Source organism: Castellaniella sp. (assembly GCF_049671645.1).
In the GTDB taxonomy this organism is placed as follows: Bacteria; Pseudomonadota; Gammaproteobacteria; order Burkholderiales; family Burkholderiaceae_B; genus Castellaniella.
Genome location: NZ_JBATVG010000013.1, coordinates 113,557 through 201,559, shown reverse-complemented (window position 1 = coordinate 201,559; position 88,003 = coordinate 113,557). Strand labels below are relative to the sequence as shown.

77 protein-coding genes and 1 tRNA gene (1 of these 78 cut by a window edge) are annotated in these 88,003 nt (G+C 64.9%); 37 read left to right on the top strand and 41 right to left on the bottom strand.

The features are described from left to right. The 6 genes from WBG56_RS04605 to hydA form a co-directional block, all read right to left on the bottom strand. A partial coding sequence (locus tag WBG56_RS04605; RefSeq protein WP_424265686.1) for a maleate cis-trans isomerase family protein occupies positions 1–613 on the bottom strand: 613 nt, incomplete at its 3' end. 92 nt (positions 614–705) lie between these two features. Next, the gene (locus WBG56_RS04600; protein ID WP_424265684.1) at positions 706–1,533 is read right to left on the bottom strand and encodes an SDR family NAD(P)-dependent oxidoreductase; all 828 of its coding nucleotides are present in this window, start codon (positions 1,531–1,533) and stop codon (positions 706–708) included. A gap of 45 nt (positions 1,534–1,578) precedes the next feature. Further along, positions 1,579–2,865: a TRAP transporter large permease gene (locus WBG56_RS04595; protein WP_424265682.1), complete on the bottom strand. Its 1,287-nt coding sequence runs from the start codon at positions 2,863–2,865 to the stop codon at positions 1,579–1,581. A gap of 1 nt (position 2,866) precedes the next feature. Continuing rightward, positions 2,867–3,472 carry a TRAP transporter small permease subunit gene (locus WBG56_RS04590; RefSeq protein WP_424265680.1) on the bottom strand — a complete coding sequence of 202 codons (606 nt, stop codon included), beginning with the start codon at positions 3,470–3,472 and terminating at the stop codon, positions 2,867–2,869. Positions 3,473–3,554: 82 nt separating this feature from the next. Beyond that, a complete protein-coding gene (locus WBG56_RS04585; RefSeq protein WP_424265678.1) occupies positions 3,555–4,601 on the bottom strand; it encodes a TRAP transporter substrate-binding protein in 1,047 nt (348 codons plus the stop codon). Positions 4,602–4,690: 89 nt separating this feature from the next. Further along, on the bottom strand, positions 4,691–6,100 hold the full coding sequence (hydA, locus tag WBG56_RS04580; protein ID WP_424265676.1) for a dihydropyrimidinase: 1,410 nt from the start codon (positions 6,098–6,100) through the stop codon (positions 4,691–4,693). 284 nt (positions 6,101–6,384) lie between these two features. Here hydA and WBG56_RS04575 point away from each other — a divergent pair, with 284 nt between their 5' ends. After that, complete coding sequence (locus tag WBG56_RS04575) at positions 6,385–7,104, top strand: GntR family transcriptional regulator (RefSeq protein WP_424265674.1); 720 nt, start codon at positions 6,385–6,387, stop codon at positions 7,102–7,104. Positions 7,105–7,269: 165 nt separating this feature from the next. On the opposite strand, the gene WBG56_RS04570 is transcribed toward WBG56_RS04575, so the two are convergent. After that, positions 7,270–8,838, bottom strand: a complete 1,569-nt coding sequence (locus WBG56_RS04570) for a diguanylate cyclase (RefSeq protein ID WP_424265672.1) — start codon at positions 8,836–8,838, stop codon at positions 7,270–7,272. Between the two features lie 221 nt (positions 8,839–9,059). Here WBG56_RS04570 and WBG56_RS04565 point away from each other — a divergent pair, with 221 nt between their 5' ends. Further along, positions 9,060–9,881: a hypothetical protein gene (locus tag WBG56_RS04565; protein ID WP_424265670.1), complete on the top strand. Its 822-nt coding sequence runs from the start codon at positions 9,060–9,062 to the stop codon at positions 9,879–9,881. Between the two features lie 65 nt (positions 9,882–9,946). Here WBG56_RS04565 and WBG56_RS04560 read toward each other — a convergent pair whose 3' ends face one another. The 3 genes from WBG56_RS04560 to WBG56_RS04550 form a co-directional block, all read right to left on the bottom strand. Continuing rightward, positions 9,947–10,984 carry a linear amide C-N hydrolase gene (locus WBG56_RS04560; protein WP_424265668.1) on the bottom strand — a complete coding sequence of 346 codons (1,038 nt, stop codon included), beginning with the start codon at positions 10,982–10,984 and terminating at the stop codon, positions 9,947–9,949. A 164-nt stretch (positions 10,985–11,148) separates the two neighbouring features. After that, the gene (locus WBG56_RS04555) at positions 11,149–11,676 is read right to left on the bottom strand and encodes a plastocyanin/azurin family copper-binding protein (RefSeq protein WP_424265666.1); all 528 of its coding nucleotides are present in this window, start codon (positions 11,674–11,676) and stop codon (positions 11,149–11,151) included. After that, the gene (locus WBG56_RS04550) at positions 11,673–12,107 is read right to left on the bottom strand and encodes a DUF5602 domain-containing protein (RefSeq protein ID WP_424265664.1); all 435 of its coding nucleotides are present in this window, start codon (positions 12,105–12,107) and stop codon (positions 11,673–11,675) included. Before WBG56_RS04550 ends, WBG56_RS04555 begins: the two co-directional genes overlap by 4 nt. A gap of 220 nt (positions 12,108–12,327) precedes the next feature. Between WBG56_RS04550 and WBG56_RS04545 the strand changes: the two genes are divergently transcribed. Together WBG56_RS04545 and WBG56_RS04540 are read left to right on the top strand one after the other, a co-directional pair. Continuing rightward, positions 12,328–13,527, top strand: coding sequence for a S8 family serine peptidase (locus WBG56_RS04545; protein ID WP_424265662.1), 1,200 nt, complete (start codon positions 12,328–12,330; stop codon positions 13,525–13,527). 16 nt (positions 13,528–13,543) lie between these two features. Next, the gene (locus WBG56_RS04540; protein ID WP_424265660.1) at positions 13,544–13,765 is read left to right on the top strand and encodes a hypothetical protein; all 222 of its coding nucleotides are present in this window, start codon (positions 13,544–13,546) and stop codon (positions 13,763–13,765) included. Positions 13,766–13,818: 53 nt separating this feature from the next. On the opposite strand, the gene WBG56_RS04535 is transcribed toward WBG56_RS04540, so the two are convergent. From WBG56_RS04535 to WBG56_RS04520, 4 genes are all read right to left on the bottom strand, one after another. Beyond that, positions 13,819–15,114 (bottom strand): TRAP transporter large permease, encoded by a 1,296-nt coding sequence (locus tag WBG56_RS04535; protein WP_424265658.1) that lies wholly within the window; start codon positions 15,112–15,114, stop codon positions 13,819–13,821. Beyond that, complete coding sequence (locus WBG56_RS04530; RefSeq protein ID WP_424265656.1) at positions 15,107–15,613, bottom strand: TRAP transporter small permease; 507 nt, start codon at positions 15,611–15,613, stop codon at positions 15,107–15,109. Before WBG56_RS04530 ends, WBG56_RS04535 begins: the two co-directional genes overlap by 8 nt. Positions 15,614–15,637: 24 nt before the next feature. After that, positions 15,638–16,618 (bottom strand): TRAP transporter substrate-binding protein, encoded by a 981-nt coding sequence (locus WBG56_RS04525; protein ID WP_424265654.1) that lies wholly within the window; start codon positions 16,616–16,618, stop codon positions 15,638–15,640. 277 nt (positions 16,619–16,895) lie between these two features. Further along, the gene (locus tag WBG56_RS04520) at positions 16,896–17,567 is read right to left on the bottom strand and encodes a GntR family transcriptional regulator (RefSeq protein ID WP_424265652.1); all 672 of its coding nucleotides are present in this window, start codon (positions 17,565–17,567) and stop codon (positions 16,896–16,898) included. Positions 17,568–17,668: 101 nt separating this feature from the next. Here WBG56_RS04520 and WBG56_RS04515 point away from each other — a divergent pair, with 101 nt between their 5' ends. From WBG56_RS04515 to WBG56_RS04505, 3 genes are all read left to right on the top strand, one after another. Next, on the top strand, positions 17,669–18,433 hold the full coding sequence (locus tag WBG56_RS04515) for a LamB/YcsF family protein (RefSeq protein ID WP_424265650.1): 765 nt from the start codon (positions 17,669–17,671) through the stop codon (positions 18,431–18,433). Then, positions 18,430–20,097, top strand: coding sequence for a 5-oxoprolinase/urea amidolyase family protein (locus WBG56_RS04510; protein WP_424265648.1), 1,668 nt, complete (start codon positions 18,430–18,432; stop codon positions 20,095–20,097). Before WBG56_RS04515 ends, WBG56_RS04510 begins: the two co-directional genes overlap by 4 nt. 85 nt (positions 20,098–20,182) lie before the next feature. Beyond that, complete coding sequence (locus WBG56_RS04505) at positions 20,183–20,659, top strand: hypothetical protein (protein ID WP_424265646.1); 477 nt, start codon at positions 20,183–20,185, stop codon at positions 20,657–20,659. 12 nt (positions 20,660–20,671) lie between these two features. On the opposite strand, the gene WBG56_RS04500 is transcribed toward WBG56_RS04505, so the two are convergent. Beyond that, positions 20,672–21,613, bottom strand: a complete 942-nt coding sequence (locus WBG56_RS04500) for a DMT family transporter (RefSeq protein WP_424265644.1) — start codon at positions 21,611–21,613, stop codon at positions 20,672–20,674. 218 nt (positions 21,614–21,831) lie between these two features. On the opposite strand from WBG56_RS04500, the gene WBG56_RS04495 reads away from it, so the two are divergent. From WBG56_RS04495 to WBG56_RS04475, 5 genes are all read left to right on the top strand, one after another. Further along, on the top strand, positions 21,832–22,947 hold the full coding sequence (locus tag WBG56_RS04495; RefSeq protein WP_424265642.1) for a TRAP transporter substrate-binding protein: 1,116 nt from the start codon (positions 21,832–21,834) through the stop codon (positions 22,945–22,947). 47 nt (positions 22,948–22,994) lie between these two features. Continuing rightward, positions 22,995–24,182, top strand: coding sequence for a CaiB/BaiF CoA transferase family protein (locus tag WBG56_RS04490; protein ID WP_424265640.1), 1,188 nt, complete (start codon positions 22,995–22,997; stop codon positions 24,180–24,182). Positions 24,183–24,267: 85 nt separating this feature from the next. Beyond that, positions 24,268–24,864 carry a TRAP transporter small permease subunit gene (locus WBG56_RS04485; RefSeq protein ID WP_424265638.1) on the top strand — a complete coding sequence of 199 codons (597 nt, stop codon included), beginning with the start codon at positions 24,268–24,270 and terminating at the stop codon, positions 24,862–24,864. Beyond that, positions 24,864–26,513, top strand: coding sequence for a TRAP transporter large permease (locus WBG56_RS04480; protein ID WP_424265718.1), 1,650 nt, complete (start codon positions 24,864–24,866; stop codon positions 26,511–26,513). The genes WBG56_RS04485 and WBG56_RS04480 overlap by 1 nt, the downstream gene beginning before the upstream one ends. 50 nt (positions 26,514–26,563) lie before the next feature. Then, positions 26,564–27,229 (top strand): GntR family transcriptional regulator, encoded by a 666-nt coding sequence (locus WBG56_RS04475; RefSeq protein WP_424265636.1) that lies wholly within the window; start codon positions 26,564–26,566, stop codon positions 27,227–27,229. 84 nt (positions 27,230–27,313) lie between these two features. Here WBG56_RS04475 and WBG56_RS04470 read toward each other — a convergent pair. The 4 genes from WBG56_RS04470 to WBG56_RS04455 form a co-directional block, all read right to left on the bottom strand. Next, positions 27,314–27,390 (bottom strand) — tRNA-Arg (locus WBG56_RS04470). Positions 27,391–27,534: 144 nt separating this feature from the next. After that, positions 27,535–28,167: a DNA-3-methyladenine glycosylase gene (locus WBG56_RS04465; RefSeq protein WP_424265634.1), complete on the bottom strand. Its 633-nt coding sequence runs from the start codon at positions 28,165–28,167 to the stop codon at positions 27,535–27,537. A 5-nt stretch (positions 28,168–28,172) separates the two neighbouring features. Continuing rightward, positions 28,173–29,216, bottom strand: a complete 1,044-nt coding sequence (locus tag WBG56_RS04460) for an adenosine deaminase (RefSeq protein ID WP_424265632.1) — start codon at positions 29,214–29,216, stop codon at positions 28,173–28,175. 69 nt (positions 29,217–29,285) lie between these two features. Next, positions 29,286–29,666: a DUF423 domain-containing protein gene (locus WBG56_RS04455; protein ID WP_424265630.1), complete on the bottom strand. Its 381-nt coding sequence runs from the start codon at positions 29,664–29,666 to the stop codon at positions 29,286–29,288. A gap of 109 nt (positions 29,667–29,775) precedes the next feature. On the opposite strand from WBG56_RS04455, the gene WBG56_RS04450 reads away from it, so the two are divergent. The 3 genes from WBG56_RS04450 (at position 29,776) to WBG56_RS04440 (ending at position 32,693) form a co-directional block, all read left to right on the top strand. Further along, positions 29,776–31,419: an acyl-CoA dehydrogenase family protein gene (locus WBG56_RS04450; RefSeq protein WP_424265628.1), complete on the top strand. Its 1,644-nt coding sequence runs from the start codon at positions 29,776–29,778 to the stop codon at positions 31,417–31,419. Between the two features lie 300 nt (positions 31,420–31,719). Further along, positions 31,720–32,193, top strand: a complete 474-nt coding sequence (locus tag WBG56_RS04445) for a thermonuclease family protein (RefSeq protein WP_424265626.1) — start codon at positions 31,720–31,722, stop codon at positions 32,191–32,193. Positions 32,194–32,195: 2 nt separating this feature from the next. Beyond that, entirely contained in the window at positions 32,196–32,693 is a 498-nt protein-coding gene (locus WBG56_RS04440; RefSeq protein WP_424265624.1) for a DUF1178 family protein, read from the top strand. Between the two features lie 26 nt (positions 32,694–32,719). Here the strand turns inward: WBG56_RS04440 and WBG56_RS04435 are convergent, their stop codons facing one another. Further along, positions 32,720–33,454: an SDR family NAD(P)-dependent oxidoreductase gene (locus tag WBG56_RS04435; protein WP_424265622.1), complete on the bottom strand. Its 735-nt coding sequence runs from the start codon at positions 33,452–33,454 to the stop codon at positions 32,720–32,722. Positions 33,455–33,611: 157 nt separating this feature from the next. Here WBG56_RS04435 and WBG56_RS04430 point away from each other — a divergent pair, with 157 nt between their 5' ends. After that, positions 33,612–34,175, top strand: coding sequence for a TetR/AcrR family transcriptional regulator (locus tag WBG56_RS04430; protein ID WP_424265620.1), 564 nt, complete (start codon positions 33,612–33,614; stop codon positions 34,173–34,175). A gap of 156 nt (positions 34,176–34,331) precedes the next feature. Here the strand turns inward: WBG56_RS04430 and efp are convergent, their stop codons facing one another. The 9 genes from efp to WBG56_RS04385 form a co-directional block, all read right to left on the bottom strand. Next, positions 34,332–34,889, bottom strand: a complete 558-nt coding sequence (gene efp, locus WBG56_RS04425; protein ID WP_424265618.1) for an elongation factor P — start codon at positions 34,887–34,889, stop codon at positions 34,332–34,334. Between the two features lie 84 nt (positions 34,890–34,973). Further along, positions 34,974–36,059, bottom strand: coding sequence for an elongation factor P maturation arginine rhamnosyltransferase EarP (earP, locus tag WBG56_RS04420; RefSeq protein ID WP_424265716.1), 1,086 nt, complete (start codon positions 36,057–36,059; stop codon positions 34,974–34,976). Between the two features lie 91 nt (positions 36,060–36,150). After that, positions 36,151–37,353, bottom strand: coding sequence for a DUF2863 family protein (locus WBG56_RS04415; protein WP_424265616.1), 1,203 nt, complete (start codon positions 37,351–37,353; stop codon positions 36,151–36,153). A gap of 190 nt (positions 37,354–37,543) precedes the next feature. After that, the gene (gene acnB / locus WBG56_RS04410) at positions 37,544–40,129 is read right to left on the bottom strand and encodes a bifunctional aconitate hydratase 2/2-methylisocitrate dehydratase (RefSeq protein WP_424265614.1); all 2,586 of its coding nucleotides are present in this window, start codon (positions 40,127–40,129) and stop codon (positions 37,544–37,546) included. A gap of 623 nt (positions 40,130–40,752) precedes the next feature. Continuing rightward, a complete protein-coding gene (locus WBG56_RS04405) occupies positions 40,753–41,046 on the bottom strand; it encodes a GNAT family N-acetyltransferase (RefSeq protein WP_424265612.1) in 294 nt (97 codons plus the stop codon). After that, complete coding sequence (locus WBG56_RS04400) at positions 41,036–42,487, bottom strand: bifunctional 2-methylcitrate dehydratase/aconitate hydratase (protein WP_424265610.1); 1,452 nt, start codon at positions 42,485–42,487, stop codon at positions 41,036–41,038. Before WBG56_RS04400 ends, WBG56_RS04405 begins: the two co-directional genes overlap by 11 nt. Positions 42,488–42,510: 23 nt before the next feature. After that, on the bottom strand, positions 42,511–43,746 hold the full coding sequence (prpC, locus tag WBG56_RS04395) for a bifunctional 2-methylcitrate synthase/citrate synthase (protein ID WP_424265608.1): 1,236 nt from the start codon (positions 43,744–43,746) through the stop codon (positions 42,511–42,513). Between the two features lie 48 nt (positions 43,747–43,794). After that, complete coding sequence (gene prpB, locus WBG56_RS04390; protein WP_424265606.1) at positions 43,795–44,694, bottom strand: methylisocitrate lyase; 900 nt, start codon at positions 44,692–44,694, stop codon at positions 43,795–43,797. Positions 44,695–44,881: 187 nt separating this feature from the next. Then, positions 44,882–45,871: a malate dehydrogenase gene (locus WBG56_RS04385; RefSeq protein ID WP_424265604.1), complete on the bottom strand. Its 990-nt coding sequence runs from the start codon at positions 45,869–45,871 to the stop codon at positions 44,882–44,884. Between the two features lie 196 nt (positions 45,872–46,067). Here WBG56_RS04385 and WBG56_RS04380 point away from each other — a divergent pair, with 196 nt between their 5' ends. From WBG56_RS04380 to gltA, 7 genes are all read left to right on the top strand, one after another. Then, a complete protein-coding gene (locus WBG56_RS04380) occupies positions 46,068–46,838 on the top strand; it encodes a GntR family transcriptional regulator (RefSeq protein WP_424265602.1) in 771 nt (256 codons plus the stop codon). 67 nt (positions 46,839–46,905) lie between these two features. After that, positions 46,906–47,319 (top strand): succinate dehydrogenase, cytochrome b556 subunit, encoded by a 414-nt coding sequence (sdhC, locus tag WBG56_RS04375; RefSeq protein ID WP_424265600.1) that lies wholly within the window; start codon positions 46,906–46,908, stop codon positions 47,317–47,319. Beyond that, positions 47,319–47,699 carry a succinate dehydrogenase, hydrophobic membrane anchor protein gene (sdhD, locus tag WBG56_RS04370; protein ID WP_424265598.1) on the top strand — a complete coding sequence of 127 codons (381 nt, stop codon included), beginning with the start codon at positions 47,319–47,321 and terminating at the stop codon, positions 47,697–47,699. The genes sdhC and sdhD overlap by 1 nt, the downstream gene beginning before the upstream one ends. Position 47,700: 1 nt before the next feature. After that, a complete protein-coding gene (sdhA, locus tag WBG56_RS04365) occupies positions 47,701–49,476 on the top strand; it encodes a succinate dehydrogenase flavoprotein subunit (RefSeq protein ID WP_424265596.1) in 1,776 nt (591 codons plus the stop codon). Positions 49,477–49,489: 13 nt separating this feature from the next. Continuing rightward, positions 49,490–50,203, top strand: coding sequence for a succinate dehydrogenase iron-sulfur subunit (locus tag WBG56_RS04360; protein WP_424265594.1), 714 nt, complete (start codon positions 49,490–49,492; stop codon positions 50,201–50,203). An 8-nt stretch (positions 50,204–50,211) separates the two neighbouring features. Then, the gene (locus WBG56_RS04355) at positions 50,212–50,475 is read left to right on the top strand and encodes a succinate dehydrogenase assembly factor 2 (RefSeq protein ID WP_424265593.1); all 264 of its coding nucleotides are present in this window, start codon (positions 50,212–50,214) and stop codon (positions 50,473–50,475) included. 16 nt (positions 50,476–50,491) lie between these two features. Beyond that, entirely contained in the window at positions 50,492–51,787 is a 1,296-nt protein-coding gene (gene gltA / locus WBG56_RS04350) for a citrate synthase (protein WP_424265591.1), read from the top strand. A 76-nt stretch (positions 51,788–51,863) separates the two neighbouring features. Here the strand turns inward: gltA and WBG56_RS04345 are convergent, their stop codons facing one another. After that, the gene (locus WBG56_RS04345; RefSeq protein WP_424265589.1) at positions 51,864–52,301 is read right to left on the bottom strand and encodes an Lrp/AsnC family transcriptional regulator; all 438 of its coding nucleotides are present in this window, start codon (positions 52,299–52,301) and stop codon (positions 51,864–51,866) included. 121 nt (positions 52,302–52,422) lie between these two features. Here WBG56_RS04345 and WBG56_RS04340 point away from each other — a divergent pair, with 121 nt between their 5' ends. Together WBG56_RS04340 and WBG56_RS04335 are read left to right on the top strand one after the other, a co-directional pair. After that, complete coding sequence (locus WBG56_RS04340; protein ID WP_424265587.1) at positions 52,423–53,325, top strand: DMT family transporter; 903 nt, start codon at positions 52,423–52,425, stop codon at positions 53,323–53,325. A gap of 111 nt (positions 53,326–53,436) precedes the next feature. Beyond that, complete coding sequence (locus WBG56_RS04335; RefSeq protein WP_424265585.1) at positions 53,437–54,450, top strand: Ldh family oxidoreductase; 1,014 nt, start codon at positions 53,437–53,439, stop codon at positions 54,448–54,450. Between the two features lie 53 nt (positions 54,451–54,503). On the opposite strand, the gene WBG56_RS04330 is transcribed toward WBG56_RS04335, so the two are convergent. Beyond that, positions 54,504–56,798, bottom strand: coding sequence for an NADP-dependent malic enzyme (locus WBG56_RS04330; RefSeq protein WP_424265583.1), 2,295 nt, complete (start codon positions 56,796–56,798; stop codon positions 54,504–54,506). A gap of 307 nt (positions 56,799–57,105) precedes the next feature. Here WBG56_RS04330 and WBG56_RS04325 point away from each other — a divergent pair, with 307 nt between their 5' ends. The 5 genes from WBG56_RS04325 to WBG56_RS04305 all read left to right on the top strand — a co-directional run bounded on the left by WBG56_RS04325 (position 57,106) and on the right by WBG56_RS04305 (position 65,212). After that, entirely contained in the window at positions 57,106–59,985 is a 2,880-nt protein-coding gene (locus tag WBG56_RS04325; protein WP_424265581.1) for a 2-oxoglutarate dehydrogenase E1 component, read from the top strand. Between the two features lie 39 nt (positions 59,986–60,024). Further along, positions 60,025–61,233: a 2-oxoglutarate dehydrogenase complex dihydrolipoyllysine-residue succinyltransferase gene (gene odhB / locus WBG56_RS04320; RefSeq protein ID WP_424265579.1), complete on the top strand. Its 1,209-nt coding sequence runs from the start codon at positions 60,025–60,027 to the stop codon at positions 61,231–61,233. Between the two features lie 61 nt (positions 61,234–61,294). After that, positions 61,295–62,722: a dihydrolipoyl dehydrogenase gene (gene lpdA / locus WBG56_RS04315; RefSeq protein WP_424265577.1), complete on the top strand. Its 1,428-nt coding sequence runs from the start codon at positions 61,295–61,297 to the stop codon at positions 62,720–62,722. A gap of 6 nt (positions 62,723–62,728) precedes the next feature. Then, entirely contained in the window at positions 62,729–63,820 is a 1,092-nt protein-coding gene (gene zapE, locus WBG56_RS04310; protein ID WP_424265575.1) for a cell division protein ZapE, read from the top strand. Between the two features lie 42 nt (positions 63,821–63,862). Beyond that, a complete protein-coding gene (locus tag WBG56_RS04305) occupies positions 63,863–65,212 on the top strand; it encodes a tryptophan--tRNA ligase (protein ID WP_424265573.1) in 1,350 nt (449 codons plus the stop codon). 9 nt (positions 65,213–65,221) lie between these two features. Here WBG56_RS04305 and WBG56_RS04300 read toward each other — a convergent pair whose 3' ends face one another. Beyond that, positions 65,222–66,403, bottom strand: coding sequence for an NAD(P)/FAD-dependent oxidoreductase (locus tag WBG56_RS04300; RefSeq protein ID WP_424265571.1), 1,182 nt, complete (start codon positions 66,401–66,403; stop codon positions 65,222–65,224). A 172-nt stretch (positions 66,404–66,575) separates the two neighbouring features. On the opposite strand from WBG56_RS04300, the gene WBG56_RS04295 reads away from it, so the two are divergent. Beyond that, positions 66,576–68,081, top strand: coding sequence for an aldehyde dehydrogenase family protein (locus WBG56_RS04295; RefSeq protein WP_424265569.1), 1,506 nt, complete (start codon positions 66,576–66,578; stop codon positions 68,079–68,081). 67 nt (positions 68,082–68,148) lie between these two features. Here the strand turns inward: WBG56_RS04295 and WBG56_RS04290 are convergent, their stop codons facing one another. The 5 genes from WBG56_RS04290 to gabT form a co-directional block, all read right to left on the bottom strand. Further along, the gene (locus WBG56_RS04290; protein ID WP_424265567.1) at positions 68,149–68,997 is read right to left on the bottom strand and encodes an ABC transporter permease; all 849 of its coding nucleotides are present in this window, start codon (positions 68,995–68,997) and stop codon (positions 68,149–68,151) included. A 69-nt stretch (positions 68,998–69,066) separates the two neighbouring features. Continuing rightward, entirely contained in the window at positions 69,067–70,302 is a 1,236-nt protein-coding gene (locus WBG56_RS04285; RefSeq protein ID WP_424265565.1) for an ABC transporter permease, read from the bottom strand. Positions 70,303–70,360: 58 nt separating this feature from the next. Next, positions 70,361–71,404 carry an ABC transporter substrate-binding protein gene (locus WBG56_RS04280; RefSeq protein WP_424265563.1) on the bottom strand — a complete coding sequence of 348 codons (1,044 nt, stop codon included), beginning with the start codon at positions 71,402–71,404 and terminating at the stop codon, positions 70,361–70,363. Between the two features lie 36 nt (positions 71,405–71,440). Then, on the bottom strand, positions 71,441–72,532 hold the full coding sequence (locus WBG56_RS04275) for an ABC transporter ATP-binding protein (RefSeq protein WP_424265561.1): 1,092 nt from the start codon (positions 72,530–72,532) through the stop codon (positions 71,441–71,443). Between the two features lie 37 nt (positions 72,533–72,569). Continuing rightward, on the bottom strand, positions 72,570–73,838 hold the full coding sequence (gene gabT, locus WBG56_RS04270; protein WP_424265559.1) for a 4-aminobutyrate--2-oxoglutarate transaminase: 1,269 nt from the start codon (positions 73,836–73,838) through the stop codon (positions 72,570–72,572). Positions 73,839–73,942: 104 nt separating this feature from the next. Here gabT and WBG56_RS04265 point away from each other — a divergent pair, with 104 nt between their 5' ends. Next, on the top strand, positions 73,943–75,433 hold the full coding sequence (locus tag WBG56_RS04265; RefSeq protein WP_424265557.1) for a PLP-dependent aminotransferase family protein: 1,491 nt from the start codon (positions 73,943–73,945) through the stop codon (positions 75,431–75,433). Between the two features lie 23 nt (positions 75,434–75,456). After that, the gene (locus WBG56_RS04260; RefSeq protein WP_424265555.1) at positions 75,457–76,821 is read left to right on the top strand and encodes an aspartate aminotransferase family protein; all 1,365 of its coding nucleotides are present in this window, start codon (positions 75,457–75,459) and stop codon (positions 76,819–76,821) included. Here the strand turns inward: WBG56_RS04260 and WBG56_RS04255 are convergent. Next, entirely contained in the window at positions 76,760–77,740 is a 981-nt protein-coding gene (locus tag WBG56_RS04255; protein ID WP_424265553.1) for a LysR substrate-binding domain-containing protein, read from the bottom strand. The genes WBG56_RS04260 and WBG56_RS04255 overlap by 62 nt on opposite strands. Positions 77,741–77,858: 118 nt before the next feature. Here WBG56_RS04255 and WBG56_RS04250 point away from each other — a divergent pair, with 118 nt between their 5' ends. Together WBG56_RS04250 and WBG56_RS04245 are read left to right on the top strand one after the other, a co-directional pair. Beyond that, complete coding sequence (locus WBG56_RS04250; protein ID WP_424265551.1) at positions 77,859–79,046, top strand: acyl-CoA dehydrogenase; 1,188 nt, start codon at positions 77,859–77,861, stop codon at positions 79,044–79,046. 11 nt (positions 79,047–79,057) lie between these two features. Beyond that, a complete protein-coding gene (locus tag WBG56_RS04245) occupies positions 79,058–80,293 on the top strand; it encodes a CaiB/BaiF CoA transferase family protein (RefSeq protein WP_424265549.1) in 1,236 nt (411 codons plus the stop codon). Positions 80,294–80,366: 73 nt separating this feature from the next. On the opposite strand, the gene WBG56_RS04240 is transcribed toward WBG56_RS04245, so the two are convergent. Together WBG56_RS04240 and WBG56_RS04235 are read right to left on the bottom strand one after the other, a co-directional pair. Further along, the gene (locus WBG56_RS04240; RefSeq protein ID WP_424265547.1) at positions 80,367–81,803 is read right to left on the bottom strand and encodes a catalase; all 1,437 of its coding nucleotides are present in this window, start codon (positions 81,801–81,803) and stop codon (positions 80,367–80,369) included. 213 nt (positions 81,804–82,016) lie between these two features. Continuing rightward, positions 82,017–84,398 carry a Tex family protein gene (locus WBG56_RS04235; RefSeq protein ID WP_424265545.1) on the bottom strand — a complete coding sequence of 794 codons (2,382 nt, stop codon included), beginning with the start codon at positions 84,396–84,398 and terminating at the stop codon, positions 82,017–82,019. 108 nt (positions 84,399–84,506) lie between these two features. Here WBG56_RS04235 and WBG56_RS04230 point away from each other — a divergent pair, with 108 nt between their 5' ends. After that, positions 84,507–86,495, top strand: a complete 1,989-nt coding sequence (locus tag WBG56_RS04230; protein ID WP_424265543.1) for an ATP-dependent DNA helicase — start codon at positions 84,507–84,509, stop codon at positions 86,493–86,495. On the opposite strand, the gene WBG56_RS04225 is transcribed toward WBG56_RS04230, so the two are convergent. Next, on the bottom strand, positions 86,482–87,288 hold the full coding sequence (locus tag WBG56_RS04225) for an outer membrane protein assembly factor BamD (RefSeq protein ID WP_424265714.1): 807 nt from the start codon (positions 87,286–87,288) through the stop codon (positions 86,482–86,484). The two genes, WBG56_RS04230 and WBG56_RS04225, sit on opposite strands and share 14 nt — an antisense overlap. 88 nt (positions 87,289–87,376) lie before the next feature. Between WBG56_RS04225 and WBG56_RS04220 the strand changes: the two genes are divergently transcribed. Beyond that, positions 87,377–88,003: the 5' portion of an RluA family pseudouridine synthase gene (locus WBG56_RS04220; RefSeq protein WP_424265541.1), read on the top strand. The gene runs 354 nt beyond the window's last position; 627 of the gene's 981 nt are visible here — the first part of the coding sequence; it begins with the start codon at positions 87,377–87,379; its stop codon lies beyond the right edge, outside the window.

Genomic DNA, 88,003 nt, shown 5'->3' with positions numbered 1-88,003 from the left:
GCGACGCCTCTATCCGGGGCGCCAGCTGCGCCGCGCGGACATTGGTGCACATCATGGTGAGCGCGTCCGGCCGGCTGGCGCAGACCTCGGAGGCCATCGTCAGGATCTGCGGCTCCGTCACCTCGGAAAACGCGAAATTGACCTGGAGATCGAGATGCCGCTCCGCGATGATCCGGACTCCCGAGGCGGCATAGTTTTCGACGATACGGTCCTGCACTGCCTTCAGGTAGGGCGACATCAATCCCAGGGTTTTCGCGCCCCGGATCCGGAGGATCTCGTTGAGCGCCAGCACCGACGTCGTCGCCGGGATGCCCGTCGCCTCGGTGATGCGTTGGCACAGCCTGACGTCCGTGTCGAAGCCCAGCCAGCTGGCTGCCGTTCCGCTCCAGCCGATGACGTCCACGCGGGCGTCGGCGAGCAATTTTGCGGCTTCCAGGATCTTGCTGTCGTCGAACTGCCGCGTCGCCTTTTCCCCCAGCGAGATCTCCGTGACCGTGAAGCGCGAAAAGTGCGCCGACACGCCGGGCAGCCCGCTCAGGATGGCGCAGGTCGCCGGTTCGAGGGAAGTATTGGAAGAGGGCGTCAACATGCCCAGCAGAAAACGTTTGCTCATCGCAGGTCCATCATTTCAGAGTATTCGATCACACAACGGCGGGATGGCCGCGAAGCGCCGCCATCCCGCGGGGAAGGGGGTTGCGGCCCGCCTCATTCCAGCAGGTAGCCGCCGTCCACGACCACGTCCTGTCCCATCAGGAAGCTCGGGCTGCCGGCGGCCAGGTACAGGGCTACGTCCGCCACCTCGTCGACCTGGCCCAGCCTGCCGATCGGCAGCTTGCCCAGCTGTTGCGAGTTCCAGTCCGGCAGTTCTCCGGACGGCGGCGCTTCCTCGGACGAGGGGGCCTCGAACAGTTCGCGCATGCTGCGCATGCCCATGTCCTTCAGCGGCTGCGTGGCGATGGGGCCCGGGCTCAGGGAATTGACGGTGATGTTGTCCCGGCACAGTTCCAGCGCCATCGATTTGGTGAGGTGGATCAGCGCGGCTTTGGTCATGCCGTAGAGGGCGGCCCGGGGGCCGGCCACGCGCCCCATCTGGCTGGCGATGTGGATGATGCGCCCGCCGCCGCCGCGCCGCATCACCGGAATGGCCGCCTGGCTGGCAAAGAACGCGGATGCCAGATTGACGGCCAGGACGCGGTCGAACACGTCGCGCGTGTAGGACCCGAAGTCGTACGGCGCCCGGATCCCGGCATTGTTCACCAGGACGTCCACACGCCCGAAGCGCTCGTCCGCCAGCCGGATCATGTCCTCGGCCTGCCCCGGGGCGCCCAGGTCGAGCAGGGCGGTCTCCACCGGCCCGCAGCCTTCCTGGGCGAGGCAGGCCGCGCGGGCCGCATCGAGTTGTTCCCGGGTCCGGTCGGCGACCAGGAACAGGGTGGCGCCCGCCTGGGCGAAGCGTTTGGCGATGGCCAGGCCGATGCCGCTGGGCGTCGACGCGCCCGTGACCACGGCTACCTTGCCTTTGAGTGCTGACATGTGATCCTCCTGAGATCGATGCGGGTTCGTCCGTTGCCGGCCGATTCAACCATTGAACACGGACGGCAGCCACAGGGCGATGTCCGGAAAGACCGCCAGCAGCAGCACGAGCAGCAGCATGGCTACGACGAATGGCAGGCTGCCCTTGATGATGGGACTCAGGGTCCCGCCGCCGCTGACGCTGTGCACCACGAACAGATTGATGCCGACCGGGGGTGTGATCAGCGCCGCCTCCACCAGGATGATGATGACGATCCCCAGCCAGACCGGGTCGAAGCCCATGGCGACCATGATCGGCGCAATGATGGGAATGGTGGTGATCATCATCGACAAGGTCTCCATCACGCAACCGAGGATCAGGTAGAAGACCACGATGATCAGCAGCATCAGTTCCGGGGACAGGTGCAGCCCGACGATGAAATCGGTGATGGTCACCGTCAGGCCGGTCGAGGACATGACGAAGCTCAGGAAAGCGGCGGCGATGACGATCAGCACCACCATCACCGTGGACCGCATCGTGCCTTCCAGCGCATCCGTCAGCATGGCCCAGCTCAGCCGCTTCGAGGAGTGGGCCATGAACAGGCTGCCCAGCACCCCGAGCGCGGATGCCTCGGTCGCCGTGGCGATCCCGAGGTAAATGGACCCGACCACCAGCATGAACAGCCCGAGCGGCGGCAGCAGATCCACCAGGCTGGCGATCCTGGCTTTCCAGCTGGCCTCGACCCGGTGCCCGCCGAACGATGGCTTGGCCGCGCAGACCAGGGCGATGATGATCACGAAGAGCAGCGCCAGGAGCATGCCTGGCACGAAGGCGGCGAGATACAGCTTGGGCACCGAGGTATTGGTCAGCACCCCGTACAGGATCAGGTTGATCGACGGCGGAATCAGGATGCCCAGCGTGCCCCCCGCCGCGATGCTGCCCAGGAACAGGGACTTGTTGTAGCCGAATTTGTGCAACTGGGGCACGGCCACCGTGCCGACGGTCGCCGCCGTCGCGACGCTGGACCCGCAGGTTGCCGAAAACAGGGCCGAGGCGCCGATGTTGGCGTGCATCAGACCGCCGGGCAGCCAGGACAGCCACAGGCTCATGGCGTTGTACATCTTGTCCGCGAAGCCGGCCCGCAACAGGATCTCGCCCAGGAGGATGAACAGGGGGATGGCCATCAGCAGGAAGTCGTTGCTGGTGCTCCATGAGATTTCGCCGATGGCCTTGGTCAGGGGCAGCATGGAGAATTGCTGGTCCATGATCAGGCCCAGCACCCCGAGCGCGGCGGCGATCGGCACGCTCAGCGCAATCAGGCCCAGCAATAGAATCAGTGTGATCACGAGCATGTCAGGCCCCTCCTTGTTCTGTGCGCTGGTTGGCCAGCCGCGCTTCTTCTTCGGCCTCGTCCGTGCTGCCGCGCGGCCCGCAGAGCGCGGTGACGCGGGCGACGTCCCCGACGATGAGCGAGGCGCTCGCCCGGAGCACCACGAGCGCCAGCACGATCGTCATCCAGATCATGCCCAGCACCCACAGGCCCTGCGGAATCCATAGCGGCGTCCCCAGGTCCGTGTTCGCGGCGGCCCCCTCCTGGAGGGAGGTCTGGAATGTGATGAAGGCGTAGTAGGTGAGGACGACGATGAAGAACTCCAGCACGGCGACCGCCAGGATATCCATCGCGGCGGCCAGGCGAAGCGGCAGCTTCTGGTACAGGAGGTCGACTCGGACGTTGATCTTCTCGAAAACGCCGAAGGCGAGGGCCCAGGACGTGCTGATGGCCAGCACGTACCCCGAGAGCTCGTTGGAGCCGGCGGAGGCCATGCCGAAGACCTTGCGGCCGATGACGTCGAATGAAATCAGCAGCACGCTGGCGATCAGCAAGCCGCCCGCCACCCGCGCGCCCCATCTGGACAGGGTGGCCGCCCGGTCAAGCGATCGATCTAGAAAAGTGTTCATCTGTTTTTCCTATGGGGCGGCGCAACAGGCCCGTGGGATGATGCGCCGCCGGATGAGGGGCTGGGAGCGGGTCAGCGCCGCATCAGCGCTTCGCGACGCTGAAGTCCAGCATCTTGCCGACCGTCTCGTTGAACCGGGTCACGCAATCCGCGGAACAGCGCTCGCCCCACTTTGGCGCCACGGTCCCGTAGGCGACTTTTTTCAGCAGGTCGAGATCTTCCTGGGTAGGCTTGACCAGCTTCATGCTGCCCTTGACCGCGGCCGTGCATGCGGCCGCGCCCGAGTTGCAGTCATAGCCTTCCTGGTTCTGGCGGGCCACGTCGGCGATCAGATCCTTCAGCATGGCGCTGAAATGCGTGGTCACGAATGCCTGGACCTTGGGGTCGAGCTTGGACCAGGCCTTGTCGTTGACGGCGTACATGATGGGATTCCAGTTCAGCGGCAGTTCGAGCAGATGCGTGGAGACTTCGTACCACTTCGCGTTGAAGCCGGACAGGGAGCCGGTGATGGCGCAGTCGATCACGCCGGTCTGCAGCGCCGGCACCACTTCCGCAAAGGCCATGTTGACGCTGGAGCCGCCCATGGCATCGACGAAGTCGGCTTGTGTGCGGCTGCTGATGCGGACTTTCTTGCCCTCGATGTCGGCGAGCTTGCCGATGTTGCTGTTGCAGTACAGCACCTGCGCGGGGTTGATGCCGAAGCCGAGCAGATGAATGCCTTTCTTTTGCAGGATCTGTTGATAGACGGGGGTGAAGCTGTCGATGACGGCTTCCTCGTCCTTCAGGGTCGGCGCCATGCCGACCAGATTGACGGCGTCATAGATCGGATCGTCGGAGGCGAAATAGGAAAGCGTCGCGGACCCGAATTCGATCACGCCCTGGGACATCAGGCGCAGGATCTCGGCGCCTTTCAGCCCCATTTCGTTGAACGACTTGAACTGGGTTTCGATGGCGCCGCCCGACTGCTCGGGCACGGTCTTCGTCCAGAATGGCTTCTCGAACGAGGCCGTGGCGGTGTCGAAACTCAGGTTGCCGACGATATTCAAGTGCGTCTTGGGCAGATCTGCGGCGAAGGCCGCGCCTGACAGCGCGACACCGAGCGCGGCGGTGGATATGAACTTCTGCAACATGGCTACCTCCGTGGAAGGGGATATTGATGACGGAACTTGGGACTTCAGGACTTCGGTGCTGCTGTACTGCGGAATGCCGGCTGTCGCGCTCACGCATGCTGCATGGGCGTCCCGCACGGCATGAATTCGCCGGCGCCTGCGGAACCGAGGAATTCCCTGTGCCGGCTGACCAGGCGGCCGCGGCTGAACGTCATGACGGGCCAACCCGTTACCGCCATGCCTTCATAGGGCGTGTAGTCGACGTCGTGGTGCAGGTCGGCATTGCGGATCGTGACCCGCAATGCCGGGTCCCAGAGCGCGATGTCGGCATCCCCGCCCACGACGATGGACCCTTTGCGGGGGTACAGGCCGTAGAGTTTCGCGGGCTGCGTGGCGGTCAGGTCGACGAACTGGTGGATGCTGATGCGTCCGCCGCCCACGCCGCCTGAAAACAGCAGCGGCATCCGCGTTTCCAGGCCGGGAATTCCGTTCGGAATATGCTGGAAATGGCAGGTATGGCCGCCGGGCTTCTTGCCTTCGGCATCGTCGTAGCGATAAGGGGCGTGATCCGAAGAAAAGATCGAGAAGACATTGCCCGACAGCGCGCGCCAGACGGCTTCCTGGTTGTCCGGATCGCGCGGCGGCGGACTGCACACCAGCTTCGCGCCCTCGTAGCCTTCCAGGTCGAGATCCTGCGCCGTCAAGTACAGGTACTGCGGACAGGTTTCGGCGTAGATTCGCAGTCCGCGGCCGTGCGCCCAGCGGATCTGCTCGATGGCTTCGGCCCCCGACACATGGACGATGAGGATGGGGACGTCCACCAGTTCCGAAAATGTGATCGCCCGGTGCGTGGCTTCGCGTTCGACCGCCGATGGGCGCGAGACCGCGTGGTACCTGGGCTCGGTGCGGCCCTGCGCGACCAGCCGGTCGGTCAGCCAGGAGATGCAGTCGGCGTTTTCGGCGTGCACCATGACGAGCGCGCCGTGATCCCGGGCCACGGACAGCACGTCCAGGATCTGGCGGTCGTTCAGTTTCAGGTCGTCATAGGTCATGTAGACCTTGAACGAGGTGTAGCCCGCGCGGATCAGTTCCGGCAGTTCTTCGTCCAGCACCGCGGGTGTCGGGTCCGTGACGATCAGGTGGAAGGCGTAGTCGAGGCAGGATTTGCCGGCGGCTCGGCGGTGATAGTCCTCGACCGCCGCGCGCAGCGACTGGCCGCGCGCCTGGGCCGCGAAGGGGATCAGGGTCGTCGTGCCCCCGCAGGCGGCCGAACGGGAACCGCTTTCGAAATCGTCGGCCATGCGGCCGACTTCCTGCGGCTGGTCCAGGTGGCAGTGCGCGTCCACGCCGCCTGGCAGCGCCAGCAGGCCGGTCGCGTCCACGGTCCGGGTCGCGGGCCCGAGGTCATGCCCCAGGGCTGCGATCTTGCCGTCGCGGATGCCGATGTCCGCCCGGAACCGGTCGGCGGCGGTCACCACTTCCGCGTGGGCGATGATCAAGTCGTACGGTATGCCATCCATGCGTGTTCCAACTCCGTGTGCTGATGGAACCCCGGCGTGCGTGCCTGGGGTGACAAGGAAACAGCGCCAGTCTATATTCTCAACAAAATTGTTAACATAAGGATAAACACTTATATCCACTATTGTTTCAACATAAATGTCAATTTTGTGAGGGAAGCAGGCATCCCAAGGCCTGGAATCTGACCTGAATCAGGGTTTGATCCTGATCTCACACATGATTTCCGAACATTTTCCGGATAAATTGTTTACAATCCATTCGAGCATTTCATACAAAGAGAACGACGATGTCTCAAGCAAAGGCGCAGGCGATCCCTGGCACCCGAACGAAAAATCAGAAGGAACTGGACAGCGATCAGATCTACGAACGCATTCAGACGGCGATCCTGGAACGGCGCCTGCTGCCGGGCACCAAGCTGGCGGAAGAACATCTGGCAAAGGCCACGGGGGCAAACCGCATGCGGATCCGTCGCGTGCTTGCGCGGCTTGCGCACGAGCAGATCGTCACCCTGGTGCCGAATCGGGGCGCCTACGTGGCCCGGCCCACGACCGAGGAAGCGCGTGAAATGTTCGAGGCCCGGCGAATGATAGAACCGCCGCTGGTGGCCAAGCTCTGCCAGTCGGTCCGGCCGGAGGATCTCACCGCGCTTCGGGAACACCTGGACAAGGAAGTCCTGGCCCACCACAACAACGACCTGCGCGCCATCATCCGCTTGTCGGGGGAATTCCATATCCTGCTGGCGCAGATGGCGCGCAACGGCCCCCTGGTGCGGATGATCCGCGAACTGACCTCGCTCACCTGCCTGATCATCACCCTGTACGACCGGCCGGGCACGCCCGCCTGCCCGGAGGACGAGCACGCGCAACTGGTCCGGTTGATCGAAAAAGGCGACGGAGCCGCCGCCAGCCTGGTCATGTTGCAACACCTGGATCACATCGAGCGCACGCTCAATCTGGACGGGGACCTGAACTACTCCCCCGATTTCGACGCGATCTTTTCCGGTTGAGCGGCGCTCCGCGAAATCCTCTCGTTCCGACGGAATCGGGCGCCCCGCAGGGCGCCCGATTCTATTCCGCGCCGCTACGGCGCGGGCATGGATTCGTGGTGGTCGATGGACTTGGCGCGCGCTTCCAGGCCGGTCCTGCGTGATCCCGGCGAAGGCCGGCGCGAGTTACTGAGCCGGGGGGAAGGAGCCCGACGCCGCGGGTCGAGTCGCATCCTGCTGGTGGATCGCGATTCGCTCCCGGCCGGTCTCCTTGGCTTCGTAGAGCGCATTGTCGGCCGCCTGCAGCAGCGCCCGGGCGTTCTGGAAGAATTGAGTGCCTTGCATGTGGGTCGCGATACCCGCCGAGAACGTGACGGTGCCCTGGGCGCCGCTTTGGGTGTGAAACGGGTTGTCGCGGACATGCTCGAGCATGCGCTGCAGCACCGCTTCGGCTTGTTCCGAGTCCGTTTCAGGCAGAAGCATCACGAACTCCTCGCCGCCGTAACGGGCGACGGTGTCGATCTGCCGCGATTGCGCCTGCAGGCGCTGCGCGACCGTCGCCAGCACCTGGTCGCCCATGGCGTGCCCGAACGTGTCGTTGATGGCCTTGAATCGGTCCACATCGATGAATGCGACGCTCAGCGGTGTATTCGAGCGGGTCGCGCGCTCGAACTCGTGCTGCAGCATGGCGTCCAGGTAGTTGCGGCTGTACAGCCCCGTCAGGGAGTCGCGCTGGGTCTGTTCTTCGAGCACCGTGATGCGGTTCTCGAGGGCCTCAGTGGCGGGGTCCTGGGCGTGTGAGCGCAGCAGGCTCCTGACCGCGAGGGTCTCCCGGGCGTTGTATTCCAGGTCCTGCAGCATCTGCGCGTCCGCAAGCTGCGTGTCGAACAAGGCCTCCATCTCGGGGATCTTCTGGATCATGGCGCCGATGATGGCGCGGTATTTTTCCAACCTGACGTTCAGCAGCGTTCTGACCGAGTCATAGGTGAGTTCGATGGAGTCCGGTGCGGTCTGCTCTTTCATCCACGCATCCGCGATCAGGGCGGCTGCGGCGACGTAGAAGGGGAGCTTGTCGTCTTCGGGCGGCCCGTCGTGGGGCAGTTTGATGAGTTCGTGGCTCAGCCATGCCGACTGGCAGATCCGCTCCGGCAGCCCCCAGCTTTTCAACAGGTGGGCGGCCGCCTGGGCATGCGTGAATCCGAAGCGCACGGCTTCTTGCACAAGCAGGTGTTGATGGTCGGTGCTTTGCTGGTAGAGCGCCGCATAGGGATCGCCGAACATGGCGTCCATGGCGAGGATGCCGATGTCTTGCAGCAGGCCCGCCAGCAGGTAGTCCTCGGGCTGCACTTCGTCCAATTCCTCCGCAATGCTGCGGCAGGCGAGCGCGGTCAGCAGCGTCCGGCGCCAGTAGGCGTTTGTGTCGAAGCCCGACCTGTATTGTTGGGAGAGGCTCGCCCGCAGCGAAAAACTGAGCGATAGCGCGATGGTGGCGTTCAGGCCCAGCAGGCTCATGGCCTGCGACAGGTTGGTGACCGCGCGCCGGCGTCCATAGAATGAGGAATTCGCCACGCGCAGCAGCTTTCCGGCAAGCGCCGGATCGAACGTGATCTGTTCGGCGAATTCGTCCAGTGATGCGGACTCGTCGTTGGCAAGCTCCACGAGCCGCAGGGCCACCGTGGGGAGCGTCGGCAGGCGTTTGCAAAGTTTGAGCCGCGCAACGATATCCGCAGTTTGTTCACGTGTCTGGTGCGTCACTGTCTGGGCTCTCCTTTTTATCGTTGACTGTATTTTTACCGGAAATCGTGTGATCTGGGCGTCATTTCAGCCCCGAATGCCAGGCCCTGGCTGGATTTCGGAAATATTTTGTTGCCCTGTCGCCATTTGGCGACACATCGGAGGCCCGATCCCTGCCTGTTCCTCTCGGCGGGCCCCTTGTAGAATCTGTATGGTTTTGAAATATATCGCTGAGGGTTCGGATGGCACTGAAGGATTATCTGGGTGAGCAATTGCTGGGGGTTGCCGCATCGTACCAGCCTCAAGGCCTGGTTCACCATGTGGGTGTCGTGTATCCCAGGGCGAACAATGAGCTGCGGGTCTTCATCCCCAAAGGCCACGCGCTGGCGGCGGGATCGATGGTGACCTTGCATCTGGACAACCGCACCGGGGTGGATGAACTGGATGCCGAATTGCGCGTCTACCGGACCTCGTACAAAGGGCGTGTCATCGCCACCGATGAAAGCTGGGTGACCTTGCAGCCGGTGGAATACATGCTGATCCATGGAGTGCAGGTCGTCGAGCAGTACCGGGCGCCCGGATATGATTTTCCGCCGGATGGCCGCGCCGAGGCCGAACTGCCCGTCACGCCGCTGCGGCAACTGGGTCCCGTCCAGGAAAAAGAGCATCACAACAAAGTGGGCATACTCACTACCCTGGCGCTCGATCAGCCGCATACGACGGTGCTGGCCTTCCTGAATACGCAAGCCGATGACGTCTTCCTGATTTCCGTGCCGGGGACGTTCAAGTTGCGGCAATTGAAACGGGATCCGCACTGCTTCTTCATCATCGACGAACGGGCCAAGTTCACGTTCGAGCAGGCGATCGACTGGAATTACACCATCCTGGAGATGCAGGCCAGCCAGGTGCCGTCTTCCATGCCGCTGTACGAGCAGGTGCGCACGGCCTTCGTGCTGAAGAACCCCTGGGAGGCCGGTTTCTTCCTGATGGACGGCCTGGAAATGGTGCATCTGCAATGCCGGTCGGTCGTCTTTGCCGGGGAACCCCGCCCGTATCGCGCGTGAAGGTATCTGGCATCGGGGCCGCCGCGCTTTGTGCGGTTTTTTGATGCGGCGGCCGCGCGTGGCGGCTATCCGGCCGCCATGAACTCGAAAGGCTTCGCCGGCGTGAACCGGCTCGACACTTCGCCGGCCAGGGTCCGGTTCATATCGACGCCCAGGTCCAGGGTTTGTGTGTCCGCTCCTTTTGAAAAGTCGAGGAGCTTGAGATTCACCCAGAACACATTGGGCGATGTGGCGGATTCGGCATAGAAGAGCTTGTTCTTGTGGTCCGCCACGACGCGCCAGCGGGTCGTGGACAGGTTGGGCGCATCCGGCAGGCTGATGCCATAAGGCACCGAAACATTCCGGACGATGCTGAAAACCGCTGCGGCTGCAGTCCTGGGATCGTCGCTCTGGATCACTGCGTCGGCGTAGTAATTGGCGCGCACGAAACGGTCGGAGGCGCGGTTCGTCCCGGGCAGGAACGTCCGTCCGTCGATGCCGTCCCAGTAGCGCGTGATCGCGAGTTGTTCGTCGTAGGACGGTTCGTTGGTCATCGCGCGATATTCGCGGCTGTGGTGAATGTGCAGCTTGCCGTCGATCCATTCGAAAATCGCGCTGTCCCCCGTGGCGTCGGACAGGGACAGGTGCAGGGGGGCGAGGCTGCCGGGCCGTCCGGGCACTTCGCCGCTGACCACCTGCATCGGGATGGCGCGCGCATGCTTCACCGCTTCCGCGACCGTGGCGAACTGGTCGAGGAAATACTGCGCCCAGATCGATAGGGAGATGCGGGGGGTCACGCCGTCGTCCTCCGGGTATCCGGCGTTGGCCAGCCACAGCAGGTTCGCATTGAGGCCCGCCTCGTTCATCCCGTCCACCGCCGAGATTTCGTAGCCGGAAACGATCAGGCTGCCATAGGTCGAAGTCCATGCCACGGATCGAGGCCCGGCGGCTCCATCGCGCTTCATTCCGCGAGGAAAGACCCAGAGATTGCTGACGATCGGATCCTTGAAGTCCATCGAACGGCCCGTGAGATAGGTTTCGTTCGGGCCATGGTAGATGATGCGCGTGCAGGCATGCGCCTCCACGGCCACCAACGCCGCCGCGGCGGACAGCGCGGCAAGCATGCGTGCGAATCGGAACATACTGAACGGCGCTCCTTCGGGTTCGACAGGCCGGCCCAGGGTCGGGCCGGCCGGGCCGCGTCATGGACGCGGCCATCCCCGATCGTAATCGACATTCGACGCAGTGTATTCGCCGGCGCAGGCGCGGCGGCGCATATTGCCCGCACCTACAGGATAGGCGCCCCCTTCAGAATGTCCGCCACGCTGGGGAAGTGTTTCAGCGCGGCTTCGGGCAGCTTGGCGTCCGTATCGGCATAGGGCTCGACGGCGGCGTCTGCCGTGCCGACGATGATGCGTCCCACCATGCCCGCGTGTTCATGCGGGATGCAGAAATAATCGTAGACGCCGGGTACGTCGAACGTGATGGCGAATGATTTTCCGGGCATCAGATAGTCGGAATTCCAGCTGCTGGCTGCTTCCGGAATGCGTCGGGGCTTGCCGTTGTCGGGATGATAGGCCGTAGTGGTATGGACGTTGCCGGCGTCCTTGTTGATCCAGCGGACGGTCTGTCCCGGCCGGATCAGCAGGCCGCGCGGTCGGAACCAGACTTCGGATCCGCTGGCGGTGCCGGACAGGGCGATCTCGACCTCGTCGCCGGCCGCCCGCGCGCGTGGCTGCAGCGCGGCGGTCAGCAGGAGGCCGCCCCCGGCGGACAACAGCAGACGTCGCCGGGGGTCAAAGGCGAGGGCTTTCATTTCGCCACGCGGCTTTCCTGGCTGACCGGGACGTTCCACAGCACGATGTGGATGTGCGGCTCGGCGACGCCCGGGTGACCGGCGTTGTACATGATGTCCACGTGGTCGACCGTGCCGGCGGGCGCTTTCAGGTCGTGCAGGTTCATGTCCGCTTTCATGGCCGACAGCGGGATCATGTAGGTCGTGTTGACCAGCTTGCCATTGCGGTCATACCCCAGGAAGGGGCCGGCCGGCAGGGTGGCCGGGTCGACGAACAGCTGCCCCATCCCGGGGATGAAGTCGGGCAGCTTCACCAGGGAACTGACTGCCTTGTAGGGAGCGGCGGGCGGGGCCTTGGTGACGCTGGCTTGCGCGGCCATGACGGGGGAGGAACCCAGGGAAAGGGTCAGGGCGGCGGCGGTTGCGGTGGCCGTCAAGATCGAGCGGATCATGCTTTTCTCCTTGAATGGGCAGCGGGTATTGCTGCTTCTCACGGCATTGGATGCCGTCGGCCGGCCCGTCGTTTCATCGGTCCTCGTCTTCGTCCCCAAGCGATCCTGAACCGGGGTGTGTCTGTGGGGAACGGATTGCAAGAACCCATTGCCACGGGGTCTTTTCAAGAATCGACCGTGCTAACGTGCAAGAAAGAAGTCGTCTTGACAGGAGGTCGCCATGCCGGACACCACTGCTCAGTCCCGGTCCGGGACGGGCCATTATCTGGTTCTTTTTCATCAGGATCGCATGGAGGCCGGCATCCGGCATCTGTCCGACCTGGCTCAACTGCGGATCCAGCGCCGGACCGAGGAAGGGTTGGGCGCTCTGGACGAGGCCTGCGCCTTGGTGTTCGATCACATCGGCGTTGCCTTTGTGCGGTGCTCGGAACCGGCCCGCGTGCGTCTCGTCGAGGCGGCGGCGGATGGCGATTCCATTCTGGCCGTCGAGCCGGAACGCACGGTCCATGCCATCGGCGTCAATCCCGTAGCGCCCGGAGGCGCCGCCGCGCCGCTGCAGGATGAGACTGTTTCGTGGGGCATCCGGGCCGTCGGCGCCGATGCGTCCACCCAAACCGGGCAGGGCATCCGGATTGCCGTCCTGGATACCGGGCTCGATCTGTCGCATCCGGATTTTTCCGGCCGCGCCATTACAAGCCGCTCGTTTGTCGCGGGCCAGCCTGTGCAGGATGGCAATGGCCATGGCACGCACTGCGCCGGGATCGCTGCCGGCCCCCGCGATCCCGAGGGTGGGACGCGCTATGGCGTGGCGGGCGAGGCCCAGCTGTATATCGGCAAAGTCCTGGGGGATGAGGGCAGCGGCGGCGATGGCGGCATTCTGGAGGGGATCAACTGGGCCGTCAGCCAGGGATGCCACATTATTTCCATGTCGCTGGGCAGTCCGGTCGAGCCGGGGCAGAGTTATTCCCGGGTGTTCGAAGAGGTCGCCAAGCGTGCCCTGGCCGCCGGCACGCTCATCGTGGCGGCGGCGGGCAATGACAGCCACCGGCCGGATTCGATCGCGCCCGTGGGCCACCCGGCCAATTGCCCTTCGATCATGGCCGTGGCCGCCGTGGATCAGAAGCTGGCCGTGGCGCCTTTTTCCAGCGGCGGCTTGCAGGGGGATGGCGGGGAAGTCAACCTGGCGGCCCCTGGCGTCGACGTGTTGTCATCCTGGCCGAGGCCGGGGCTTTACCGGAAGCTCAGCGGCACCAGCATGGCCACCCCGTTCGTGGCGGGAGTGGCCGCCCTGCATGCCCAGCAGGATCCCAAGGCGCGTGCCGCGCGCCTTGCGGAGCGGTTGGTGGACAGCGCCCAGGCGCTTGACGATTCTTATCGGGATGTCGGCGCCGGCTTGGTGCGGGCGCCCGATGCCGAGTGAACCGGAACCCGGCATCATGGGACAGATACGCCTGACGCTGCTGGTGAGCGAGGACTGGCGCGACCGGTATCCCGCCGTCCTGGAGCGCTGCCGGCAGGCCGGCCTGACCATAGAGCGCGAGCTTGCCGAGGTGGGCGCGATTGCCGGCCGCATCGAAGAGGAGCGGCTGTGCGCTCTGAAGGCCATCGAAGGCGTATCGGCCGTCGAGCTCGAGCGCCTGAACCGCGGCCTGGAATAAGCCCCGCGCCCGCTGCGCACGCATGGCATGCGCGCGTTGGGGCGCCCGGATCCCTACATGTGGGATGGCAGCCAGGTCGCCAGCCCGGGGAAGAACCACAGCACCACCAGCAGCAGCATCATCAGGCCGAAATAGGGGGCGCAGACCCGGGCGATGTACGTGATTTCCTTGCGTGTCATGCTTTGCAGCACGAACAGGTTGAAACCCACCGGCGGCGTGATCTGGGCCGTTTCCACCGTGATCACCAGGAAGATGCCGAACCACAGCGGATCGATGCCCGCCGCATGGATGATGGGCAGCACGACGCCCATGGTCAGGACGATTGTGGAAATGCCGTCCAGAAAGCAGCCCAGCACGATGTAGAACAGCCCCAGGGCGACGATCAGCATGGCGGGCGACAGTTGCAGGCCGCCGACGAATTCGGCCAATTGGCGCGGCAGGCCGATGTAGCCCATGGAGAGCGTCATGAATGCGGCGCCCGCCAGGATCAGGGCGATCATGCAATACAGGCGAGTGGCCCCCAGCAGGGAATCCCGGAACGATTGCCAGGTCAGGGATTTTTGCGAGGCCGACAGCAGGAAGGCGCCCAGCACCCCGATGGCGGCGGATTCCGTGGCAGTGGCCACGCCGGTGTAGATGCTGGCGATGACGCCCAGGATCAGCAGCACGACCGGAATCAGCTGGCGCGATTCGCGCAGCTTTTCGCGCAGGCCCATCCGGGTGGCGACTTCGGGGACCTGGTCGGGGTGCAGCAGCGCCCAGCCGATCAGCCAGCCGCTGAACAGCGCCGCCAGCAGCAGGCCCGGAACGATGCCGGCGATGAAGAGCTTGGCGATGGAGGTTTCCGCCGCCACGCCGTAGACGATCAGGATGATGGAGGGCGGAATCAGCAATCCCAGCGTGGCCGGCCCGCCCAGCGAGCCGATGATCTGCGCGTCGGGGTAGCCGCGCTTGCGCAGTTCGGGCAGGTTCATCTTGCCCACGGTGACGCAGGTGGCCGCCGATGAGCCGCAGACCGAGGCGAAGATCGTGCAGCCCAGCACATTGGTGTGCAGCAGGCGCCCGGGCAGGCGGTTCACCCAGGGAGCCAGACCCCGGAACAGGTTTTCCGACAGGTTGGTGCGGTAGAGGATTTCGCCCATCCAGATGAACAGCGGCAGCGCGGTCAGCGTCCAACTGCTGGAACTGCCCCAGATGGTGATGGCCATGGCGTCGCCGGCCGGACGGGCGGAAAAGAATTCCATGCCGAACAGGGCCACACCGGCCAGGGTCAGGCCGACCCAGACCCCGCCGCCCAGCAGGGCGAACAGGACCACGATCAGGGCGAAGCTGGCGGTGATCTCATTCATGGTGCAGGTCCTCGGTGGATTCATGGTCGCGCCGGCCGTGGCATTCCAGGCAGAACTCGTCCAGGAAGGCGATGAAGAACACCAGGGTGCCCACCGCCATCAGGATCTGCGGGATCCACATCGGCGTGGCGTCGATGCCCGTGGAAATGTCCTGGAAGACCCAGGATTGCCAGACCAGCCGTGCGGAATAGAAGGCCAGGAAACCGGCCAGCAGGGTGGCGACCAGCAAAGCGGCCAGTTCCAGCCCCCGGCGCTTGGCGCCCCGCAGCATGCCCAGCACCAGAGTGACGCGGATGTGTTCGCCTTTTTTCAGCGTGCTGGCCAAGGCCAGGAAACCCGACCCCGCCATGGCGTATCCCGCGTAGGAATCGATGCCGCCGACCGGAAAGCCGATCAGGCGGCCCAGGATGGTGAAGGTGACGGCGACAAGAACCAGAATCATGCATAGCCCCGCCAGCCAGGCGCTGACATCGTAGAGGCCGTCGAGCCATTTGCGCATAGGAAGTCCTTGTCGTGTCCGATCTTATTTACCGGCGCGATACGCAGCCAGCACCTGCTTGCCGTCGTCGCCGGCCTTGGCCGTCCATTCCTGGATGACCGTGTCGCCGACCTTCGCCAGCCCTGCGCGCAGTTCGGCCGAGGGTTCGACGATCTGCATGCCGCCGGCCTTCAGCTTGGCGATGGAATCGGCATCCACCTGGCGGGATGTCTTCCAGCCGCGTTCCTCGGCCTGGGAGGCGGCTTTCAGCACGGCGTCCTGCTCGGCCTTGGGTAGCGCATCGAAGGCTTTCTTGTTGACGACCACCGCGTTCTTGGGAATCCAGGCCTGGACGTTGGTGAAATATTTCATCTGCTCGTAGAGCTTGTTGTCGGCCCCCGTGGCGCTGGAGGTGATCAGGCCTTCGATGACCCCGGTGGCCAGCGCCTGGGTCAGTTCGGCTTCCTGGATGGTGACGGGCTGGGCGCCGACCAGTTCGCCGATGCGGGCCGTGGTCGGGCTGTAGACCCGCCATTTCATGCCTTTAAGATCGGCGACGGTGTTGATGGGTTTGTTGCTATAGATGCTTTGCGGCGGCCAGGCGACGGCATACAGCAGTTTCATGCCCTGCTGGTCCAGTTTCTTGTCCAGGGCGGGGCGCTGGGCCTGATAGAGTTTCCAGGCCTCGTCGTAATTGCCGGCCAGGAAGGGCAGGCCGTCCAGCCCGAACAGCGGCCATTCGTTCTGGAAGCTGACCATGAAGAATTCGCCGGCCTGGGCTTGCCCGCCCTGCACCGCGCGTTTGATCTCGGGCATCTTGAAGAGCGATGCGCCCGAGTGCACCGTGATCTTCACATCGCCGTTCGTGGCGGTGGATACGTCTTTGGCGAACTGTTCCAGGTTCTGGGTATGGAAATTGAAGGCGGGGTAGGCCGAGGCCAGATCCCATTGCGCGGCGGCATGGGCGTTGAACGCCAGGCCCAGGCCGGCAGCCAGGGTGGCGGTGAAAAAGGCGCGACGTTTCATCAGATCTCCTAGCAGGTCGTGATCGAGGTGGCAGGGCCATGGGGAACATATGCGCCGGTGGGCCGGGTCTGATCCAGTCAATGGCCAGGGGAAACAGTAGCGCAGCTATTGCCCGGCATCCATCAGGGTTTTCAACAATGCGAATATTTTTGTAGGCGATATAGTCTTTGTTTGTTCATTCATTTGATTGTGATTGTTCAATCATATGAAAGGGCCGAGCGTGGCGGCTGCTCCCCTGCGCTGCGGGGTGCGCGTCCGGCGGCCGGAATGCGGGGGCTTAGTCGATGCGTCGGGCGTAGACCGACAGCACCATGCGTTCGGACTGGATCAGGTAATGTTCCAGGGTTTGCGCGGCGGCGGCCGTATCGCCGGATTCAAACAGGTTCAACAGGTGAATGTTCTGGTCCACAAAAGGCGCGTGCAGGTATTCCGGGTCGTCCAGCAGGCCGAAGGCCAGGCGCAGTTCGGCGGCGATGTCGGCGAACATCGCCGACAGGCGGGCGCTGTCGGCCAGGGCGACGATGCCCGCATGAAATGCCATGTTGGCCGACCCCACGCCCAGCCAGTCTCCCGCTTCGCGCATCTGCCGCGCGGCATCGGTGGCCTGATTCAGGCGCTTGTGGGCTGGGTGGCGCGGCCAGGCCTGGGCCAGCGCCTGGCACTCGATCAGGCGGCGTACCCGATAGATGTCGATAATGTCGGCGATGCTGGGGACGACGACCGATACGCCACGGTTGGGTTCGTGGTGCAGGAGACCTTCCTTGACCAGGACGCGGAAGGCCTCGCGCAGGGTATTGCGCGATACGTCCAGTTGCTCGCTCAGGCTGGCTTCGGACAGGCGTTGTCCCGCATGCAATTGGCCCTGGATCAGTTGCTGGCGCAGGTTTTCGGCGACCGTGTCGGCCAGGCTCGGGGATGGGATGGCGCTGGGATAATGCCGGGATTGCATGGAGTCCCCTGGTTCGTAGGTTGGCTGGGCGGCGGTTTGTTTTTTGATGGGGCGGATTGCTCAACAATCCATCGCATTGCCTGAAATGATAAGGAAACATCATGGACTTGAACAGTGATCTGGGGGAAAGCTTCGGCGCCTGGCGCATGGGCGACGATGCCAGCATGTTGGACATCGTCACCAGCGCCAACGTCGCATGCGGTTTTCATGCTGGGGACCCGGCCGGCATCCTGGATACCCTGCGCGCGGCGGCGGATCGTGGCGTGGTCATCGGGGCGCATGTGGCCTATCCCGACCTGGTCGGCTTCGGCCGCCGCAATATGGACCCGTCCAGCCGCGAACTGGTGGCCGACGTGATCTATCAGATCGGCGCCCTGCAGGGCCTGGCCGCTGCCGCCGGGACCCGGGTCGCGTACGTCAAGCCGCACGGCGCCCTGTACAACACGATCGCTCACGACGAGCGGCAGGCGGCGGACGTGATTGCCGGCATGCTGGCGCTGGACCCCGGCCTGGTCCTGATGGGGCTGGCAGGTTCGCCGTTGCTGGACTGGGCGCGGGCGCGCGGTCTGCGCGTGGTGGCCGAGGCCTTCGCCGACCGGGCTTACACGCCCGCCGGGGCGCTGGTGTCGCGCCGCGAGGCGGGCGCCGTGCTGCACGATCCTGCCCAGGTCGCCGACCGCATGCTGGACCTGGTCCGCACGGGCGAAATCACCGCCATCGACGGCAGCCGTGTGCGCCTGCAGGCCGACTCGATCTGCGTGCATGGCGACAGCCCGGGCGCTGTCGCCCTGGCGCGCGCGGTGCGGCAGCGGCTCGAGTCCTCCGGTGTCGCCCTGACGCCGTTCGTGGATGTGCGGGCAATATGATTTCTCCGCGCTGTCTGCCGGCCGGTGACGGCGCCGTGTTGGCGGAACTCGGTTCGCTGGACGAGACTCTGGCGCTGTTCCAGGCTCTGGGCGCCTGGCCCGCCGGCGTGGAGGACGTGATTCCCGCCGCTCGCACGCTGCTGGTGCTGTTCAGCCCGTCCGTCCTGACGGCCCGGGAGGTTGCCGCATGGCTGCAGCGGATCGCCGCAGCCATGCGGGCGCGGACCGAACCGTCGACCACGCGCCCGGTGACGAACCGGGCGAGGACCGCCGTCCGCCGCGTGGAGATCCCCGTGCGCTACGCGGGCGAGGACCTGGAAGCGGTCGCCGACCTGCTCGGCCTGACGCGTGCCGAACTGATCGAGCGCCATACCGGCAGCGACTATCTGGCGGCTTTCGCCGGGTTTGCGCCGGGTTTCGTTTACCTGGCGGGCGGCGATCCCTGTTTCCATGGCGTGCCCCGGCGCGGCGCGCCGCGCGTGCGCGTGCCGGCAGGGTCGGTGGCGGTGGCCGGGGATTTCAGCGCCGTCTATCCGTCCGACAGCCCGGGCGGCTGGCAATTGCTGGGCGAGACGCCCTGGCGCATGTGGGATATGGATCGGGCCGAACCGGCGCTGGTGCAACCGGGCTTCCAGGTCCGTTTCCGCGATCTGGACGCCCCCGGGACCGTGCGCAGTTTGCCCGCCGCTGCGAGGACGAAGTCTGCGCCGCCGCCCAGTGTGGCCGATGCTGCTGCGCCCGATGCGCCGACGGCCTGCGAGGTGCTGGATACGGGCTTGCAGACCCTGATCCAGGACGAAGGCCGGCCCGGTCTGACGCGCCTGGGGGTTTCCCGGTCGGGCGCGCTCGACCGCCGGTCCATGCGCCGCGCCAATCGATTGGTGGGCAATCCGCCCGGCGCGCCGGTGTTGGAACACGCGCTGGGTGGATTGCGGCTGCTCTGCCACGGGCGGGCCGTGATGGCGGTGACCGGCGCCACGGCGCCGGTGGTCGTGACTTCGGCATCGGGCATGCGCCTGCCTGCGGCAGCCGGCCATCCCATCGTGCTGAACGAGGGAGACGAGCTGCGGATCGGCCGGGTACGCGCCGGCGTGCGCTGCTATGTGGCCGTTGCCGGCGGCTGGGCGGCGCGGCCCGTCCTGGGTAGTTGCGCCACCGACATCCTCGCCGGCATGGGCCCCGAGCCCCTGAGGCGGGGCGACCGGGTGTCGGTCGGCCGCCTGCTTCCGTTCGAGGACGGTCCGGTTGATGACAGACCTGTGTCCGATGAGGCCGATGCGCTTTGCGCGGGAGATCAGGTGACTTTCGATGTGGTGCTCGGCCCGAGGGATGACTGGTTCGACGCTGACACTCTGCGCCGGCTCCTGTCGCAGGACTGGGTCGTGACGCCGCAGTCCAACCGGGTGGGCATGCGGCTGGCCGGAGCCGAGCCCCTGGTGCGCGCGCGTCCCGGGGAACTGCCCAGCGAAGGAACCGTCGCGGGCGCTCTGCAGGTGCCGCCCAGCGGACAGCCTGTCCTGTTCCTGGCCGATCATCCGCTGACGGGGGGATATCCGGTCATCGCCGTGGTGCTGAGCGCGCAGTTGGACCGATTGGCGCAGGTGCCGGTCGGGGCCCGCCTGCGTTTCCGGTCCGCGCCGAACCCGCTTTCCGCGCCCGGGTAAAGACCGCCGCAATCCGGCCGTAGACTTCGTACATGGGGCCGCCAGCTGTGTTCCGCCTGCCGGGGTCCGCAGCCGGAGTGACGCCATGAATCCTCTCGATCCGCTTTCTTTCGCCATTCCGCCGCCGATCGGTCTTGCGCCGGCTGGCGGCAGGACGCCTGCCGGAGAGGCGTCGGCGGATGGGGCGTCTCCGGTCCGTTCGTCGATTTCCGACCTGGGACGGGCTTTGTCCGCGGCGTCGTCCAAGGTCGCGTCGAGCGCCTCGAACCGCTACCGGGACATCGACGATAGCGATCTGCCTGATGCCGTGAAGAACCTGCTGCGCATGATCCGCGACCTGCGGGAAAAACTGGCCGAACTGGCACGGGACTTGCGGGAAACCCAGGCTGACGAGGGGATGGATCCCGAGGTCAAGCGCACTCGCTTGCGGCAGATTCAGGCGCAGATGAGCGCGCTGAACGGCGCGCTCATGGCGGCCACCCAGAAACTATCCAGCCTGATGCGGGAGATGAAGCTGGACAAGGAACAGCAGATGAGCGCTGCGCAACTGGCGCTGGCGTAGCCGTCGGTCGGACTAGGCGTCCTGAGGGACCCCGGCCCGAGCGGCGCCGTTGCGGCGCCATTCGATGAATCCGATCGTGATGCCGCTGGCGCAGACGATGGCGATGCCCAGCCAGGACACGAGATCGGGAAATTGTCCCCAGATCAGCCAGCCCAGCGCGGCGGCGCTGACGATCTGGAAATAGACGAAAGGCGCCAGCAACGAGGCGGGCGCCCGCCGGTAAGCCTGGATTTGCAGGAAATGCCCCAGGCAGCCCCAGAACCCCGTGCCCATGAGCACCAGCCATTCGAATACCGACAGCCGCCCGAACAGCGCCACGATGTCCTGCCAGTAGACGGGCAGGGCCAGCGTCATGACGACGCTGCCCACGGCGCCGCTCCAGATCAGCGTCGTGTAGGGATCGTCGACCGCCACCCGGCGGGATGCGATGTATTGCGAAGCCAGCGCGCAGGCCGTCAACAGCCCGAACAGCGTGCCGGTCAGGTCCAGTCCCGAGCCCGGCCGCACCACCACCAGCACGCCCAGAAGCCCGACCCCCGCAGCCACCCAGCGCGACAGGAAGGGAGGTTCCTTGAGCGCCCAGGGCGCAATCGACAAGACGATCAGGGGCGCCAGGAAGTTGATCGCGGTAGCCTGGCCCAGCGGCAGGTAATGCAGCGTGGTGAAAAACAGCATGGTGGCGGCCAGCATGGACAGGCCGCGCGCAGTCTGGGCCTGTGGCCGGCTGCAGCGCAGTGCCTTCCATCCCCGGATCGGGATGATCGTGAGCATCGTCAGCGTCACGTGCACCCCGTAGCGCACCAGGCACACCACGAACAGCGTGACGCCGATGTCCTCGCCCATCAGGTATTTGCCGCTGGCGTCCAGTCCGGATAGCGCCCACATGGAGACGACCAGCAGCAATACGCCGGCCAGAATCTGGCGGGTAGCGGGGCTGGCGGGCGGTGGGGGCACGGGGGCGTCTCCGATGGCACGAGAGCCACACTATAGGCCACTTTCCGGTGCGGATGGTTGTCGGGCGCCCGTGTCCGTCATTGCGATGCTGGAGGGGCGCCGGCCTGCGTCGATATGTTGACATGGCAGAACACCGCTTTTATCATGCATACACTTTCAAAAAAAGTGTATGCACTTTATTGTGAAAGAAAATATCCAACAAACCAAAGGAGCGGGTCATGACAAAGGATGAGACGTCCAGGCGTGCATTCATACGAACCGGGTCGGCAGTGGCGATGGCGACAATGGCGGGAGCCGCCTTGCCCGTCAGCGCAGCGTCCGAGCCTCGAATCAAGTGGCGGCTGGTATCCAGCTTCCCGACGACACTTGATGTGATACACGGCGGCATCGAGCAGATTGGGCGGCGGGTCAAGGAATTGACCGATGGGAAGTTTGAGATCAGCGTGTTTCCGGCCGGAGAAATCGTTCCGGGCTATCAAGTCCTCGATGCCGTTCAGCAAGGTACGGTCGAGTGCGGGGTCACCTGTGGGTTCTATTATCTGGGCAAGCTCCCGGCCCTGGTGTTCGATACCTGCCTGCCCTTCGGGATGACGCCTCGCCAGCAGGACGCCTGGATGAGCTATGGCGGCGGCCTTGAACTGATGCGTGAGCTGTATGGCCAATTCGGCGTCCTGCAGTTCCCTTGCGGGGGGACGGGGGCGCAGATGGGCGGATGGTTCCGCTCGGAAATCAAAGGTGCGGAGGATCTCAAAGGCTTGCGTATCCGGACCCCGGGCTTTGTCAGCGAGGTCTATGCCAGGCTCGGCGCGGTGCCTCAGCAGATCGCCCATAGCGACGTCTATTCTTCCCTCGAGAAAGGCACGCTCGACGCGGTCGAGATCATTGGCCCGCACGACGACGAAAAACTGGGTTTGTGGAAGGCCGCCAAGTTCTATTACTCCCCCGGCGTGCTGGAGCTCGATGCGCAATTGAGTTTCATCGTGAACAAGAGTCGCTGGGACAGCCTGCCGCCCTCCTACCAGGCCGCGATCGCCACGGCGAGCGCGGAGTCTCGTTCCAGGATGATCGCGAAGTACGACGCCGTGAATATCGCGGCGCTGCGGCGGCTGCTCGCCAACGGCGTCAAGCTGCGCTACTGGCCCGAGGATGTCGTCAAGGCCATGTACAAGGCGACGGGGGATCTCTTGAGGGAAAAGGCGCAGGCCGATCCCCTGTTCGCGAAGGTCCACAAGAACTGGGAGGACTTCCGGTCGAGCCAGTCCCTGTGGTCGTCCATCAACGACGCCGCCGCCGAGCACTATGTCATGACGCTCGCTAAAACATCGGGCAAGTAAGTCCCCGATGCTTCGATATTGTGATTTGGATTAGTCATGGAGAAAAAATGACCACCGCCTTGCAAGGTATCAAAGTTCTGGAAATGACGCGGTTCATCGCAGGGCCGTATGCGGGCAGCGTGCTGGCGAGCCTGGGTGCGGACGTCATCAAGATCGAACCCCCGGATGGGGATGTGGTGCGCAGCTTCGGCCCGATGAAGGCGGGGGTTGGGCTTCCGTTCGAGATGATGAATCACAATAAGAAGGGGCTTGTCATCGATCTGAAGAAACCCGGCGGGCGGGAAGTCATCTACCGCATGGTCAAGGACGCCGACATCGTTCTGGAGAGCTCCCGCCCGGGGACCGCGGAGCGGCTGGGAGTCTCCTATGAGAGGCTGAGCGAGATCAATCCCCGGCTCATCTATTGCTCGATCTCCGGCTTCGGCCAGGACGGACCCTATCGCGGGCTGGGCGGTGTCGATATCGTGGCGCAGGCGATGGGCGGGCTGATGGGTATCACCGGCGAGCCGGGCGGCGAGCCCGTCAAGGTGTCCCAGCCCATCGCCGACTATGGCTGCGGCATGTGGGCGGTGATAGGCATTCTTGCGGCTCTCGCGGCCCGGCAGCACACGGGTCGCGGACAGCGTGTCGATTCCGCCTTGCTGGATACCCCGATCGCCTGGTCGCTCTGGGAGGCTTCCCGGTATTTCGGCCTGGGAGAAGTTCCCGAGCCGCTGGGGTCCTCGCATCGCAATGTCGCTCCGTACCGCGCCTTTCTCTGCGCCGATGGCCGGCATGTGGTCATCGGCGCGGCAAGCCAGGCGCTCTGGGAAAAGCTCTGTGAAGCTTTGGACGTGCAGGCCTTGCTCGCCGAGGAGCGTTTCAGCTCGCCGCCGCTGCGCGTGCGCCACCGGGCTGCTCTGGAGGCCGAGCTCAAGCCGCTGTTTCGCAGGAGAACGAGCGAGGCGTGGCTGTCCGTCCTGAATGCGGCGTCCGTGCCTTGCGGACTGGTGAAACGCTATGACGAGGCCGTCGATGATCCCCAGGTGAAGCGCAGAAAAATGGTCGCGGATGTCCATCATTCGAAGGCGGGCCCGCTCAGCATCCTGGACGTGCCCGTCTACCTGTCCGACACGCCGCGGGTGCCCGTGTCACAGGCGCCCGGTCTGGGCGAGCATTCGACGGAGGTGCTCGAGGGTTGGGGTTTCAGGGATGACGAAATCCAGGCGCTGCTGGCCGGGAACGTCGTGGTGTAAAGACGCGCGTCGCGCATGGACGGATCGAGCGCGGGCGTCGCGAGTCCCGCCCGATTCCGTCGGCGCTGCCCATAGGGGTTCTGAGATGAGAGCTTTGCTGTGTTTCTCTGAGTTCGTGGATCGCTTGTCCGCTCAGGTCGGGAAATGGGTGTATCGGCTTGTATTGATCACGGTTTTGATCAGTGCGTTCAATGCGGTCATCCGCAAGACGTTCAGGTATAGCTCCAATGGTTTGCTGGAGATTCAGTGGTATCTGTTCGCAGCCGTCTTTCTGCTGGGGGCGGGGTACACCCTGATGCGCAACGAGCATGTCCGGGTGGATGTGCTGGCGGGCCGTTTGTCCGGCCGAGCGCAGGCCTGGATCGACATATTCGGGACGATCTTCTTCCTCCTGCCCATGGTGATCTTGATCTGTTGGCTTTCCTGGCCTCAATTCGTAGAGTCGTTCGTGCGCGCGGAGGTGTCCTCGAACACAGGAGGCCTGATCATCTGGCCCGCTCGTTTGTTGATCCCTACTGGGTTTTTCCTGCTCGGCCTGCAAGGGCTCTCGGAACTGGTCAAGCGCGTCGCGTATTTGCGGGGCATGGGGCCTGATCCCCGGGATCTGACGGCCCGTGTGCCGGATGGCGCAGTCGAGAGCCGGGATGACCAAGGAGCGCATACGGAAGGGGATGCGGAATGATTCAGTTCCTGATTGAAAATATCGCGCCGCTGATGTTCGGCGCGCTGGTCATCGTCCTGTTGCTCGGTTATCCGGTCGCGTTTTCCCTGGCTGCCGTGGGGATCGGATTCGGTGCTCTGGGGATTCATCTAGGCTTGCTCGAGCCGTCGTTGGCGCAGGCCTTGCCTCAGCGGATATGGGGGATCATGTCCAACGACACCCTGCTGGCCATTCCCTTTTTCACCTTCATGGGCCTTATCCTGGAGCGTAGCGGAATGGCCGAGGACCTGCTGGATACGATCGGGCAGCTTTTTGGTTCGATACGCGGCGGACTGGCCTATGCGGTCATCTTTGTGGGCGCCCTCCTGGGAGCGACCACCGGCGTCGTCGCGGCCTCGGTCATTTCGATGGGGCTGATTTCCCTGCCGATCATGCTCCGCTACGGCTATGACCGGCGCTTCGCCTGCGGTGTGATTGCGGCTTCGGGCACGCTGGCTCAGATCATCCCGCCGTCGCTCGTGCTCATCGTCATGGCCGATCAACTGGGCCGGTCGGTCGGGGACATGTATGCGGGGGCCTTTCTGCCGGCGGCCCTTCTGGTTGCGCTCTATATCGCGTTTGCGGTCGGAGTCGCGGTGCTGAAGCCCGCCTGGGCGCCGGCGATGCCCGGAGACGCCGTCATGCTGCGGGAGTCCTCCGAACGGAGCGGCCTCAGGTCGCTGCTGGTGCTCGTCGTCCTGTCCACGGTCCTCTCGGTTGCCGTGGTGCAGACCCAGCTGCCCGGCGATACCCCCATGGACGAGAAGGTCGTCATTCTGGTCCTTTTGATTACCGCCATCTCTTTTCTGGCGGCGGCGCTGTGCCGCGTGCTGCGGCCGGGCCTGTTGTCCAGGCTGGCGGAACGGGCGATCTTTGTGCTCGTGCCGCCGCTGGTGCTGATCTTCCTGGTCCTGGGCACGATTTTCCTTGGCGTGGCCACTCCCACCGAGGGGGGCGCCATGGGAGCTGTGGGCGCGCTGGTCATGGCGATGTCCCGTAAGAGACTGTCCTGGAACTTGTTGAAGCAGGCCATGGATGTGACAGGGAAGCTGTCTACTTTTGTCCTGTTCATCCTGGTGGGCGCCCGTGTGTTCAGTCTGACGTTCTATGCGGTCGAGGGGCATCTCTGGGTCGAGAACCTGTTGCTTGGCCTGCCGGGCGCGCAGACCGGCTTTCTGATTGTCGTCAATGTTCTGATCTTCTTGTTGGCCTTCTTTCTGGATTTCTTCGAACTCGCGTTCATCGTCATTCCGCTGCTGGCGCCAGCGGCCGAAACGCTGGGCATCGACCTAGTCTGGTTCGGGGTGCTGATCGCGGTCAATCTGCAAGCGTCGTTCCTGCATCCGCCGTTCGGGTTTTCGCTGTTCTTCCTGAGGAGTGTCGCGCCCGACAAGGACTACATCGACAAGGTCAGCGGAAAGCGGACGGCGAAGGTGACCCTGGGGCAAATATACTGGGGAGCGATCCCCTTCATCCTGATCCAGATACTGATGGTCGTGATCCTCGTGGTATTCCCGGAAATCGTCATGGTCTACAAGAGCGGCGCTTCAACGGTCGATCCCGACACGATCCAGATCGAACTGCCTGCCCTCGATCGGATCGGCCCGATCACCGGACTGGGAGGAGACTGAGTGAGGTGTACGCCGCGATCCATTAAAATCCGTGATATGAAGAAGCAGATATGAAGAAGCAGCAGTCCGAAATCCTGCGCGATGCAATCGAGGAAATGGTTGCGACGGGCGAACTCAAGCCTGGTCAGTATCTCGAGGAAGGAGAACTGGCGAAAAGGTTCGAGGTATCGCGCACGCCGATCCGCGAGGCTTTATTGCAGCTCGGTTCAGTGGGTATTGTCGAAATACGTCCGCGCCGGCGTGCGCGCGTGGCGCAATTCGATCCGCCTTTGCTTGTCGAGATGTTCGAGGTGATGGCCGAGCTTGAAGCGATGTGCGGAAGGCTTGCCGCCCGGCGCATGTCGCCCGAGGATCTCGATGAATTGGCGCTCGCTAACGAGAACTGCCGCGTGGCGTTGTCGGAGGATCACCAGGATGCGTATTACTACGCCAACGAGAAGTTCCATGAACTGTTGTATGTCGCCAGCAGGAACCGTTGCTTGGCCGAGCAAGCCAGAAACCTGCACAGAAGGCTGCGGCCGTATCGCAGGCTTCAGTTGCGATTGCGGGCGCGAGTCAGCCAGTCGTTCGAAGAGCATTGCGCCATTGTGAGGGCCCTGCAGGAGCATGACGAAAAGGCGGTCGACCATCTGATGCGAACGCACATCACGATGCATACGCAACGCTTTTCCGAACTGATGGCGTTCCTCGCCTCGGTGGGAAATCACGAAGACTAATGTTTCTGTGGCGCAGTCAAAGAAAAACCGCCTAGGTTGTTGGCCCCTAGGCGGTTCTAACTAGCTGGTGAAGCTAGGTAATTCTGGCGCGGCTGGCAGGATTCGAACCCACGACCCCTTGGTTCGTAGCCAAGTACTCTATCCAACTGAGCTACAGCCGCTAAAGAGGCGTAAATATAACATGTTTTACTGAGACTGTCATATCGCACGCCGGTTTTCCGGTGGGTTTTCATAGCGCCATCGCGTGAACGCGCGGTGCCTGGGGAACCCGGGAAAGGGCAGAATCATACCACGATTATGCCCGGTCAGCGCGGCTTGCGTTTGACGGGCCGACGGCTGACGGCGGGGTGTCCGTCGACGTAGAACCGCAGGGGCTTGTCCGCCCATTCGCCGGCATAGTCCACGCCGATGCGCGGGCTGGTGGCAATGGCGGCGGGGGCGGGGGCCTGGTCCCTGGCCAGCCACAGCGTATCGCTGCACAGGTCCATGCCATAGTGATCCAGCGAGATGTCCATGGCCTTGCACAGGCGCCCGGGGCCGTTGGCGGCCGCCTCCAGGCCCGACACCGGCGCCAGCGCTCGCAGCAGCACTGCGGTGCCGCTGCCTTCTGGGCCGGTGACGGCATTGATGCAGTGGTGCATGCCGTAGATCAGGTAGACATAGGCGTGGCCCGGCGGACCGAACATGGCGCGGGTGCGGGCGGTGCGCCCGCGCGAGGTGTGGGCGGCCAGGTCGGTCGGGCCCAGGTAGGCCTCGACTTCCACGATGCGGCCGATGCGCAGGCCTGCGGGCGTGGCGTGCATCAGCAGGCAACCCAGCAGGTCCGGGGCGACCGTGATGGCCGGACGATCGTAGAAAGCGCGGTCCAGCCGTCGGCACTCGCCCTGGATGGCATCGGTGGGCAGGCTGAATTTTCCGGGATTGATCACTGTGGACATGACGTTCATCCCCGGCTGGCCGCGATCGCCAACTGATCCAGCCAGCGGGTTTTGTCGGCGGCAGGCAGGAACGAGGCCTGCAGGCTGTTGGCGGCCAGCGTGACCAGCTCGTCATGGGACAGGTCCAGGGCCTGGGCGCTGGCGACGTAGTTGTCCAGCACGTAGCCGCCGAAGTAGGCGGGATCGTCGGCGTTGATCGTGACCATGGCCCCGGCCCGCAGCAGGCGGGCCAGATTGTGCTCGGACAGGTCGCGCACGACGCCCAGCTTCAGGTTGGACAGCGGGCAGACGGTCAGGGGAATCCGGCGCTGGATCAGCGTCTGCAGCAGATCGGGGTCGTCGCTGCTGCGCACCCCGTGGTCGATGCGGGCGACCTTCAGCGTTTCCAGGGCTTCCCGGACATAGGCGGCCGGGCCTTCTTCGCCCGCGTGGGCCACCAGGTGGAAGCCCAGTTCCGCGCAGCGGGCGTAGACGCGGGCGAATTTCTCGGGCGGGTTGCCCCGTTCGGAGGAGTCCAGCCCGATGCCGACCCAGAGGTCGGCGTATTTCTCGCGCAGCGGCAGGGCGGCGTTCAGGGTCGCGAAGGCGTCTTCTTCGCTGAGATGACGCAGGAAACTGAGCAGCAGGTAGCCGCTGATGCCCAGGGTGTCGCGGGCCTCGCGCAGGGCGCTGGCCAGGCCGGCGAACACGGTGCCGATGGCGATGCCCCGGTGCGTGTGGGTCTGCGGGTCAAACATGAGTTCGACGTGGACCAGCCCATCGGCATGGGCCCGTTGCAGATAGGCCATGGTCAGGTCGTGGAAATCCTGTTCCGTGATCAGGACGCTGGCGCCTGCGTAATACAGATCCAGGAAGGACTGCAGATCGGTGAATTGGTACGCGGCCCGCACGGCATCGACGCTGGCGTAGGGCAGCGTCACGCTGTTGCGCCTGGCCAGGGCGAACATCAGTTCAGGTTCCAGCGTGCCTTCGATGTGCAGGTGCAGTTCCGCCTTGGGCAGCGCGCGTAGCCAGTCGCGCAGCGCGGGATCGCAGGGGGCTTGGAGCATGGGGGGTTCCGGTCAGAGAAACGGGAATTCATTATAGGACCGCCCCTGGCGCGTTCCGATGCCCCGCCGTCAGGCGGGCGCGCCCCGCCAGGCGGCCAGCGCCAGGGCCAGCCAGGACAGGATCAACAGCAAGCCGCCCAGCGGGGTGATGGCCCCCAGGCCCCGGATGCCGGTCAGGACCAGGGCGTACAGACTGGCGCTGAAGATCAGCAGGCCGGCCAGCATCAGGCCGCCGGCCCAGGCGGCAGGGGCGGGCGCCAGGCGGGACCACAGCGCGGCGATCAGCAACAGCCCCAGCCCGTGGACGATCTGGTAATGGGCCGCCGTGCGCCAGGTGTCCAGCAGATCCGGGGTGACCAGGCGCCGCAGGCCGTGGGCGCCAAAGGCGCCCGCAGCAACGCCCAGGGCCAGGACCAGGGCGCCGCACAGGATCAGGGAACGGGGGGTCATCGCGAACATCTCCGGAGAACAGTATGTCCCGATTGTATCGGGGCCTGTCCGCCGGCGTGAATCGCGGGTAGACTGGACCGGGGCATTGTGCCTATTCGGGGGTGCCAGCATGGCTGTTCAGGGCCTGTCGTCGGACACGCACCAGGTGGAAAACCAGGCGCCGGATCTGCCGGATTGCAACCTCTTTCTGGCCGATGCGGTTCTGATGCAGGGGGTGCGGCGCGAGGGCGGTCAGCACCATGAACCCGATCTTGAATCCTGGGGGCGGCGCCTGGGGCAGTCCGATCTGGCGCGCCTGGCGGCCGACATCAACCGGGCGTCCCCCGTTTTGCGCGCCTTCGACCGCACCGGTCACCGGATCGACGTGGTCGATTTTCACCCGGGCTGGTCGGAATTCCTATCCCTGGGTTTTGCCCAGGGCATGCATGGCAGCGCCTGGATCACGCCCGCCGATGGCGCCCACGTGGGCCGCGCGGCGCATTATCTGATGCACGGTCAGGTCGAGGCCGGCTCCCTGTGCCCGATCACCATGACCAGCGCCGCCATTCCCTTGCTGGCGCGCGAACCCTGGTTCGCCGATCTGCAGCCCAAGCTCGCCAGTCGCCGCTATGACGCCCGCGATCTGCCGGTCGCGGACAAGCAGTCTATGATGATCGGCATGGGGATGACGGAAAAACAGGGGGGATCGGACCTGCGCGGCAATACCAGTTGGTCGGAGCCCTCCGGCGATGGCTGGTTCCGCCTGACCGGTCACAAGTGGTTTTTTTCCTCGCCCATGTCCGACGCCCACCTGATGCTGGCTCGCGACGGCGACGGACATTCCTGCTTTTACGTTCCGCGCTGGCTGGACCGCGGGGTGCGCAACGGGGTCCGTATCCAGCGTCTGAAGGACAAGCTCGGCAACCGATCCAATGCCAGCGCGGAAGTCGAATTCGCCGGGGCTCTGGGGCGGCGGGTGGGCGAACCCGGACGCGGCATCGCCACTCTGGTGGAAATGGCCTCGTACACGCGCATGGATTGCGTGCTGGGCAGCGCTGCCCTGTTGCGCCAGGCCGTGGTGCAGGCCATCCATCATGCCCGCTACCGTCAGGCCTTTGGCCGCAGATTGATCGATCAGCCCCTGATGCGGCAGGTGCTGGCCGATCTGGCTCTGGAAAGCGAGGCTGCCACTACGCTGGCGTTGCGCCTGGCGCGGGCCTTCGACCATCCGGAAAATCCTGCGGAGCAAGCCCTGCGCCGCATCCTGACGCCTGCAGCAAAATTCTGGATCTGCAAACGCGCCATCGAGGCCGCCGCGGAGTGCATGGAGGTCTGGGGGGGCAATGGCTACATCGAGGACGGCCCGATGGCGCGTCTCTACCGGGAAGCGCCGGTGAATTCCATCTGGGAAGGTTCCGGCAACGTCATGTGCCTGGACGTGCTGCGGGCTGCCCGCCAGGCGGAGGCCCTGACGACCCAGGAAATCGATGCCCTGGCCCAGGCTCATGCCGATGAGCCTGCCTTGCGGGCAACGGCAGACAGGCTGCTGCGGGATCTGCGTCTGGATGCCGAGTCGCAGCAGGGGCGCGCCCGACAGATCGCGCAGGACCTGGTCTTGCTGGTGCAGGCGGATTTATTGTTGCGGCACGCGCCGGAATGCGTCTCGCGGGCATTCGTGGACAGCCGCCTGGTCGGGGGCGGCGGGCGTGTGTATGGCGCGCAGGCGCTGGATCTGGCCTCGGATGCTCTGTTGCAGCGGGCCTGGCCTGACTGATGTGACGGTGGCCGGGCGTCTGGGCCAGGCTCCGTTACAATGAGGCGTTCGATGGCTGCGCCTTGGGTGCGGCCTGTTTTTTACCGTTGGGCCTTATCCCAAGGGAACAGCGCCTCCTTCGGAGGCCGGCCAGCGGAGAATCTGTCCGCGCAGCCGTGGAGACCTCTTTTGCCAGCGAGCCGCTTTTTTCATTCCATATCGATACCCGGTACGCTCATCCGTCGGGTCGCGTCGGCGCTGCTGTTGGGCTCCGCCTCGCTGCTGGCCTGGTCCGGCGCTGCCGCGGCCGGAACTTACGCTTTGTCGGGACAAGTCGTGCAGGTCGCCGACGGCGATACGCTGACGCTGCTGGTGGGGCGTCAGCGGCAACGGGTCCGGTTGGCCAGTATCGATGCGCCTGAAACCGGCCATGGGCGCGCCCAGCCCGGCCAGCCCTATGGGCAGGCCGCGCGCAAGGCGCTGGCCGATCTGGTGGCCGGCAAGACTTTGACTTTGCGGTGTTATGAGCAGGATCAGTATGGGCGCGATATCTGCGACGTGCCGCTGGCCGATGGCCGGCAAGCCAATCGCCTGATGGTGGCCGGCGGCATGGCCTGGGCCAATCGGCAGGGCGGGGGAAAATACCTGCGCGACGCCGGCCTGGCGGATCTGGAACGCCAGGCTCGCCAGCAACGGCTGGGTTTGTGGCGCGATCCGAAGCCGGTGCCACCCTGGGAATGGCGCTGGAAATGCTGGAAGGCGCTTGAAACCGGGCACTCAACCCCCATCTGCTGATCATGGCACTCAAAGTATTCGATCTCGCGTGTGAACACGACCATGTTTTCGAAGGTTGGTTCACCTCTCAGGAAAGCTACGACGATCAGCGGGCGCAGGGGATGGTGCGTTGTCCGATCTGTCATAGCGACCAGATTACGCGCCGCGTGTCGGCGCCGCACCTGAACGTCAGTCATCTGCGCCGGGAAACCCCGCCTGCGCCCGATGTCGAGACCGCGGAATCATTCGCCCCGCAGGGCCGGGCAGCCGTGGCTGCGCCGTCCAGCGACCAGCTCACGCGCTTGCAGGCCGAGGTCCTGCGCCAGATCCGCCACATCGTGCGCCAGTCGGACGATGTCGGCGCCCGGTTTGCCGACGAAGCCCGGCGCATGCACAGCGGCGAAATCCAGGAGCGTCCGATCCGCGGCACCGCGTCCGTGGAAGAGTGCCGCGAACTGGCCGAGGACGGCATTTCCATCATGCCCATCCCCGACATCCTGGACGACGACCGCTTGCAGTAGATGCGGGAATGCGGCGCGGCGCGGGTTCAGATGGCCGAGGTGCCCCCGTCGACATACAGTTCCACTCCATTCACGAAGCTCGAATCGTCCGAAGCAAGAAACAGCGCGGCCGTCGCAATTTCCTCAGGACCGCCCATCTTTCCTCGCGGGACCAGGGATTCGAAATACCGCTTCGTCTCCTCGTCGAAGAGTTGCTCCTGGATGGGCGTGGCGATCTGCCCCGGGCTCAGCACGTTCACGCGGATATTCCTGCCCTTCAGTTCGTTGAGCCATCCGCGAGCGAATGCCAGCAGCGTTGCCTTGCTGGCCGCATACACGCTGAAGCCAGGAAAACCTTTGATCGAGGCAATCGACCCGGTCATGAAGATCGACCCGCCGTCGTTGAACAGCGGCAATGCTTTCTGGACCGTAAATAGCGTGCCGCGCGCATTGAGGTCGAAGGTCGCGTCGAAGTGCTGCTCGGTGATCTCGCCCAGGGGGACGGCTTCACCCGTGCCGGCGCTCGCATACAGGACGTCGATCTTGCCCTTTTTCCGCTTGACCGTATCGAACAGGCGGTCGAGATCATCGAGATTGGACGCGTCGCCGCGCACGCCGGTTACGTTCCGGCCGATCAGCTTGACGGCCTCGTCCAGCGCTTCCTGCCTGCGGCCCGTGATGAATACATAGGCGCCTTCTTCAACGAACCGCACGGCGCTCGCCAGAGCCATGCCGCTCGACCCGCCCGTGATGACTGCGACCTTTCCTTCAAGCTTTCCCATGATATTTCCTTTCGTAGTGTCGAACCACGTCTCTATTCCCATTTGCGCAAATGCGCTGTATCTTATGGATCAGTGGTTCAGATCTTGATGTGATGATTCGGGTCACTGATCCATTTAGAAAATATACGGATCACTGATCCGCTTGTCAAGAAAATCCATGCGAGCTGACGCCAGAAAAAATTACAACCATCTTCTTGCCGTCGCGCGTGAGGTCGTCTCCGAGCATGGCGCCGATGCGTCCATGCGAGATATCGCCCGCCGGGCCGATGTCGGGTTGGCCACGCTGCTTCGCCATTTCCCGACGCGAGAAGCCTTGTTCGACGCGTTGTTGCGTACGAATCTGGATGCGCTGACGCAGAAGGCGGGCGAACTGGAAACGTCGCAGCCACCCGACGAGGCGCTCGTGTCCTGGTTTCGCGAGGGGGTGGCGTTCGTCCACAGCTATAGCGGCGTCGTGGCCTTGATGGCGAATGCCCATGCGGACCCTGATTCCGCGCTGTACGCTTCGTGCTCGGCGGTGCATGCAGCGGGCGCGCGACTTCTGCTCCGCGCCCAGGCAGAGGGGGCGGCGCGCGCCGATATGAATGGGACCGACCTGTTCGCCCTGATGTCGGCGCTCGGCTGGCTTGTCGACCAACCCGCCTTCGCGCCACGCGCCGACTATCTCTTTCACGTCATCGCGGGCGCCATCCTGACAAATCGATCGGGCGATCTGAAATAAAAAAAGCCGGAGGACATGAGTGTCCTCCGGCTTTTATGGCGGGCCCGATGCGTTGCTCGCTCATCTCACCGCTTGCAAGCGGTTCGGATGTGCCTGGCGCCGGACAGTCCGCCGGGACTGCCCGGTGTCCGGACACGTCCCGGCGCAGTTGCGCGATTACATCACGCGGCTGCGGTATTCGTTGGTGCGGGTATCGATTTCGATCTTGTCGCCGATGTTGCAGAACAGCGGCACGGCCAGTTCGTAGCCGGTGTTGATCTTGGCGGGCTTCAGGACCTTGCCGGACGTGTCGCCCTTGACGGCGGGTTCGGTGTAGATGATTTCGCGCACGATGATGGTGGGCAGTTCAACGGAGATCGCTCGGCCGTCGTAGAAGACGACTTCCACCGTCATGCCTTCTTCCAGGTAGTTCAGGGCATCGCCCATGCTGTCGGCTTCGACCTCGTGCTGGTTGTATTCCTCGTCCATGAACGCGTACATGGGATCGGCGAAATAGGAATAGGTGCATTCCTTGTTTTCCAGCATGACCTGTTCGAATTTCTCGTCGGCCTTGTAGACGGATTCGCTGGCGCTGCCGGTCAGCAGGTTCTTGAATTTGAGTTTGACGACGGCGGCGTTGCGACCGGACTTGTTGTATTCGGCCTTTTGGACCACCAGGGGGTCGCTACCCACCATCACGACGTTACCGACTCGCAGTTCTTGGGCGATTTTCATAGAGGTAAAACTCCGGGGATTGACGTGCCCCGAGCATGAAAAACGCGTTTCGAGGCAAAGCAGAAAAAAGATTAACTGTGTATTCTAACTCTTCTGGCGATGCTTCTGGCAAAAATCCAGTAGATTGCGAGCCAGATCTGTCTGGTTTGACAGTTCCGCCGACCAGTCCCGGCAGCGGGTCTGCCAGGCGTGCCAGGCCTGCGGGGCCAGGGCCTGCGGCAGCGCCTGGAGGACGCCCGCGTCATCATGACGATTCCAGGCGCGGGTCAGGGCCCGGGCCGGCGCGGGCCATTGGGCGCGGTCCAGCCAGGCGTCCAGCTTGTCCAGGTGCGCGTCGTCCGCCTGCCGGTAGATCTGCCAGACCAGCGGGCTGCCGGCCCAGAGGGCGCGAACCAGTGAATCCTCGCCGCGCACGAAATTCAGGTCGCAGCACCACAGCAGCTCGTCGAAACGGGCTTGCGGCACGAAGGGAATGGGCAGCACCTGCAGCGCCCCTTCGCTGCGCAGGCCTGCGGGCGCGGCGCCGGGGACCAGCAGGCAGGTCGGGGTGTCCAGTCGCGCCAGGGCGGCCTGCAGGCCGGCCCAGGGGGCGTCCGGGTAGCAGAACAACAGCATGATGCGGCCCTGATCCGGCAGTCTGCGGGCCGGCAGCCCGGTCAGCGCCTGCAGGCGCGTGCGCCGGTCCTGCGCCTGGGCCTGCCGCCGCTGGATGAGTAGCTCGGTTTCCCGCAGCAGCCCCCCGGTCGCCGGGCTGAAGCCGGGGAAATAGAAATATTTGGGAATGCCGCTGGCCTGCGGGGAAGGCAGGCCGTGGCAGCCCTCGACCCAGGATTCCGCGCTGAGATATTCCAGATTGATCCATAGGCAGCCGCGCGTCGCCATGGTCGCCGCATAGCGGGGCGGCAGGCTGCAGGCAAAGGCTTCGATGACCACGCCCCGCTCGGGCGCCAGCGCCTGTTCGGCCGCATGCCAGGCGCCGATCTGCACGCCCTGGACGGATTGCCGCTCACGTGCCGGATCAATGCCGGGCAGCAGGCGGCCCAGAACGCCCAGATCGTCGATCCAGAGGCGCGCGCCTTGTCCCAATGCCGCCAATTGGCGGGCCAGGCGCCAGCACACACCGGCATCGCCATAGTTGTCGATGACACGGCAGAAAATGTCGAAATCCAGGGGGCTCATCGGCGCTGTGCGGGATCGCCTGCCTTGGACATGGGCGCGGCGCCGGTTGCGGCTGCTCCGGCCCTCGTCCGAGGCCGCATCGTCAATGGAATTGCACCGGTTCGGGGTCGATTTCTTCCGGCAGTTCCGGGTGCTGCATTTCGCCCAGCATATTGGGGAAGTAGGGGGTGCCGCAGTCCTCGCAGAATTCCATGGCCTGCAGGCCGGGCAGGCGACGCACATCCTGGATGCCCGATTCGCGCAGCAGGGCGGCCAGGGTATCCCAGGTATCGACCTGGCCGTCTTCCCCCTGTTCCGGGGTGGATTCCTCGCGACTGAGCGACGGCCAGACGCAGCCGTAGATCACGTCGTTGTTCTGGCGGGTGCAAAACCCGATGCGGTATTCCTCGATGGCCTGTTCTCCGCAGGCGACGATGGCCGCCCGCAAGTCCGTGCCCGGGATGTGGGCGGCGGTCTGCAGCCAGGTGATGGCTGCTTTCAGCGTCAGCGGGCGGATGCCCTGATCCGCCTGCCGGGTGCTGGTGTAGAAGGCTTCGGGCGGCAGGTATTCGGTCAGGCAGCCGGTGAACAGGGACTCCGTGATGCGGGCGCAGCCTTCGGCCCAGAGCGCGGTGGTGGATGCGCGGCTGGGAGGCTGGCCGGGCTGGGCGGTCTGCCATTGGAAGAGCGCCTGGCCTTGTGGCACGATGGCCACGCCCATCAGGAAGTAGGCGTCGGCCAGCAGGTCTTCCGGCGTATCTGCGGCCCGCACGGCGGGCAAGTCGCGCCGCGCGCCCAGGGCGTGCTGGGCCAGCGACAGCACCCAGCCGCGGCTTTCCCGAAATGATTGCGGCAATTGATCGAAGCGGATCAGTTCGGGCAACAACTGCAGTCGGGCGTCCGGCGTCAGCACGGTTGTGCGCATCAGGTCGCTCAGTTGTTGCTGGTGCTGGGGTGTCAGCCGGCCGGCCGGCAACTGGTAGCGGGTCCAGGCCAGCAGCGGGGCGGAAATCAGCAGGGCCTCGTAGGCCTGGTCCTGATGGGTGAAGGCCAGGGATTCGGAATGGGCTTCGGCCTGTTCGACCAGGATCTCGTAGGCCGGCGAGCGCTGGTCCAGCAAGTGATCCAGGGCGGTTTCCACGGTATGCCCCTGCCGGGCGCTCAGGGCTTTGTCCAGGGCTTCGCCCAGCTGTTGCTGCCACCAGCGGTCTTCCAGTTGGCTGCCTGACTGGGACAGGGCTTCGGCCAGGGCGATCAGGGAAAGCGACGTCCGGGACAAGGCAGAGGATCGGGAACGGGCGGGCATGGGGAACCGAAAAGAGAAACAGGCACCAGAGGACCCCTAGTGTACCGCGTCTGTTCCGTCGGCCCGGTGGTGGGGGTAGGGGGCCGGTCCGCCTGTCTGCCGTCCCTCAGGACGAAAAAAGCCCCGGGATGAGCTGCGTCCCGGGGCTTTTCGGACCACCCCGGGATGGACCCGGGGCGGGTGAAGGCGATCAGGCCTCGACCGTGTTGGCCACCGCCGTGAAGTCTTCGATCTGATCGAAGTTCATGTAGCGATAGATGTTCTGGCTGTCCTTGGCCAGCAAGCCCATGGCCTCGAGGTATTCCTCGCGGGTGGGGATGCGGCCCAGGCCCGAGCAGATCGCGGCCATTTCGGCCGAGCCCAGGAACACGTTGGAGTTTTTCCCCAGGCGGTTGGGGAAGTTGCGCGTGCTGGTCGAGAACACCGTGGCGCCTTCGCGCACCTGCGCCTGGTTACCCATGCACAGCGAGCAGCCCGGCATTTCCATGCGGGCGCCGGCCGTGCCGAAAGTGCCGTAGTGACCTTCCTTGGTCAGCTCGCTGGCGTCCATCTTGGTGGGCGGCGCCACCCAGAGCTTCGAGGGCAGGTCGCGCTTGCCCTTGAGCAGTGTCGCGGCGGCGCGGAAGTGGCCGATGTTGGTCATGCAGCTGCCGATGAAGACCTCGTCGATGGCGGTGCCGGCCACGTCGGACAGCGTCTTGACGTCGTCCGGGTCGTTCGGGCAGGCCACGATGGGTTCGTGGATTTCGGCCAGATCGATGTCGATGACGGCGGCGTAGTCGGCGTCGGCATCGGGTTCGACCAACTGCGGGTTGGCCAGCCAGGCTTCCATGTTCTGGATGCGGCGGGTCAGGGTGCGGGCGTCCTGGTAGCCGTTGGCGATCATCCATTTCAGCAGCGTGATGTTGCTGTTCAGATATTCGATGATCGGTTCCTTGTTCAGGCGCACCGTGCAGGCGGCGGCGGAACGTTCAGCCGAGGCGTCGGACAGTTCGAAGGCCTGTTCGATCTTCAGATTCGGCAGCCCTTCGATTTCCAGGATGCGGCCGGAGAAGATGTTCTTCTTGCCCTTCTTTTCGACCGTCAGCAGGCCTTGCTTGATGGCGTACAGCGGGATGGCGTTGACCAGATCGCGCAGGGTGACGCCCGGCTGCATCGTGCCCTTGAAGCGCACCAGCACGGATTCGGGCATGTCCAGCGGCATGACGCCGGTGGCGGCGGCAAAGGCCACCAGGCCGGACCCGGCCGGGAAGCTGATGCCGATGGGGAAACGGGTGTGCGAGTCGCCGCCGGTGCCGACGGTATCGGGCAGCAGCATGCGGTTCAGCCACGAGTGGATGATGCCGTCGCCCGGACGCAGGGACACGCCGCCGCGCGTGCTGATGAAGGCGGGCAGTTCGTGATGCGTCTTGACGTCCACGGGCTTGGGGTAGGCGGCAGTGTGGCAGAAGGACTGCATCACCAGGTCGGCGGAAAAGCCCACGCAGGCCAGATCCTTCAGCTCGTCGCGGGTCATGGGGCCGGTGGTGTCCTGGCTGCCGACCGAGGTCATGCGCGGTTCGCAGTAGGTGCCCGGGCGCACGCCCTGGCCTTCCGGCAGGCCGCAGGCGCGGCCGACCAGCTTCTGCGCCAGCGAGTAGCCCTTGCCGGTGTCGGCGGGGGATTCGGGCAGGCGGAACAGCGTGGCGGGAGGCAGGCCCAGCGATGCGCGGGCCTTGGCCGTCAGGCCGCGGCCGATGATCAGCGGAATGCGGCCGCCGGCGCGCACTTCATCCAGCAGCACGTCGGACTTCAGCTGGAATTCGGAAATCACCTGGCCGTTTTTCAGGGCCTTGCCTTCGTAGGGGCGCAGCTCGATGACGTCGCCCATGTTCATGGCGGAGACGTCCAGTTCGATGGGCAAGGCGCCGGAATCTTCCATGGTGTTGTAGAAGATCGGGGCGATCTTGCTGCCCAGACAGACGCCGCCGAAGCGTTTGTTCGGCACGAAGGGGATGTCTTCGCCGGTGTGCCAGATGACGGAATTGGTGGCCGATTTGCGCGAGGACCCGGTGCCCACCACGTCGCCCACGTAGGCGACCAGGTGGCCCTTGGCCTTCAGTTCGTTCAACAGCTTGATCGGGCCGACCTGGCCGGCGGCGTCGGGCGTGATGCCGTCGCGCGGGTTCTTCAGCATGGCCAGCGCGTGCAAGGGGATGTCCGGACGGCTCCAGGCATCGGGCGCGGGCGACAGGTCGTCGGTATTGGTTTCGCCGGTGACCTTGAAGACGGTCAGCGTCAGGCTTTGCGGGACTTCGGGGCGGCTGGTGAACCATTCGGCGTCGGCCCAGCTTTGCAGCACAGCCTGGGCCTGGGCGTTGCCGGCCTTGGCTTTTTCTTCGATGTCGTGGAAGGCGTCGAAGACCAGCAGGGTCTTCTTCAGGCCTTCGGCGGCGACCGGCGCCAGGTCTGCGTGGTCCAGCAGTTCGATCAGGGCGCTGATGTTGTAGCCGCCCAGCATGGTGCCCAGCAGTTCGGTGGCATGCTTGGCGCTGATCAGCGTGCAGGTTTCCTTGCCCAGGGCGACGGCGGCCAGATAGGAGGCCTTGACCTGGGCGGCGTCGTCCACCCCGGCCGGGACGCGGTGCGTCAGCAGGTCCAGCAGGAATTGTTCTTCGCCGGCGGGCGGGTTTTTCAGCAGTTCGATCAGATCGGCCGTTTGTTGCGCCGTCAGGGGAAGCGGTGATACGCCGATGGCTTCGCGAGCAGCGGCTTCGGTGCGGTAGGAATCCAGCATGGGGTGCCCCAGGAAGAAGGGTTTGAGAACGACGTTATTTTAAAGAAGAAGCATCGTTCAGGCAACAGTCTTATATAAGATATAAGAGTTGGCGATGTTTTGTGGGGTTCTTTAGTTAGGTTACTTGCTGGCGGGGGACCGGCGCGCCCCAACCAGCGGTCCGGCCTTTGGCCGGACTTCCCGGATCTTCTTCGTCCGGGTGGGCGGCGGGCGAACTCGGCCTTCGGCCTCAAACACGCCCGCTGACTTCCCCCACCCTCCCTTCGGAAGCATCCGGCGCTGGTCGACCGGGCGCGCCGGTCCCCCGCCAGCCCACCCAAGCCTGGGATCGTTGCCCTGGTGACGGGTGTCCAGTAACTCAATAACTCAATAACTAGTAACCCAAGCCCGTGGCGGCGGTGTCTCTGCGGGCGCAGTCGGACAGCGCCGTATGCTTCCGAAGGGAGCCGGAGGGCCTTCGTCGGGCGTGTTTGAGGAGCGAAGCGACGAGTTCGCCCGGCGCCCCGGCGGACGAGGAAGATCCGGGAAGTCCGGCCAAAGGCCGGACCGCTGTCTGGCGCCCGCAGAGACACCGCCGCCACGGGCGTGCGCATGCAGACGCCTCGTGCGCGGAATCCATCGCTTCAGTCCACCAGATCCTGATATTCCGGATGCCGCTGCACATAAGCCGCGACATACGAACACACCGCACGGACCCGCCAACCCCGAGCCCTGGCCGTGTCCAGGCCGAAGCTCACGAGATCCGCAGCGATGCCGCGCCTGCCCACCGGGGCAGGCACCCCGGTATGGACGAAGGACGCCACGGATCCGTCCAGCACATAGTCCAGCACACACAATTGACCGTCTTCCGTGAACTCAAAACGGCGGGCGGCTTCGTTGTGCCGGATGGTGCGGCGGGCTTGTGAATCAGATGACATACAGATCCACGTACTCGTGCACCGGCATGGCTTCCAGCTTCGCCTGATCCAGAGATACCGCCAGGATGCGTTCCTGCTGGCGGGCCGGGAACTGGCGGGTCAGGTTCTTGCGGAACTTGGCTTCCAGCAGCGGGATGCCGTCCTTGCGGCGCCGCTTGTGACCGATCGGGTACTCGCAGACCAGCTCGTCGAGCTTCGTGCCGTCGTTGAATTCCACAGTCAGCGCATTGGCGATCGAGCGTTTTTCCGGGTTGTGGTAATCCTGGGTGAAGGCAGGATCTTCCACGCACACCATCTTGTCGCGCAGGGCGTCGATGCGCGGATCGGCGGCGACGCTGTCCTCATAGTCGGACGCAGTCAACTGACCGAAGATGATGGGCACGGCCACCATGTACTGGATGCAGTGGTCGCGGTCGGCCGGATTGTGCAGCGGGCCTTTCTTGTCGATGATGCGGATGCAGGCCTCGTGGGTGCGGATCGTGATCTTCTTGATGTCGGCATCGGTCTTGCCCAGGGACTTCAGCTTGGCGTGGATGTCCATCGCGCATTCCACGGCGGTCTGGGAATGGAATTCGGCCGGGAAGGAAATCTTGAACAGCACGTTTTCCATCACGTAGCTGCCGTAGGGGCGCTGGAACTTGAAGGGCTGGCCCTTGAACAGCACATCGTAGAAGCCCCAGATCGGCGCGCTCAGCACGGATGGATAGCCCATTTCGCCGGTGCGGGCCATCAGGGCCAGGCGCACGGCGCGGCTGGTGGCGTCGCCCGCCGCCCAGGACTTGCGGCTGCCCGTGTTGGGCGCGTGGCGGTAGGTGCGCAGGCTTTGCCCGTCCACCCAGGCCAGGGACACCGCATTGATGGTTTCGTCGCGCGACAGGCCCAGCATCTGGGATACCACGGCGGTCGAGGCGACCTTGACCAGCACCACGTGGTCCAGACCGACCTTGTTGAAGGAGTTTTCCAGTGCGATGCAGCCCTGGATTTCGTGGGCCTTGATCATGCCTTCCAGCACGGCGCGCATGGTCAGCGGGGCCTTGCCGGCCGCCACCGCGTTGCGGGACAGCCAGTCGGCCACGGCCAGGATGCCGCCCAGGTTGTCGGACGGGTGGCCCCATTCGGCGGCCAGCCAGGTGTCGTTGAAGTCCAGCCAGCGGATCATGCAGCCGATGTTGAAGGCCGCCTGGACCGGGTCCAGCTGGAATTGCGTGCCGGGGACCTTGGCGCCGTTGGGGACGACCGTGCCGGGCACGATGGGGCCCATCAGTTTGCGGCAGGCGGGGTATTCCAGGCCTTCCAGGCCGCAGCCCAGGGTGTCGATCAGGCAGTTGCGGGCGGTCTCGAGCGCCAGGGCGCTGTCGATCTTGTAGTCGAGCACGTAGTCGACGATGTCCACCAGCACCTGGTCGGGCTGGGGACGGACATTGGAAATAGTCGCAGACATAGATATTCCTGAAAAGTTGCGGCTTATTTGCGCTTCGAGAGCGGGACGAATTTCTGATCTTCCGGGCCGACGTAGTTGGCCGTCGGGCGGATGATCTTGTTGTCGATGCGCTGTTCGACGATGTGCGCCGACCAGCCGGCGGTGCGGGCGATCACGAACAGCGGCGTGAACATGGCGGTGGGCACGCCCATCATGTGATAGGAAACGGCCGAGAACCAGTCCAGGTTCGGGAACATTTTCTTGGCATCCCACATGACCGATTCCAGCCGCTCGGCGATGTCGAACATCTTGGTCGAACCGGCGGTCTTGGACAGTTTCCGGGCCACGGCCTTGATGACTTTGTTGCGCGGGTCGGAGACGGTGTAGACCGGGTGGCCGAAACCGATCACGACTTCCTTGGCCTCGACGCGGCGGCGGATGTCGGCTTCCGCCTCGTCGGGACTGTCGTAGCGCTTCTGGATTTCAAAGGCGACCTCGTTGGCGCCGCCATGCTTGGGTCCGCGCAGCGCGCCGATGGCCCCGGTGATGGCGGAATACATGTCCGACCCCGTGCCGGCGATGACGCGGCCGGTGAAGGTGGAGGCATTGAATTCGTGCTCGGCGTACAGGATCAGGGAGGTGTGCATGGCCTGGACCCACTCGTCGGACGGGACTTCGCCGTGCAGCAGGTGCAGGAAATGGCCGCCGATGCTGTCGTCTTCGGTTTCGACGTTGATGATGCGTCCGTTATGGCTGTAGTGGTACCAGTACAGCAGAGCCGAGCCCAGGCTGGCCATCAGACGGTCGGCGATGTCGCGGGCGTCGGGCAGATTGTGGTCGTCTTTTTCGGGCAGCACGCAGCCCAGCACCGATGCGGCGGTGCGCATCACGTCCATGGGGTGGCTGGCCGCGGGCAGGGCTTCCAGGGCCACCTGGACCTGGGCCGGCAGGCCGCGCAGGCGGCGCAGTTTTTCCTTGTAGGCCTTCAGTTCGGGCTTGGTCGGCAGCTTGCCGTGGATCAGCAGATGGGCGACCTCTTCGAATTCGCAGGTATCGGCGATGTCCAGGATATCGTAGCCGCGATAGTGCAGATCGTTGCCGCTGCGGCCCACCGTGCACAGGGCCGTGTTGCCGGCCACGATGCCCGACAGGGCGACGGATTTCTTCGGCTTGAAGCCGGGCGCGGGCGAGGCGGCGGCGGGAGCCGCTGCAGCCTTGCCGGCTGCGGGCTTGCGGGGCGCCGGGGTCGATTTCGTGGAAGCAGTCTTTCGTGTCGCCATCAGAGGTCTCCTTGGGTGACGGATGGAAATTCGGTGGGCGGGCCTGGCTCAGGACGCCTTGCCCTTGCCTTGCTGGAACAGCGCGTCGAGCTGTTCTTCGTAGCGGTGGTAGCCGATGCGGTCGTACAGTTCTTCGCGCGTCTGCATCAGGTCGATGACGTTGTGCTGGTGTCCGTCGCGGCGAATGGCTTCGTACACGGTTTCCGCCGCCTTGTTCATGGCGCGGAAGGCCGACAGCGGGTACAGCACGATGCCGACGCCGGCGCCCGCCAGTTCCTGCACGGTGAACAGCGGCGTCTTGCCGAATTCCGTGATGTTCGCCAGCACGGGCACGCCCAGGGACTTGGAGAACCTGGCGTAGGTTTCCAGATCATAGGAGGCTTCCGCGAAGATCGCATCGGCGCCGGCTTCCACGCAGGCGTGGGCGCGCTCCAGGGCGGCATCCACGCCGCTGACGGCGATCGCGTCGGTGCGGGCGATCAGGTAGAAATCGCTGTCGGTGCGGGCATCGGCGGCGGCCTTGACGCGGTCGGCCATTTCTTCGGTGCTGACGATTTCCTTGCCGGGACGGTGGCCGCAGCGCTTGGCGCCGACCTGGTCCTCGATGTGGCAGCCGGCGGCGCCGAACTTGATCAGCGATTTCACGGTGCGGGCGATGTTGAAGGCCGAGGGCCCGAAGCCTGTGTCGATATCCACCAGCAGCGGCAGATCGCAGACGTCGGTGATGCGGCGGATATCGGTCAGCACGTCGTCCAGGGTGTTGATGCCCAGGTCGGGCAGGCCCAGGGAGCCGGCAGCGACGCCGCCGCCCGACAGGTAGATGGCGCGGTAGCCGGCGCGTTTGGCCAGCAGGGCATGGTTGGCGTTGATGGCGCCGATGATCTGCAGGGGGGATTCTTCGATGAGGGCCTGGCGCAACAAGGCGCCGGGAGAGGCGGGACGGGTCATGAACAGCGCTCCGGTGTGCCGCTGCGCGGGGTGGACCCGATGCGCGGCAGAGATCGCCCGGGGGAGGGCGGGGTTCCAGTCGATGCTGTCGGCATTCTGTGTCCGCAGGACGCGCCTGTCTGTCATCGACCGGACATTCGACGGCGCATCCGCGGGCCGGCCTGCGGATGCCTCCGTCAGGACATGCTTACTTCAGGAGGTCGGCGATACCGTCGCGTTCTTCCAGCAGTTCGTTCAGGGTGTGATCCATGCGCTCGCGCGAGAAGGCGTCGATTTCCAGGCCGCTGATGCGCGTGTATTCGCCGTTGGCGGTGGTGACCGGCACGCCGTAGATGATGCCTTCGGGGATGCCGTAGGAACCGTCGGACGGAATGCCCATGGTGACCCACTTGCCGTTCGTGCCCAGCACCCAGTCGTGGATGTGGTCGATGGCGGCGTTGGCGGCGGAGGCCGCGGACGACAGGCCGCGGGCTTCGATGATGGCGGCGCCGCGCTTGCCGACGGTCGGGATGAAGGTGTCGGCGATCCAGGCCTGGTCGTTGATCAGCTTCTGGACGGGCTGGCCGCCGATGGTGGCGAAGCGCGTGTCCGGATACATGGTGGGCGAGTGGTTGCCCCACACGACCAGCTTCTCGATGTCGGCCACGGCCTTGCCGGTCTTGGTGGCCAGTTGCGACAGGGCGCGGTTGTGGTCCAGGCGCAGCATGGCGGTGAAGTTCTTGGCCGGCAGGTCCGGAGCGGACTTCATGGCGATGTAGGCGTTGGTGTTGGCCGGATTGCCGACCACCAGCACCTTGACGTTGCGGCTGGCGACTTCGTTCAGCGCCTTGCCCTGGGCCGTGAAGATCTGGGCATTGACCTGCAGCAGGTCCTTGCGTTCCATGCCTTTGCTGCGGGGGCGCGCGCCCACCAGCAGGGCGACGTCGGCGTCCTTGAAGGCGGTGCGCGGGTCGCTGTGGGCGCTCATGCCGGCCAGCAGCGGGAAGGCGCAGTCGTCGAGTTCCATCATCACGCCCTGCAGGGCCTTCTGGGCTTTTTCGTCCGGAATTTCCAGCAGTTGCAGGATGACGGGCTGGTCCTTGCCGAGCATTTCACCGGAAGCGATGCGAAACAGCAGGGCATAGCCGATCTGGCCGGCGGCGCCGGTGACCGCAACGCGCATGGCGGGTTTGGACATAGTGATTCTCCGATAGGATGAGGGGGTATCCGGGGTATGCGAAAACGCCGAAAAGAGTAGTGTATTTCATCCCTCAGCGTCAAGAGTCTTATATCTTATATAAGACAGAAGAGTATTAGACATCTGCACGCGGAAATGCGAAAATGCCGAAGTTCCATTTTGTAGCATGGGCCGCCCTGCAGCACTTTCATCCGACATGTCCGATACCCCTTCGATCGACCGCCAACAGCCGCTAGGGCGCGCATCACACAGTGCCGCGTTCAGCCCGTTGTATCAGCAGATCAAGGGTCTGATCCTGCAAGGACTGGACCGGGGCGAATGGAAGCCCGGCGAAGCCATCCCCAGCGAACTGGAATTGGCCGCCCGTTTTCAGGTCAGCCAGGGCACGGTCCGCAAGGCCATCGACGAATTGGCGGCCGACAATCTGCTGATCCGCCGCCAGGGCAAGGGCACCTTCGTCGCCACCCATAATGAAGCCCGGGTCCGCTACCGCTTTTTGCGGCTCAGCCCGGATGACGGCCTGCCGGCGGCGTCCAGCAGCCAGATCCTGGACTGCCGGCGCACCAAGGCCTCGGCCGAAATCGCGGCCGCCCTGGATCTGCGGGCGGGCGATGCCGTGGTCAACATGCGCCGCGTGCTGTCTTTCGATGACACGCCCACCATCCTGGACGACATCTGGCTGCCGGGCAGTGTGTTCAAGGGCCTGACCCTGGAGTTCCTGCAGCGCTATCGCGGGCCGGTCTATGCTTTGTTTGAAACCGAATTCGGCGTCAGCATGGTGCGGGCCGAGGAAAAGATCCGCGCCGTGGCAGCCACCGATGCGCAGGCCGACTTCCTGCAGGTCGCGCCGGGCAGCCCCTTGCTGCAGGTCGAGCGCATCGCCTACACGTATGGCGACCGGCCCATGGAATTGCGGCGGGGCCACTACGTCACCGAACGGTACCATTATCGCAACAGTTTGAATTGATCTGCAGATCGGCGAAAATGCCGATTGAACCCAGAACATCCTTCTAATTTTCAACTACGAGGCCATCATGTCTGAATCAGCCACAAAGCCGCGTCCGCAGTTTCGTAATCTGGGGTTGTCCGACCTCATGAGCTACAAATTGCCGCCCGCTGGCAAAGCATCCATCCTGCACCGCGTCAGCGGGGCGCTGTTGTTCCTGGCGCTGCCGGTGATCCTGGTGCCGCTGTTCGCGCACAGCGTGCAGTCGCTGGAAACCTTTGCCGCCATGAAGGCCTGGGTGGCCAGCCCCGCCTGTAAGATCGTGCTGCTGGTGCTGATGTGGGGCTACTTCCATCATTTCTGCGCGGGCATCCGCTACCTGACGCTGGATCTGCACATCGGCAACGACCGCGCGTCGTCGCAGCGTTCGGGCGCCCTGGTGACGGGCGTCGCGCTGGCGCTGACCGTCGTGTTCGGTTTGAAACTATTCGGAGCCTGGTAATGATACAAGAACGCATCGGCCGCAAGCGCCTGGTCGTGGGCGCGCACTATGGCACACGCGACTTCATCGTCCAGCGCGCCACCGCCGTCATCATGGCGATCTACACCCTGGTTCTGGTGCTGTACGCCGTTTTCACGCCCAGCCTGGATTTCGAATCCTGGCGCGCTTTCTTCGCCTTTACCATTGGCATGCTGCCCGTCGGCCAACTGCTGGCGACCCTGGCTTTTCTGTCTCTGGCCTGGCACGCCTGGATCGGCGTGCGCGACATCTGGATGGACTACGTGCACTCTGCCGGCCTGCGGCTGTTCCTGCAGGTCCTGACCATCCTCTGGCTGGTCGCCGCGGTGGTCTTCTTCGCTAAAATTCTCTGGAGTCTCTAACGTGGCTGCTGTCAAGAAAACTCTCCCGCGCCGCCAGTTCGATGTGGTGGTCGTCGGCGCCGGCGGGGCCGGCCTGCGCTGCGCCCTGCAGCTGTCCAATGCCGGCCTGACGGTGGCCGTGCTGTCCAAAGTCTTCCCCACGCGCTCGCATACGGTCGCGGCGCAAGGCGGCGTCAGCGCCTCGCTGGGCAACATGAGCGAAGACCACTGGCAATGGCACATGTACGATACGGTGAAGGGTTCCGACTGGCTCGGAGACCAGGATTCGATCGAATTCATGGTGCGCGAAGCCCCCAATGCGGTCTACGAGCTCGAACACTTCGGCATGCCGTTCGACCGCAACCCCGACGGCACCATCTATCAGCGCCCCTTTGGCGGGCATACCTCTCATTTCGGTGAAAAGCCCGTGCAGCGCGCCTGTGCCGCGGCCGACCGCACCGGCCACGCCATGCTGCATACCCTGTATCAGCGCAACGTCGCGGCCCGCACCAATTTCTTCATCGAATGGATGGCGCTGGATCTGCTGCGCAACAACGACGGCGACGTGCTGGGCGTGACCGCCATGGAAATGGAAACCGGTGACGTCTACGTCCTCGAAGCCAAGCACACCGTGCTGGCCACCGGCGGCGCGGGCCGCATCTGGGCCGCCACCACCAATGCCTTCATCAATACCGGCGACGGCCTGGGCATGGCGGCGCGCGCCGGCATCCCGCTGCAGGACATGGAATTCTGGCAGTTCCACCCCACGGGCGTGGCTGGCGCCGGCGTGCTGATCACCGAAGGTGTGCGCGGCGAAGGCGGTTTCCTGCTGAACAAGGACGGCGAACGTTTCATGGAACGCTATGCGCCGCAGTTGAAAGACCTGGCGCCGCGCGATTTCGTGTCGCGTTCCATGGACCAGGAAATCAAGGAAGGCCGCGGTTGCGGCGACGGCAACCATGTGTTGCTGAAGCTTGACCACCTGGGCGCTGAAACCATCATGAAGCGCCTGCCGTCCATCCGTGAAATCGCTATCAAGTTCGCCAACATCGATCCGATCAAGGACCCGATCCCGGTCGTGCCCACCATCCATTACCAGATGGGCGGCATTCCGGCCAACTACCATGGTCAGGTCATGACCCTGGTCAATGGCGAGGAAAAAGTCGTCAACGGCCTGTATGCCATCGGCGAATGCGCGGCCACGTCCGTGCACGGCGCCAATCGCCTGGGCACGAATTCGCTGCTGGATCTGGTGGTGTTCGGACGGTCGGCGGGCAATTTCATCGTCGACCAGCATCCTGAACGGCAGCATAGCCACCAGGTGCTTCCCGAGACTGACATCGAGGCTTCCATCGACCGTCTGGATCGCCTGGAAAGCCGCACGTCGGGCGAAAAGCCCCAGGATGTCGTCCACAAGATGCAGCAGGCCATGCAAAGCCATTACGGCGTGTTCCGCAAGCTCGACAAACTGAAGGAAGGCGAACAGGTCATCAGCGATCTGGTGCCGGAAGTCGAGAACATGTATTACTCCGACAAGTCCCAGGTGTTCAACACCGCGCGCCTGGAGGCTTTGGAAGTCACCAACATGATCGAGGTCGCCCGCGCCACATCGAAGTCCGCCGCCAACCGGCTGGAATCGCGCGGCGCCCACGCGCTCGAAGAATACCCGGACCGCGACGACGTCAATTGGCTCAAGCACACCTTGTGGTTCGCGCCGGACAACCGTCTGGACTACAAGCCGGTGCGCATGAAGCCGCTGACCGTGGACACCATCCCGCCCAAGGCGCGGACCTTCTAATCTGGATATCGTCATGACTAAACGTATCGTGAAATTTGAGATCTACCGCTACGATCCGGACAAGGATGAGCGGCCTTACATGCAGAAACTGGAAGTCGAACTGCAGCCGTCCGACAAGATGCTGCTGGACGCCATCCTGCGGATCAAGAACGACGTCGACGACAGCCTGGCGCTGCGCCGCTCCTGCCGCGAGGGCGTGTGCGGGTCCGACGCCATGAACATCAACGGGCATAACGGCCTGGCCTGCACGACCAACATGCTGGACCTGACCGAACCCATCGTCCTCAAGCCGCTGCCCGGCCTGCCCGTGGTGCGCGACCTGATCGTGGACATGACGTTCTTCTACGATCAGTACCACTCGATCAAGCCGTATCTGATCAACGACGAACCGCCGCCCGAGAAAGAACGCCTGCAGTCCCCGGAAGAACGCGAGGAACTCAACGGCCTGTACGAATGCATTCTGTGCGGCTGCTGCTCGACGGCCTGTCCGTCTTTCTGGTGGAACCCGGACAAATTCGTCGGCCCGGCCGGCCTGTTGCAGGCTTATCGCTTCATCGCCGATTCACGCGACCGCGCCACGAGCGAACGTCTGGACAACCTGGAAGATCCGTACAGGCTCTTCCGCTGCCATACGATCATGAACTGTACCGAGGTCTGTCCGAAGGGCCTGAATCCTTCGGCTGCCATCGGCAAGATCAAGGAAATGCTCGTCCGGCGTACGGTATAGGAATCCGCATGCCTGGCGATCTTTCTGATCTGGACCGCGCACGCCTGCGCTGGCGGGCGCGCCGCGGTCTGCTCGAAAACGATCTCATCATCACACGCTTCCTGGATGCCTGCGAAGCGCAGTTGAGCGAGGCCGACGTTCGGGCGCTGACACAGCTTTTTGAAATGGGCGACAACGAATTGCTCGACGTCCTGCTGGGGCGGTCGGATCTGGATGGGGTATATGACACCCCCGACATCCGGCGGCTCGTCGAGCACATGAAAGCGCTGTAACTTAAAGGAAAATCACATGCAGCTATCCGATAAAAAAGCCACGCTATCGTTCTCCGATGGCAGCCCGTCGGTCGAATTTCCCGTGTATCAGGGGACCGTGGGCCCGGACGTCGTCGACATCCGCAAGCTCTACGGCCAGACCGGGATGTTCACCTACGATCCGGGCTTCATGGCGACCGCTTCGTGCGAATCGGCCATCACCTACATCGATGGCGACAAGGGCCAGCTGCTGTATCGCGGCTACCCGATCGACCAGCTGGCGCAGAAATGTGATTTTCTGACGATCTGCTATCTGATCATGAACGGCGAACTGCCCAACGGTCAGCAGAAGCAGGAATTCGACAGCCTGGTCACGCACCACACCCTGGTGCACGAACAGATGCACACCTTCCTGCAGGGCTTCCGCCGCGACGCGCACCCGATGGCGGTGTTGACCGGTCTGGTGGGCGCGCTCTCGGCCTTCTACCACGACTCGACCGACATCACGAATCCGCGTCACCGTGAAGTCTCCGCCATCCGCCTGATCGCCAAAATGCCGACCCTGGTCGCCATGGCGTACAAGCATTCCCTGGGACAGCCCTTCATCTACCCGAAGAACGATCTGTCCTACACCGGCAACTTCCTGCGCATGATGTTCGCCACGCCTTGCGACGACTACCAGGTCAATGATGTGGTGGAACGCGCGCTGGACCGCATCTTCATCCTGCACGCCGATCACGAACAGAATGCGTCCACCTCCACGGTGCGCTTGTGCGGTTCCTCGGGCACCAACCCGTTCGCGGCCATCGCGGCCGGCGTGGCCTGCCTGTGGGGCCCGGCGCACGGCGGGGCCAACGAAGCCTGCCTGAACATGCTGGAAACGCTCCAGGCCAACGGCGGCATCGCCAAGGTCGGCGAGTTCATGGAAAAGGTCAAAGACAAGAATTCCGGCGTGCGCCTGATGGGCTTTGGTCACCGCGTCTACAAGAACTACGACCCGCGCGCCACGATGATGCAGGAAACCTGCCGCGAAGTGCTGGACGCCCTGGGCCTGCATGACGATCCGCTGTTCAAGCTGGCCATGGAAGTCGAGCGCATCGCCCTGGAGGATCCGTACTTCGTGGAACGCAAGCTCTACCCGAACGTCGACTTCTATTCGGGCATCGTGCAGCGCGCCATCGGCATCCCGACCTCGCTGTTCACGGCCATCTTCGCGCTGGCCCGCACGGTGGGCTGGATCGCCCAGTGGAATGAAATGCTGTCCGATCCCAACTACAAGATCGGCCGCCCGCGCCAGCTGTATACGGGCGCCGCGGTGCGCGACGTGAAGTAAATTTTCGAGGTTTTTGTTAGCACTATAGTGCTGACGGAATATCGGAAACGGGCCTTCGGGCCCGTTTTTTTTGGCCTCAGAACGCCGGCAGCCTGCGGGCGACAGGCTGGGATTTGACGATGGACGAGCGGGTTTCCGCCTTGTCCGAAATGCTTTCCAGGATGAAGTCCAGGTGCTCGATGGAGCGCAGGTGCAGGCGTGCGATGAAGCAGTCGTCGCCTGTCACCTTGTCGCACTCCGAGAGTTCCGGAATCGCCTCGAGCGCTTTCTGCACCGCGTGCAGCTTGCCCGGCAGCGGCTTGATGCGGACGATGGCCTGCAGGGAATAGCCCAGGGCGTGCGGATCGACGGTGACGGTGAACGCGCGGATCACGCCTCGGTCTTCCAGCTTGCGCAGGCGATCGGTGGCGCCGGGCGCGGAAAGGCCGATGCGTTGCGCGAGCGTTTTGACGGGCAGGCGGGCGTCGGCTTGCAGCAGCGCGAGGAGTTGACGGTCAGTGTCATCTAGTGCCATGGGATATTCCTTTATTTTCCTTTCTATAAAAGGAATATATATCTTTTCTCTTTTTTATTTAAGATGAATTTTCCAGCCAGGCAGTTAAATTGGTATCCCTATCGATTGCCGGAGAAGTGCGATGAACGATAATGTCCGAGGGACGCTGGAGATGAGCGCCGCGATGGTGATCGCCGGCACGATCGGCTGGCTGGTGGTGCTGTCGGGCCGGCCTGTCACCGATGTCGTGTTCTGGCGCTGCCTGTTCGGCGCGGCGACCTTGCTCCCCGTGTGCCTGGCGCTGGGGCATTTCAAGCGCGGACGGGTGACGGCGCGGCAGTTGGGGCTGGCGGTCCTGGGCGGTGTGGCGATCGTGGCGAACTGGCTGCTGTTGTTCTCGGCCTACTCGCGCGCCTCCATTTCCATTGCGACCGTGGTGTACAACGTGCAGCCCTTCATGCTGGTGGGCCTGGGGGTGCTGTTGCTGCACGAACGCCTGACGCGCAGCCGGGTGTTCTGGCTGGTGCTGGCCTTCGGCGGCGTGCTCTTGATCGTGCAGGCCCAGCCGGAAGGGCAGGCCGCCGGGAGCGACTATCTGACGGGGGTGGCGATGGCCCTGGGCGCCGCGTTCTTCTATGCCGTGGCGGCCCTCATCGCCAAGTCCCTGCGCGGGGTGCCGCCCCATTTGATCGGACTGATCCAGACGGTCGTGGGCGTTGCGCTGCTGTGGCCGCTGGCGCACTGGAGCGACCCGATCGCGTCCGCCAGTTGGCCCTACCTGGTGACGCTGGGCGTGGTGCATACCGGGGGGATGTACATCCTGCTCTACGGCGCCATCCAGCGCCTGCCCACCTACCTGACCGGGTCGTTGTCCTTCATCTACCCGATTGTGGCGTTCCTCGTGGACGCCTGGGCCTTCGGGAAGCACCCGCAACTGTTGCAGCTGTTGGGCGCGAGCGCCATTTTGCTGGGCGCCGCCGGCATGGTGCTGGGGTGGTCCGAGGGGCCGCAGGCCCTGCGCATGGTCCGGCGTCGGCGCGCCTGAGCGCCGTCCGGCGGAGCCGCCGGCGGGACGCTTCCGTTCCGCCGGCTGGGCCTTTCGCGGGCAAGCCGCTACACTTGCCGGTCAATGCGAATCCAATGCGGAAAGAATTCAATGACGGATGTTCTGTATCTGAGCCCCGAGGAAATCGAATCCCTGTCCATGCGCGTCTTGCGCCACCACGGACTGGATGAGGCGCATGCCGGCGCCATCACTCGCGTGGTGCTGGCCGGCCAGCGTGACGATTGCCAGTCCCACGGCGTGTACCGGATCCTGGATTGCGTCCGGACGATTCGCGCGGGCAAGGTCAAGGTGGCGGCCCGGCCCGGTCTGCAGGATGGCGCGGGCGTCGTCGTTCGCGTGGATGCGGATTTCGGGTTTGCGCCGCTGGCATTCGAGCGCGGGCTGGATCCGCTGACGGACCTTGCGCGCCGGCAGGGCATCGGGGCGCTGGTCATCCGGCACTGCGTGCATTTTTCGGCGTTGTGGCCTGAAGTCGAAGCCTTGACCGCGCGGGGGTTGGTGGCCCTGGCCCTGACCCCCAGCCATGCCTGGGTGGCGCCCGCGGGCGGGCGCCGGCCGGCGCTGGGCACCAATCCGATCGCCTTTGGTTGGCCGCGCGCCGGGAAGGACCCTTACGTCTTCGATTTCGCCACCAGCGCCATCGCTCGTGGCGATCTGGAATTGCACCGGCGCAGCGGCCAGTCCCTGCCGGCCGGTTGCGGGGTGGATGCCCAGGGTCAGCCCTCCACGGATCCGCTGGCCGTGATGGCGGGCGCCATGCTGACCTTCGGCGGCCACAAGGGCTCGGCCCTGTCGACGATGGTCGAGCTGATGGCGGGGGCCTTGATCGGGGACTGGCTCAGCAGCGAATCGCTGGACTATGACGCAGGTGCCGGGGCATCCCCCTGCCATGGGGAACTGATCCTGGCGTTCGACCCGGCGATGTTCGGCGACCCGGCCGAGGCTTCGGCCCGCGCGGAAATGCTGTTCGGCGCCATCGAATCCCAGGGGGCTCGCCTGCCGTCCCAGCGCCGCTACGCAGCCCGCGCGCGCAGCCGGGAACGGGGCATCGCCGTGCCGGGCGCCCTGTACCGGGAAATCCAGGCGCTGGCGCCCAAAGCGTAAAAAGCCGGGCCGTCTTGGGAGACGGCCCGGCTTTTAATGGCGGCGCACGCGGATCAGACCGCTTCGCCGACCTCTTGCTGGGCATCCACCACGGCCAGAGCCGTCATGTTGATGATGCGCCGCACGGTGGAACTGGTCGTCAGGATGTGCACCGGGCGCGCCGCGCCCAGCAGCACCGGGCCCATCGCCACCCCATGGCTGCCGGTCATCTTCAGCATGTTGTAGGTGATGTTTCCGGCATCCAGGTTGGGCATGATCAGCAGATTGGCTGGCCCCTTCAGCATCGTGTCGGGGTAGGCCTTGGTGCGAATCGGTTCCGACAGGGCGGAATCCGCGTGCATTTCCCCGTCCACTTCCAGGTTCGGAGCGCGTTCCGCGATCAGGCGGCGGGCTTCAGCCATCTTCAGCGAGGACGCCGTGGGGCGGCTGCCGAAGTTGGAATGCGAGAGCAGGGCGATCTTCGGCACGATGCCGAAGCGGCGGACTTCTTCCGCGGCCTGGATCGTCATGTCGGCGATCTGTTCCGCGTCCGGGTTCTCGTTGACGTGCGTGTCGCAGATGAACAGCGTCTGCGTCGGCAGCATCAGCACGTTCATCGCCGCGTAGGTGCGGGCCGTCGGTTTCAGGCCGATGACTTCCTGCACGTATTTCAGCTGATTGTCGAAGCGGCTGGCCACCCCGCAGATCATGGCGTCTGCGTCGCCGCGCTGCAGCAGCATCACGCCGATCAGGGAGTTGTGCTTGCGCACCATGGCCTTGGCGATGTCGGGCGTCACGCCTTCGCGGCCGCGCAGCTTGTAGTACGCAGTCCAGGTTTCGTTGAAACGGGAATCGTCTTCCGGGTCCACGATTTCCACATTCTGGCCGGGCACCAGGCGCAGGCCGAATTTACGGATGCGCATGTCGATCACGGAGGGCCGGCCCACCAGAATGGGCCAGGCGATCTGCTCGTCGAGCACCGTCTGGGCGGCGCGCAGCACGCGTTCGTCTTCGCCGTCGGCGTAGATCACGCGCTTGGGCGCGGATTTCGCCTGCTGGAACAGGGGGCGCATCAACTGGCCGGAATGGTAGACGATGCTCATCAGGGACTGGCGGTAGGCGTCCATGTCCTCGATGGGGCGCCGGGCCACGCCGGATGCGGCGGCGGCTTCGGCCACGGCCGGCGCGATCTTGATGATCAGGCGCGGGTCGAACGGTTTGGGGATGATGTATTCCGGCCCGAAGGACAGGTCCTGGTCGGCATAGGCGCCCGCGACCTCGGCGCTGCTTTCGGCCTCGGCCAGTTCGGCGATGGCCTTGACGCAAGCCAGCTTCATCTCTTCATTGATGACGGTTGCGCCGCAATCCATCGCGCCGCGGAAAATGAAGGGAAAGCACAGGACGTTGTTGACCTGGTTGGGGTAATCGGAGCGACCCGTGGCGACGATGCAATCCGGACGAGCGGCCTTGGCGTCTTCCGGGCGGATTTCCGGATCGGGGTTGGCCAGGGCCAGGATCAGGGGCCGGTCGGCCATGCTGCGCACCATGTCCTGCGTCAGCACGCCGGGGGCTGAGCAGCCCAGGAAAACGTCGGCGCCCCGGCAGACGTCCGCCAGCGTGCGGGCATCGGTCTGCTGCGCGTAGCGGGCCTTGTTGGGCTCCATCTTTTCATCGCGGCCCTGCCAGATGACGCCGCGCGAGTCGACCACATAGATGTTCTGCTGAGAAACACCCAGCTTGACCAGCAGGTCCAGGCAGGCGATGGCGGCGGCTCCGGCGCCCGAGCAGACCAGCTTGACCTTGCCGATTTCCTTGTCGACGACTTTCAGGCCGTTCAGGACCGCGGCCGAGGAAATGATGGCCGTGCCGTGCTGGTCGTCGTGGAAGACGGGGATCTTCATGCGTTCGCGCAGCTTCTTTTCGATGTAGAAGCATTCCGGCGCCTTGATGTCTTCCAGGTTGATGCCGCCCAGCGTCGGTTCCAGGGCGGCGATGATGTCCACCAGCTTGTCGGGGTCGTGCTCGTTCAGTTCGATGTCGAACACATCGATGCCGGCGAATTTCTTGAACAGGCAGCCCTTGCCCTCCATGACGGGCTTGGCGGCCAGCGGGCCGATGTTGCCCAGGCCCAGCACGGCGGTGCCGTTGGTCACGACGCCGACCAGATTGGCGCGGGACGTGTATTTGGCGGCGGCGGCTTCGCCTTCCGCGTGGATGGTCATGCTGGCGATGGCCACCCCCGGCGAATAGGCCAGCGACAGGTCGTCCTGGTTGGCCAGCGGTTTGGTGGGCACGACGGAAATCTTTCCGGGTGTCGGGAATGCGTGGTAATCAAGCGCCATTTTGGCGCGATCATCTTTCAAGTTCATGATGACGAGTGCTCCTGCTGATTTATTGGTCTGATATCTTCGCGACCCGCCCGGGCAAGGCATGGTCCGCACAAGTGTTTGTAAATACCAACGCCAATCTCGTGAAAAGGGGCATAGACCGGGCGTTTTGGGCTGGTCAGTTTATACCCGCGTGGCAACACGGGTATACTTTAGCCTTAATACGGCTTATGCAAGGCGTCGTACATCAGCCTTCTGCCCCTGCTATCCGCTCATCGGTCTGGCCGAGCCGCGGAAGGTTTTTCAATCTGCATCGTTCGGGTGAAGCACCCGTCAGGTGAAGCGCACAATGTCAACGGAACAAGAACTCCAATCTAATTCTTATCTTTTTGGCGCCAACGCGCCTTACGTAGAAGAACTCTACGAAGACTATCTCGATAATCCGGGTTCCATTCCAGACCAGTGGCGCAGCTACTTCGATCAGCTTCAGCACCAGCCGGCTGCTGATGGCCGCGAAGCCACCCGCGATCAGGCTCACGCCCCCATCGTCGCTTCCTTTGCCCTGCGGGCTCGCGAAAACGCCTTTCAGGTGCGGCCGGCGCAGGCATCGGATCAAGCCCTGGCCATCGCCAGCAAACAGGTTTACGTCCAGTCCATCATCGCGGCATATCGCTCGCTGGGTTCGCGCATTGCCCAGCTCGATCCGCTGAAACGCCGCGACCGTCCCGCCATCCCCGAACTGGATCCCGCCTTCTACGGTTTGTCCGAAGCCGATCTGGACCAGATCTATTCGGCGACGAACACCTATTTCACCAAAGCCGACACGATGACCATGCGGGACATCCTGAAGGCGCTGCAGGATACCTATTGCCGCAACGTCGGCGTGGAGTTCATGCATATCTCCGACCCGGCCGTGAAGCGCTGGATCCAGGAACGCCTGGAATCCACCCTGGGGGTGCCCGAATTCACCGTCGAGCAGAAACGCAATATTCTGCAGCAGGTCACCGAAGCCGAAGGCCTGGAACGTTTTCTGCATACGAAATACGTCGGCCAGAAGCGCTTTTCCCTGGAAGGCGGCGAAAGCTTCATCGCCTCCATGGACGAAGTCGTCAATCATGCCGGTGAAAACGGCGTGCAGGAAATCGTCGTCGGCATGGCCCACCGGGGCCGCCTGAATCTGCTGGTCAATATCATGGGCAAGATGCCCGGTGACCTGTTCGCCGAATTCGAGGGCAAGCATACCCAGGCGCTCAGCGACGGCGACGTCAAATACCACAACGGCTTTTCCAGCGACCTGTCCACGCGCGGCGGCCCGCTGCATCTGTCGCTGGCATTCAACCCGTCGCACCTGGAAATCGTCAACCCGGTGGTGGAAGGCAGCGTGCGCGCCCGCCAGGACCGTCGCGCCGATCCCAAGGGCGATCAGGTGCTGCCCGTGCTGGTGCACGGCGACGCGGCCTTCGCCGGTCAGGGCGTGGTCATGGAAACCCTGAATCTGGCTCAGACCCGGGGCTACGGCACCGGCGGCACGCTGCACATCGTCATCAACAACCAGATCGGCTTCACGACCTCCGACCCGCGCGACACGCGCTCCACGCTGTATTGCACGGACGTGGTCAAGATGATCGAAGCCCCGGTCTTCCACGTCAACGGCGACGATCCCGAAGCCGTGGTCTTCGCGACGAAACTGGCCCTGGATTACCGCCAGCAGTTCGGCCACGACGTGGTGGTGGATATCGTCTGCTTCCGCAAATTGGGCCACAACGAGCAGGACACCCCGTCCCTGACCCAGCCGCTGATGTACAAGAGCATCGGCAAGCACCCCGGCACCCGCAAGCTGTACGCGGATCGCCTGGTGGCCCAGGGCATTCTGGCCGACGGCGAGCCCGACCAGATGGTCAAGGACTATCGCCAGCTGATGGAAGACGGCCAGCGCACGGTCGAGCCCGTCCTGACCGACTATAAAAACAAGTACGCCACCGACTGGTCGTCGTTCCTGGGCGCCAAATGGACCGACCATGCCGACACCGGCGTGCCGCTGGCCGAACTGACCCGCATCGGCGAAAAACTGACTCAGGTGCCGGAAGGCTTTACCGTTCACCCCCTGGTCAACAAGCTGCTGAACGACCGTCTGGCCATGGCCCGCGGCGAACACCCGATCGACTGGGGCATGGGCGAGCACCTGGCGTTTGCCACGCTGGTGGCCAATGGCTATGCCATTCGCATCACCGGCCAGGATTCGGGCCGGGGCACGTTCACCCACCGCCATGCGGTGCTGCATGACCAGAAGCGCGAGCGCTGGGATGCCGGGTCCTACATCCCGCTGCAGAACGTCTCCGAAAGCCAGGCGCCGTTCACCGTCATCGACTCGGTGCTCTCCGAAGCTGCCGTGCTGGGTTTCGAGTACGGCTACGCCACGGCGGAACCCAACATCCTCACCATCTGGGAAGCCCAGTTCGGCGACTTCGCCAACGGCGCCCAGGTCGTCATCGACCAGTTCATCGCCTCGGGCGAGGCCAAATGGGGCCGGGCCTGCGGCCTGGTGCTGATGCTGCCGCACGGCTACGAAGGCCAGGGGCCGGAACACTCGTCCGCTCGGATCGAGCGTTTCCTGCAACTGTGCGCCGACAACAACATGCAGGTCGTGCAGCCCACCAATGGCGCGCAGATCTTCCACGTGCTGCGCCGCCAGATGATCCGTCAGTTCCGCAAGCCGCTGGTGATCTTCACGCCCAAGTCGCTGCTGCGCAACAAGGCGGCGACTTCCCCGCTGGACGATCTGGCCACAGGCACCTTCCAGCCTGTCATCGGCGAAGTCAGCGCCGACATCGTGCCGGCGGACGTCAAGCGCGTGCTGGTGTGTTCCGGCAAGGTCTACTACGACCTGGTCCATGCCCGCGACGAACAGAACCGCAAGGACGTCGCCATCCTGCGCATCGAGCAGCTCTATCCGTTCGCGCACAAGTCCTTCCAGACCGAACTGCAGAAGTACGAGAACGCCAAGGAACTGGTCTGGGTGCAGGACGAACCGCAGAACCAGGGGCCGTGGTTCTACGTGCAGCATCATCTGTACGAGAACATGAACGATGGTCAGAAACTGGGCTATGCCGGCCGTCCGGCTTCGGCTTCGCCGGCCGTGGGCTACCTGGCCAAACACCAGGAACAGCAGCACGCCCTGATCGAGCAGGCCTTCGCGCCGAAACTGAAAAGCTTCTCGCTGATCAAATAAACCGACCTATTCAAAGACTGACATACCGGAAAAATCATTATGGCCATTACCGAAGTTCTCGTTCCCCAGCTTTCCGAATCCATCTCCGAAGCCACCTTGCTGAACTGGAAAAAGCAGCCGGGTGAAGCCGTCGAAGCCGATGAGATCCTGATCGAAGTCGAAACGGACAAGGTCGTGCTGGAAGTGCCGGCCCCTGCCTCGGGCGTGTTGTCCGAAATCGTCAAGGGCGACGGCAGCACCGTGACCTCGGGCGAAGTCCTGGCCCGCATCGATACCGCCGCCAAGGCTGCCGCTGCCGCTCCGAAGGCTGAAGCCGCACCTGCCGCCGCAGCCGCACCTGCCGCCGCTGCCGCGGCCCCGGCGCCGGCCGCCAAATCCTCCGCGGCCTCGCCGGCCGCGGGCAAGATCCTGTCCGAAAAAGGCATCGACCCCGCCACGGTGGAAGGCACGGGCCGCGCAGGCCGCGTCACCAAGGGCGATGCCCTGAACGCCTCGGCCGCCGCCGCTCCGGCCACGCCGGCCGCTCCGGTCCCGGTCGGCCTGGACGGGCGCCCGGAACAGCGCGTGCCCATGAGCCGTCTGCGCGCCCGCGTGGCCGAACGCCTGATCCAGTCGCAAACCGAAAACGCCATCCTGACGACCTTCAACGAGGTCAACATGCAGGCCATCATGGATCTGCGCAAGAAATACAAGGAAGCCTTCGAAAAGGAACACGGCGTCAAGCTCGGCTTCACGTCTTTCTTCGTCAAGGCGGCCGTCGCGGCGCTCAAGCGCTATCCGGTGGTCAACGCCTCGGTGGACGGCAAGGACATCATCTACCACGGCTATTTCGACATCGGCGTGGCGGTGGGCAGTCCGCGTGGCCTGGTGGTGCCCATCCTGCGCAATGCCGATCAATTGTCGCTGGCCGACATCGAAAAGCAGATCGCCGACTTCGGGCGCCGCGCCCAGGACGGCAAGCTCACTCTGGATGAACTGACCGGCGGGACCTTCTCGATCTCCAACGGCGGCGTATTCGGTTCGATGCTGTCGACCCCGATTATCAACCCGCCGCAATCGGCCATCCTGGGCATCCATGCCACCAAGGATCGCCCGGTCGCGGAAAACGGTCAGGTCGTGATCCGTCCGATGAACTACCTGGCCCTGTCCTATGACCACCGGATCATCGACGGCCGCGAAGCCGTGCTGGCCCTGGTGGCCATGAAAGAAGCCCTGGAAGACCCGCAGCGCCTGCTGCTGAGCGTCTGATCCACCGCTTTGACGTAATCCGGTACGCACCCTTCGGGGTGCGTCGTTTTGAGAGAAGAACATGGCAAAACAATTTGATGTAATCGTGATCGGTGCGGGCCCCGGTGGCTATATCGCCGCCATCCGCGCCGCCCAGCTGGGTCTGGCCGTGGCCTGCGTGGACGCCTGGAGCAATGCCGCCGGCAAGCCCGCCCCGGGCGGCACCTGCACCAACGTGGGCTGTATCCCGTCCAAGGCGCTGCTGCAGTCCTCCGAACACTACGATCAGGTGAACCATCATTTCGCCGAGCACGGGATCACCGCCAAGGGCGTCAGCCTGGATCTTGCCAAGCTGGTCGGACGCAAGGACACGGTGGTCAAGCAGAACAACGAAGGCATCCTGTATCTGTTCAAGAAGAACAAGGTGTCCTTCTTCCACGGCACGGGGTCGCTGGCGGCCAAGACCGATTTCGGCTGGTCGGTGAAGGTTGCCGGCAAGACCGAGGAAGACCTGGAAGGCCGTCACGTGATCGTCGCGACGGGCTCCAGCGCCCGCGAACTGCCGGGCCTGCCCTTCGACGAGGAACAGATCCTGTCCAATGACGGCGCCCTGCGCATTCCCGCCGTGCCCAAGAAACTGGGTATCATCGGCGCGGGCGTGATCGGCCTGGAAATGGGCAGCGTCTGGCGTCGCCTGGGGTCCGAAGTCACCATCCTGGAAGCCATGCCCGATTTCCTGGGCGCCGTGGACCGCGATGTGGCCAAGGAAGCGCAGAAGGCCCTGACGAAACAAGGCCTGGACATCCAGACCGGCGTGCGCATCGGCGAAGTCAAATCCTCCGCCAAGGGCGTGAACATCCAGTACGCGGACGCCGCCGGCGCTGACCAGAAACTGGCGGTGGATCGGCTGATCGTGTCGATCGGCCGCGTGCCCAACACCCAGGGCCTGGGCGCCGACGTCGTGGGCTTGAAGCTCGACGAGCGCGGCTTCGTGGTGGTCGACGAAGACTGCCGCAGCAATCTGGCCAACGTCTGGGCGGTGGGCGACGTGGTGCGCGGCCCGATGCTGGCGCATAAGGCCGAAGAAGAAGGCGTGGCCGTGGCCGAGCGCATCGCCGGTCAGCACGGGCACGTGAATTTCGACACGATTCCCTGGGTGATCTATACCTCGCCGGAAGTCGCCTGGGTCGGCAAGACCGAACAGGCCCTGAAGGCCGACGGCCGCGATTACAAGGCCGGGTCCTTCCCGTTCATGGCCAATGGCCGCGCGCGCGCCCTGGGCGACACGACCGGCTTCGTCAAGATCCTGGCCGATGCCAAGACCGATGAAGTCCTGGGCGTGCACATCGTCGGGCCGATGGCGTCCGAACTGATTGCCGAAGCCGTCACCATCATGGAATTCCGCGGCGCCGCCGAGGACATCGCCCGGATCTGCCATGCGCACCCGACGCTGTCCGAAGCCGTCAAGGAAGCCGCCCTGGCGGTGGACAAGCGCACGCTGAATCTGTAGTCGCCGATGGATGTCAGCGCGTACTACGCGCAGGCCCTGCGTGAGCGGGGCTTCGTCGCAGACGAGGCCCAGCACGCAGCCGTCGTGCGCCTGCAGCACTACTATGACGACTGGATCGAGTTCAAGCGGCAACGCTCCAGCCGGCTGAAAAAGCTGTTCCTGCACCCGGACGTGCCTCGCGGCGTGTACCTGTGGGGCGGGGTGGGGCGCGGCAAAAGCTTCCTGATGGATGCTTTCTACCTGACGGTGCCCGTCAAGCGCAAGGTCCGCCTGCATTTTCATGAATTCATGCGGGGCGTGCACCGGGAGATCCGCGCCGTCAGCGGCGAGGCCGATCCTCTGGACCACGTCGCCCGCAACATCGCCAAGCGTTATCGCCTGATCTGCTTCGATGAGTTCCACGTCTCCGACGTGGCCGACGCGATGATCCTGTATCGCCTGCTGATGCGCCTGTTCGAATACGGCACGTCATTCGTGATGACGTCGAACTACGAACCGTCCACCTTGTATCCCGATGGTCTGCACCGCGACCGGATCCTGCCGGCCATCGCCCTGATCCAGGACAAGATGGACACCCTGAATGTGGATGCGGGGGTGGATTACCGCCGCCGCACGCTGGCGCAGCTGCGCACCTACATCACGCCCATCGTCGCCGCCACGCGCGACGAGCTGCGATCGGCGTTTGATCGCCTGGCCGACACGGCGGAACAGAAACCGGTCCTGCTGATCGAGAACCGCGAGATCCAGGCCGTGGCCCTGGCCGGGACCGTCGTCTGGTTCGATTTCACGGCCTTGTGCGGCACGCCGCGCTCGCAGAACGACTATCTGGACCTGGCCGATCGTTTCCAGACCATCATCGTGTCGGACGTGCCGCGCATGGCGCCGCGCCAGGCTTCCGAGGCCCGGCGCTTCACCTGGCTGGTGGATGTGCTGTACGACCACAAGGTCAAGCTGATCCTGTCAGCCCAGTGTCCTGCCGATGAACTCTATACTCAGGGGCCGATGTCCAACGAGTTTGCCCGCACGGTGTCGCGTCTGATGGAAATGCAGTCGCGGGAATACCTGGCGGAAACCCGCCGGGCGGCCGTGGTGCTGTAGGGCCGGGCAGGGCGTCCCTTTATCCGAATATCAGGCAGATCGATGAATTCTTCCGCGAAATCCCCGGCGCAGACCCGGGTCCTGACGGGCATCACGACGTCCGGCACCCCTCACCTGGGCAATTATGCCGGGGCCATCCGCCCGGCCATCCAGTCCAGTACGGAACCTGGGGTGGATGCGTTCTTCTTCCTGGCCGATTTCCATGCCTTGATCAAATGCGCCGATCCGGCCCGTGTGGCCCAGTCGCGCATGGAGATCGCCGCCACCTGGATCGCCGCCGGCCTGGATACGGATCGCGTGACCTTCTACCGCCAGTCGGACGTGCCGGAAATCCCGGAACTGTGCTGGATGCTGACCTGCGTGACCGCCAAGGGCCTGATGAACCGGGCGCATGCCTACAAGGCCTCGGTCGACGCCAATGCGCTCAAGGGCGTCGATCCGGACGACGGCGTCACCATGGGGCTGTTTTCCTATCCGGTGCTGATGGCGGCCGACATCCTGATGTTCAACGCCCATCGGGTGCCGGTGGGGCGCGACCAGATCCAGCACCTGGAAATGGCGCGCGATATCGCCCAGCGCTTCAATCACCTGTATGGCCGGGGCCGGGACCTGTTCGTCCTGCCCGAGGTCCAGATCGACGAGGACGTCGCCACGCTGCCCGGCCTGGACGGGCGCAAGATGTCCAAGAGCTACAACAACACGATTCCCCTGTTCGAGGGCGGCGCAAAGGCCTTGAAGGCCGCCGTGGCGCAGATCGTCACGGATTCGCGCCTGCCCGGCGAGCCCAAGGATGCCGAGGCCGCACACCTGTTCACCCTGTATCGGGCGTTTGCCACGACGCGGCAGGCGGCGGAGTTCCGCGCCGCCCTGGAAGGCGGGTTGGGCTGGGGGGACGCCAAGCAGGCCCTGTGCGACCTGATCGAGGCCGAGATCGGCCCCATGCGGGCGCAGTATGCCGATCTGATGGCGCATCCCGATCGCATCGAGGCCATTCTGCAGGCGGGGGCTGAAAAAGCGCGGCGCGTGGCCATGCCGTTCATGGACCAGTTGCGCGAGGCGGTGGGCCTGCGCCAGCCGGCCGCGGCGACCGCCGGTAAAAAGGCCGCCGGCGCCGGCAAGGGCGCGAAGGCCCGGCTGGTGTCCTTTCGCGACGAGGACGGCCGGTTCCGCCAGCGCCTGTTTGCGGCGGATGGGGCGGAGCTGCTGCTGTCCGAACCGTTCGAGGATCCCAAGCTGCTGAATCAGTTGGGCCGCCAACTGGCGCAGGCGGACTTGTCGGCCTTGCAGGCCGATGCGCAGGGGCTGGTCAGTCTGGAAGCGGACGGGCAGCGCTGGGCGCGCTGTGCGGCCGACCGGGTGGAGCAGGTGCGGCAGGCGCTGGCTGCCCTGTGACAGGGCGGTTCAGACGACGTTTCGCTCGATGATCGGTTGCTGGTTCAGGATGCGGCCCCAGCCCAGGCGGCTCAGGTCCAGCGTCTGGAATGTCCCGGTGGTGATGAGTTCGGACAGCGCCCGGCCGATGGCGGGCGCCTGCTGCATGCCGTGACCGCTCAGGCCATTGGCGAAATACAGGTTGTCGATGGCCGGATGCAGGCCCAGGATCAGGTTCTGGTCGAAGACGTTCATGTCGTAATGCCCCGCCCAGCTGCGGCTGCAGCGCAGCGCTTCGAAGGCCGGCACGCGGGCGGCCAGCGTGGGCCACAGGATCTCGTCGAACAGTGTGTGCTGCACGTCGTAGTCGCGGGCGTCCGGGTCCTGGTCCGCCGGAGGGGCGACGCCCATGATGTAGCCCTGGCCTTCGGGGCGGAAATAGGCGCCGCCGGGGTCTATGACCATGGGACAGCCGGGTAATGTCCGGGGGCATTGGACGTAGAAGATGCTGCGTTTGCGGGCATGCACGGGCAGCGTGATGCCGGCGGCCAGCGCCAGTTCGGCGGCGCCGGTGCCTGCGGCGTTCACGACCGCGCCGCAAGAAATGCGCCCGCCGTCGGCCAGCAGCACCCCGCGGATGTGGCCCGCCGCGTGATCCAGGCCCACGACTCGCTGGTTCAGGTATGCGGCCCCCTGGGAAAGCGCCTTGCGCCGCATGCCCTGCATCATGCCGTAGGCATCCAGCCACCCCTCGCCGCTCAGCCCCAGGGCGCCGCCGGCCAGGTCGTCCGTGTTCAGCCACGGGTAGCGCGACTTCAGTTGCGCCGGGTCCAGTAAGGCGATGTCGGCTCCCAGGCTGCTTTGCATGGCGTGGTTTTGACGCAGCGTGGCCAGGCCGGGGGCCGTGGCCAGGAACAGGTAGCCGCCTTCGTGGAAGGCGAGGTCGGGGCAGTCGCCGTCCACGGTCATGACCTGCTTGAATTGACGCAGAAACTGCGTGCCGAAGAGCGACATGCGTATGTTTTCAGGAGTGGAGAACTGGTGGCGGATCGACGCGGCGGACAGGGCTGTGGCGCTGTGCCGGTAGCTGCTGTCGGCCTCGATGACGGCCACCGAGCCGGTGAAATCCGGGGCTGCCGTCAGGAAGTACGCGGTAGCGCTGCCGATGGCGGCGCCGCCGGCGATGACCACGTCGAAATGCTGTTGCGTCATCCGGGGGGCTCCTGGAAGGGGGATGCCGTGCGGGCGGCGTCCCGGGTTTATTGTGGGGCGAAAATTTTCCGGACTCTCTAGGTGTTTTCTATGAGGGGAATGATTGGGGGCCGTTTGCCTGCGTGCTATCCTGACTTCGGTATGTGATTCTTCCCTTCGAGCGGAGCGTCCCATGAAACACCAGGACCTGTTGCGATCCCTTGGCGTGTCCACGGACATCCTGACCGGCGGCGACCTGGCCGTGCATTCGCCCATCGATGGCAGCCGGCTGGCCATGGTGCATTGCCATCTCCCGCAGGACGTTGGTCCGGCGGTGGGCCGGGCGTACGAGGCTTTCCTGAGCTGGCGCGCGGTGCCCGCGCCGCGACGCGGCGAATTGGTGCGTTTGCTGGGCGAGGAACTCCGCGCGCAAAAGCAGGCCCTGGGTCGCCTGGTGTCGCTGGAGGTCGGCAAGATTCCGGCCGAGGGCGAAGGCGAAGTCCAGGAAATGATCGATATCTGCGATCTTGCCGTGGGCCTGTCGCGCCAGTTGTACGGGCGCACCATCGCATCCGAACGCCCCGGCCACCACATGCTGGAAACCTGGCATCCCCTGGGGGTGGTGGGGGTCATTTCCGCTTTCAATTTTCCGGTCGCCGTCTGGTCCTGGAACGCCGCCGTCGCGCTGGTGTGCGGCGACCCCGTCGTCTGGAAGCCATCCGAAAAATCGCCGCTGGCGGCGCTGGCCTGCCAGGCCATCTTCCGGCGGGCCTGCGAACGTTTCGGCGATGACGCTCCGGACTCTCTATTGCAGGTCCTGATCGGTCGCCATGACGTGGGCGCCGCCATGGTGGATGATCCGCGCGTGGCCCTGGTATCCGCCACGGGATCCACGCGCATGGGCCGCGAAGTCGGGCCGCGCGTGGCCAGGCGTTTTGGCCGCTGCCTGTTGGAACTGGGCGGCAACAATGCCATTATCGTGACGCCGTCGGCGGATCTGGACATGGCGGCGCGTGCGATCCTGTTTGGCGCCATCGGCACGGCGGGGCAGCGCTGCACCACGACCCGTCGCCTGATCGTGCACGAGTCCGTGGCCGATGACCTGCTGGCGCGCCTGAAGAAGGCCTACGCCAGCGCTTCGATCGGCAGTCCGCTGGATGCCGGCACCCTGGTGGGGCCGCTGATCGACCAGGCGGCATTCGACCGGATGCAGCAGGCGCTGGACAAGGCGCGTCAAGCCGGTGGGGTCGTCACGGGGGGCGGCCGCGCCCTGGCGGACCGCTATCCCGACGCCTGGTATGCGCGCCCGGCCATCGTGGAAATGCCGGCACAGCAGGAACTGGTGTGCGGCGAAACTTTCGCCCCGATTCTGTACGTGATGCGCTACGCCCGCTTCGCGGATGCCCTGGCCATGCACAATGCGGTTCCGCAGGGGCTGTCATCGGCCATTTTCACGACGGACCTGCGGGAATCCCAGTTCTTCATCAGCGTGGCGGGCTCCGATTGCGGCATCGCCAACGTCAATATCGGCACGTCCGGGGCGGAGATCGGCGGCGCCTTCGGCGGCGAGAAGGAAACCGGCGGCGGGCGGGAATCGGGCTCGGATGCCTGGAAGGCCTACATGAGGCGCGCCACCAATACGATCAATTACTCGCGCGAACTGCCCCTGGCGCAGGGGATACATTTCGGGGGCGATTGATCCGTTTCGCCGGCGCCCTGGCATGGATGGGGGCCAGGGCGGCGCGCGGATGGTGGCCCTGCCCGCATCAGGCGCCGCCGGGATCCATCCGGGTCATCTTGGCGGCCGCTCGGCCGCGCAGCCATTCCAGCACCAGCAGCAGGGCGGTGGAAAACAGGATCAGGATGGTCGCCACGGCGGCGATGATGGGGCTGATGTTTTCGCGGATGCCGGTGAACATCTGGCGCGGCAGCGTCACCTGCTCGGGGCCTGCCAGGAAGAGCGTGATCACGATTTCATCGAAGGCCGTGGCAAAGGCGAACAGCGCGCCGGCGATCACGCCGGGCGCGATGATGGGCAGGGTCACGCGGAAAAACGTGTGGGCGGGCCCGGCCCCCAGGCTGTAGCTGGCGCGCAGCAGGTTGGGGTCGAAGCCTTGCAGCGTGGCCGAGACCGTGGTCACGACGAAAGGCGCGCCGATGGCCGCCAGCGCCAGGATCAGGCCGGTGTAGCTGTTGACCAGCCCGTAGGGGGCGAAGAACAGATAGATGCCCAGGCCGGTGACGACCAGCGGCACGATCATGGGCGAAATCAGGACCGACATCAACAGGCCTTTGCCGCGGAACTGCGCCCGGTGCAGGCCGGCCGCCGCCAGCGTCCCCAGCACGGTCGCCAGGACGGTCGCGGCAGGCGCCACGATGAAGCTGTTGGTGGCGGCGCGGGCCCATTCGTCGGACTGGAAGAGCGCGATGTACCAGCGCAGCGAGAGGGCGTCGATCGGATAGAGCAGCATCGATCCCTGATTGAACGACAAGGGGATGATGACCAGGATCGGCAGCAGCAGGAACAGCAGGATCAGCGCGCACAACAGGCGCAGCGCATAGTGCCAGATGCGTTCGACCAGGGAAAGATAAGGCGGGAATTCTGGGTTGAACATAATCGTCCTTCAGGCCTTCAAAGAGGGAACCGCCGCTTGCCTGTCTGTGGCGGTTCCGGTGTCCGTGCGTCAGCTCAGGGCCAGTTCCTTGCCGGAAATCCTGCGGTACAGGGCGTAGAGCACGAGCGTGCCCGCCAGCAGGATCAGCCCCAGCGCGCTGGCCATGCCCCAGTTGATGGTCTGGTTGGTGAAGTAGGCCACGTAGTAGCTGATCATCTGGTCCGCGGCGCCGCCCAGCAATGCCGGCGTGATGTAGTAGCCGATGGCGATGATGAACACCAGCAGGGAACCGGCGGCGATGCCGGGGTAGGTCTGCGGCACGTAGATGCGCCAGAAGGCGGCGAACGGATGGCTGCCCAGGGAGATGGCGGCCCGCTGATAGGTGGATGGCACTGATTGCATGACACTGTACAGGGGCAGCACCATGAATGGCAGCAGGATATGGACCATGGCGATGTAGACGCCCAGGCGGTTGAACAGCAGGGGCAGCGGCTGGTCGATCAGCCCTATCCGTTCCAGGGCGCTGTTGATCAGGCCTTCGCGCTGCAGCAGGACCACCCAGGCGGCGATGCGCACCAGCACGGACGTCCAGAAGGGAATCAGGATGCAGATCAGGACCAGATTGGCGCGGCGCTTGGGCAGGCGCGTGATCCAGTAGGCAAGGGGGTAGCCCAGGAGCAGCGTGACCAGGGTGACGACCGCGCTGATGATGAAGGTGCGCGAGAAGATGGCCTGGAAGGCCGAGGTGCCGGGCGGAGCGGACACGATGCTGCCCTTGGCGTCCAGTTTCAGGTCCAGGGACGCCAGCAGGTAGTAGGGTGTCCAGGATTTGTCGTTGCTGGCGATGACAGCCCAGTAGGCGGGGTCGGCCCAGCGCTTGTCCAGGTCGATCAGCCGCGCGCGGGCGTCGGGGGCGTCGGCGGCGGGGAAGGGCAGGCGGCGCAGCGTCTTGAAGATCAGCGACCGGTAGCCCGAGATTTCGTAATTCAGCCGTCGGGCCAGTTCGCCGGCGGCGGGAGTGCTTTTGGCATTGCCCAGATCCCGCGCCAGGGCCTGGAAGGCGGCATCCGGCGGTTGGCTGTTCCCGTCCCAGTCGGCCAGCGCCTGCAGCGTGCGGGGCAGGGTGTGGATGACTTCGGGGTTGTCGGCGGCCCGGGTCAGCAGGGAGGCAATGGGGATGATGAAGACGACCAGCAGGAAGATGGCCAGGGGCCCGACCAGCAGCAGCGCGCGCCAGGTTTTCTTCCGCTGGGCGGCTCGCATCGAGCGCCGGATGGCGACGGGATCGTCGAAGGTCGTATCCATGGCAGTGTCCTGACGTAAGGAATGACGGGATGGCCGTCAGGCCATCCCGTGCGCGGGATCAGCGGGCGGCCCAGGCCGTGAAGCGCTGTTCGAGTTCTTCGCCGTGGTCGGTCCAGAATTCGAGGTCGTTGAACAGGGCGTTGCGCGCGTTGGCCGGCGAATTGGGCACGTTGGACAGGACCTCGGGGCTGAGCATGCCGATGGCCTGCTTGCTGATGGGACCGTAGGCGATGTGCTGCGAGTAGGCGGCCTGGGCCTTGGGCGAGCTGGCGTAGCGGACGAAGTCGATGGCCTGGTCCTTGTTGGCCGAGCCGGTGGGGATGACCCAGTAGTCGAAGTCATAGACGCTCTGGTTCCAGACGACCTTCAGGGGCCGGCCCTCGCGTTGCGCCGCGTCGATGCGCCCGTTGTAGGCGGCCGACATCACCACGTCGCCGGCGGACAGCATCTGCGGCGGCTGGGCGCCGGCTTCCCACCATTGGACGTAGGGTTTGATCTCGTCGAGCTTCTTGAAGGCGCGATCCACGCCTTCCGGGGTCGCCAGGACCTTGTAGACGTCCTGCGGCGCGACGCCGTCGGCCATCAGGGCGAATTCGACGTTGTAATGGGCGCCCTTGCGCAGGCCACGTTTGCCGGGGAATTTCTTCACATCCCAGAAGTCGGCCCAGCCGGTGGGGGCGGTCTTGAGCGTGTCGGCGTTGTAGGCCAGCACCGTGGACCAGACGAAGGTGCCCACGCCGCAGTATTTCAGGGCGCCGCGCACCAGATCGCCCTTGTTCAGGATGGATGCCCAGTCGATGTTCTCGTACAGGCCTTCATCGCAGCCGCGGCCCAGGTCGCCGGTTTCGACTTCGACGGCGTCCCAGACGACGTTATGGGACTGGACCATGGCCTTGACCTTGGCCTGTTCGCCGTTATAGGCAACAGGGATGACCTTTTTGCCGGTTTCTTTTTCGTAGGGCTGGATGAAGGCCGCGGTCTGCGCGTCGCCGTTGGCGCCGCCGAAGTTGACCACGGTCAGGTCGCGCGCCTGGGTCGGGGCCTGGAACAGGACCAGGGGCACCGTGACGGCCAGCGCCGTCAGAAGCGGGGTTTTTTTCATGGGATGTCTCCTTTGGTGTGGATATGATGTGACGCTTCAGGGGTGGAAAACACGGACGTGCCCGGGGTCGACCCGCAGAGGGATGCGGGCCCCCGTGGCATGTGTCCCGGCGTCCGCGGCCAGGGGCATCTTGACGAAGAACGTGTCGCTGTCGCCCAGGCGGCAGCGCAGCCGGACGTGATCGCCGAAATAGACTTCATCGACGGTGTCGGCGTGAAAGCGGTTCGGGCCATCGTCGGCGGCGGGCAGGATGCGCTCGGGGCGCATGGCGATGACGCAGGGGCTGCCGACCTGCAGGCCCTGGACGTTCAGGCCGCGCAGCTGCGGGCCGCCGGTGACCTCGACCTCGCACCAGTCGCCGTCCTGGGCGCGGACGGTGCCGGGAAACTGATTGCTGTCGCCCACGAATCCGGCCACGAACCGGTTGCAGGGGGATTCATACAGCGTGTCGGCGCTGCAGACCTGCTGGATGATGCCTTGATCGAAGACGGCGATGCGATTGCTCATGGTCAGGGCTTCGCTCTGGTCGTGGGTGACATAGACGAAGGTGATGCCCAGCTTCCGGTGCAGGGCCTTGAGCTCGAGCTGCATGTGTTCGCGCAGTTGCTTGTCCAGGGCGCCCAGCGGTTCGTCCATGAGCACGATTTTGGGCTCGAAGACCAGGGCGCGCGCCAGCGCGATGCGCTGCTGCTGGCCGCCCGACAGCTGCGCCGGGTAGCGTTTTGCGAAATCCTGCATCTGCACCATCGACAGCGCGTCGTGGATGCGCTGCGCGCGCTGGGACGCAGGCACTTTGCGGACCTTCAGGGGGTATTCGAGATTGCGCTCCACCGTCATATGGGGGAACAGGGCGTAGTTCTGGAACACCATGCCCAGGTTGCGATGGTGCGGCGGGACGTCGTTCAGGCGGCGCCCTTCCAGCAGGATGTCGCCTTGGGTCGGGGATTCGAAGCCGGCGAGCATCATCAGGCAGGTGGTCTTGCCGGAGCCCGAAGGGCCCAGCAGCGAGAGGAATTCGCCGGGATAGATATCGAGATTGAGATCCCGGACGACCAGATGACTTCCGTCATAGGATTTCTGGACGCCCTGGAATCGGACCAGGGGTTCGGGGGCAGGAACGGCAGACATCGGGGGCGGTCTCCGGGAGCGGGTGATCGGGATGGCGTCAGGCTGGGTCAGCCATGGCATCCATCAGGATAGCCAGACCTTCGTCCAGGAGGCCATCCGGGATTGTCAGGGGGAACAGGAAACGGATCACGTTGCCGTAGGCGCCGCAAGTCAGCAGGACCAGGCCGCGTTCCAGGGCGCGCCGCTGGATGCCGGCCGCCGTGTCCGGGTCGGGGTGGCCGTCCGGACGGCGGAATTCGGCGGCGACCATGGCGCCCAGGCCGCGGATCTCGACGATGCGGGGGTGTCTGCGTTCGGCCAGCGCGTGCTTCAGGCGGCTGCCCAGCGCGTCCGCCCGGGCGATCAGTCCCTCGTCCTGGATGACGTCGAGCACCGCCAGAGCGGCGGCGACGGCCAGCGGGTTGCCGCCGTAGGTGCCGCCCAGCGACCCGCGCGGAGCGGCGTCCATCAGTTCGGCCCGGCCGCACACGCCCGACAGCGGCATGCCGCCCGCCAGGCTTTTGGCCATGGTGATCAGGTCCGGAATCACGCCGGAATGCTCGATGGCGAACATCCTGCCGGTGCGGGCGAAACCGGTCTGGACTTCGTCGACGATCAGCAGCATGCCGTGCTCGTCGCAGCGCTGGCGCAGCGCCTGCAGCAGTTCCGGGGGGGCGACGTTGAAGCCGCCTTCGCCCTGGACGGGCTCGATGACGATGGCGGCGACCCGCTGTGGACTGATGTCGGCCTTGAACAGCAGGTCCAGCGCCTTCAGGGAGTCCTGCACGGTCACGCCATCCAGGGCGCTGGGAAAGGGGATGTGATAGACCTCGGCCGGCAGCGGGCCGAAGTCCTGCTTATAGGGGGCGACCTTGCCGGTCAGGGCCATGCCCATGAAGGTGCGGCCATGGAAGGCGCCCGAAAAAGCGATGACGCCGGTGCGCCCGGTGGCGGCGCGGGCGATCTTGACCGCGTTTTCCAGCGCTTCGGCGCCGGTGGTGAAGAAGGCGGTCTTTTTGGCGTGGCCGCCGGGCGTCAGGCGGTTGATGCGCTCGGCCAGCTGGACGTAGGACCCGTAGGGGGCGACCTGGAAGGCCGTGTGGGTGAAAGCGTCGAGCTGGTTACGGATGGCCTGGACGATGCGGGGATGGCAATGGCCGGTGTTGGCGACGGCGATGCCGGCCGCGAAATCGATGTAGCGCCGGCCTTCCACGTCCCAGAGTTCCGCGTTGAGGGCGCGTTGGGCGTAGAAATCGCAGGTGATGCCGATGCCGTTTGGAATGGCCGAGTTCTTGCGTTGCTGCCAGTCCTGATTCAGGTCCGTCATGTTTGTCTCCTGGTAGGCGGGTATTTCCGCACTCGTTTTTTTTTACTATACTGATCTTTTGGTTTGTCAAATAGATCCATTTAAATAAAATTAATGGGGCCAATTTGGAATCCTTTATTCTCTCTGAATGGCTGTTGCAGAACTTCGGCGCTCCTGGTGATAGTCCTGCTTATCATCGCTTGTATCAGCTGATCTGTAGAGCCATTCTCGAAGGACACCTGAGCGCGGGCGCCCGTTTGCCGTCTTCCCGCGATCTGGCCTCCGAACTGGGGATCGCGCGCAATACGGTGCTGCAGGTGTACGACCAGCTGTCCGAGGAAGGCTATGTGCATGCCGGCGTGGGCCGCGGCACCTATGTCCAGGACATCAGCCAGGATCTGGTCGATCCGCCCGCCGCCAAGAGCGATGCGCCAGAGCACGCGGCGGTCCACCCGGACAGCGTCCATGATCTGTCGCGCCGGGGGCGCGCGCTGGTGTCGCGGCTGGGGTTTTCCAATCTCCAGTCGGGCGCTTTCATGCCGGGCATTCCCGATGTGCGCGAATTTCCGCTGAAGACCTGGTCCAGAATCCAGAACCGCCTGTGGCGCAGCGAACCCTGGGACTTGATGCGCTATGCCCCCGCCGGGGGCCATGGCCCCGCGCGCCAGGCGATCTCGGATTATCTCGGCAGCGTGCGCGCCGTGCGCAGCTCGGCCCAGCAGGTCGTCATGACGACCGGCATCCACCAGGGGGTCGACGTGGCGATCCGGCTGCTGTGCGATCCGGGCGATACGGTCTGGATCGAGGAACCCGCCTATTGGGGGGTGCGCAATCTCTTGCTGAGCGCCGGCCTGCGCCTGGTGCCGATCCGGGTCGACGAGGAAGGCATCTGTCCCGGCGAAGCCGAATACGCCCGCCCGCCGCGCCTGATCGTGGTGGCGCCGTCGCACCAGTACCCCCTGGGCATGGTGATGAGCCTGGCGCGGCGGCGCATGCTGCTGGACTATGCGCGCCAGGTGTCCTGCTGGATCATCGAGGACGATTACGACAGCGAGTTCCGCTACGGTTCACGGCCGCTGGCATCCCTGCAGGGCATGGATGAGTCGGGTCGCGTGCTGTACGCGGGCAGCTTCAGCAAGACGCTGTGCCCCGGCCTGCGGGTGGGATTCCTGGTGGTGCCGGAGCCGCTGGCCGACGCCTTCGCCGATGCGGTGGCCGAGCTGTACCGCGAGGGCAACATGATGAACCAGGCGGTGCTGGCGGAGTTCATCCGCGAGGGGCACCTGGCCCAGCATATCCGTCGCGTCCGGCGCCGCTACGCGGAACGCCGCACCTGCCTGATCGATCAGATCCACGGTCATTTCGGCAATACGCTGGAAATCGTCGGCGGTGACGCCGGCCTGCACCTGATTCTGGCGCTGCCCGAAGGCGTGGACGACACCCTGGTGGTGCGCGACGGCCTGCAGCAAGGGGTGGTGACACGCGCCCTGAGCACGTATTACCTGGAGCGGGCCCATGCCCGCCCCGGTCTGTTGCTGGGTTATGCCGGGGTCAGCCCGGAAGAAATCCGGCCCGCCTTCGACGCGCTGGCGCGCGTGATCGGCGCTTATCTTTGACTTCGCCCAAAAGGGATTCCGCCATGAATGCATCCGACAGCCTGGCTCACAGCGATGTGGCCTATCAATTCCACTCATACACCAACGCCCAGCGCCTCCGCGAGGAAGGCCCCTGCATCATGGCGCGCGGCGACGGGATCTATGTCCACGATACGGAGGGCAAACAGTACATCGAGGGCATGGCGGGGCTCTGGAGCGTCGCGGTGGGGTTCAGCGAGCCGCGATTGGCGCAGGCGGCCTACCGCCAGATGCAGAATCTGCCCTTCTATCATACGTTCAGCCAGAAATCGAACATCCCGTCGATCGAACTGGCGGAAAAACTGATCGGCTTGACCGGCGGACGCATGTCCCAGGCGTTTTTCACCAACTCCGGGTCCGAGGCCAACGATACGATCGTCAAGATGGTCTGGTACTACAACAATGCGCTGGGCCGCCCCGAAAAAAAGAAGATCATCGCCCGCGAACGCGGTTATCACGGCGTGACCGTGGCGTCGGCCAGCCTGACGGGGCTGGCGGGCAATCACCGCAGCTTCGATCTGCCGTTGCCGCGCATCCATCATGTGCGCTGTCCGCATTGGTACCGCGAAGGCAAGCCCGGCGAGACCGAGGCCCAGTTCGGCGACCGCCTGGCGGCCGAACTCGAGGCCCTGATCCTGAAGGAAGGCCCGGAAACGGTGGCGGCCTTCATCGGCGAACCGGTCATGGGCGCCGGCGGCGTGATCGTGCCCCCCGAAGCCTACTGGCCCAAGATGCAGGCGGTGTGCCGCAAGTACGACGTGCTGGTGATCGCCGACGAGGTCATCACCGGTTTCGGGCGCACGGGCCGCCTGTTCGCGTCGGACGTGTTCGGCATCGAACCCGATTTCATGACCTTGTCCAAGCAGTTGACCTCGTCCTATCAGCCGTTGGCGGCTGTGCTGATGAACGAGCGGGTGGCCTCCGTCCTGATCCGCCACAGCGGCGAACTGGGCAGCTTCGGACATGGCTACACCGCCAGCGGCCACCCCGTGGCCACGGCGGTGGCGCTCGAGAACATCCGCATCATCGAGGAGCGCGGCCTGGTGGACAATGCCGCTGCGGTGGGCGCGGTGCTGCAGCGCCGGCTGCGGGAACTGTCCAGCCACCCGCTGGTGGGCGAGGTGCGCGGCGTCGGACTGATCGCGGCGGTCGAGCTGGTCACCGACAAGGCGGCCCGCACACCCTTCGACCCCTCGGGCAAGGCAGGGTCCCTGGTGGTGCGCCAGGCCCAGGACAACGGGCTGATCCTGCGCGGCATTCAGGACAGCGTGGCTTTTTGCCCGCCCTTGATCATCACCGAGGCGCAGGTCAATACGCTGGTGGATCGTTTTGCGCAGTCGCTGGATGAGGTGACGGGCGCGCTGCGGTGACGTCGGCCGTCGGGGCCGGGGGGCTGTCCCGCTGCGGCCCGTCGGGCCGGGCTTGCTCCACCAGCCAGTCCCGGAACTGTATCAGGGCGGGCAGGGCGGTCTTGCGTTCCGGCACGATCAGGTGAAAGGCCCGCTGCCCCGGGCCGCTGTGGGGGTTCAGGATGCGCAGCGCGTCCTGGTCCAGCTCCTGCTGGATCAGGAAAGGCGGGATCAGCGCCACCCCCAGCCCGTCCGCGGCAGCCTGGGACAGCATGGAAAACAGCTCCAGCTGCATGCCAGCCATGTCGGCGGGGGCGCTGACCCCGGCCGAGACGAACCAGTCGCGCCAGGCGGTGGGACGCGTGCTTTGCTGCAGCAGGGGCAGGGCCGCGATCGCAGCGGCATCCAGGGGCCCGTGGGCCAGCCGGGGGCTGCAGACCGGCACGGGGTTTTCGCGCATCAGGAAATAGGCCTGGGTGCCGGGCCAGCCGGGGTCGCCGGAATAGATGGCGGCGTCGAATTCCGTGTCGTCGAACAGGAACGGGCGGGTGCGGGTCGCCATGTTCACCTGCAGTCCGGGGCCGCAGCCCCGGGGGCCGGCCAGCCTGGGCAGCAGCCAGCGGGTGGCGAAGGTCGGCACGACCGCCAGGTCCACCACGCCGCCGCCCTGGTGCGCCATGATCGCCAGGGTATCGCGTTCGATGGCGTCGAGTTGGCGGCGCACCAGCCGGCCATAGCGTTCGCCCGCGTCGGTCAGGCGCACGCCGCGCCGGACCCGGTCGAACAGCGGCACGCCGACGAAGGCCTCCAGGGTGGCGATCTGGCGGCAGATGGCCCCCTGGGTCAGGGATAATTCCTGCGCTGCGTGGGTGAAGCTCTGGTGGCGGGCGGCGGCCTCGAAAGCCTGCAGCGCGGTGGTGCTGGGCAGACGTTTACGCATGACGGTGCGGATGTGGAGTGATTAAATCTCACAGATTCATCAGTTTATATCGTTTGCGACGCTGCCGCGCTATCGTTAGTATGCAAAATCATCACTTTGATCTTTCAGGAGCCTGAGCATGTCCTCGTCCCGCCCCCAGTTCCAATGGCTTGATCCCCTGCTGCTGGACCAACAGCTGACCGACACGGAACGCATGGTGCGCGACGCGGCTCGCGCCTATTGTCAGGACCGTCTGCTGCCGCGCGTCCAGGACGCCTTCCGTCATGAAAAAACGGATACCGCGATTTTCCGCGAGATGGGCGAACTGGGCCTGCTGGGGGCGACGATTCCGGAACAATACGGCGGGGCCGGCATGAATTATGTCTGCTACGGCCTGATCGCCCGCGAGGTCGAGCGCGTGGATTCCGGCTACCGTTCGATGATGAGTGTGCAAAGCTCACTGGTCATGGTGCCCATCAATGCCTTCGGCACGGCGGCCCAGAAGGAAAAGTACCTGCCCAAGCTGGCCAGCGGCGAATGGATCGGCTGTTTCGGCCTGACCGAACCGGATCACGGGTCGGACCCGGGTTCGATGGTGACCCGGGCCAAGAAAGTGCCGGGCGGCTACAGCCTGTCGGGCGCCAAGACCTGGATCACCAACAGCCCGATCGCCGATGTGTTCGTCGTCTGGGCCAAGGACGATGCGGGCGATATTCGCGGCTTCATCCTGGAAAAGGGCTGGAAAGGCCTGTCGGCGCCGGCCATCCACGGCAAGGTCGGCCTGCGGGCCTCGATCACCGGCGAAATCGTGCTGGACGAGGTCTTCGTCCCTGAAGACAACATCTTCCCGGACGTGCGCGGCCTGAAAGGCCCCTTCACCTGCCTGAATTCCGCCCGCTACGGCATTGCCTGGGGCGCGTTGGGGGCGGCCGAGGCCTGCTATGAAACCGCCCGCCAGTACGTGCTGGATCGCAAGCAGTTCGGCCGGCCGCTGGCGGCCAATCAGCTTGTCCAGAAAAAGCTGGCCGACATGCTGACTGAAATCACGCTGGGCCTGCAGGCCGTGCTGCGCGTGGGCCGCCTGAAGGACGAAGGCGCGGCGCCGGTGGAAATCACCTCCATCATCAAGCGCAATTCCTGCGGCAAGGCGCTGGACATCGCCCGCACGGCCCGCGACATGCTGGGCGGCAATGGGATCTCGGACGAATTCTGCATCGCCCGCCACCTGGTCAACCTGGAAGTGGTGAACACCTACGAGGGCACGCACGACGTGCATGCCCTGATCCTGGGGCGCGCCATCACCGGCATTGCCGCTTTCGCGAACTGAGGGGCAAGTCCATGGCGCAAGACGCAGCGGGGGCCCTGTCGCGCATCCGGGTCCTGGACCTGTCGCGAGTGCTGGCCGGTCCCTGGGCGACCCAGATCCTGGGCGACCTGGGCGCCGACGTCATCAAGATCGAACGGCCCGAGGCCGGCGACGACACGCGCGGCTGGGGACCGCCCTGGATGCCTGACGAGCAGGGACGGGAATCCCGCGTCGCGGCCTATTACCTGTGCGCCAATCGCAACAAGCGCTCCGTCACGGTGGATATGGCCAGCCCGGAGGGCCAGGACCTGATCCGCCAATTGGCGCGCCAGTCGGATGTGCTGGTGGAAAATTTCAAGGCGGGCGGGCTGGCCCGCTACGGCCTGGATTACGACAGCCTGAAGGCGATCAATCCGCGCCTGGTGTATTGCTCGATCACGGGATTCGGGCAGACCGGCCCGTATGCGGCCCGCGCGGGCTATGACTTCCTGGTCCAGGGGCTGGGGGGATTGATGAGCGTCACCGGCCGGCCCGATGATCAGCCGGGGGGTGGCCCCATGAAGGTCGGTGTGGCCCTGACCGACATCCTGACGGGCCTGTATGCGGCCAATGCCATCCAGGCCGCCCTGGCCGCCCGGGAACACACCGGCCTGGGCCAGCATGTGGACATGGCCTTGCTGGATGTGCAGGTCGCCTGCCTGGCCAACCAGGCCATGAATTACCTGGCCACGGGCAACAGTCCGGGGCGACTGGGCAATGCACATCCCAGCATTGTGCCGTACCAGGATTTCCCGACTGCGGATGGCTATATGATCCTGGCGATCGGCAATGACGGCCAGTTTGCCCGCTTCTGCGAGGAAGCCGGGCGGGCGGATCTGGCCGCCGACGCCCGTTTCGCCACCAATCGGGCGCGGGTGGAGCACCGGGATGCCTTGATTCCCATCCTGCGTCATCTGACCACGGCGCGCACCACCGCCCAGTGGATCGATGCGCTGGAATCGCGGGCCGTGCCCTGCGGGCCCATCAATGCGGTCGGGCAGGTCTTCCAGGACCCTCAGGTACAGGCGCGGGGCTTGCGCATCGACATGCGGCACCCGGAAGCCGGGTCTGTGCCTTTGGTGGCCAGCCCGATCCGCTTGTCGGATACGCCGGTGAATTATCGCCGCCCGCCGCCTGCGCTGGGCGAGCATACGGCCCAGGTCCTGGAGGAGGTCCTGGGCCTGACACCGCAGGCGATCGAGACTTTGCGCGGGCAGGGGACTGTCTAGCCGCCGCATCCCCCGGGCGCCGGCCGCCACGGTATTCGGGATACTGCCGCTGCGGGCCCCGCAGCGGCGCCGATCAGCCCTGCTGGGCGCGGATCGCGGCAGCGACCCCCGCGCCATAGGCCGGGTCCGCCTGGGTGCAGTGTTCGATGTGCAATGCCTGCACGTCGGCGCTGACGCCGGCGATGGCGCGGGCCGTGTTGTCGAACAGGGCCTGCTGCTGGGCGGGCGACATCAGGCGGAACAGATTGCCGGGCTGGGAAAAATAATCCGGATCTTCCCGGTGGTTCCAATGGTCGGCGGCGCCTTCCAGGCTCAGCGGCGGTTCGCCGAATTCGGGCTGCTCGGCCCATTCGCCGGCGCGGTTGGGCTGGTTGCCGGTCAATCCGCCATGGTTGCCGTCCACCCGCATGGCGCCGTCCCGATGAAAGCTGTGGAACGGACAGCGCGGGGCATTGACCGGAATCTGGTGGTGGTTCACCCCCAGCCGGTAGCGCTGCGCATCGCCGTAGGAAAACAGGCGCGCCTGCAACATGCGGTCGGGTGAAAAGCCGATGCCCGGGACGACGTTGGCCGGTGTAAAGGCGGCTTGTTCGACTTCGGCGAAGAAGTTTTCCGGATTACGGTTCAGTTCCAGCACGCCGACCTCGATCAGCGGGTAGTCGCCGTGCGGCCAGACCTTGGTCAGGTCGAAGGGGTTCAGGTGGTAGCTGCCGGCATCCTTTTCCGGCATGATCTGCACGGACAGCGTCCAGCGGGGGAAATTGCCCTGGGTGATGCTGTCATGCAGGTCGCGCTGCGAGCTTTCCCGGTCGCGGCCGATCAGTTCGGCCGCCTGGGCATCGCTCAGGTTGCGGATGCCTTGTTGGGACTGGAAGTGGAACTTCACCCAGAACCGTTCCTGGTCGGCGTTGATGAAACTGAAGGTATGGCTGCCGAACAGATGCATGTGGCGGAAGTCGGACGGGATGCCCCGGTCGCTCATGACGATGGTGATCTGGTGCAGGGCTTCGGGCAGGCCGGTCCAGAATTCCCAATTGTTCTGGGCGCTGCGCAGGCCGGTGCCCGGATCGCGCTTGACCGCGTGGTTCAGGTCCGGAAATTTCAGCGGATCGCGAAAGAAAAAGACCGGGGTGTTGTTGCCGACCAGATCCCAGTTGCCCTGTTCCGTGTAGAACTTCATCGCCACGCCGCGGATGTCGCGCTCGGCATCCGCCGCGCCGCGTTCGCCGGCGACGGTCGAGAACCGGATGAACATCGGCGTCTGCTTGCCGACTTCCGAGAAGAGGGCGGCGCGGGTATAGCGCGTGATGTCCTGGGTGACGGTGAACGTGCCGTATGCGCCCGCGCCCTTGGCGTGCATGCGGCGTTCCGGGATGACTTCGCGGTCGAAATGGGCCAGCTTTTCCAGCAGCCAGACATCCTGCAGCAGGGCCGGCCCGCGGGGACCGGCGGTCTGGATGTTCTGGTTGTCGACGACAGGGGCGCCTGCGGCGGTGGTCAGTTTCTTCATGCTTCTGCTCCTGAAATGAACCTGGTTCGGGGAGGGCGGCGGGCTACTGTCCGGTATCCCGTAGCTTATGAAGCAGTCTAAGCGCAATCGGAAATTTAATAAAATTGATTATGTATTAATGAATGATAGTTCTTTGCTATTTATCAAAGACCCGGCGCGGCGCGGGGGGCGACGGCCGCCGCCACATCCCGCGCCGCGCCGGGTGAAGACCGTTCAACGCTTGTTCTGCAAGCGTGCGAAGGCGTCGGCCATGGCGCCTTGTGGAGCGGCGGCCGGCCGTTCGGAATGGCCGGGGCGCGCACCGGGGCGTCCGCCCGGCCGCCTGCCGGCGCCCGAGCCGGCTTCCTCCGAGCGGCCCCGTGAGCGTGGCTCCGGGTCGTCCTTGCGCATGGTCAGCGCGATCCGCTTGCGGGCCACGTCGACTTCCAGCACCCGCACCTGAACCGTCTGGCCGACACGCACGACGTCGCGCGGGTCCTTGACGAATTTGTCCGCCAGAGCGGACACGTGCACCAGACCGTCCTGATGCACGCCGATGTCCACGAAAGCGCCGAAATTGGCCACGTTGCTGACCACGCCCTCCAGCACCATGCCGGGAGCCAGGTCCTTGATGTCGTGGATGCCTTCCTTGAAATGCGCCGTCTTGAATTCCGGACGCGGGTCGCGTCCCGGTTTCTCCAGTTCGGCGAAGATGTCGCGCACGGTGGGCAGGCCGAAGCGCTCGCTGGTGAAATCCGCCGGCGACAAACCTTTTAGCGCTTGCGCCTGCCCCATCAGGGCAGAGGCCGGCCGGCCGGCCTTCAGCACGATCTGCTCGACGACCGGGTAGGCCTCGGGGTGGACGGCGGATGCATCGAGCGGATTGTCGGAGCCCGGCACGCGCAGGAACCCGGCCGCCTGTTCGAAGGCCTTGTCGCCGAACCGGGGGACTTCGCGCAAGGCCTGGCGGTTGGGAAAGGCCCCGTGCGCCTCGCGCCACTGCACGATGTTGCGGGCCAGGCTGGCGTTCAGGCCGGAAACCCGGGTCAGCAGCGGCGCCGATGCGGTGTTCACGTCGACCCCCACGGCGTTCACGCAGTCCTCGACCACGGCGTTCAGCGAATGCGCCAGTTCGCGTTGATTGACGTCGTGCTGGTATTGGCCCACGCCGATGGCCTTGGGTTCGATCTTGACCAGTTCGGCCAAGGGGTCCTGCAGCCGGCGGGCGATGGATACGGCGCCGCGCAGGCTGACGTCCAGGTCCGGGAACTCCTGAGATCCCAGCTCAGAGGCCGAATACACGGAAGCGCCGGCTTCGGACACCACCATCCGCTCGAATGCCAATTCGGGGTGGCGTTCGCGCAGGGTGGCCGCCAGGCGCTCGGTCTCGCGCGAGGCCGTGCCGTTGCCGATGGCGACCAGCGGAATCCGGTGGCGCTGGATCAGGGCGGCCAGAGTGCGCAGGCTGCCTTCCACGTCGCGGCGCGGCTCGAACGGGTAGATCGTGGCGGTATCCAGCACTTTGCCGGTCGCGTCGATGGCGGCGACCTTCACCCCGGTGCGGATGCCGGGGTCCAGGCCCAGCACGGCCTTGGGGCCGGCGGGGGCGGCCAGCAGCAGGTCCTTCAGATTGGCGGCGAAGACGCGGATGGCTTCGGTCTCGGCGGCTTCGCGCAGCCGGCCGATCAGTTCGGTTTCAAAGGTCGTCAGCAATTTGACGCGCCAGGCCCAGCGGCAGACTTCGGCCAGCCAGTGCTGGCGCGGCGTGGCCTGGGCGTCGAAGCGGGCATCGATGGACAGCAGGTCGGCGATGCGAGTGACGCACGGGTGCGGCGTCTGGGCTTCTCGTTCGGCGTCCAGGCCCAGGCGCAGGTCCAGGATGCCCTGCTGGCGGCCTCGCAGCAGGGCCAGCACACGGTGCGAGGGCAGGGTGCGCAGGGCTTCGTGGAAATCGAACCAGTCGCGGAATTTCTCGCCTTCGGATTCCTTGCCGGCCACCACCTGGGCGTAGAGCAGCCCGGTTTGCCAGAGCTCGCCGCGCAAGGCTTCCAGCAGCGGGGCCTGCTCGGCGAAGCGTTCGGCCAGGATGTCGCGGGCGCCGTTCAGGGCGGCCTTGGCGTCGGCGAATCCGGCCTCGGCATTCAGGTAGTCGCCCGCCAGCGTTTCCGGATCGGCCGCGCGGTCGGCCAGCAGCGTATCGGCCAGAGGTTCCAGGCCTGCTTCGCGGGCGATCTGGGCGCGGGTGCGGCGCTTGGGCTTGTATGGGGCATACAGGTCTTCCAGGCGTTGCTTGCTGTCGGCCGCCAGGATCTCGGCGCGCAAGGCGTCGTCGAGCCGGCCCTGCTGGGCGATGGAATCCAGGATGGCGACGCGCCGGCCTTCCAGCTCGCGGATGTAGAGCAGCCTGACTTCCAGTTGGCGCAACACCGTGTCGTCCAGCCCGCCGGTGACTTCCTTGCGGTAGCGGGCGATGAATGGCACGGTGGCCCCGGTATCCAGCAGATCCACCGCGGCGGCGACCTGGGCGGGACGGGCCTCCAGCTCGGCGCACAGCAGGTGCAGGACCCGCGCGGGGTCGACGGAGTGGGGGGAGACGGCGGTAACGGCAGTGGACATGCGGACGTCCTAAAATACGAAGGTCAAGCGGCGCATTTTGCCATAGCATGCGCCCCGCCCGGAAATGCCTGGCGTATCATCCCCCGATTCATCTTGTCTTCCTTTCCCATGTCCAGTGATGATCTGCACGCCGTATTCGGCCCTGAAGGTCCTTTGGCCCGGCAGCTACCCGGCTATGTGCCGCGCGAGGCCCAGCAGGCGCTGTCGGCCGCAATCCAGGACACGGTGGCGGCCGGCGGCGTGCTGGTGGCGGAGGCGGGGACGGGGACGGGCAAGACCTGGGCCTATCTGGTGCCGGCCTTTTTGTCCGGCGACAAGGTCCTGATCTCCACCGGCACCCGCACGCTGCAGGATCAGCTCTTTCGGCGCGACATTCCGCGCTTGCGCCAGGCGCTGGCGATGTCCGTGGACGTGGCCTTGCTCAAGGGCCGCAGCAACTATGTCTGCCACTACCATCTGGAACGCCTGGAACAGGACGAGCGGGGCCTGAAGTCGCGCGATGAAATCGCTCAACTGAGGCAGATCCGCCAGTTCACGCAGCTCAGTCCGACCGGCGACAAGGCCGATCTGCCCGCCGTGTCCGAAACCGCCGATATCTGGAATCGCGTCACCTCGACTCGCGAGAACTGCCTGGGGCAGGATTGCCCCTTTGTGCGCGATTGTTTTTTGCTGAAGGCGCGGCGTCATGCGCAGGAGGCGGATGTCGTCGTGGTCAACCACGCGCTGTTCATGGCGGATCTGGCCCTGCGCGAGGAAGGCATTCCGGATCTGCTGCCCGAAACCCGGCTGGTGGTGTTCGACGAGGCCCATCAGCTGCCCGAGACGGCCACCCGTTTTCTGGGCCAGAGCGTGTCGCTCCATCAGATGCTGGATCTGGCGCGGCAGGCCGAGGCCGCCGGTCTGGCGCAGGCGCGCGAAGCCGTGCGCTGGGCCGAGCATTGCCAGGCCCTGGAGTCCGCCGCCCGTGAACTGCGCCTGGTGAGCGCGCCGGTGGGACGGATGCCCGGCGGGCGGGCGACCTTCGATCAGATCCCCGAACCCGAAGCTTTCGATGCCGCGCTGGACCGGCTGAGCCAGGCCCTGGATACGCTGGCCGAGGCGCTGGGCACCCAGGAAGAGCGCCATCCCGACCTGGCGGCGGCGGCGCGCACGGCCCGCACGCTGCGGGCCCGGCTGCTGCAATGGGCGCAACCCGCCCGAGGGCAGCCGGAACCCGCGGACCAGGCGGCGGTGCGCTGGCTCGAACACAGCGCCCATTCCGTGCGCCTGCACCGTGCGCCCTTGTCGGTGGCCCGCATTTTTTCCGGCTTCCGTCGTCCGGAACAAGCCTGGGTGCTGACGTCCGCGACCCTGTCGGTGCGCGGCGATTTCGCGCACTTCCAGCATCAGTTGGGGCTGGGGGGCGCCCAGACCGCCAGTTGGGCCTCGCCCTTCGATTATCCGGCTCAGGGCCTGCTGTATGTGCCGCAGACTCTGCCTTGGCCCAGCGATCCTGGGTTCACCGATGCCTTCGCCCAGGCGTTGATGCCGCTGGTGGACGCGTGCGCGGGCGGGGTCCTGGTGTTGTGCACCACGCTGCGGGCCGTGGACCGGGTGGCGGATCAGCTATTGCGCGGGCTGTTGTCGTCGGATCGGCCCGTGATGCGTCAAGGCGAAGCCACGCGCGGCGTCCTGCTGGAACGTTTCCGGTCGGTCGGCAATGCCGTGCTGGTGGGCAGCACCAGCTTCTGGGAAGGCATCGATGTGCCGGGCGATGCGCTGACGCTGGTGGCGATCGACAAGCTGCCCTTCGCGCCGCCCGACGATCCCGTGCTGGAGGCCCGGCTGAATGCCTGCCGCGCCGAAGGCGGCAATCCGTTCATGGAATACCAGCTGCCGCAGGCGGCGCTGCTGTTGAAGCAGGGCGCGGGCCGTCTGATCCGGTCGGAACAGGATTGGGGCGTCTTGATGGTAGGGGACGGCCGCTTGGTGGACAAACCCTACGGCCGATTGCTGTGGCAGGGCTTGCCGCCCTTTGCCCGCACGCGCGATGCGGCGGTGGCGGCGGATTTCCTGGCGCATCCACCCACCGCCGATCCGCTGGCTACAGCCAGTTGATCGGGTTCCAGGCGCTGCCGGATTCCTTCAGGCCCTGCTTGTAATACTTGCTGTCGGGGAAGTTCTTGTCCAGCACCCGTTTGGCGTCATCGGCCAGATTGGGCATGTCGAGCTTCTGGTAGCTGAGCATCATCAGGTACAGCGCCTTTTCCACGATGGGAACGCCTTGGAAATCCGTGACCACGGTTTGCGCCCGGTTGACCGCTGCGACATAGGCGCCGCGCTCGTAGTAGTACTGGGCGATATGGACCTCGTTTTCGGCGATGGTGTTGACCAGCCAGGCGACGCGTTTGCGGGCATCGGGGGCGTAGCGGCTGTCGGGATAGCGTTTGATCAGTTCATTGAAGGCTTCGTAGGATTCGCGCAGGCCTTTGGGGTCGCGTTCGCTGGGATCCTGGCGGGTGATGTTCGACAGGATGGCGCTGGGCGGCGTGAAAGTGATCATGCCTTTCAGGTACAGCATGTAGTCCGTGCCGGGGTGGTTCGGGTACTGCTGCAGGAAGCGGTCGATGGCGGCCTTGGCCTGTTCGGGTTCTTCGTCTTTCCAGTTGATGTAGGCCTGGTCGATCAGGGACTGCTGGGCGTAGATGCCGAAGGGGTAGCGGGCTTCCAGGGCTTCCAGGTTTTTCCGGGCGTCGGACCAGTTGCCCGAACCCATGTCGGACCGGGCCTGGCTATACAGGCGTTCGGCGCTCCAGCCGGCGGTCGGGTCGACCTTGCCCGAGGTGGAACTGCACCCGGCCACGAATGCCAGACAGAGGCCGGCCAGTGCCAGCCGGGCGAGAGACGGCAGGGATTTCAGGAAAGCAGGTGCTTGCACGGCCACGGGGCATCCTTGATCAAGGTGTTAGCATTGTCGGCAGATTATATGATTTGTCGCCATGTCTGACACAGAGATTGCTACCGAGGACGCGGGCCCTGACGAGCCGGTGCTGTTTGAACTGCCCTTGCGGGCGCTCCCGGATCGTCTGGACAAGGTCCTGGCCCGTCTGTTGCCCCAGCATTCCCGCAGTCGCCTGCAGACCTGGATCGAGGATGGGCACGTGCGGGTGGACGGGGCCGTGGGCAGGATCCGCACCCGCGTCGGCCCTGGCGCGCAGATTCAGGTCTGGCCGCAGCAGGCGCCCGAAGACCTGGCGTTCGTTCCCGAACCCGTGGCTTTCGACGTGATCGAGGACAGTCCCGACTGGATCGTGGTGAACAAGCCCGCCGGCCTGGTGACGCATCCGGGGGCGGGCAATTGGCATGGCACCTTGCTCAATGGCCTGCTGTACCGCTATCCCGAATTGCTGCATGTCGCCCGCGCCGGCATCGTCCATCGGCTGGACAAGGACACCTCCGGCCTGCTGGTGGTCGCCCGCACTGAAATCGCGCAAACCGCGCTGGTGCGCCAACTGCAGGCAAGGACCGTCAAGCGCGAGTATCGCGCGCTGGTCCACGGCGTTCTGACCGGGGCAGGCACGGTCGATGCGGCGATCGGCCGTGATGCCCGTGTGCCGGTGCGCATG

Excerpts from the sequence above, each read along its gene's own strand:
- WBG56_RS04235 (WP_424265545.1), bottom strand. The coding sequence starts at position 84,398 with ATGTCCACTGCCGTTACCGCCGTCTCCCCCCACTCCGTCGACCCCGCG.
- acnB (WP_424265614.1), bottom strand. The coding sequence starts at position 40,129 with ATGCTGGATTCCTACCGCACCGAAGCCGCTGCTCGCGAAGCCATCGGC.
- WBG56_RS04240 (WP_424265547.1), bottom strand. The coding sequence starts at position 81,803 with ATGAAGAAACTGACCACCGCCGCAGGCGCCCCTGTCGTCGACAACCAG.
- WBG56_RS04415 (WP_424265616.1), bottom strand. The coding sequence starts at position 37,353 with ATGCCCGCCCGTTCCCGATCCTCTGCCTTGTCCCGGACGTCGCTTTCC.
- WBG56_RS04435 (WP_424265622.1), bottom strand. The coding sequence starts at position 33,454 with ATGGGAAAGCTTGAAGGAAAGGTCGCAGTCATCACGGGCGGGTCGAGC.
- WBG56_RS04595 (WP_424265682.1), bottom strand. The coding sequence starts at position 2,865 with ATGCTCGTGATCACACTGATTCTATTGCTGGGCCTGATTGCGCTGAGC.
- WBG56_RS04485 (WP_424265638.1), top strand. The coding sequence starts at position 24,268 with ATGAGAGCTTTGCTGTGTTTCTCTGAGTTCGTGGATCGCTTGTCCGCT.
- WBG56_RS04455 (WP_424265630.1), bottom strand. The coding sequence starts at position 29,666 with ATGACCCCCCGTTCCCTGATCCTGTGCGGCGCCCTGGTCCTGGCCCTG.
- WBG56_RS04360 (WP_424265594.1), top strand. The coding sequence starts at position 49,490 with ATGACTAAACGTATCGTGAAATTTGAGATCTACCGCTACGATCCGGAC.
- WBG56_RS04585 (WP_424265678.1), bottom strand. The coding sequence starts at position 4,601 with ATGTTGCAGAAGTTCATATCCACCGCCGCGCTCGGTGTCGCGCTGTCA.
- efp (WP_424265618.1), bottom strand. The coding sequence starts at position 34,889 with ATGAAAATCGCCCAAGAACTGCGAGTCGGTAACGTCGTGATGGTGGGT.
- lpdA (WP_424265577.1), top strand. The coding sequence starts at position 61,295 with ATGGCAAAACAATTTGATGTAATCGTGATCGGTGCGGGCCCCGGTGGC.
- WBG56_RS04335 (WP_424265585.1), top strand. The coding sequence starts at position 53,437 with ATGACGGATGTTCTGTATCTGAGCCCCGAGGAAATCGAATCCCTGTCC.
- WBG56_RS04495 (WP_424265642.1), top strand. The coding sequence starts at position 21,832 with ATGACAAAGGATGAGACGTCCAGGCGTGCATTCATACGAACCGGGTCG.
- WBG56_RS04520 (WP_424265652.1), bottom strand. The coding sequence starts at position 17,567 with ATGCAATCCCGGCATTATCCCAGCGCCATCCCATCCCCGAGCCTGGCC.
- gltA (WP_424265591.1), top strand. The coding sequence starts at position 50,492 with ATGCAGCTATCCGATAAAAAAGCCACGCTATCGTTCTCCGATGGCAGC.
- WBG56_RS04575 (WP_424265674.1), top strand. The coding sequence starts at position 6,385 with ATGTCTCAAGCAAAGGCGCAGGCGATCCCTGGCACCCGAACGAAAAAT.
- WBG56_RS04250 (WP_424265551.1), top strand. The coding sequence starts at position 77,859 with ATGTCCTCGTCCCGCCCCCAGTTCCAATGGCTTGATCCCCTGCTGCTG.
- WBG56_RS04245 (WP_424265549.1), top strand. The coding sequence starts at position 79,058 with ATGGCGCAAGACGCAGCGGGGGCCCTGTCGCGCATCCGGGTCCTGGAC.
- odhB (WP_424265579.1), top strand. The coding sequence starts at position 60,025 with ATGGCCATTACCGAAGTTCTCGTTCCCCAGCTTTCCGAATCCATCTCC.
- WBG56_RS04255 (WP_424265553.1), bottom strand. The coding sequence starts at position 77,740 with ATGCGTAAACGTCTGCCCAGCACCACCGCGCTGCAGGCTTTCGAGGCC.
- WBG56_RS04355 (WP_424265593.1), top strand. The coding sequence starts at position 50,212 with ATGCCTGGCGATCTTTCTGATCTGGACCGCGCACGCCTGCGCTGGCGG.
- WBG56_RS04565 (WP_424265670.1), top strand. The coding sequence starts at position 9,060 with ATGGCACTGAAGGATTATCTGGGTGAGCAATTGCTGGGGGTTGCCGCA.
- WBG56_RS04430 (WP_424265620.1), top strand. The coding sequence starts at position 33,612 with ATGCGAGCTGACGCCAGAAAAAATTACAACCATCTTCTTGCCGTCGCG.
- WBG56_RS04535 (WP_424265658.1), bottom strand. The coding sequence starts at position 15,114 with ATGAATGAGATCACCGCCAGCTTCGCCCTGATCGTGGTCCTGTTCGCC.
- WBG56_RS04590 (WP_424265680.1), bottom strand. The coding sequence starts at position 3,472 with ATGAACACTTTTCTAGATCGATCGCTTGACCGGGCGGCCACCCTGTCC.
- WBG56_RS04555 (WP_424265666.1), bottom strand. The coding sequence starts at position 11,676 with ATGAAAGCCCTCGCCTTTGACCCCCGGCGACGTCTGCTGTTGTCCGCC.
- WBG56_RS04560 (WP_424265668.1), bottom strand. The coding sequence starts at position 10,984 with ATGCTTGCCGCGCTGTCCGCCGCGGCGGCGTTGGTGGCCGTGGAGGCG.
- WBG56_RS04505 (WP_424265646.1), top strand. The coding sequence starts at position 20,183 with ATGAATCCTCTCGATCCGCTTTCTTTCGCCATTCCGCCGCCGATCGGT.
- WBG56_RS04230 (WP_424265543.1), top strand. The coding sequence starts at position 84,507 with ATGTCCAGTGATGATCTGCACGCCGTATTCGGCCCTGAAGGTCCTTTG.
- WBG56_RS04450 (WP_424265628.1), top strand. The coding sequence starts at position 29,776 with ATGGCTGTTCAGGGCCTGTCGTCGGACACGCACCAGGTGGAAAACCAG.
- WBG56_RS04545 (WP_424265662.1), top strand. The coding sequence starts at position 12,328 with ATGCCGGACACCACTGCTCAGTCCCGGTCCGGGACGGGCCATTATCTG.
- gabT (WP_424265559.1), bottom strand. The coding sequence starts at position 73,838 with ATGACGGACCTGAATCAGGACTGGCAGCAACGCAAGAACTCGGCCATT.
- WBG56_RS04525 (WP_424265654.1), bottom strand. The coding sequence starts at position 16,618 with ATGAAACGTCGCGCCTTTTTCACCGCCACCCTGGCTGCCGGCCTGGGC.
- WBG56_RS04340 (WP_424265587.1), top strand. The coding sequence starts at position 52,423 with ATGAACGATAATGTCCGAGGGACGCTGGAGATGAGCGCCGCGATGGTG.
- WBG56_RS04325 (WP_424265581.1), top strand. The coding sequence starts at position 57,106 with ATGTCAACGGAACAAGAACTCCAATCTAATTCTTATCTTTTTGGCGCC.
- WBG56_RS04465 (WP_424265634.1), bottom strand. The coding sequence starts at position 28,167 with ATGTCCACAGTGATCAATCCCGGAAAATTCAGCCTGCCCACCGATGCC.
- WBG56_RS04530 (WP_424265656.1), bottom strand. The coding sequence starts at position 15,613 with ATGCGCAAATGGCTCGACGGCCTCTACGATGTCAGCGCCTGGCTGGCG.
- WBG56_RS04280 (WP_424265563.1), bottom strand. The coding sequence starts at position 71,404 with ATGAAAAAAACCCCGCTTCTGACGGCGCTGGCCGTCACGGTGCCCCTG.
- WBG56_RS04385 (WP_424265604.1), bottom strand. The coding sequence starts at position 45,871 with ATGTCCAAACCCGCCATGCGCGTTGCGGTCACCGGCGCCGCCGGCCAG.
- WBG56_RS04510 (WP_424265648.1), top strand. The coding sequence starts at position 18,430 with ATGATTTCTCCGCGCTGTCTGCCGGCCGGTGACGGCGCCGTGTTGGCG.
- WBG56_RS04540 (WP_424265660.1), top strand. The coding sequence starts at position 13,544 with ATGGGACAGATACGCCTGACGCTGCTGGTGAGCGAGGACTGGCGCGAC.
- prpC (WP_424265608.1), bottom strand. The coding sequence starts at position 43,746 with ATGGCGACACGAAAGACTGCTTCCACGAAATCGACCCCGGCGCCCCGC.
- WBG56_RS04290 (WP_424265567.1), bottom strand. The coding sequence starts at position 68,997 with ATGTTCAACCCAGAATTCCCGCCTTATCTTTCCCTGGTCGAACGCATC.
- WBG56_RS04300 (WP_424265571.1), bottom strand. The coding sequence starts at position 66,403 with ATGACGCAACAGCATTTCGACGTGGTCATCGCCGGCGGCGCCGCCATC.
- WBG56_RS04460 (WP_424265632.1), bottom strand. The coding sequence starts at position 29,216 with ATGCTCCAAGCCCCCTGCGATCCCGCGCTGCGCGACTGGCTACGCGCG.
- WBG56_RS04305 (WP_424265573.1), top strand. The coding sequence starts at position 63,863 with ATGAATTCTTCCGCGAAATCCCCGGCGCAGACCCGGGTCCTGACGGGC.
- WBG56_RS04295 (WP_424265569.1), top strand. The coding sequence starts at position 66,576 with ATGAAACACCAGGACCTGTTGCGATCCCTTGGCGTGTCCACGGACATC.
- WBG56_RS04475 (WP_424265636.1), top strand. The coding sequence starts at position 26,564 with ATGAAGAAGCAGCAGTCCGAAATCCTGCGCGATGCAATCGAGGAAATG.
- WBG56_RS04440 (WP_424265624.1), top strand. The coding sequence starts at position 32,196 with ATGGCACTCAAAGTATTCGATCTCGCGTGTGAACACGACCATGTTTTC.
- sdhC (WP_424265600.1), top strand. The coding sequence starts at position 46,906 with ATGTCTGAATCAGCCACAAAGCCGCGTCCGCAGTTTCGTAATCTGGGG.
- sdhD (WP_424265598.1), top strand. The coding sequence starts at position 47,319 with ATGATACAAGAACGCATCGGCCGCAAGCGCCTGGTCGTGGGCGCGCAC.
- WBG56_RS04400 (WP_424265610.1), bottom strand. The coding sequence starts at position 42,487 with ATGTCTGCGACTATTTCCAATGTCCGTCCCCAGCCCGACCAGGTGCTG.
- WBG56_RS04405 (WP_424265612.1), bottom strand. The coding sequence starts at position 41,046 with ATGTCATCTGATTCACAAGCCCGCCGCACCATCCGGCACAACGAAGCC.
- hydA (WP_424265676.1), bottom strand. The coding sequence starts at position 6,100 with ATGGATGGCATACCGTACGACTTGATCATCGCCCACGCGGAAGTGGTG.
- WBG56_RS04260 (WP_424265555.1), top strand. The coding sequence starts at position 75,457 with ATGAATGCATCCGACAGCCTGGCTCACAGCGATGTGGCCTATCAATTC.
- WBG56_RS04275 (WP_424265561.1), bottom strand. The coding sequence starts at position 72,532 with ATGTCTGCCGTTCCTGCCCCCGAACCCCTGGTCCGATTCCAGGGCGTC.
- WBG56_RS04345 (WP_424265589.1), bottom strand. The coding sequence starts at position 52,301 with ATGGCACTAGATGACACTGACCGTCAACTCCTCGCGCTGCTGCAAGCC.
- WBG56_RS04285 (WP_424265565.1), bottom strand. The coding sequence starts at position 70,302 with ATGGATACGACCTTCGACGATCCCGTCGCCATCCGGCGCTCGATGCGA.
- WBG56_RS04600 (WP_424265684.1), bottom strand. The coding sequence starts at position 1,533 with ATGTCAGCACTCAAAGGCAAGGTAGCCGTGGTCACGGGCGCGTCGACG.
- WBG56_RS04330 (WP_424265583.1), bottom strand. The coding sequence starts at position 56,798 with ATGAACTTGAAAGATGATCGCGCCAAAATGGCGCTTGATTACCACGCA.
- WBG56_RS04515 (WP_424265650.1), top strand. The coding sequence starts at position 17,669 with ATGGACTTGAACAGTGATCTGGGGGAAAGCTTCGGCGCCTGGCGCATG.
- prpB (WP_424265606.1), bottom strand. The coding sequence starts at position 44,694 with ATGACCCGTCCCGCCTCTCCCGGCGCCTTGTTGCGCCAGGCCCTCATC.
- WBG56_RS04380 (WP_424265602.1), top strand. The coding sequence starts at position 46,068 with ATGTCCGATACCCCTTCGATCGACCGCCAACAGCCGCTAGGGCGCGCA.
- WBG56_RS04490 (WP_424265640.1), top strand. The coding sequence starts at position 22,995 with ATGACCACCGCCTTGCAAGGTATCAAAGTTCTGGAAATGACGCGGTTC.
- WBG56_RS04550 (WP_424265664.1), bottom strand. The coding sequence starts at position 12,107 with ATGATCCGCTCGATCTTGACGGCCACCGCAACCGCCGCCGCCCTGACC.
- zapE (WP_424265575.1), top strand. The coding sequence starts at position 62,729 with ATGGATGTCAGCGCGTACTACGCGCAGGCCCTGCGTGAGCGGGGCTTC.